107 protein-coding genes (1 of these 107 running past the window's edge) are annotated in these 115,343 nt (G+C 60.0%); 52 read left to right on the forward strand and 55 right to left on the reverse strand.

The genetic code is table 11. The features are described 5' to 3' along the window. The coding region (locus tag ACN0VH_RS08535; protein ID WP_417700349.1) for a hypothetical protein at positions 1-293 on the forward strand (293 nt) is incomplete at its 5' end. A gap of 146 nt (positions 294-439) precedes the next feature. Here the strand turns inward: ACN0VH_RS08535 and ACN0VH_RS08540 are convergent. The 3 genes from ACN0VH_RS08540 to ACN0VH_RS08550 form a co-directional block, all read right to left on the reverse strand. Then, entirely contained in the window at positions 440-790 is a 351-nt protein-coding gene (locus tag ACN0VH_RS08540; protein WP_278923139.1) for a RidA family protein, read from the reverse strand. 117 nt (positions 791-907) lie between these two features. Further along, a complete protein-coding gene (locus ACN0VH_RS08545) occupies positions 908-1,273 on the reverse strand; it encodes a hypothetical protein (protein WP_278923140.1) in 366 nt (121 codons plus the stop codon). Between the two features lie 154 nt (positions 1,274-1,427). Beyond that, positions 1,428-2,300: a MurR/RpiR family transcriptional regulator gene (locus ACN0VH_RS08550; RefSeq protein ID WP_278923141.1), complete on the reverse strand. Its 873-nt coding sequence runs from the start codon at positions 2,298-2,300 to the stop codon at positions 1,428-1,430. Between the two features lie 157 nt (positions 2,301-2,457). Between ACN0VH_RS08550 and ACN0VH_RS08555 the strand changes: the two genes are divergently transcribed. The 7 genes from ACN0VH_RS08555 (at position 2,458) to ACN0VH_RS08585 (ending at position 10,590) form a co-directional block, all read left to right on the forward strand. Then, positions 2,458-3,243: an N-formylglutamate amidohydrolase gene (locus ACN0VH_RS08555; protein WP_278923142.1), complete on the forward strand. Its 786-nt coding sequence runs from the start codon at positions 2,458-2,460 to the stop codon at positions 3,241-3,243. 34 nt (positions 3,244-3,277) lie between these two features. Beyond that, the gene (locus tag ACN0VH_RS08560) at positions 3,278-3,832 is read left to right on the forward strand and encodes a TRAP transporter small permease subunit (RefSeq protein ID WP_269751834.1); all 555 of its coding nucleotides are present in this window, start codon (positions 3,278-3,280) and stop codon (positions 3,830-3,832) included. Continuing rightward, complete coding sequence (locus ACN0VH_RS08565; protein ID WP_278923144.1) at positions 3,832-5,334, forward strand: TRAP transporter large permease; 1,503 nt, start codon at positions 3,832-3,834, stop codon at positions 5,332-5,334. The genes ACN0VH_RS08560 and ACN0VH_RS08565 overlap by 1 nt, the downstream gene beginning before the upstream one ends. Positions 5,335-5,420: 86 nt before the next feature. Further along, the gene (locus tag ACN0VH_RS08570; RefSeq protein ID WP_278923145.1) at positions 5,421-6,455 is read left to right on the forward strand and encodes a TRAP transporter substrate-binding protein; all 1,035 of its coding nucleotides are present in this window, start codon (positions 5,421-5,423) and stop codon (positions 6,453-6,455) included. 59 nt (positions 6,456-6,514) lie between these two features. Then, positions 6,515-7,876 carry a glutamine synthetase family protein gene (locus ACN0VH_RS08575; RefSeq protein ID WP_278923146.1) on the forward strand — a complete coding sequence of 454 codons (1,362 nt, stop codon included), beginning with the start codon at positions 6,515-6,517 and terminating at the stop codon, positions 7,874-7,876. Positions 7,877-7,953: 77 nt separating this feature from the next. Continuing rightward, a complete protein-coding gene (locus tag ACN0VH_RS08580) occupies positions 7,954-9,336 on the forward strand; it encodes an aldehyde dehydrogenase family protein (RefSeq protein ID WP_417700352.1) in 1,383 nt (460 codons plus the stop codon). A 108-nt stretch (positions 9,337-9,444) separates the two neighbouring features. Continuing rightward, positions 9,445-10,590 (forward strand): iron-containing alcohol dehydrogenase, encoded by a 1,146-nt coding sequence (locus tag ACN0VH_RS08585; RefSeq protein ID WP_278923148.1) that lies wholly within the window; start codon positions 9,445-9,447, stop codon positions 10,588-10,590. A gap of 176 nt (positions 10,591-10,766) precedes the next feature. On the opposite strand, the gene ACN0VH_RS08590 is transcribed toward ACN0VH_RS08585, so the two are convergent. Next, complete coding sequence (locus tag ACN0VH_RS08590; RefSeq protein WP_417700354.1) at positions 10,767-11,771, reverse strand: LacI family DNA-binding transcriptional regulator; 1,005 nt, start codon at positions 11,769-11,771, stop codon at positions 10,767-10,769. 166 nt (positions 11,772-11,937) lie between these two features. Between ACN0VH_RS08590 and gap the strand changes: the two genes are divergently transcribed. Next, positions 11,938-12,939 (forward strand): type I glyceraldehyde-3-phosphate dehydrogenase, encoded by a 1,002-nt coding sequence (gene gap, locus ACN0VH_RS08595; RefSeq protein WP_417700355.1) that lies wholly within the window; start codon positions 11,938-11,940, stop codon positions 12,937-12,939. 211 nt (positions 12,940-13,150) lie between these two features. Then, positions 13,151-15,076 (forward strand): sensor histidine kinase, encoded by a 1,926-nt coding sequence (locus ACN0VH_RS08600; protein ID WP_278923151.1) that lies wholly within the window; start codon positions 13,151-13,153, stop codon positions 15,074-15,076. 45 nt (positions 15,077-15,121) lie between these two features. Here ACN0VH_RS08600 and ACN0VH_RS08605 read toward each other — a convergent pair whose 3' ends face one another. From ACN0VH_RS08605 to ACN0VH_RS08640, 8 genes are all read right to left on the reverse strand, one after another. Continuing rightward, complete coding sequence (locus ACN0VH_RS08605) at positions 15,122-16,498, reverse strand: sigma-54-dependent transcriptional regulator (protein WP_278923152.1); 1,377 nt, start codon at positions 16,496-16,498, stop codon at positions 15,122-15,124. 96 nt (positions 16,499-16,594) lie between these two features. Then, positions 16,595-17,845 carry a formate dehydrogenase subunit gamma gene (locus ACN0VH_RS08610; RefSeq protein ID WP_417700356.1) on the reverse strand — a complete coding sequence of 417 codons (1,251 nt, stop codon included), beginning with the start codon at positions 17,843-17,845 and terminating at the stop codon, positions 16,595-16,597. A gap of 116 nt (positions 17,846-17,961) precedes the next feature. Next, positions 17,962-18,555 carry a formate dehydrogenase FDH3 subunit beta gene (gene fdh3B, locus ACN0VH_RS08615; protein ID WP_278923154.1) on the reverse strand — a complete coding sequence of 198 codons (594 nt, stop codon included), beginning with the start codon at positions 18,553-18,555 and terminating at the stop codon, positions 17,962-17,964. A gap of 12 nt (positions 18,556-18,567) precedes the next feature. Then, on the reverse strand, positions 18,568-21,462 hold the full coding sequence (locus ACN0VH_RS08620) for a formate dehydrogenase subunit alpha (protein ID WP_417700358.1): 2,895 nt from the start codon (positions 21,460-21,462) through the stop codon (positions 18,568-18,570). Positions 21,463-21,588: 126 nt separating this feature from the next. Then, positions 21,589-21,780 carry a twin-arginine translocation pathway signal protein gene (locus ACN0VH_RS08625; protein WP_278923156.1) on the reverse strand — a complete coding sequence of 64 codons (192 nt, stop codon included), beginning with the start codon at positions 21,778-21,780 and terminating at the stop codon, positions 21,589-21,591. 85 nt (positions 21,781-21,865) lie between these two features. Next, complete coding sequence (locus ACN0VH_RS08630; protein WP_278923350.1) at positions 21,866-22,498, reverse strand: TorD/DmsD family molecular chaperone; 633 nt, start codon at positions 22,496-22,498, stop codon at positions 21,866-21,868. Between the two features lie 29 nt (positions 22,499-22,527). Beyond that, positions 22,528-23,205, reverse strand: coding sequence for a DUF3306 domain-containing protein (locus ACN0VH_RS08635; RefSeq protein ID WP_417700359.1), 678 nt, complete (start codon positions 23,203-23,205; stop codon positions 22,528-22,530). Further along, positions 23,202-23,741 carry a DUF3305 domain-containing protein gene (locus ACN0VH_RS08640; protein ID WP_278923351.1) on the reverse strand — a complete coding sequence of 180 codons (540 nt, stop codon included), beginning with the start codon at positions 23,739-23,741 and terminating at the stop codon, positions 23,202-23,204. The genes ACN0VH_RS08635 and ACN0VH_RS08640 overlap by 4 nt, the downstream gene beginning before the upstream one ends. Positions 23,742-24,177: 436 nt before the next feature. Here ACN0VH_RS08640 and ACN0VH_RS08645 point away from each other — a divergent pair, with 436 nt between their 5' ends. The 4 genes from ACN0VH_RS08645 (at position 24,178) to ACN0VH_RS08660 (ending at position 28,629) form a co-directional block, all read left to right on the forward strand. Continuing rightward, complete coding sequence (locus tag ACN0VH_RS08645; RefSeq protein WP_417700360.1) at positions 24,178-26,160, forward strand: 4Fe-4S binding protein; 1,983 nt, start codon at positions 24,178-24,180, stop codon at positions 26,158-26,160. Positions 26,161-26,381: 221 nt separating this feature from the next. Then, positions 26,382-27,446, forward strand: coding sequence for an Mrp/NBP35 family ATP-binding protein (locus ACN0VH_RS08650; protein ID WP_417700362.1), 1,065 nt, complete (start codon positions 26,382-26,384; stop codon positions 27,444-27,446). Then, positions 27,443-28,150, forward strand: a complete 708-nt coding sequence (locus ACN0VH_RS08655; RefSeq protein WP_417700363.1) for a biotin/lipoate--protein ligase family protein — start codon at positions 27,443-27,445, stop codon at positions 28,148-28,150. The genes ACN0VH_RS08650 and ACN0VH_RS08655 overlap by 4 nt, the downstream gene beginning before the upstream one ends. Then, positions 28,150-28,629: a DUF6505 family protein gene (locus ACN0VH_RS08660; RefSeq protein ID WP_417700365.1), complete on the forward strand. Its 480-nt coding sequence runs from the start codon at positions 28,150-28,152 to the stop codon at positions 28,627-28,629. The genes ACN0VH_RS08655 and ACN0VH_RS08660 overlap by 1 nt, the downstream gene beginning before the upstream one ends. 382 nt (positions 28,630-29,011) lie before the next feature. Here ACN0VH_RS08660 and ACN0VH_RS08665 read toward each other — a convergent pair whose 3' ends face one another. The 5 genes from ACN0VH_RS08665 to phnC form a co-directional block, all read right to left on the reverse strand. Next, positions 29,012-29,626: an LbetaH domain-containing protein gene (locus ACN0VH_RS08665; protein WP_278923161.1), complete on the reverse strand. Its 615-nt coding sequence runs from the start codon at positions 29,624-29,626 to the stop codon at positions 29,012-29,014. Between the two features lie 72 nt (positions 29,627-29,698). Further along, positions 29,699-31,066, reverse strand: coding sequence for a phosphonate ABC transporter, permease protein PhnE (phnE, locus tag ACN0VH_RS08670; protein ID WP_278923162.1), 1,368 nt, complete (start codon positions 31,064-31,066; stop codon positions 29,699-29,701). Continuing rightward, positions 31,063-31,932 carry a phosphonate ABC transporter, permease protein PhnE gene (gene phnE / locus ACN0VH_RS08675; protein ID WP_278923163.1) on the reverse strand — a complete coding sequence of 290 codons (870 nt, stop codon included), beginning with the start codon at positions 31,930-31,932 and terminating at the stop codon, positions 31,063-31,065. The genes phnE (ACN0VH_RS08670) and phnE (ACN0VH_RS08675) overlap by 4 nt, the downstream gene beginning before the upstream one ends. A 113-nt stretch (positions 31,933-32,045) precedes the next feature. After that, on the reverse strand, positions 32,046-32,948 hold the full coding sequence (phnD, locus tag ACN0VH_RS08680) for a phosphonate ABC transporter substrate-binding protein (protein ID WP_278923164.1): 903 nt from the start codon (positions 32,946-32,948) through the stop codon (positions 32,046-32,048). A gap of 70 nt (positions 32,949-33,018) precedes the next feature. Further along, complete coding sequence (gene phnC / locus ACN0VH_RS08685) at positions 33,019-33,831, reverse strand: phosphonate ABC transporter ATP-binding protein (RefSeq protein ID WP_278923165.1); 813 nt, start codon at positions 33,829-33,831, stop codon at positions 33,019-33,021. Between the two features lie 184 nt (positions 33,832-34,015). Between phnC and rpe the strand changes: the two genes are divergently transcribed. After that, a complete protein-coding gene (rpe, locus tag ACN0VH_RS08690; protein WP_278923166.1) occupies positions 34,016-34,705 on the forward strand; it encodes a ribulose-phosphate 3-epimerase in 690 nt (229 codons plus the stop codon). 339 nt (positions 34,706-35,044) lie between these two features. After that, positions 35,045-37,018: a methyl-accepting chemotaxis protein gene (locus ACN0VH_RS08695; RefSeq protein ID WP_417700368.1), complete on the forward strand. Its 1,974-nt coding sequence runs from the start codon at positions 35,045-35,047 to the stop codon at positions 37,016-37,018. A gap of 55 nt (positions 37,019-37,073) precedes the next feature. Here the strand turns inward: ACN0VH_RS08695 and ACN0VH_RS08700 are convergent, their stop codons facing one another. The 12 genes from ACN0VH_RS08700 to ACN0VH_RS08755 form a co-directional block, all read right to left on the reverse strand. Then, on the reverse strand, positions 37,074-38,594 hold the full coding sequence (locus tag ACN0VH_RS08700) for a class I adenylate-forming enzyme family protein (protein ID WP_417700370.1): 1,521 nt from the start codon (positions 38,592-38,594) through the stop codon (positions 37,074-37,076). A 49-nt stretch (positions 38,595-38,643) separates the two neighbouring features. Then, positions 38,644-39,426 (reverse strand): oxepin-CoA hydrolase, alternative type, encoded by a 783-nt coding sequence (locus tag ACN0VH_RS08705; protein ID WP_278923169.1) that lies wholly within the window; start codon positions 39,424-39,426, stop codon positions 38,644-38,646. Continuing rightward, complete coding sequence (locus ACN0VH_RS08710; protein ID WP_278923353.1) at positions 39,423-39,854, reverse strand: PaaI family thioesterase; 432 nt, start codon at positions 39,852-39,854, stop codon at positions 39,423-39,425. The genes ACN0VH_RS08705 and ACN0VH_RS08710 overlap by 4 nt, the downstream gene beginning before the upstream one ends. A gap of 7 nt (positions 39,855-39,861) precedes the next feature. After that, positions 39,862-41,004 (reverse strand): acyl-CoA dehydrogenase family protein, encoded by a 1,143-nt coding sequence (locus tag ACN0VH_RS08715; protein WP_417700372.1) that lies wholly within the window; start codon positions 41,002-41,004, stop codon positions 39,862-39,864. Beyond that, positions 41,001-42,200, reverse strand: coding sequence for an acyl-CoA dehydrogenase family protein (locus tag ACN0VH_RS08720; RefSeq protein ID WP_278923171.1), 1,200 nt, complete (start codon positions 42,198-42,200; stop codon positions 41,001-41,003). Before ACN0VH_RS08720 ends, ACN0VH_RS08715 begins: the two co-directional genes overlap by 4 nt. A gap of 106 nt (positions 42,201-42,306) precedes the next feature. Continuing rightward, positions 42,307-43,482 (reverse strand): acetyl-CoA C-acyltransferase, encoded by a 1,176-nt coding sequence (locus tag ACN0VH_RS08725; protein WP_278923172.1) that lies wholly within the window; start codon positions 43,480-43,482, stop codon positions 42,307-42,309. Further along, the gene (locus ACN0VH_RS08730; protein ID WP_417700373.1) at positions 43,482-45,578 is read right to left on the reverse strand and encodes an FAD-dependent oxidoreductase; all 2,097 of its coding nucleotides are present in this window, start codon (positions 45,576-45,578) and stop codon (positions 43,482-43,484) included. Before ACN0VH_RS08730 ends, ACN0VH_RS08725 begins: the two co-directional genes overlap by 1 nt. A gap of 458 nt (positions 45,579-46,036) precedes the next feature. Next, entirely contained in the window at positions 46,037-47,275 is a 1,239-nt protein-coding gene (locus ACN0VH_RS08735; RefSeq protein WP_417700375.1) for a Tm-1-like ATP-binding domain-containing protein, read from the reverse strand. A gap of 105 nt (positions 47,276-47,380) precedes the next feature. Further along, a complete protein-coding gene (locus ACN0VH_RS08740; RefSeq protein WP_417700597.1) occupies positions 47,381-48,847 on the reverse strand; it encodes an aldehyde dehydrogenase family protein in 1,467 nt (488 codons plus the stop codon). Continuing rightward, entirely contained in the window at positions 48,730-50,349 is a 1,620-nt protein-coding gene (locus ACN0VH_RS08745) for a tripartite tricarboxylate transporter permease (RefSeq protein WP_278923175.1), read from the reverse strand. Before ACN0VH_RS08745 ends, ACN0VH_RS08740 begins: the two co-directional genes overlap by 118 nt. A 14-nt stretch (positions 50,350-50,363) precedes the next feature. After that, a complete protein-coding gene (locus tag ACN0VH_RS08750; protein WP_278923176.1) occupies positions 50,364-50,894 on the reverse strand; it encodes a tripartite tricarboxylate transporter TctB family protein in 531 nt (176 codons plus the stop codon). A 74-nt stretch (positions 50,895-50,968) separates the two neighbouring features. Further along, on the reverse strand, positions 50,969-51,913 hold the full coding sequence (locus tag ACN0VH_RS08755) for a tripartite tricarboxylate transporter substrate binding protein (RefSeq protein WP_417700377.1): 945 nt from the start codon (positions 51,911-51,913) through the stop codon (positions 50,969-50,971). Positions 51,914-52,086: 173 nt separating this feature from the next. Between ACN0VH_RS08755 and ACN0VH_RS08760 the strand changes: the two genes are divergently transcribed. Continuing rightward, the gene (locus ACN0VH_RS08760; RefSeq protein WP_417700378.1) at positions 52,087-52,854 is read left to right on the forward strand and encodes an IclR family transcriptional regulator; all 768 of its coding nucleotides are present in this window, start codon (positions 52,087-52,089) and stop codon (positions 52,852-52,854) included. A gap of 62 nt (positions 52,855-52,916) precedes the next feature. Then, entirely contained in the window at positions 52,917-54,272 is a 1,356-nt protein-coding gene (locus ACN0VH_RS08765; protein WP_417700379.1) for an aspartate aminotransferase family protein, read from the forward strand. Between the two features lie 304 nt (positions 54,273-54,576). Here ACN0VH_RS08765 and ACN0VH_RS08770 read toward each other — a convergent pair whose 3' ends face one another. Both ACN0VH_RS08770 and ACN0VH_RS08775 read right to left on the reverse strand, forming a co-directional pair. Next, entirely contained in the window at positions 54,577-55,866 is a 1,290-nt protein-coding gene (locus ACN0VH_RS08770; protein ID WP_278923180.1) for a type I glutamate--ammonia ligase, read from the reverse strand. Between the two features lie 148 nt (positions 55,867-56,014). Continuing rightward, complete coding sequence (locus ACN0VH_RS08775; protein WP_417700381.1) at positions 56,015-57,298, reverse strand: cytochrome P450; 1,284 nt, start codon at positions 57,296-57,298, stop codon at positions 56,015-56,017. 79 nt (positions 57,299-57,377) lie between these two features. Between ACN0VH_RS08775 and ACN0VH_RS08780 the strand changes: the two genes are divergently transcribed. Next, positions 57,378-58,082, forward strand: coding sequence for a type 1 glutamine amidotransferase (locus ACN0VH_RS08780; RefSeq protein ID WP_417700382.1), 705 nt, complete (start codon positions 57,378-57,380; stop codon positions 58,080-58,082). Positions 58,083-58,192: 110 nt separating this feature from the next. Here the strand turns inward: ACN0VH_RS08780 and ACN0VH_RS08785 are convergent, their stop codons facing one another. From ACN0VH_RS08785 to ACN0VH_RS08805, 5 genes are all read right to left on the reverse strand, one after another. After that, positions 58,193-58,843 carry a GntR family transcriptional regulator gene (locus tag ACN0VH_RS08785; RefSeq protein ID WP_278923183.1) on the reverse strand — a complete coding sequence of 217 codons (651 nt, stop codon included), beginning with the start codon at positions 58,841-58,843 and terminating at the stop codon, positions 58,193-58,195. 113 nt (positions 58,844-58,956) lie between these two features. Continuing rightward, positions 58,957-60,615, reverse strand: coding sequence for a sulfatase-like hydrolase/transferase (locus tag ACN0VH_RS08790; protein ID WP_417700383.1), 1,659 nt, complete (start codon positions 60,613-60,615; stop codon positions 58,957-58,959). A 141-nt stretch (positions 60,616-60,756) separates the two neighbouring features. After that, the gene (locus tag ACN0VH_RS08795) at positions 60,757-62,763 is read right to left on the reverse strand and encodes an acetyl/propionyl/methylcrotonyl-CoA carboxylase subunit alpha (protein ID WP_417700384.1); all 2,007 of its coding nucleotides are present in this window, start codon (positions 62,761-62,763) and stop codon (positions 60,757-60,759) included. Between the two features lie 13 nt (positions 62,764-62,776). Further along, positions 62,777-64,393: an acyl-CoA carboxylase subunit beta gene (locus ACN0VH_RS08800; protein WP_417700385.1), complete on the reverse strand. Its 1,617-nt coding sequence runs from the start codon at positions 64,391-64,393 to the stop codon at positions 62,777-62,779. Between the two features lie 82 nt (positions 64,394-64,475). Then, a complete protein-coding gene (locus tag ACN0VH_RS08805; RefSeq protein ID WP_417700386.1) occupies positions 64,476-66,293 on the reverse strand; it encodes an acyclic terpene utilization AtuA family protein in 1,818 nt (605 codons plus the stop codon). 259 nt (positions 66,294-66,552) lie between these two features. Between ACN0VH_RS08805 and pcaF the strand changes: the two genes are divergently transcribed. From pcaF to ACN0VH_RS08900, 19 genes are all read left to right on the forward strand, one after another. Beyond that, the gene (gene pcaF, locus ACN0VH_RS08810) at positions 66,553-67,755 is read left to right on the forward strand and encodes a 3-oxoadipyl-CoA thiolase (RefSeq protein ID WP_278923188.1); all 1,203 of its coding nucleotides are present in this window, start codon (positions 66,553-66,555) and stop codon (positions 67,753-67,755) included. 30 nt (positions 67,756-67,785) lie between these two features. Continuing rightward, positions 67,786-68,763 carry a 1,2-phenylacetyl-CoA epoxidase subunit PaaA gene (paaA, locus tag ACN0VH_RS08815; RefSeq protein WP_278923189.1) on the forward strand — a complete coding sequence of 326 codons (978 nt, stop codon included), beginning with the start codon at positions 67,786-67,788 and terminating at the stop codon, positions 68,761-68,763. Positions 68,764-68,816: 53 nt separating this feature from the next. Beyond that, on the forward strand, positions 68,817-69,101 hold the full coding sequence (gene paaB / locus ACN0VH_RS08820; RefSeq protein WP_278923190.1) for a 1,2-phenylacetyl-CoA epoxidase subunit PaaB: 285 nt from the start codon (positions 68,817-68,819) through the stop codon (positions 69,099-69,101). Beyond that, positions 69,101-69,874 (forward strand): 1,2-phenylacetyl-CoA epoxidase subunit PaaC, encoded by a 774-nt coding sequence (paaC, locus tag ACN0VH_RS08825; RefSeq protein ID WP_417700387.1) that lies wholly within the window; start codon positions 69,101-69,103, stop codon positions 69,872-69,874. Before paaB ends, paaC begins: the two co-directional genes overlap by 1 nt. 147 nt (positions 69,875-70,021) lie before the next feature. Further along, positions 70,022-70,495: a 1,2-phenylacetyl-CoA epoxidase subunit PaaD gene (gene paaD, locus ACN0VH_RS08830; RefSeq protein ID WP_278923192.1), complete on the forward strand. Its 474-nt coding sequence runs from the start codon at positions 70,022-70,024 to the stop codon at positions 70,493-70,495. Between the two features lie 10 nt (positions 70,496-70,505). Beyond that, positions 70,506-71,579: a 2Fe-2S iron-sulfur cluster-binding protein gene (locus ACN0VH_RS08835; RefSeq protein ID WP_278923193.1), complete on the forward strand. Its 1,074-nt coding sequence runs from the start codon at positions 70,506-70,508 to the stop codon at positions 71,577-71,579. A gap of 25 nt (positions 71,580-71,604) precedes the next feature. Further along, a complete protein-coding gene (locus ACN0VH_RS08840; protein ID WP_278923194.1) occupies positions 71,605-72,369 on the forward strand; it encodes a Phenylacetic acid catabolic protein in 765 nt (254 codons plus the stop codon). Positions 72,370-72,509: 140 nt separating this feature from the next. Then, the gene (locus tag ACN0VH_RS08845) at positions 72,510-73,373 is read left to right on the forward strand and encodes a branched-chain amino acid aminotransferase (RefSeq protein ID WP_417700388.1); all 864 of its coding nucleotides are present in this window, start codon (positions 72,510-72,512) and stop codon (positions 73,371-73,373) included. Between the two features lie 89 nt (positions 73,374-73,462). Then, positions 73,463-73,918 carry a universal stress protein gene (locus ACN0VH_RS08850; protein WP_278923196.1) on the forward strand — a complete coding sequence of 152 codons (456 nt, stop codon included), beginning with the start codon at positions 73,463-73,465 and terminating at the stop codon, positions 73,916-73,918. Positions 73,919-74,085: 167 nt separating this feature from the next. Beyond that, positions 74,086-74,649, forward strand: a complete 564-nt coding sequence (locus ACN0VH_RS08855; protein WP_232403272.1) for a NifU family protein — start codon at positions 74,086-74,088, stop codon at positions 74,647-74,649. 102 nt (positions 74,650-74,751) lie between these two features. Beyond that, on the forward strand, positions 74,752-75,375 hold the full coding sequence (gene tsaB, locus ACN0VH_RS08860; protein WP_278923197.1) for a tRNA (adenosine(37)-N6)-threonylcarbamoyltransferase complex dimerization subunit type 1 TsaB: 624 nt from the start codon (positions 74,752-74,754) through the stop codon (positions 75,373-75,375). After that, positions 75,368-75,793, forward strand: a complete 426-nt coding sequence (gene rimI, locus ACN0VH_RS08865) for a ribosomal protein S18-alanine N-acetyltransferase (protein ID WP_278923198.1) — start codon at positions 75,368-75,370, stop codon at positions 75,791-75,793. The genes tsaB and rimI overlap by 8 nt, the downstream gene beginning before the upstream one ends. 169 nt (positions 75,794-75,962) lie before the next feature. Then, positions 75,963-76,961: a BMP family lipoprotein gene (locus ACN0VH_RS08870; protein ID WP_278923199.1), complete on the forward strand. Its 999-nt coding sequence runs from the start codon at positions 75,963-75,965 to the stop codon at positions 76,959-76,961. Positions 76,962-76,977: 16 nt separating this feature from the next. After that, positions 76,978-77,217 (forward strand): hypothetical protein, encoded by a 240-nt coding sequence (locus ACN0VH_RS08875; RefSeq protein WP_417700391.1) that lies wholly within the window; start codon positions 76,978-76,980, stop codon positions 77,215-77,217. Further along, complete coding sequence (locus ACN0VH_RS08880; RefSeq protein ID WP_417700392.1) at positions 77,214-78,743, forward strand: ABC transporter ATP-binding protein; 1,530 nt, start codon at positions 77,214-77,216, stop codon at positions 78,741-78,743. Before ACN0VH_RS08875 ends, ACN0VH_RS08880 begins: the two co-directional genes overlap by 4 nt. After that, positions 78,744-79,838, forward strand: a complete 1,095-nt coding sequence (locus ACN0VH_RS08885; RefSeq protein ID WP_278923202.1) for an ABC transporter permease — start codon at positions 78,744-78,746, stop codon at positions 79,836-79,838. Then, a complete protein-coding gene (locus ACN0VH_RS08890; protein ID WP_278923203.1) occupies positions 79,838-80,803 on the forward strand; it encodes an ABC transporter permease in 966 nt (321 codons plus the stop codon). Before ACN0VH_RS08885 ends, ACN0VH_RS08890 begins: the two co-directional genes overlap by 1 nt. Positions 80,804-80,998: 195 nt before the next feature. Then, a complete protein-coding gene (locus tag ACN0VH_RS08895; protein ID WP_278923204.1) occupies positions 80,999-81,919 on the forward strand; it encodes a sulfite exporter TauE/SafE family protein in 921 nt (306 codons plus the stop codon). A gap of 2 nt (positions 81,920-81,921) precedes the next feature. Then, entirely contained in the window at positions 81,922-82,701 is a 780-nt protein-coding gene (locus tag ACN0VH_RS08900; protein WP_278923205.1) for a TIGR02186 family protein, read from the forward strand. A 288-nt stretch (positions 82,702-82,989) separates the two neighbouring features. Here ACN0VH_RS08900 and ACN0VH_RS08905 read toward each other — a convergent pair whose 3' ends face one another. The 6 genes from ACN0VH_RS08905 to ACN0VH_RS08930 form a co-directional block, all read right to left on the reverse strand. Further along, positions 82,990-83,742: an SDR family oxidoreductase gene (locus ACN0VH_RS08905; protein WP_417700395.1), complete on the reverse strand. Its 753-nt coding sequence runs from the start codon at positions 83,740-83,742 to the stop codon at positions 82,990-82,992. Continuing rightward, entirely contained in the window at positions 83,739-85,274 is a 1,536-nt protein-coding gene (locus ACN0VH_RS08910; RefSeq protein WP_278923207.1) for an ATP-dependent DNA helicase, read from the reverse strand. The genes ACN0VH_RS08905 and ACN0VH_RS08910 overlap by 4 nt, the downstream gene beginning before the upstream one ends. A 73-nt stretch (positions 85,275-85,347) precedes the next feature. Beyond that, entirely contained in the window at positions 85,348-85,989 is a 642-nt protein-coding gene (locus ACN0VH_RS08915) for an acyl-homoserine-lactone synthase (RefSeq protein ID WP_278923208.1), read from the reverse strand. 118 nt (positions 85,990-86,107) lie between these two features. Beyond that, positions 86,108-86,827 carry a helix-turn-helix transcriptional regulator gene (locus ACN0VH_RS08920; protein WP_278923209.1) on the reverse strand — a complete coding sequence of 240 codons (720 nt, stop codon included), beginning with the start codon at positions 86,825-86,827 and terminating at the stop codon, positions 86,108-86,110. 287 nt (positions 86,828-87,114) lie between these two features. Beyond that, entirely contained in the window at positions 87,115-88,401 is a 1,287-nt protein-coding gene (gene ccrA, locus ACN0VH_RS08925; RefSeq protein ID WP_417700397.1) for a crotonyl-CoA carboxylase/reductase, read from the reverse strand. Between the two features lie 111 nt (positions 88,402-88,512). Next, positions 88,513-90,003: a 1-acyl-sn-glycerol-3-phosphate acyltransferase gene (locus ACN0VH_RS08930; protein WP_417700398.1), complete on the reverse strand. Its 1,491-nt coding sequence runs from the start codon at positions 90,001-90,003 to the stop codon at positions 88,513-88,515. 82 nt (positions 90,004-90,085) lie between these two features. Between ACN0VH_RS08930 and ACN0VH_RS08935 the strand changes: the two genes are divergently transcribed. From ACN0VH_RS08935 to deoD, 4 genes are all read left to right on the forward strand, one after another. Then, positions 90,086-90,298: a hypothetical protein gene (locus ACN0VH_RS08935; protein WP_417700399.1), complete on the forward strand. Its 213-nt coding sequence runs from the start codon at positions 90,086-90,088 to the stop codon at positions 90,296-90,298. Positions 90,299-90,487: 189 nt separating this feature from the next. Next, positions 90,488-92,461: a methylmalonyl-CoA mutase family protein gene (locus ACN0VH_RS08940; protein WP_417700401.1), complete on the forward strand. Its 1,974-nt coding sequence runs from the start codon at positions 90,488-90,490 to the stop codon at positions 92,459-92,461. Between the two features lie 123 nt (positions 92,462-92,584). Beyond that, positions 92,585-92,902 (forward strand): H-NS histone family protein, encoded by a 318-nt coding sequence (locus ACN0VH_RS08945; RefSeq protein ID WP_278923213.1) that lies wholly within the window; start codon positions 92,585-92,587, stop codon positions 92,900-92,902. Positions 92,903-92,921: 19 nt separating this feature from the next. After that, entirely contained in the window at positions 92,922-93,626 is a 705-nt protein-coding gene (deoD, locus tag ACN0VH_RS08950; protein WP_278923214.1) for a purine-nucleoside phosphorylase, read from the forward strand. Between the two features lie 93 nt (positions 93,627-93,719). Here the strand turns inward: deoD and ACN0VH_RS08955 are convergent, their stop codons facing one another. From ACN0VH_RS08955 to ACN0VH_RS09015, 13 genes are all read right to left on the reverse strand, one after another. Then, complete coding sequence (locus ACN0VH_RS08955; RefSeq protein WP_417700403.1) at positions 93,720-94,577, reverse strand: urea carboxylase-associated family protein; 858 nt, start codon at positions 94,575-94,577, stop codon at positions 93,720-93,722. Between the two features lie 474 nt (positions 94,578-95,051). After that, the gene (locus ACN0VH_RS08960; RefSeq protein ID WP_278923216.1) at positions 95,052-95,216 is read right to left on the reverse strand and encodes a hypothetical protein; all 165 of its coding nucleotides are present in this window, start codon (positions 95,214-95,216) and stop codon (positions 95,052-95,054) included. Between the two features lie 199 nt (positions 95,217-95,415). Next, on the reverse strand, positions 95,416-96,195 hold the full coding sequence (locus ACN0VH_RS08965) for a succinate dehydrogenase iron-sulfur subunit (protein ID WP_278923217.1): 780 nt from the start codon (positions 96,193-96,195) through the stop codon (positions 95,416-95,418). Positions 96,196-96,351: 156 nt separating this feature from the next. Then, positions 96,352-97,236 (reverse strand): hypothetical protein, encoded by an 885-nt coding sequence (locus tag ACN0VH_RS08970; RefSeq protein WP_278923218.1) that lies wholly within the window; start codon positions 97,234-97,236, stop codon positions 96,352-96,354. A 63-nt stretch (positions 97,237-97,299) separates the two neighbouring features. Then, complete coding sequence (locus ACN0VH_RS08975; RefSeq protein ID WP_278923219.1) at positions 97,300-97,527, reverse strand: hypothetical protein; 228 nt, start codon at positions 97,525-97,527, stop codon at positions 97,300-97,302. Position 97,528: 1 nt separating this feature from the next. Beyond that, the gene (gene sdhA / locus ACN0VH_RS08980; RefSeq protein ID WP_278923220.1) at positions 97,529-99,334 is read right to left on the reverse strand and encodes a succinate dehydrogenase flavoprotein subunit; all 1,806 of its coding nucleotides are present in this window, start codon (positions 99,332-99,334) and stop codon (positions 97,529-97,531) included. Positions 99,335-99,346: 12 nt separating this feature from the next. Beyond that, positions 99,347-99,718 carry a succinate dehydrogenase, hydrophobic membrane anchor protein gene (gene sdhD / locus ACN0VH_RS08985; RefSeq protein ID WP_278923221.1) on the reverse strand — a complete coding sequence of 124 codons (372 nt, stop codon included), beginning with the start codon at positions 99,716-99,718 and terminating at the stop codon, positions 99,347-99,349. Positions 99,719-99,728: 10 nt separating this feature from the next. Next, positions 99,729-100,112: a succinate dehydrogenase, cytochrome b556 subunit gene (gene sdhC, locus ACN0VH_RS08990; RefSeq protein WP_278923222.1), complete on the reverse strand. Its 384-nt coding sequence runs from the start codon at positions 100,110-100,112 to the stop codon at positions 99,729-99,731. Between the two features lie 161 nt (positions 100,113-100,273). Next, positions 100,274-101,083 carry a DUF1194 domain-containing protein gene (locus ACN0VH_RS08995; RefSeq protein WP_278923223.1) on the reverse strand — a complete coding sequence of 270 codons (810 nt, stop codon included), beginning with the start codon at positions 101,081-101,083 and terminating at the stop codon, positions 100,274-100,276. A gap of 75 nt (positions 101,084-101,158) precedes the next feature. After that, a complete protein-coding gene (locus ACN0VH_RS09000) occupies positions 101,159-102,205 on the reverse strand; it encodes a MaoC family dehydratase (protein ID WP_278923224.1) in 1,047 nt (348 codons plus the stop codon). Beyond that, a complete protein-coding gene (locus tag ACN0VH_RS09005; RefSeq protein WP_278923225.1) occupies positions 102,205-102,408 on the reverse strand; it encodes a DUF1737 domain-containing protein in 204 nt (67 codons plus the stop codon). The genes ACN0VH_RS09000 and ACN0VH_RS09005 overlap by 1 nt, the downstream gene beginning before the upstream one ends. Before the next feature lie 3 nt (positions 102,409-102,411). After that, entirely contained in the window at positions 102,412-102,963 is a 552-nt protein-coding gene (locus tag ACN0VH_RS09010; RefSeq protein WP_278923226.1) for an NnrU family protein, read from the reverse strand. A gap of 35 nt (positions 102,964-102,998) precedes the next feature. After that, positions 102,999-103,853 (reverse strand): HpcH/HpaI aldolase/citrate lyase family protein, encoded by an 855-nt coding sequence (locus tag ACN0VH_RS09015; RefSeq protein ID WP_417700407.1) that lies wholly within the window; start codon positions 103,851-103,853, stop codon positions 102,999-103,001. Positions 103,854-104,306: 453 nt separating this feature from the next. On the opposite strand from ACN0VH_RS09015, the gene ACN0VH_RS09020 reads away from it, so the two are divergent. The 10 genes from ACN0VH_RS09020 to lpdA all read left to right on the forward strand — a co-directional run. Continuing rightward, positions 104,307-104,624: a hypothetical protein gene (locus ACN0VH_RS09020; RefSeq protein ID WP_278923228.1), complete on the forward strand. Its 318-nt coding sequence runs from the start codon at positions 104,307-104,309 to the stop codon at positions 104,622-104,624. Positions 104,625-105,000: 376 nt separating this feature from the next. Then, positions 105,001-105,963 (forward strand): malate dehydrogenase, encoded by a 963-nt coding sequence (gene mdh, locus ACN0VH_RS09025; protein ID WP_278923229.1) that lies wholly within the window; start codon positions 105,001-105,003, stop codon positions 105,961-105,963. Positions 105,964-106,360: 397 nt separating this feature from the next. Continuing rightward, positions 106,361-107,554: an ADP-forming succinate--CoA ligase subunit beta gene (gene sucC / locus ACN0VH_RS09030; RefSeq protein ID WP_278923230.1), complete on the forward strand. Its 1,194-nt coding sequence runs from the start codon at positions 106,361-106,363 to the stop codon at positions 107,552-107,554. Between the two features lie 7 nt (positions 107,555-107,561). Further along, on the forward strand, positions 107,562-108,032 hold the full coding sequence (locus ACN0VH_RS09035; RefSeq protein ID WP_278923231.1) for a hypothetical protein: 471 nt from the start codon (positions 107,562-107,564) through the stop codon (positions 108,030-108,032). A 17-nt stretch (positions 108,033-108,049) separates the two neighbouring features. Then, the gene (gene sucD, locus ACN0VH_RS09040; protein WP_278923232.1) at positions 108,050-108,934 is read left to right on the forward strand and encodes a succinate--CoA ligase subunit alpha; all 885 of its coding nucleotides are present in this window, start codon (positions 108,050-108,052) and stop codon (positions 108,932-108,934) included. Between the two features lie 255 nt (positions 108,935-109,189). Then, positions 109,190-112,141, forward strand: a complete 2,952-nt coding sequence (locus tag ACN0VH_RS09045) for a 2-oxoglutarate dehydrogenase E1 component (protein WP_417700410.1) — start codon at positions 109,190-109,192, stop codon at positions 112,139-112,141. Positions 112,142-112,152: 11 nt separating this feature from the next. After that, positions 112,153-113,667 (forward strand): 2-oxoglutarate dehydrogenase complex dihydrolipoyllysine-residue succinyltransferase, encoded by a 1,515-nt coding sequence (odhB, locus tag ACN0VH_RS09050; RefSeq protein ID WP_417700411.1) that lies wholly within the window; start codon positions 112,153-112,155, stop codon positions 113,665-113,667. A 1-nt stretch (position 113,668) separates the two neighbouring features. Further along, a complete protein-coding gene (locus ACN0VH_RS09055) occupies positions 113,669-114,085 on the forward strand; it encodes a hypothetical protein (protein ID WP_278923235.1) in 417 nt (138 codons plus the stop codon). After that, entirely contained in the window at positions 114,075-114,464 is a 390-nt protein-coding gene (locus ACN0VH_RS09060; protein ID WP_278923236.1) for an MAPEG family protein, read from the forward strand. Before ACN0VH_RS09055 ends, ACN0VH_RS09060 begins: the two co-directional genes overlap by 11 nt. A gap of 90 nt (positions 114,465-114,554) precedes the next feature. Next, positions 114,555-115,343, forward strand: the 5' portion of a protein-coding gene (gene lpdA / locus ACN0VH_RS09065) for a dihydrolipoyl dehydrogenase (RefSeq protein WP_417700413.1). It continues 606 nt past the right edge of the window; 789 of the gene's 1,395 nt are visible here — the first part of the coding sequence; it begins with the start codon at positions 114,555-114,557; its stop codon lies beyond the right edge, outside the window.

A 115,343-nucleotide genomic window follows, 5' to 3' on the forward strand; every position in this document is an offset into this window, starting at 1 on the left:
AGGCTGTCTTTCCAACCCGTCCGGCCACCGAAGCGACCCAACCAACCGCGTCGCCGCTGCCGGTAGAGGGGGTTCTAAGTATAACCGGCAGCACCCGCAACCCAAAAACAAAACAAATCGCAACTTTCTGCAACAGAATTATGAAACATAAACAATATCAATACTTTACACGAAGGAAAACTCCGCAAACCGTTCAAAAATACCCCCCAAACCACCACAGAAACAAACCCAAAACACCAAATCAGAACTTACACACAGACTTACACACAGACTCACTCAACTCTCGCACATGAAACACGCGTGACCGACCCAAATCGCACAATACCAAACCGCTAGCTGGCGCGTTTCGCAGCGCACTGCAACGAAACGCAAAAGGGCCCAGCCACTGGCTGAGCCCTCCCCTTTTCCTGTGGTCTCTTCCGGATATTGGAAGGCGCGATCAGGCCTTGGCCGCAGTAACAATGAACTCCACCAGGAAGTCAGGCAGCGCCAGCTTCGCCTCGCCGCAGGCGCGGGCCGGACTGTGGCCTTCCGGGACCCATGCATCCCAGACCGCGTTCATCTCGGCGAAGTCGGCCATGTCGGCCAGCCAGATGGTCGTCTGCAGCAGGCGCGTCTTGTCAGACCCCACCTCGGCCAGCAGCGCGTCGATCTTGTCGAGGCAATCCTGGGTCTGCTGCGCCACGCTTGCGCCCCTGGTGCCGACCTGACCTGCAAGATAGATGGTGTCGCCATGGGTGACGATCTGGCTCATACGGGCGCCAGTGTGAAGACGGGTGATTTCGGACATTATGTCATTCCTGATGTAAGATGAAAGGGCAAGGCCCCATAGACAGATCCCATAGACAGGCCGCCAGACAGATGCAGCAGCCCGGAACAAGAAGTAGCTAAAGACTTTCGCCGCTGATCACTCGCTCAGCAGCCATTTTCCATCAGCGCCCTTGCAGAACTTGCGTGTGATCTCGCGCGCCGGAGTTGCCCCCTTGGGATGTGCCATGTGCCGCATCACAACACAGCCCGAAGGTTTGCTGCTGACCTTGATCACCCCGTAGGTTCCGGTTTCGGGATTACTCCACTTGACCGAAGAGCCCACCTTGACGTCGGCGTGACCATACAGCGCTGCCTCGGCCGCGCGCATGGCATCAAAGTCACCGGGCGACATTGGCGAGTCTGCCAACATCCGGCTGAGCGGCTTGGCGAACGCGGGCTGTGCAACCACTGCTGTCAGGGCAACCAGTGCAAAAACGGAAAGGTGGGAAAGAGCTTTGGGCATGATATCTCAACCTGAAAGAATGTTTTCAATGCAGCCTATAACAGCAGGCGCGTCCAGCATGACGCAAGCCCGCCCGCCTGTCTATGCCTGCCAACATTCGCGCATAGGCGAACGACGCTTTCTGCTGCCACCGGGCATCCGGCACATTGCCCCCTCAAGAAAACTTGCGGAACAGGCGGGTCGTATCAAACAGGGCATCAAGGCGGTCATAGCGTTCTTTGGTTTCATCCCAGCTGGCCTCTTGGGTGGCCGCGATCATCGCCTCAAGCAGCATCATGGTGGAGATGTTGGAATCCCAGGCCGAGGGGATTTCCACCCAGCAGCTAAAGGCATGCTCCGCCACCGCGGTGATCGGGCTGGCCCATTGATCCGTGATCAGAATCACCTTCACGCCACGCTCTGCTGCCAGTTCGGCCAGCCGCTGCAAATTCGTCTCATACCGGCGCACATCAAACATCAGCAGGGTGTCACCTGCTTCCATGTCCAACACGTAATGCGGCCAGGTCGCCGAAGAAGAGGTCATATGCGTGACCCGCTGCCGGACGGCCTGGAAATGGGTAAAGGCATAATCCGCCAGGGCACGGGTGATCCGGCCGCCGACAACATAAAGGCGTCCGTCGGTATCGGCCAACTGGCGCACGGCGGCATCAAACTGGCCCGAATCCACATTGGAGAATGTCTGGCTCAGGTTATTGGTCACCGCCTGGGAAAACCGATTGAGCATATGCCCCTCTGGTGCCTCTGAGGCCCAGTTGGCGCGCCGCTGGGTCGGGCCAGAAACCTTTGCCTCCAACTCTTTCAGCAGCGCCTGATGGAATTGCGGATAGCCCTTGAAGCCCAATTTTTGCACCATGCGCGCCACCGTTGGCGTTGAAACATCTGCATTGGACGCGACAATGGTAATCGAAGCCAGCCCCGCTGCAGGGTAATTTTCCAGCAGGGAATTGGCAAACTTGCGCTCTGATTGCGTCAGCGTCGCATAGTGATCCCGGATCTTTTCTCGCACGGTGAGTGACGATTTGGTCAAGGCAGGATCCCCCTCGGGTGAATAAAAAACAGGCAACAAGAACAAGACATCTTTGACAAGACCGCTCCGTTTGTCCTTGCGGGAGAAATCTCTTCTGAAATTATATTGACAGAAATAATCCTGCGTGAAAAGATTTTTTCAAAATGAGGAGACCCGAATGTCACTGAGCGATTCCACCGCTCGCAGCGAGGCCTATGAAGTATCCAACGGCGCAGGCCGTGGGAATGCCGTTATCCTGTGCGAGCATGCCAGTCACCACATTCCACCTCGTTATGGCGATCTGGGATTGGCCGAGGCGGATCGCCAGAGCCATGCCGCTTGGGATCCTGGTGCCCGCGCTGTTGCGCGCCTGCTGTCGGATGCGCTGGATGCCCCACTGATTGCTTCCAAGGTGTCGCGCCTCGTCTATGACTGCAACCGCCCACCAGAGGCCGCATCGGCGATGCCCGAAAAATCAGAAGTGATTGAGGTTCCCGGCAATACAAACCTGACCCAGGACCAGCGCGACGAACGTACCGCAACTGTTTACACACCATTCTGCGAGGCCGTCAGCCAGGTAATTTCAACCCGCAAGGCAGCCGGGCTGACAACGGCGCTGATCACCATTCACAGCTTTACGCCGGTCTATTATGGCAGCCCTCGCAGCGTAGAGATCGGAATTTTGCACGATAGCGACAGCCGCCTCGCGGATGCCATGCTGGATCACGCCTCGGCCCTGCCCCATCGCCAGGTCAGCCGAAATGACCCCTATGGCCCCGAAGATGGCGTCACCCATTCGCTGCAGCTGCATGGGCTGCAAAACGGTTTGGCCAATGTCATGATCGAGGTACGCAATGACCTACTGCGCACCCCCGAAGACGAGGCCCGGATAGCGGACGAACTGATGGCCCTGCTGCGCCCGGCCCTAGCAGCGACCCAACCCACAGGAGGTGCCGGTGCCTAATCTCATTCTGCGCTACATTCGCGCCGTCGAGGCGATGAACCGGCTGATTGGCCGCTTTGCCATGTACCTGATCTTTGCCCTGATCGGGGTGCTTCTGTGGTCTTCCGTGTCAAAGACTTTCTTCAATCCCTCGCTCTGGACGCTAGAGATGGCCCAGTTCATCATGGTGGCCTACTATATCCTTGGCGGGCCCTATTCGATGCAGATGGGGTCCAACGTGCGGATGGACCTGTTCTATGGCGGCTGGACCACCCGCACCAAGGCGATGGTGGACGCCTTTACCGTACTGTTCCTGATGTTCTATCTCGGCGTGCTGCTCTATGGGGCGGTCAGCTCTATGGCTTATAGCCTGGGCTATTTCGGGATGGAGCCCTTTAGCTTCTTTGGCGATATCCTGGCCACTCTGTTCACCGAAGGCCCAAGCGCGGCCTGGGCCAAAATCGGCTATATCGAGCGCAGCTCTACCGCCTGGCGGCCCTATCTGTGGCCCGTAAAATCCATCCTCTGTTTTGGCGTCTTCCTGATGCTGTTGCAATGTCTTGCCGAATTGTTCCGCGATATCGGCCGTCTTCGCGGAGTCGAAATCTGATGCCCTATGAATTGATCGCGATTGTCATGTTTGCCGGCATGATGCTGATGCTGATGACCGGCCAGCGCGTCTTTGGCGCCATTGGCTTTGTCGGCGCTGTCGCCGGTATGATGCTCTGGGGTACGGGCGGGGTGGAAATTCCCTTTGCCGCCTCGATGAAGCTGATGAAATGGTATCCGCTGCTGACGCTGCCGATGTTCATTTTCATGGGCTATGTGCTGTCGGAATCCAAGATCGCCGATGATCTCTACCGTATGTTCCACGTCTGGATGGGCCCGGTGCAGGGCGGCCTGGCCATTGGCACCATTGGTCTGATGGTGCTGATTTCCGCCATGAACGGCCTGTCGGTGGCCGGGATGGCCATCGGTGCCACCATTGCGCTGCCAGAGCTGCTGCGGCGGGGCTATGACAAGATCCTGGTGACCGGCACCATTCAGGCCGGGTCATCCCTGGGTATTCTGGTGCCGCCTTCGGTGGTTCTGGTGCTTTATGCAATGATCGCACGCCAGCCAGTTGGCCAGCTGTGGCTGGCCGGGGTCATCCCCGGTCTGCTGATGGCCACCATGTTCATCATCTACATCTATATCCGCGCCAAGATGCAGCCGGACCTTGGCCCCGCCATGACCCCGGAAGACCTGGCCGAATATGACCAGGTCAGCAGTCACCCGCTACGACTGAACTTTGTCGTGCTGGCCTCCATCGTTATTGTGCCGCTGCTGGTCAAACTGGACATGGTTGCGCCCAAGACCTCTATTGGGGTGGCGCTGGGTGCCGCGGTTCTGGCCTTTACCACCCGCAGCCTGCCGATGTTCTACAAGGATGTATTCCTGAAGGAAAAACACCGCCTGCTGTTTTCCGGCGTTCTGCCCCTGGCGATCTTTGCTGCGATGATGGTGCCCTTTGTCAACGGCTGGACCTCGCTGGTGGAAAGCTCTGCCATTGGTGCCATGACCGCCTTTATCGCCGCCATCCTCAAGGGCCGCATGAACAAGGAGGTGTTTGAAACCTCGGTCCGCTCGACCCTTGGGATTTCCTGCATGTTCATGTGGATCATCCTGGCGGCCCTGGGCTTTGGCGCTATCTTTGATGGGCTGGGCGCGGTCAAGGCAATCGAGGATCTGTTCACAACCCAGCTGGGTCTGAGCCCCTGGATGATCCTGATCCTGATGCAGCTCAGCTTTATCATCATGGGGACCTTCCTGGATGACACAGCGATGCTGGTGATTGTGGCACCGCTGTATGTGCCGCTGGTTGGCGCACTGGGGTTCGATCTGATCTGGTACGGGGTGCTGTACACCATCACCACCCAGATCGCCTATATGACCCCACCCTTTGGCTATAACCTGTTCCTGATGCGGGCCATGGCACCGCCGGAAATCGGCCTGAAGGACATCTATATCTCTATCATCCCCTTTGCAGCTGTTATGGTCGTGGCTCTGGCCCTGATCATGATATTCCCACAGATCGCGCTCTGGCTGCCAGAGCTGGTCTACGGCAATTGACCCGGATGGCAGAGTCCCCGAAATAACCCAAGAAGAGCCCCGCTCGGGGGCCCTATTTCACCCCGATCCAACATGGAGAGAGAGTAATGACAACAAGACGTAAGTTCCTGCAAACCGCAGGCGTTGGCGCAATGGCTGCCCCTCTGGCAACCCCTGCACTGGCACAATCCACCATCAAATGGCGGATGCAGACCTATGCGGGTGCTGCTCTGGCAGAACACGTGGTGAAGCCCGCCGTTGACATGTTCAACAAGATCGCAGGCGACCGCATGCAGATCGAACTGTATTTTGCCGATCAGCTGGTCCCCACGGGCGAACTGTTCCGCGCCATGCAGCGCGGCACCATCGACGCCGTGCAGTCGGACGATGACTCGATGGCCTCGCCCACCGAAGTCACCGTTTTTGGCGGCTACTTCCCCTTTGGCTCGCGCTATTCGCTCGACGTGCCTGTCCTGTTCAACCAGTACGGCCTGAACGAGATCTGGGATGAGGAATATTCCAAGGTTGGCGTCAAACACATCTCTGCCGGCGCATGGGATCCCTGCCATTTTGCCACCAAAGACCCGATCCGCAGCCTGGCAGACCTGAAGGGCAAGCGCATCTTTACCTTCCCAACTGCGGGTCGTTTCCTCAGCCAGTTTGGCGTCGTGCCTGTCACCCTGCCGTGGGAAGACATCGAAGTCGCCATGCAGACCGGCGAGTTGGACGGCGTTGCCTGGTCCGGCATCACCGAAGACTACACCGTTGGCTGGGCTGATGTGACCAACTACTTCCTGACCAACAACATCTCTGGTGCATGGGCTGGATCCTTCTTTGCCAACCAGGGGCGTTGGAACGAACTGCCCGAAGATCTGCAGACCCTGTTCCGCGTCTGCTGTGACCAGTCGCACTACTATCGTCAGTGGTGGTACTGGGGTGGCGAAGCCTCCCTGCGGGTCAATGGCCCCAAGCTGGAGCTGACCTCCATTCCTGACGACGAATGGAAAACCGTCGAAGACGCCGCCGTCAAGTTCTGGGATGAAATCGCTGCCGAAAGCCCCACCAAGGCCAAGGTTGTCGAGGTCTTCAAGAAGTACAACTCTGACATGCAAAAGGCCGGTCGCCCCTACCGCTACGGCTAAATCAAATTGCCCCGGCGCCGCTGTGCCGGGGCACCCTCTGCTATACAGGAAAGTACCCCATGACTGGTGTTCTGAGTTTTGACGATCTGAAAGCCCAAGTTGCAAATGGCGATGTAGATACCGTGTTGGTCTGCCTTGTCGACATGCAGGGACGCCTGATGGGTAAGCGTTTTCATGCGCAACACTTTATCAATGGCGCCTGGGAAGAAACCCATTGCTGCAACTATCTGCTGGCCACCGACCTGGAGATGGCAACCCCCGACGGCTTTGCCTCGACCAGCTGGGAAAACGGCTACGGCGATTATGTCATGAAGCCCGATCTGGCCACCCTGCGCCCCCTCCCCTGGCTTGAAAGCACAGTTATGGTGCTCTGTGATGTGCTGGATCATCATAGCCATGAAGAAGTTCCCCACAGCCCCCGCGCCATTCTGAAAAAACAGATCCGCCGCCTGGCCGCGCTTGGCTTTGATGCCATGACCGCAACCGAGCTGGAGTTTTTCCTGTTTGAAAAAGACTTTGACGCGATCCGCAAAGAGGGTTTCCGCGACCTGCAGCCGATCTCTGGCTACAACGAAGACTACAACATCCTGCAAACCACCAAGGAAGAACACGTGATGCGCCCGCTGCGCAATCACCTGTGGAATGCCGGCATTCCGGTGGAATGTACCAAGGGCGAGGCCGAAACTGGCCAGGAAGAGCTGAACATCAAATATGGCCGCGCTCAGGATACCGCCGATTTCCACACCATCGCCAAACATGCCACCAAGGAAATCGCCTGGCAGCAGGGCCATGCCGTGACCTTCCTGCCCAAATGGCACCGCGACAAGGTCGGCTCTTCCAGCCATGTGCACCAGTCGCTGTGGCAGGATGGCAAACCCGCCTTTTATGACGCGCAAGACGAGCTGGGCATGTCGGCGCTGATGAAAAGCTACATGGCGGGCCTGTTGAAATATGCGCCCGACTACACCTATTTCATGGCGCCCTATATCAACAGCTACAAGCGCTTCATGAAGGGCACCTTTGCCCCCACCCGGATCATCTGGTCGGTAGACAACCGTACCGCCGGCTACCGGCTCTGTGGTGTTGGCAGCAAGGCCATCCGGGTAGAGTGTCGCATTCCGGGGTCGGACATGAATCCCTACCTGGCAATGGGCGCGATGCTGGCCGCCGGCATTGCCGGCATCGAAGAGGGGCTGGAGTTGCAGGCCCCGGCCACGGGTGATGTCTATCAGGGCGACAGCGGGCTGATCCCTGAAACCCTGCGCGAGGCCCGGCTGAGCCTCAAGGGATCAGAGATGCTGCGCGCCGCCATGGGCGACGATGTGGTGGAGCACTACACGCGTGCCGCCGAGGTCGAGATTGAAGATTTCGACCGCGTCGTCACCGACTATGAAATCGCCCGCGGGTTTGAGCGCGCCTAGCGGCGCGCGGCCTTCGGCGAAGGTATTTTTGGCAAGATGAAGGGGGGCCTCCCCTTTCAAACGAGATGAGGATGAACATGGGCCAGACCCTGAAATGTATCTCTCCGATTGACGGATCGGTTTATGCAGAGCGCCAGACCCTGTCCCGCGACGAGGGATTTGCTGTCGCCACTGCGGCGCGCGCAGCGCAAAAGGCCTGGGCTGCACGCCCGGTGCAGGAACGCATCGATCTGGTAATGGCCGGTGTTGCCGCCATTGGCGCGATGAATGATGAAATCGTTCCCGAGCTGGCCCATATGATGGGGCGCCCGGTGCGCTATGGCGGCGAATTTGGCGGCTTTAACGAGCGCAGCTCCTACATGGCGGAGATTGCCGAAACCGCGCTGGCAGATATCGAAGTTGGCGATGATGCTGACTTTAAACGCTACATCAAGCGGGTGCCACATGGGGTTGTCTTTATCGTCGCCCCCTGGAACTATCCCTATATGACGGCCATCAACACGCTGGCGCCGGCCTTGATTGCCGGTAATACCGTGGTACTGAAACATGCCACGCAAACCCTGCTTGTTGGTGAGCGGATGGCGGCGGCGTTCCAATCCGCTGGGGTTCCGGCTGATGTATTCCAGAACGTTTTCCTGGACCATGACACCACCTCGGCCCTGATTGCTGAGCGCGCCTTTGACTTTGTCAATTTCACCGGATCGGTTGGCGGCGGCCAGGCGATGGAACGCGCGGCAGCAGGCACCTTTACGGGTGTCGGCACCGAACTGGGCGGCAAAGATCCCGGCTATGTGATGGAAGACGCGGATCTGGATGCGGCTGTGGATACGCTGATTGACGGCGCCATGTTCAATGCCGGTCAGTGCTGCTGCGGCATTGAACGCATCTATGTTCACGAAAGCCTTTATGATGAGTTTGTCGCCAAGGCGGTCGAGATCGTCAAAGGCTACAAGCTTGGCAACCCACTGGATGAGGCCACAACCATGGGCCCAATGGCCAATGTGCGTTTTGCCGCCGAAGTGCGTGCCCAGATCGACGAAGCCGTCGCCGCAGGGGCTGTGGCGCATATCGACACCATGGCCGAAGACGACGGTGGCGCCTATCTGACACCGCAGATCCTGACAAATGTCACCCATGAAATGCGGGTGATGCGCGACGAGAGCTTTGGCCCGGTGGTTGGTATCATGAAGGTTTCATCCGATGCCGAAGCGATCGCCCTGATGAATGACAGCGAATTTGGCCTCACCGCCTCGCTCTGGACCCGTGATCTGGACCGCGCCGCCCGCATCGGTGACGAGATCGAGACCGGCACCGTGTTCCTGAACCGTGCCGATTATCTGGATCCCAGCCTATGCTGGACGGGGTGCAAGAACACCGGTCGCGGTGGTGGACTGTCGGTCATCGGTTATCAGAACCTCACCCGACCCAAGAGCTATCACCTGAAGAAGGTGGCGGGGTAACCCTATCGGCCCGAACTGGAAACAGGTCGGGCCACCATGGCCCTGGGCATGCCGCCCGAGGGCAGAGTGTTACGTTGGCCCCTGCGGCCACATATGAAAGGCGAAGATATGTCTCTCGTTGGAAACTGGTCCTACCCGACCGCAATCAAATTCGGCGCTGGCCGGATCAAGGAACTGGGGGAGGCCTGCGCCGCCGCCGGGATCAAGAAGCCCCTGCTGGTCACAGACAAGGGTCTGGCGGATCTGCCGGTCACCAAAGGCACCCTCGACATCATGGAGGCTGCAGGCCTGGGACGCGGCATCTTCTTTGAAGTGGACCCGAACCCAAATGAGAAAAACCTGGAGGCCGGGGTCGCGGTCTATAATGCAGGTGGCCACGATGGCGTCATTGCCTTTGGTGGCGGCTCTGGCCTGGATTTGGGCAAGATGGTTGCTTTCATGGCGGGCCAAACCCGCCCGATCTGGGATTTTGAAGACATTGGCGATTGGTGGACCCGCGCCGATGCTGATGCCATTGCGCCGATCATCGCGGTACCCACCACGGCTGGCACCGGCTCTGAAGTGGGGCGCGCCAGCGTCATCACCGATAGCGTCAGCCATGTAAAAAAGATCATCTTCCATCCCAAGGTGCTGCCTGCGGTCGTGATCTGTGATCCCGAGCTGACCGTTGGTATGCCCAAGTTCATCACCGCCGGCACTGGCCTGGATGCCTTTGCCCATTGTGTCGAGGCCTTTTCCTCGCCGCATTACCATCCGATGTCGCAGGGCATCGCACTGGAAGGTATGCGCCTGGTCAAAGACTATCTGCCACGCGCCTATGCCGATGGCACCGATATCGAAGCCCGCGCGCAGATGATGTCTGCCGCTGCCATGGGGGCCACCGGCTTTCAAAAGGGGCTGGGTGCTATCCATGCCATGAGCCACCCAATCGGTGCGCATTTCAACACACATCACGGCACCACCAATGCGGTCTGCATGCCCGCCGTGCTGCAATTCAACGCGTCGGCGATTGCCGATCGCTTTGACAAGGCAGCCGCCTATCTGGGCATCGAGGGGGGCTTTGACGGGTTCTGCGGCTATGTGCAGGAGTTGAACGACAGCATGGGCATTCCGCGCAAGCTGTCGGATCTGGGCGTCACCGAGGCCGCAATCCCTGATCTGGTCAAAGGCGCCATCATCGACCCCTCTTGCGGGGGCAACCCGATTGAGCTGACCGAGGCCAATCTGACAGAGCTGTTCAAGGCTGCCCTGTAAGGCGCTTTCTCATCGCAATAGCAACGAAAATGAGCCCCTCGGCATATCCTGCCGGGGGGCTTTTACATTTTGCGCAGCCAAGCTGCGCAAAATGAGCACCCGTATTGTGGCCCTGGGACATCTGATCCCCGCAAAGGCAGAGCCCATAGCGAGAGTGCAGATGAACGCGATGCGTTCTAAAGCGACTGGCCGAGGTTGATCCGCGGGCTGAGGATTTCGCGAATGGGCGCCAGATCGGCAGCGCTGTCGCGGGCTTGCAGCACAATCTCGGCGGCGCGTTCGCCAATGGGGCGGCGACAGGCATCCGTGGTGGCCAACTGCAAGGGCAGGCCTTCCAGAATCGGCAGGTTGTTGAAACCGGCCAGCGCCACATCCTGCGGCACCGAAAGGCCTTCTGCCAGACAATGCATATAGCCGCCTACGCTCATCACATCGCTGGAGTAATAGATGCAGTCTAGGTCCGGTTGGCGGGCCAACATCTGCTCTGTCAGCAGTCGCCCCGTCGCAATCGCGCTATCGCCGGCATAGTGTTTCAAATCAGTCAGCGCGACGCCCTGCTCTGCCAGACCCGAAACAAAGCCGTCATAGCGTTTTCGCGCGCGAAAATCCTGCGGCATCTTTGTGCCAATAAAGCCGATACGCCGATAGCCCCGCGCCAGAATCTGCGCCGCCATGTCCCGCCCGGCCTGCAGATGCGAGATGCCAACGCAGTGGCGCAGCGGGGTGCCATCCGCATCCATAACCTCGACCACCGGGCAATCGGCCTGCAGCAGCATTTTCTGGGTTGCTTCACTGTGCTCAAGCCCGGCGACGATCAAACCCGAGGGTCGCCAGCTCAGCATTTCGCGGATCACCTCTTCTTCTTCATCCATTTCATAGCCCGAGATCCCCACCACCGGTTTCAGCGGGCTTTGCTTCAGCACCGAGGAAATCCCCGAAAGCACCTCGGGGAAAACAAAACTGTTGAGCGAGGGAACAACCACCGCCACCAGATTTACCGATTGCGACGACAGAGACCCCGCAATGCGATTGGGCACATAGCCATGGGCACGGGCAATTTCCTCGACCTTGGCACGGGTTGCGTTGGACACATCCGGTGCGCCACGCAGCGCACGGCTGGCGGTCATCTCGCTAACACCGGCAAGCCGGGCAACGTCCTTCAAAAGCATTTTTTTGATCATGTCGCATGGTCCTGCACTTCGCGCCCCACCGCAAGGGCAACAGGGTCAGCTCGCGGCATTGAGGGTTGCATTTTACCGATGTTATCGATACCGATATCGCAAACGTTAGCGATAACAAATCAAAATCACGGCGCAGATCTGCTGCGCCGTAAACTGGAGCTCTCTGATGACCCTGAAAATCGCCATCAATGGATTTGGCCGCATTGGCCGTGGTGTTATGCGGGCCCTGCTGGAAAGCGGTGCCCAGGACATCGAAATCGTCGCGATCAATGATCTGGCCCCAGCGCAAACCCTGGCGCATCTGCTGAAATATGATTCTGTGCATGGACGGCTAAAGGCGGCGGTGCAGCACAGCGACGACAGCCTTACAGTGGCAGGCAAGACCCTTCGGCTTAGCGCGCTGCGCGATCCCAAGGATCTATCCTGGGGTGATGTCGATATCGCCTTTGAGTGCACCGGGCGCTTTACCAACCGCGACGCCGCTGCCGCGCATCTGGGCAATGGCTCCAAGCGCGTCCTGCTGTCCGCTCCAGGCAAGGATATGGACCGCACCGTGGTCTACGGCGTCAATCACACCGATCTGACAGCCGCCGATCTAATTGTCTCCAACGCCTCTTGCACCACCAACTGCCTCGCCCCGGTGGCGCAGGTGCTGGACCAGAGCTTTGGCATCCAGACTGGTTATATGACCACGATCCACGCCTATACCGGGGATCAGCCAACCCATGACAGCCCACACAGTGACCTCTATCGTGGTCGCGCAGCCGCCCTGTCGATGGTTCCCACCTCAACTGGGGCGGCCCGCGCCATCGCAGAGGTGCTGCCAAAGCTGAAAGGGCGGCTGGAAGGCTCTGCCATCCGGGTGCCCACGCCCAATGTATCCGTGGTGGATCTCAGCTTTATGCCGGAACGCCCCGCCACCGTTGATGCGGTGAATGCCGCCCTGCAAGAGGCCGCAAATGGCGCGCTCAACGGGGTGCTGTCCTATGAAGTCGATCCGATGGTTTCGATTGATTTCAACCATGATCCACATTCGTCTTGCTTTGCAGCGGGGCAAACCTCGGTCACCGAGGGGGGATTGGTCCGCGTGGTCAGCTGGTATGACAATGAATGGGGCTTTTCCAACCGGATGCTGGACACAGCTCGCCACATGGGCAGCTTGATCTAAAGCCAACCACGCGCGGCACCTGGCAGGCAGGCATGCCCCGCCCCTGGGGGCCGCCCTTTTCCTACTGACCCTTGCCATGCATCCCCAATGAATGGCACTCTGACCGCATCGAAATGTCAGCGCCGTGTACGGTTCCAGCCAAAGGGGAAAAGGTCTGAAATCCGTTCGCCTCAGATTGCTTTTGCTGGCGCTGCTGCCCCTGGCGGTGCTGATGCCGCTGTTGCTAACCCTGGCAATGGCGCGCTGGAACGCGGATTATGATGCGGTCCTCATCGCCAAGGTGGAAAGCGATCTGCGCATCGCGGAACAATATCTGGGCCACCTGCAGACCGGCAGTGCCGAAAGCCTGCACAGCATTGCAAACTCCACCGATTTTCAACTGGCCCTGACCAAAGGACCGGCAGCGGTTCAGGCCCACCTGGCCCCCCTGCGCGCCGCGTTGCAGCTGGATTTTCTGGAATATCTTACGCCTCGGGATCTGACTTCGACCCTGGGGGAATGGCCAGTGGTGCAGGCAGCCGTCAACGGGCAGCGCGCGGCACAGATTGACATTTTTTCACCGCAGGACCTGGCACAGGCCCTGCCGCATATGGTGGAAGATGCCCGTATCCCGCTGATTGAAACCGAGGCCGCAGCACCGACACAGCGACAGGTCGAGGATCGTGGCATGATGTTGCATGCCACGGCCCCCGTCGCCGCCACTGGCCATCACGGCGTGCTGCGTGGTGGGCGCCTGCTGAACCGCAATCTCGACTTCATCGACACCCTGAATGCGCTGGTCTATCTTGGCGGGCCCGCCGATCAGAACCGGCAGGGCACCGCCACCCTGTTTCTGGATGACACCCGCATTTCCACCAATGTGCGCCTGTTCGAAGATGTGCGCGCCCTTGGCACCCGCGTCTCTGCTGTGGTGCGCAACAAGGTGCTGGACGAGGGGCGCACCTGGCTGGACCGCGCCTTTGTGGTCAATGACTGGTATATCTCGGGCTATCTGCCACTGACCGACAGTTTTGGCAGCCGCGTTGGCATGCTCTATGTCGGTTTTCTCGAAGCGCCCTATACCGCTGCCAAAGGTGAGGCCTATTGGACCATTATCGCGGTATTCCTTCTCGTCATGGTCCTATCTGCGCCGCTTTTCTTGTGGCTGGCCAAGGGGATATTCGCGCCCCTGGAACGAATGAGCCATACGATGAAGCGGGTCGAACGTGGCGATTTGACCGCCCGCAACGGCACCACACGCCGACAGGATGAAATTGGCCAGGTCGCAGGCCACCTCGACAGCCTGTTGGACCAGATCCAGGACCGTGACCAGCGCCTGCGCGATTGGGCGGACGAGCTGAACGCCCGTGTGGACAGGCGCACTGCGGAACTACGCGATGCCAACAAGAAGCTGGAAGAAACCTTCAAACAGCTGGTGATGAGCGAAAAGCTTGCCTCTATTGGTGAAATCACCGCTGGTGTCGCGCATGAGATCAACAACCCGGTGGCGGTGATCCAGGGAAATGTTGATGTCATCCGCATGACCCTGGGCGAGGCTGCAGGCGAGTTGCAGACCGAACTGAACCTGATCGACAATCAGGTCATGCGCATTGGCGCCATCGTCGGCAAGCTGCTGCAATTCGCCCGACCGTCTGAATTTGGCACCTTTGAGGAAAGCCTCGATCTTGCGCCTCTGGTCAGCGATTGTCTGGTGCTGGTGGACCATGTGATTTCGCGTCAGACCATTCAGGTGGACAAGCGCTTTGCCGAAGGTGAAAATGCGCCCCCGCCGGTGCGGATTGACCCCGGAGAGCTGCAGCAGGTGGTGATCAACCTGATCCTCAACGCCACCCAGGCGATGGCCGGGGCCGGCAGTTTGACCCTGTCTCTTTGCGCTGCGGAACGTGATGGCAAGGTGGGGGCGCTGCTGACGGTCGCTGACACCGGCTGCGGCATTGCCGAAGATCAGATTGGCGCCGTGTTCAATCCGTTTTACACTACCAAACTGGGCGAAGGGACTGGCCTGGGGCTCTCTATCAGTCAGACCCTGGTACAGCGCGCCGGCGGGATCATCTCGGCCTTCAATCGCGCCGAAGGTGGGGCTGCCTTCTCGATCTGGCTGCCCGCCGCCGCACCAGAGCAGGCAAACATCGCCTGACCAAGGGCGGCGGCCCAGGCTAAAACAGGTGCGGCGCAAGCGAGGTCAAAGGTCCCAGCTGGCGCATTTGCGATCAACAGTTTTTCGCGACACCCCAAGACGGCGCGCCGCCTCGGCGCGGTTACCATCGCAGGCATCCAGCACATGCATGATATGGCGCTGGGTCACCAAATCCAGCGATTCAACCGCAGCAGCCCCGGTGATGGCCCCCTTGCCGGCAAACTCTTCTGGGAATTCCCCCAAAATCACCGAACGTTCAATCAGATTGCGCAGCTCGCGCACATTGCCGGGCCAGTCATAGCGCGCGAACTTCAACAGGGTCTCTTCGTTCAACTCCAGCGCCTCCATGCCAAGGCTGCTGGCGAATTGTTCCATGAACAGGGCGGCAAGTTCGACGATGTCTTCAATGCGCTCTTTCAAGGGGGGCATCTGGATCTCGACCACATTGATCCGGTGATACAGATCCGCCCGAAAGCGCCCGTCTTCAACGGCGGTTTGCAGATCGGCATTGGTGGCAAAAAGAAACCGCAGGTTCAGCGGAATATCCCGCTCGGCACCAACCGGGCGCACCCGCTGATCCTCAAGCACCCGCAGCAGCGCCGCCTGTACCTGATCAGGCATCTGCGCCACCTCATCGAGAAACAGCGTGCCCCCGTCAGCATGCAGGAACAATCCGTCCTTGCGGCGGTTCTGCTCATCAATCTGGCCAAACAGCTCATAGGCGATGCGGTCCGGTGCAATCCCGGCACAGTTCACCGCCACAAAGGGTTGCATCGCGCGGTCAGACAGCGAATGCAGGGTGCGCGCGGCTATTTCCTTGCCAGTGCCACTGGCCCCGGTGAACAACACCGGCGTTGGCAACGGTGCCAGGCGGTGCAGCATATCGCGTGCCTGACTGATAGCAGGCGATATGCCCAACAGCCGTCCGCGTGCCGCGCTGCCTTCGGCCAGAAGTTCATGCTTCAACAAATAGTTTTCGCGCCGCAGATATTTGCGATCCAGCGCCCTCGCCACAGAGTTGAGGATCTGATTGGCCCGAAACGGTTTCAGCACGAAATCGGCAACCCCGGTGCGCAGCGCCAGAATAGCCGTTTCCAGATCAGCGTAGGCTGTCACCAGAATGGTATCGGCAAACAGCCCCACCCGGCGCTGTTCCTGCACCCATTCCAGCCCGGTTTTGCCCGGCATGATATTGTCCAGAATGATCAGATCAAAATGCGCCCGATCCAGAATGGTCGAAGCCTCGGCAGCAGATGCGGCCTGTTCAACCCGTTTGCAGCGCGGTGCCAGGATCTTGGTCAGAAAGTTGCGCATGCCCGGTTCGTCATCAATCACCAGGATCGAGGCATTGGCCAGGTTCTCTCCGTATTCGTCGCTTGCGCCTTCTGCCCGCGTCATTGCCGCCACTGCCCTGTCTTTCATTGCTGCCTCACTTGCCCCTGCCCCGGTCGTACCAAAACAGGCCTGCCCAACCTATCAGGGTCGGGCCTGCCTGCGCCATCTGTTTTCATACCTGTGTTATTTTGCTGGCTGCTGTGCCTTGCCCGGCGGTGCGGAAGCCTGCTCTTCTTCCAGGACCTCTTCCAGCCAAATAGAGTGGTGCTGACGGGCCCAAGCCTCATCAACCTCCCCCGAGCCCATGGCATCATAGGCCCCCTCCATCCCGAGAGAGCCGATATAGATATGGGCAATAATAATCGCCATCAACACAAAGGAAAGCGCGGCGTGCCAAGCTTGCGCCAATTGCATTTCTTCTTGTGGCGCCAGGTCAACCGGCAACACACCAAAGCCGAGCATCTCTGGCAGACCTGTGGAGTTGATCACCGCAAAGGTCTTGGCAAAGAGTTGCAGTTCATAGGGGAACAACAAGGAAATCCCTGACACCGCAATCGACGTGCCAAACAGAATAACCGACCAAAAGATCATCTTTTGCCCGGCGTTGAATTTCTTGGCCGGCGGGTGCGCTGATCCAATGATTCCGCCGAACTGGCGCAGCCAGACCAGATCGGTACGGTTTGGAATATTGTGGGCAACCCACATGACAAAGACCATGACCAGACCAACAATAAAGCCCCAGGCCACCATATTGTGAAGCCATTTTCCCAGGTCCAAAATCGCCGCATTGGGCGCTTTGCCCAGATAGGGGGCGATCACCACCCGGCCAAACAGCGACAAAAGTCCGGTCACGCCAAGAATAACAAAAGACCCCGCCATCAACCAATGCGCAAAGCGTTCAATCGCCTTGAAACGCGTTACCGTGCGGCCAGACTTTTCGCCGTCGATCATGATCCGGCCCCGCAGCAGGAAGAACAGCAACAGCCCCCCGATGGTGCCCAGCAACAGCCAGCCGCCATAGTGGCGCAGCGGTCCGGCGCGAAAGTTCAGCCAGGTCATGCCACCATCCTGGATCAGCACCTTGGCCACATCCCCACCGGCCGAAACCCGGACCTCGGCGGTGCCATAGCGCATCTGTCGCCACAGATCGGGATCCGAGGCACCGCCAAGCGTACCCAGTTGCTGGGTCATGGCCGCAGCGGCCGCAGGGTCGCCTATATTGTCCCGCCGGAAGCCTTCATCCAGCGTCTGCCCCTCTTGCCGGGCCAGGATATCCGCCAAGGTCTGCGCCCCGCCCGTTGCACTGCGGTCCACCGCGGCATCCGCAGCAGGGGTGCCGACAGCTGTATTGGCCTCCTGTGCCAGCGCCTGTTCAGGCCCAAAGGGGAACCACAGCATCAGCTGCATGAAAAAGAGAAATGCCAGGCGCAGCATGGGCCACACTCCTTTGCGGGTCGCAAATTTGAAAAAATACCAGTTTGCAGACGGCCTGCACTGGGCAGGCCGTCGTTCGTTTACGCAGGTTGTTTTACGCAAGCAGTTGCCAGCGTTTAGCCGCCCTTTTGCTCATAGGCTGTACCCCAGCCCCAAGCGCCAGAGCCAAAGCCGCGTGCCACGATCCGTTCCCGGTAGATCGCCGAAACAGTATCGCCGTCACCAGCCAGCAGAGCCTTGGTTGAACACATCTCGGCGCAGATCGGCAGCTTGCCTTCGGCAATCCGGTTGCGGCCATATTTAGAGAACTCCGCATTGGAATTGTTCTCTTCAGGTCCACCCGCACAGAAGGTGCATTTGTCCATCTTGCCACGGCTACCGAAACTGCCGGCCTGCGGATATTGCGGCGCGCCAAAGGGGCAGGCGTAGAAACAATAGCCACAGCCGATGCACAGATCCTTGGAGTGCAGAACCACACCGTCTTCAGTTTGATAGAAACAATCCACCGGGCACACGGCCATACAGGGTGCATCGGAACAATGCATGCAGGCCACCGAGATCGAGCGTTCACCAGGTTTGCCGTCATTGATGGTAACAACACGGCGCCGGTTGATGCCCCAGGGCACCTCGTGCTCGTTTTTACAGGCGGTCACACAGGCGTTGCATTCAATGCAGCGTTCGGCGTCGCAGAGGAACTTTGCTCTTGCCATCTTTCTTTCTCCTTATGCTGCAGTGATCTTGCAAAGAGTACACTTGGTCTCTTGCATTTGCGTGACGCTGTCATAGCCATAGGTAAAGGCCACGTTGGCGCTTTCGCCCAGGACATAGGGGGCTGCCCCTTCGGGATATTTATCCCGCAGATCCTTGCCCTGGAAATGCCCGCCAAAGTGGAACGGCATAAAGGCAACGCCCGCCCCCACCCGTTCGGTGACCATGGCCATGACCTTGACCTTGCCACCTTCGGGGCCTTCGACCCAGCACTGTTCGCCGTCGCGTACGCCCAGATTATTGGCATCCCGCGTGTTGATTTCGACAAACATGTCCTGCTGCAATTCGGCCAGCCAAGGGTTGGAACGGGTCTCTTCCCCGCCGCCCTCATATTCCACCAATCGCCCGGAGGTGAGGATGATCGGATAATCCTTGGAGACATCGTTCTTCTGGATAGAGGCATAGAGGGTCGGCAGACGATAAGAATGACGGTCCTCGTATGTTGGGTAGTCTTTGACCAGATCACGACGGTTGGTATACAGCGGTTCGCGGTGAATTGGCACCGGATCCGGGAAGGTCCAGACCACGGCCCGCGCCTTGGCATTGCCGAAGGGCGCACATTCGTGCTTGATCGCCACCCGCTGGATACCGCCAGAAAGGTCGGTCTTCCAATTGGTCTTGGGACCCGCCACGGCCTCGATCGAGGCGCGTTCGGCGTCGGTAAGATCGCCATCCCAGCCCAGATCCATCAGCATCTGCATGGTGAATTCAGGGTATCCGTCCTGGATGTCCGAATTCTTGCTGTAGACACCTTCCGCCAACAGATTGTCGCCATCGCGTTCAACGCCAAATCGGGCGCGGAATGTCAGACCGCCCTCAGAAACCGGCCGCGACATATCATAGAGGTTCGGAGTGCCGGGGTGCTTCATCTCTGCTGTGCCCCAGCAGGGCCATGGCAGACCATAGAAATCCCCATCGGCCGGACCACCCACAGCCCGCAGCGTGGTGCGGTCAAAGGTGTGCTGGTTGGCCATGTGCAGTTTCAGCCGCTCGGGGCTTTGACCAGTATAGCCAATGGTCCAGAGCCCCTTGTTGAATTCGCGGGTGAGGCTTTCAACATTGGGGGTTTCCGCATCCTCCATTTCGATGTTGCGGAACAGACGATCCGCCCAGCCAAACTTGTTGGCGAACTTTGCCATGATGACTTCATCCGGCAGGCTCTCGAACAGGGGTTCAACCACGCGATCGCGCCACTGTATGGACCGGTTCGAGGCCGTGACAGAGCCACGCGTTTCAAACTGGGTACAGGCCGGCAGCAGATAGACACCGTCGGTACGATCCTGCAAAACAGCCGAAACCGTTGGATAGGGGTCGATCACGACCAGCATATCCAGCTGCTCCATCGCCGTTTTCATTTCCGTCATCCGGGTCTGTGAGTTCGGCGCATGCCCCCACAGGACCATAGCCCGCACATTGTTGGGCTGATCGATGTTTTTCTTGTCTTCCAGGATACCATCAATCCAACGACTGACAGGGATACCCGACAAGTTCTGCAGGCTCTTGTCCTTGCCATCTGCACCTTTAAGCGTATCAAACTGATTGGCGAGCCATTCTGGATCTTCTTCCCAGACGCGCGCCCAGTGGGCCCAGGCACCCTTGGACAGGCCATAGTATCCAGGCAGCGTATGCGACAGCACGCCCAGATCGGTCGCGCCCTGCACATTATCGTGGCCCCGGAAAATATTAGTGCCGCCGCCAGAGGCGCCCATGTTGCCAAGCGCCAGCTGCAGGATGCAATAGGCGCGGGTGTTGTTGTTGCCAGTGGTGTGCTGGGTGCCCCCCATGCACCAAATCACGGTGCCGGGACGGTTGTTGGCCAGGGTGCGCGCGACGCGCTTCAGCTGCTCACCAGGCGCGCCGGTGACGCGCTCTACTTCCTCTGGTGTCCAGTTCTTCACCTCGTTGCGGATCTGTTCCATCCCCCAGACACGGGTGCGGATGAATTCCTTGTCTTCCCAGCCGTTTTCAAAGATGTGCCACAGAATGCCCCAGACCAGCGCCACATCGGTGCCTGGCCGGAAGCGGACATATTCATCGGCATGGGCCGCCGTACGGGTAAAGCGCGGATCACACACGATAACCGGGGCGTTGTTCTGCTCTTTCGCCTTAAGCAGATGCAGCAACGAAACAGGGTGCGCTTCGGCTGGGTTGCCGCCGATGATAAAGATCGACTTGGAGTTATGGATGTCGTTGTAGGAGTTGGTCATGGCGCCGTAGCCCCATGTATTGGCCACACCCGCCACGGTCGTTGAGTGACAGATCCGCGCCTGATGGTCGACGTTATTGGTGCCCCAATAGGCCGCGAATTTGCGGAACAGGTAGGCCTGTTCGTTGTTATACTTGGCCGAGCCAAGCCAGTAGACGCTGTCAGGACCGCTTTCCTCGCGGATATCCATCATGTTGCCACCGATTTCGTCGATGGCCTGATCCCAGGAGATGCGCTTCCACTCTCCGCCCTCTTTTTTCATCGGGTACTTCAGGCGACGTTCGCCATGCGCGTGTTCGCGTACCGATGCGCCCTTGGCGCAATGCGCCCCCATGTTGAAGGGGCTGTCCCAGCCGGGTTCCTGACCCGTCCAGACACCGTTTTCCACCTCGGCGACGACGGTACAGCCAACCGAACAGTGGGTGCAGACGGATTTGATGGTTTCGACCGCGCCTGCTGCGGCTGTCGCTGCAGTGGCCTGTGTAACCGTGCCACCTGTGGCACTGATCGCAGCCAGGCCACCAATGGCCAGGCCAGACCCGCGCAAAAAGGCGCGCCGGTCAACGGATGCTTCCGCAACCTGATTGAGGATCGAGCTCCGCTGGGGGCGTCTCGCAACCCCGTTGGTCTTTTTCCTAAGCATGTAAACCTCCCTTGCCAGCCCAGAAATACGGGCCTGCTGGGTTTATGGAAAACCACATGGACGGTCGGGCGTCTCGCAACCAGTTGCCCCGTGGTTGATGAAGGTCTTGTGTGCGACCAGCGCTGATTAGAACCGGGTGCTTTCGTAATAGGCGCGGGTATGCGCGGTATCCTGCATCTTGTCGGATGCCAGATCGGGTGCCGCAGCCTCAGCCGCAGTGCCGCTGGTGGCCACTGCCACCGCAGCCAGCGGTGCCGTTGTCGCCGCCAGTTTCAGAAAGTCGCGGCGGCTGCTGCCACCCTCTTCCTTCTTGCTCATGTGAACTCCTCCTCCCGGCGCTAGGGCCAGGTTCCTGTTTCACTGGGTTACAGCGCAGCGCCAAAGCCCTGCGCCCTTTTGCGGATTACTCCGCGCTCATCCGAAAACCTTCGGCTTCGATATCCATGAAGTGCCGCCCGACAGCGCCGAGGGCCGCATAGAGAACCGACGCCTTTGCGGCTTCGAGATCTGAAAAGAAATGTCCGGCCCAGGGGCGGATGTGTTTGCTGAAAAACCGCTTTTGCTGCTCCAGGTCCGCCGAGGGACCAAAACGCCCGGCGATCATGGCCCCCATCATCTCCATCAGAGAGGCGATGTTATCCTCGGGTTCAAAGGCATTTGGCGCCCGGGTGATCCCCTGTGCCGCCATATCCTGACGCAGCATTGCCAGCGGCTTTTCGTTCAAGAACCCGGTCAGGTAGTAGCTGGCATAGGGCAGCAGCTCACCACGTCCCAGGCCAATGAACAGCTTGTTGAATTCCCGCTCGCTGGCGGCAGGTTTGCTATGGCTGGCCAGCTTGGCCAACCCATTGATCGCCTGGCCAAGATCGGTGCCATCCCCAGACAGCCCGGCAGTCTGCTGCAGCAACATCTGATCCGGCGGCCCTGCCAGCATGACCCCCAGATAGTTATAGAGATCCGCGCGCATCTGATCCTCGGCACCGAGAGAAACTGGCGGCTGTGCCCTTGTCGTGGGGGTCTCAAGAGTGGCTGACATCTGGGGCTCCATCTGCGGGCTGTCGGGGGTCATTCGGGCACTCCTTCAAAAGAGAACCGCATACGGCGAAGGGCAGTATAGTGCTGGCTTGGGGTCATCTCGACACGGATTTCTGGTGTCCCAATCGGGACTGGGCTGTCGCTAACCTGCCCCCAATCAGGGTCTTGCTTGTCGGCCAGCGGATCCGCCCCCGCCGCATCAGCGCTTGGGGTCGGCTCTGCACTTTCGCTACACTCTGCGCTCGGCTCCGGGGGCGGCGCATCAGCCAAATCCACCTGCTGCGCGGCGTCCTGTTCTGCCTGCGCAGCTTCGCGGGCCAGCGCGTCTACATGTTGGGTCATGCCCTTCCCGACCTGATAGGCAGTCTGCATTCCTTCGATCACCAGCGCGGCATCGGTGAAATCCTCGCCGTAATCCACCAGCCCGTCAACGCAGGCCAACACCGGGTCGGCCCGCCACAAATGACGCAGAGCCCGTGTCTTGATCCGCGCGGGCACCTGCTCGCCCAGGAATACTTTGAAATCATCACCGGCTTTCAGGCTCTCTGGCTCTGGCAGGCTCAACTCTGCCAACAGATCTTCGTCGCTTTTCTCGGCGACGGCCTGATCGCGGGCAGCGCGTTCGACCGAAATTTGCGCCTGTTCTTCAGCTGCCTCTTCGGCGGCGACGGCCGCCTGGCGGCGTGCCCAGAAGGTCGTTGCAGTCATTGCAGCCGCTCCTTCTTGGCCAGCGCAGGAGAGCGGTATACATCTGTCAGCTGCGCAATGCGCGGATCGCCGATACCATCCTCGACACTGCCAATATCCGTTTTATCGCGACGCCGCTTTACGAATTCTTCTTCACGAAAATGTGCCACAGTAAAGGCGCGTAGCCAAGCCACCAGCCCACTGGGCATCGCCACCTTTTCCACCAGTTCATCGCCGCTGTCGGCATAGTCCTGCGCTTCAAACGGAGAGGCCGTAATCAGCGCCACCTCCAGCGGAAAGCTACCCTGGTCGGCCTCGCGCAGGATCACATAAAGACTGGGGGGATCGGTGGCCAACGCCTGCATATAGGCCTCGGCCTCGGCGCGGTGCAGCTCCAGCGGCAGGGTGGCAGCGTGATACTCGCTCACCCCCGCCTCTGTGCGCAGCAGGTGCCAATCCGCCGGACGCGCAGCAGGCAACAACCCCGAGACTGTCCAGTTCCACCTTGCCCAGCGGGTCACGCCCGGCGCGCGACGTATCACCACCCCGACCGGCATCACATCAGTTTTCTCTGCGCTTTGGCTCACCCCGTCACGATACCCTTTGTCAGCTTCACAATTCCGTCTGCCCCCTGTGTCGCCGCAGCAGATGCTGTCGGGCCAAGGCGGCAATTCTTGTCATTCAGAGTGCGCCGGGTCGCTGGCGCAACGAAAGGCTGAATTTCGCGCCGTTGCAGAAAACTGTCAGGACGGGACAAATTGGGAAGTCAACGCGACACCCCCTGAACAGGGCGGTCTAAATGTCTATCTCGACAAAATAGCTCGGAAAACAGGCTGTGCTGCATTTAGCGAATCACCAATCGCGCCAGGGCCGCCAGATCGGCCTGCCGCCACTGGAAATCGGTTTACCTCGTCAAAGAATCAGAGCTAGTCTAAGCCCCCAGCAAGCGGCAAAATCATGGATGATTTGCCACAATTTCTCGCGAGGAATACAATGGCGAAGCAATTGATTTTATGTGATTGTTCAGGAACACAGGCGTTCGACCCTGAGGCCCTGTCAACCGCCACTGGCCTAGGCTGCAGCCAAGTCTATACATCCCTGTGCAGCACCCAGATAGATGCCGCTGCCGCCGCTATTTCCTCGGGTGAATCGGTGATTTGCTGCGCCCAGGAAAAAAGATTTTTTGCCGATCTCGCCGCCGATCTGGAGGCCCCCGCCCCTGCCTGTCTCGACCTGCGGGACCGGGCGGGTTGGACCGCAGATAGCGGGGATCTACTACCCAAAATGTCCGCCCTGGTGGCCGAGGCCGCGCTGGACCTGCCTCCGGGCAAGAACCTGGATGTCACATCAGAGGGGCTCTGCCTGATCTTGGGGGCGCCAGAAATTGCCCTTGCCGCCGCCGAACGATTGCAGGATCTGCTCGGCGTGACGGTCTTGATTGAAACATCAGGCGAAGACCTGGACACCACCGGATTGGGGCGCGGCTTTGATCTGATCCGGGGCCAACTGCGTCAGGCCAAAGGGGCCTTGGGGCAATTTCAGCTGCGCTTTGACGCCCTGCAGCAGCGCGATGTAACGGGCCGCCAGTGGGGCTGGAGCGCGCCGCGCGATGGCGCTGTGTCAGACTGCGATATCCTGCTGGATCTGCGTGGCGGCACCCCGCTGTTTCCAGCCCCGGAAAAACGCGAAGGCTACTTGCGCGCCGACCCTGCGAACCCACTGGCGGTGGCAGATGCCATTCTGGCGGCCAGCCAGCTGGTCGGGACCTTTGAAAAACCGCTTTACCTGCGCCATGAGCCGCTGTTGTGCGCCCATTCGCGCGCCTCGCAGACCGGGTGCAACAAATGCCTGGATCACTGCCCAACCTCTGCCATCAGTTCCGCCGGGGATCACGTCACGATTGATCCGATGGTCTGCGCCGGCTGCGGTGCCTGTTCGTCGCTCTGCCCCTCGGGGGCCATCACCTATGACGCGCCACCAACCGAGGCCCAGTTCCGTCGGATCCAGACCCTCGCAAAGGCCTATCAGGACGCAGGCGGCACCGCCCCACGCCTGCTGGTGGTCAATGAACATGGCGGCGAGATGATCCAGCTGGCCGCCCGCTTTGGCCGCGGCCTGCCGGCCGATGTCGTGCCGCTTGAGGTGACAGCCCTCAATGCCTTTGGCCATGCGGAAATCCTGGCCGCCCTCGCGGCAGGTTTTGCTGATGTCTCGATCCTGCTCGCCCCCGGTGCCGACCCAAAGGTGCAGGCGTCAGAGCTGGCGCTGGCACAGGCCATCAGCGGCAGCAACTCCGCGCGGCTGCTGGATATCCAGCAGCCGGATGCGCTAAGCGATGCGCTTTATGACAGCCAGCCAGCCAAGCCCATAGCCACACCTATTCGGCCCATGGGATCGCGGCGCCAGATCACCCGGCAGGCGGCCCTGGCCCTGCACGCAACTGCCGGGCAGGACGCGGCGGCGGCCCCCCTGCTCCCCCTGCCCGATCAGGCCCCCTATGGGGCGGTGCTGGTGGATCAGGATAGCTGCACTCTCTGCCTGTCCTGTGTGTCGCTCTGCCCATCGGGGGCTCTGGGCGACAACCCGGATCTGCCGCAGCTGCGGTTTCAGGAAGAGGCCTGCCTGCAATGCGGGATCTGTGCCAATACCTGCCCAGAGGATGCGATTACCCTTCAGCCACGGCTCAACCTTGATCCGACGGCCTTGTCGCAGGTGGTTCTGCATGAAGAAGACCCCTTTGCCTGCGTTGAATGCGGCGCGCTGTTTGGGGTGAAATCCACCATCGAAAAGATCACCGAAAAACTGGCCGGGAAACACGCGATGTTTGCCAGACCTGAAATGGCCCGAATGATCCAGATGTGTGATGACTGCCGGGTTCAGGCCCAGTTCCACCAAAAGGACAGCCCCCTTGCCGGGGCGGAACGCCCGCGGGTCCGCACAACGGAGGATTACCTCAGCAAACGCCGCGACCATTGACGCCCGCCGCGAAACCCCGCCGCCATCGGTAGCCTGTCCCCCCGCCCACGCGTCAATAGCCGCGCGCCGGGCTGTTTGCAGATGGCAGATGCACCAGCGGTGCAGATCAGATAGACAGATGAAAACCAAAGAGCTCAGCAGGTGCCAGTTGGCCCTTTTTCTCTTTGCCATCAGACAGACAGCGCCCGCCCGTCGGGCCACATCAAAGGAGCAAGCCCCGCGTGTCCATTACCCGAGAAACCGTCCTCGCGGCCCTCAAAAGCATTTCCGACCCCATCAGCGGCCAGGACATTGTCGCCGCAGGCCTGGTGCGTGGCCTCACGGTTGAACCAGGCTCTGTGCTCTTTGTGCTGGAAATCGACCCTGCAAAATCAGAAACCTACACGCCCATCCGCGATCAGGCAGAGGCTGTGATTAGGGATCTGCAGGGTGTCGACAAGGTCTCGGTGATGCTGACCGGCCATTCCACCAAGGCGCCGCCAGATCTGAAAGCCTCAAAGCCGACTACGCCACAGGGGCCGCAAAAAATCCCAGGCGTTGATCGCATTATTGCGGTTGCCTCAGGTAAGGGCGGTGTGGGGAAATCTACCGTATCGGCCAACCTCGCCTGTGCGCTGGCAGCCCAGGGGCGGCGTGTCGGCCTGCTGGATGCCGATGTCTATGGCCCTTCGCAGCCCCGGATGCTGGGGGTTTCGGGACGCCCCGCCAGCCCCGACGGCAAGACCATCCTGCCGCTGCGCAATCACGGCGTCACCATGATGTCGATTGGTCTGATGACCAATGATGATCAGGCCGTGGTCTGGCGCGGACCAATGCTGATGGGGGCACTGCAGCAGATGCTGATGCAGGTACAATGGGGCGCCCTAGATGTGCTGATCGTGGATCTGCCGCCCGGCACCGGTGATGTGCAGATGACCCTGGCCCAAAAGGCGCAGGTGGATGGTGCCGTGATCGTCTCCACCCCGCAGGATGTGGCACTGATTGATGCGCGCAAAGGCATTGATATGTTCAACAAGCTGAACGTGCCGATCCTGGGCATGATTGAAAACATGTCGACCCATATCTGCTCCAGCTGTGGCCATGAAGAGCATGTCTTTGGCCATGGCGGCGTTGCCGCCGAAGCGGCCAAGCTGAACGTGCCATTGCTGGCAGAAATCCCGCTGCATCTGGATGTGCGTCTGGCGGCAGACAGTGGCGCGCCAATTGTGGCCGCCAAACCCGACAGCGCCCAGGCGCAGGCCTTTTTCGATGTCGCAAAGGCCCTGGTTGAACGGGGCGCTGCATGAGTGCAGCCCCCACCTTCCCGCCGCTGATGTCCGGCCTTGCCGTGACCGGACAAGAGGATCCTTTCGAGGCCGCTTGCCAGCGGGCGGTGCTAGGCTGCGATGCCGGTTTAATTGTCTACAACCTGGGGGCAGATCAGCTGCGCGCCGCCATCGTTTTTGCGCCAGAGGTGCCGCTGCAAAAGGCCATGGCCATGTTGCCCACCTGTGGCATTGGTCTGCAAAATGCCCTGGGAGCCCTGGCCCCGCCAGAGGTGGCGGTCCACCTGGAATGGGGTGGCGGGCTGCGGATCAATGGCGGGCGCTGCGGCACCCTGCGCGTGGCTGCCAGCACCGAGGATCCCGACCAGGTGCCCGACTGGCTGGTGCTGGCGCTGCAACTGCCGCTTTGGCCCGCCGATCAGGACGGCGGCGACACCCCTGACCAGACCGCGCTCTACGCCGAAGGCTGCGCCGATGTGACCGCCCCTGCCCTGCTGGAAAGCTGGGCGCGTCACGCGCTGCACTGGATTGCCCGCTGGGAACAGGATGGCACCGAGCCGCTGCATGCCGAATGGCGCGGCCTGACCCATGGACTGGGCGAAGAGGGGGACTGGTACGGCAACACCGGCACCTTTCTGGGGGTCGATGAAGATTTTGGCATGCTGCTCCGAGATGCCAGCGGCACCCGGCTGATCCCCTTGACCACACGACTGGAGACCCCATGATGCAACTGGCCCGTGCCATCCACTTTGACGAGAGCGACCAAAACATCTTTGCCAACCCCGCACGCACCGGTGAATGGTGCATTTCGGGCGGTTTTGAATTTTCCAACTGGGTCGAGGGCGACCTGACCGGCAAGCAGCGCCAGGCCTTTGCCAATGGCTGGCTGGGGCTGGAGACTGCCGGGCGGGTCACCTTTGTCGCGGTGACCAAGATCGAGGCGGGCGAGCTGGAAGAGCTCATCGATCAGCTGGCGCAGCATTTTGTCAGCCACTATGGCGCGCCAGATCAGGCAACCGCCCGCCCCGTCGCGCAGGAAGAACTGCGCCAGATGCAGGAGATCTGCGCCGAACACGAGGCCAATACCCTGCTAACGGTGGCCCGCGAATTGCGCGATGCCGGGGTGCATGAAAGCTACCGCAGCATTGCCCCGCAGTCGGCGGACCTGGAACAGTTTGCCATTCACGTCACACCAGATAGCTAAACGCGCCGACGTGGCTCTCCCGCCCGTCGAAAGATGCCTGCGGCACCTTCTCCCGTTGGGCCCGGCGCCGCTGCGCGGCGCCCCCTTCCAGGAGGAGACAGGTCAAGGGCCGCGGAGCGGCCCTGCCGCAGGCAGGGTTTACCCTTGAGGTGTCTCCGCCACTATACAATTGACATGGCCCTTGAAGGGCAGCCCAGCCCTTCAAGGGCTTCTCAGCAGGTTTTTCTCTTGCTGCGCCGCGCAGCGGCGCCGGGCCCAAGGCCGCCAGGGCTCAACTGGCGAAGCCTGTTGAGCCTGCGGGCGCGGGAGCTCCGCCTTTTGCTGTGACCACTGCTGGCCTCTCTCAGAAATATTGGGCAAGGCCTGCTGCAAAGGAGGGCGGTCAGGCGTATTTTTCCAAAAAGGCCTCGGCATTCATGGTGCGAAAATCTGGCAATGCGGTGCGCAGTTCTGCATGGGTCCAATCCCACCAGGCCAGCTCTATCATACGCTCTGCAACTTTGACGGGATAGCGGCGGCGGATCAGGCGGGCGGTATTGCCGCCAACAATGGTGTAGGGGGCCACATCCTTGGTCACCACGCTGCCCGAGGCCACAACGGCACCATGGCCGATACGCACTTCTGGCTTGATCAGCGCGCCATGTCCTATCCAGGTGTCATGGCCAATATCGGCCCGCCGTGTCGCCCGGTGGGCAAACCAATCCGCATCATCCGCCACATCGTCCCAGTACAGCGCCGAGCGATAATGAAAATGATGCAGCGAGGCCTTCTCCATCGGGTGATCCGTGGCCCCGATACGCGTGGCGCTGGCGATATTGGCGAACCTGCCCACTGTGGCATTGGCGATGTCGCAGCCGCGATCGCAATAGGAGTAATCGCCAATAGTGCAATTGGCGATCCGGCTGCCAGCACCAATCTCGACATAGGTGCCAAAATTGCTGTCGCTAATCTGGCAATCGGGGTGCAGGAAAGGTTGGTCGGCGGATAGTCGTGCCATTGGGGGCTCCCATAATCGGCCTCAGTCAGTCCAGCTTTGACTGGGGCGTGGCAAATCAGGACAGACAGATGTTCACGGCAGCACGAAGGGCTTGCCAACCGCCGAGGATCGACGCTTTACCTTGCCACCTTCCCCCTTGATCAGGCGGCGGCGCAGCCAACCAGACAGCCAATCCATCATCATCACCATCAGGATGATCAGCACGATGTAATAGGCGACTTCTTCCCAGTCTTTTTGGGTAATGATCGCCTGGGTCAGCAACAGACCAATACCGCCCCCCGTGATCGCCCCAATGATGGTGGCCGAGCGTGTGTTGGATTCCAGGAAATACAACAGTTGGCTGAGCAGCACCGGGGTAATCTGCGGGATCACCCCAAAGCGATACCGCTGTGCCGGTTTGGCCCCGGTCGAGGTGATGCCTTCGATCTGCTTGTCATCGACATTTTCCAGCGCTTCCGAGAAGATCTTGCCGAAGGTGCCGGTATCAGTGACCAGAATGGCCAAGGCCCCGGTCAGCGGCCCCGGCCCGAAGGCCCGCGCCAGCACAACAGTCCAGATCAATGAATCCACCCCGCGCAGGAAATCAAACACCCGGCGCATGGCAAACCGAAGGGCACCAAGCGGCGCAAAGTTTCGGGCAGCCAGAAAGGCCAGAGGCAGGGCAATGATGCCAGCGCCAATGGTGCCCAGAAAGGCCATCAGCAGCGTTTCCACGATGGCCCAGGCAACATCCTGGTGTCGCCACATCTTATTGGTCCAGAAGTCGTTGAAGATCGCCCCGGCCTCGCCCGTGGCGGCGCGCTGTGCCAGTTCCACAAGTCCAAGCCCGTGATAGGGGCTGTCCAGGGTGAAAAAGAACAGCTCCCAGCCGGTGAAATAGCGGAACACTTCGGACCGATTGCGGGTGACCGTCAGGCGGCCAGCCTCCGTTTTGACTGCAAGCCGGTTCTTGGAAACGCTGATCCAGTCCGGCACCTCGCCGGGGGGCAATTCGGCCTGCACCCCCTTGCTGCGGCTGGGGGTCGCGCGCACAAGCCCATAACCTGGGATAGTATATTCAATGCTTTCAGGACCAAAGCGCACCTCGTGACCCTGCTCCAGATCGATCACCGAGGTTGCCCCCAATGTCACCCAGGCTGGACTCTCGCCATCAGGGTAGGCCCCCTTGCGCTCTCCTTCGATGGCGACCGAAACGTCACCGTTGCGATTGTCCCGCGTTACATGGGTTTTGTAGCTGTAGGTATCGCTCACCAGGGTCTGGGCGTTTTGCAGGCTGACCCGCTGCCACAGCCCGGCCATGTCAAAGGCGACAAAGACATAGGCCAGATAGGCCAGCACCAGGGCCGGCAGGGCAAAGCTCCACAGCTTTTTCTTCCAGAACAGATGATCCATATCCCGTTTGGCGGCGACAGGGCAGAATTCAGCGTCAAGATAGGTCATGCCTTGGCTCCATGGATCAGGCGGTCGCGCATCCCACTGGAGATCTGATCGACCAGCGTGATGGTGATAAACAGCAAAAGGAAAATGGCGGCGGCTTCGTCATAACGCCCCTGGCCCCAGGACATGGCGTTCTTCAGCTCATATCCGATGCCGCCTGCCCCAACAAAGCCAAGGATTGCAGAAGCGCGAATGTTGATTTCAAACCGCAAGAGCGCATAGCTCACATAGTTTGGTCCCACCTGCGGGATCACCCCCAGCCACATCCGCTGGCCCCAGCTGGCGCCGGCGGATTCCAGGCCCTCAACCGGTTTAAGCGAGGCATTTTCATTTACTTCGGAAAACAGTTTGCCCAGCGCGCCGGCAGTATGGATCGCAATGGCAATCATCGCGGGCACCGGGCCACCACCCAAGAGAAAGATCAGCACCAGCGCAATGACGATTTCAGGGATGGCGCGGCAGATGTCCATGATCCGGCGAAACAGCGGAATAAATGCGGGCCAGCGCGCCATGCCGCGCGTCGACAACAGGGACAGCAGGGTGCCAAAGACCAACCCCACCAGGGTCGAGGCGGCGGCAATGTTCAGCGTCTCGATCAGGGCAGGAAAGAAGCTGACGAAATGGCCCGGCAGCAATGCCAGCTTTTCGCCGGCCTCGCTCAGCACTTCGGCTGGGTAATCGAACACATGGGTAATGCCATCGCGAAACGACCCAGCGTTGCGGCCATCTGCGGTGCGAAAGCCTGCCATCATCATGGCGACAAACAGAACCAACATGATACCGCCATAGAGACGCTTGCGCCGGGTCATTGTATCGTATTCGGCCCGAATTTCTGCGGTTGTCATCGGCCCTGCGGTTAGATCTGCCATCCTTGCCATCCTGATTGAGAGGCGTGCGCGCAGCCGCGTTAGGCCACGTCTTCACTGAAAAACGGGGTTCGGACAAAGCAGCCCGAACCCCAAACCCATACCGGTGGAACGTCTTAGTTAGACTTCAACTGGCGTGCTTCGATGATCGCCTGATAGGCATCATGGGTGATAGGCATCACGCCCTTGGCTTCGCCGGACAGAACACCATAAGCGCATTCAGGATCCATCGAGGGCAGCGAGGCCATCAGAGCGGTGAACTTGACCTTCACATCTTCGGGCAGATCCTTGCGCAACACGATGGGGCCTTCGGGGATCGGCTTGGACTGCCAGATCTGCACCATGTCGTTCATGTCGACAAGGCCAGCGTCCACGGCCCGGCGCAGCGCACCAGAGTTGTAGCCGTCTTCCCAGTTGCCCAGGCCATCGGCCCAGGTCACACCGCCATCAAAATCGCCATTGTTGACGCCAACGATGGTTTGCTCATGGCCGCCGGAAAACTTGACTTCGCCAAAGTAGTCGCCCGATGTCATGCTGGCGCCGGTGATTTCAGGGATTTCGATCGAAGGAATAAGAAAGCCCGAGGTCGAGTTGGGGTCGCCAAAGCCAAATACCTTGCCTTGCATGTCTTCCAGCGAGGTGATGCCACTGTCGGCACGGGCAAAGCCAACCGAATAGTAGCCATAGCCGCCGTCATTGTTGACCTTGACCAGGATCGGTTCAACCGCTTCCGGGTCGGACAGGTAGGTTTTGGCATAACCGGAAGCGCCCAGCCAGGCCATGTCGAGCGTGCCGCCCAGCAAGCCCTGGATCACGCCGTTATAATCGGCCGGGGCGAACAGCTTGGTTTCGACACCCAACAGTTCTTCGGTCATTTCGCGCAGGCATTCGTTGTTGTTCAGACGATCCTGGGCGTTCTCGCCGCCCAACAGACCGATGCGGAACTGGGTGATTTCTTCGGCCATGACGGGTGTTGTCAGGGCAGTCGAGGCCAGTGCGGCCAGCAGCAGTTTTTTCATCTTTTTTCTCCGGTTAAGTTATCCCGTCCCCCCATCGGGTGCGGGTGATGAAATTGAGATTTGAGAGGTGTCAGGCTTGCGCCATCTCTGCCCGGATGGTGGCATCCAGGGTTTCGATCTCAGTCGAGGTCGCGGCCTCTGAGAAGTTGGCGTCGGCACCGTAAATTTCGCGGGCAACCCCGGTGGTCAGCTGTTCGGGTAACCCATCAAAGACGATGCGCCCGTCGCGCATGCCGACAACCCGGTCGCAATAGCGCCGCGCGGTATCCAGCGTGTGCAGGTTGGCAATGACGGTGCGGCCGTCCTCTTCGTGGATACGGCGCAATGCCTCCATCACGGTCTGGGCATTCATCGGATCCAACGAGGCAATAGGCTCATCCGCCAGAATGATCTTGGGATCCTGCATCAGGGCGCGCGCAATGGCGACACGCTGCTGCTGCCCACCCGACAGGGCCTCGGCGCGTTTGGGCGCGTGTTCGGCAATGCCAAGGCGATCCAAAATATCAATCGCCCGGTGGATGTCTTCCATCGGAAACAGATTGAACATGGTGGCAAAGGTCGAACGTTGGTTCAGCGTGCCATGCAATACATTGGAAACCACATCCATGCGCGGCACCAGGTTGAACTGCTGAAAGATCATCGCGCAGTCCGACTGCCAGGCACGCTTGTCCCGGCCACGCAGCGCCGTGATGTCGCGCCCCTCAAACAGGATGCGCCCGGCGCTGGCATCGGCAAGACGGTTTACCATCCGCAGCAATGTCGACTTACCCGCCCCGGAACGCCCGATAATTCCGATCATGCAGGGCTGGTCGATATCCAGCGTGGCGGTATCCACCGCAATCTTGTCCCCAAAGCGTTTGGTCAATTTGTCGATACGCAGCACAGTTTGTTCCTCTCGTTTGAGGCACTCCCTAAGCCGGGCAAACAAACGATTTGTGTCAAGACCGTGAAGCTTTTGTAAACTGCGCACCCCCTGGCGGGACAAACTGCCCCTGTGCAGCACCCCGGCAAGGCGCTATATGGCGGCTGAAGACTCCTCTTTTGCCCTTCCAAAAGGAAACTGCCCGATGTCCTTTGACCGCAAGATCAAGATTGCCCCCTCTATCCTCTCCGCCGATTTCGCCAACTTTGGACAAGAGATCCAGGCCATCGAGGCGCAGGGGGCCGACTGGGTACATGTGGATGTGATGGATGGCCACTTTGTGCCCAACCTCACCTTTGGCCCGCAGGCGGTCAAAGCCTTTCGCCCGCATGTAAAAACCGTGATGGATGTCCACCTGATGATTTCTCCGGTGGATGCCTATATCGACGCCTATGCCGATGCCGGGGCCGATGTGCTGACCGCCCACATCGAGGCAGGGCCGCATATCCACCGCACCCTGCAGGCCATCCGTGCCGCTGGCATGAAGGCTGGTGTCGCCCTGAACCCCGGAACCCCAGCCGAGGCCGTGGCGCATCTGCTGGACCTGACCGACCTGATTTGTGTGATGACGGTAAACCCCGGATTTGGCGGGCAGAAATTTATCGACATGACCGCCAAGGTGCGCCAGTTGCGACAGATGATTGGCGACCGCCCGGTACATATCGAGATCGACGGCGGGGTTGATCCCAAAACCGCGCCTCTGGTGGTCGAAGCCGGCGCAGATGTACTGGTCGCAGGCTCTGCCGTCTTCAAAGGCGGATCTGTTACCACCCCTGAGGTCTACGGTGAAAACATGCGCCTTATTCGCGCAGCTGCCGAAGGGCACTGGGTCTAAGCCCCCTTACGGCCATCCCCACGCCCCTGTCGCCCATTTGGACCCGACAACCATCGCCAGCAGTCGACCTCTGTCACAACGGCAATCTCTGGCGAACACCTTCGACACAGCAGAGCGGGTCCATGGATCCGCTCTTTTTTTATGAAACCTATTGGATCAACCGTCGCCTCGCGGCGCAAGGCGCAATCGGCCACAGATAGGGCTGCTTGCAGAAAATTAACCGAATCACTGCAGATTAACCGGTAATCTTGGCAAGGCAGATCATGTTTCATCCGGACCGGATCTGCTGCTGGCAGTTTGCCCTGTGCAACGCCTTAGAGCAGAAAAGGTTTGTCTTAGGTGAATAGAAATTCTCTTGCTTTCAAATTGGCTCTGCCAGTTCCACTGTGCCTCTGTTTCGCGCTTTTGATCGCCGGGCTGACCCTGCCTGCAGCCCTGCGCGACACCGCCATGACATCGGCAACCGAGGCGGCAATCCAGACCGCCAACCAGATCAAAACCATCCGCGGCTACTACACCAGATATGTGATTGGCGATGTAAACACCGCAGAGAGTTTGTCAGTCGGCCGCGATCATGAAACCGATCCCGCAGTCATTCCCCTGCCTGCAACCATGGTGCATGATCTCAGCGCCTTGCTGTCCCCTGAACAAACCAATATCTCGCTCTATAGCCCCTACCCCTTTTCCAACCAGGCTGACCGGCCAACGGACGCCTTTATGCAAGACGCCTGGCAAGCCCTGTCCAAAGACCCTGAAACGTTCTTTCAACGGACCGAAGTCATTGATGGCAAAACCATACTGCGCGTAGCAGTCGCCGATCATATGAGCGCAGAGGCCTGCGTTGCCTGCCACAATAGCCATGCCGGATCAGCCAAGACAGATTGGCAGCTGGGGGATCTGCGTGGCGTCATCGAAGTGCGCCGCAATGTGGATGCAATTTTGGCCGGCACCCAAAGCCTGTCGGGCAAGATCCTCATGGCTATGGCTTTGCTCACTGCCCTGCTGCTTGTTGCCTGTCTTCTGGTCGCCCGCTCGGTGACCCGCCCGATCAATCGTGTCTGCCGCGACATTGCCGCCGTTGCGAATGGCGATCTGGACAGCGAGATCAGTACGGCCCGGCGCGAGGATGAAATCGGCAGGATCGGCAAAGCGCTCGTGGGGTTGCAGGATGATCTGAAACAGGCCCGCAGTGGCGAAGAGCGCCGGGCTGCGCTCCAGCAGGAACAGCATGATGTGGTGCAGCATCTCAGCTCTGGTCTGGTCAGGCTGTCGCAGGGTGATTTCTCAAGGCCAATCACCGCAGAATTTTCTGGCGCGCATGAAAAACTGCGTCAAAACTACAATCAGACCATAGATACGCTCTCCGGCACGGTGTCCCAGGTGATTGAAGCCTCTGGTTCCATTCGCAATGGCGCCATCGAGATCAGCCAGGCCTCGGATGATCTGTCACATCGAACCGAAAGCCAGGCGGCAACCCTGGAACAGACCGCTGCCGCGCTGGATCAGATGACCGCCTCGGTCAAGGCGGCCGCTGACGGCGCCCGCAGCGTCGAGGCCACCATGGAGGAGGCCAAGCAAGAGGCCAGGAGCAGCAGTCGGGTGGTTGAAAACGCCGTTTCCGCCATGACCGCGATTTCAGATTCCTCAAAGCACATCGGCCAGATCATCACTGTCATCGATGACATCGCATTCCAGACCAATCTGCTGGCCCTGAACGCGGGCGTCGAAGCCGCCCGCGCGGGCGAAGCCGGCAAAGGCTTTGCCGTGGTTGCCGCCGAAGTACGGGCGCTCGCGGGTCGGTCCTCAGGGGCGGCGATGGAAATCAAGGCGCTGATTGACGCTAGCGCCGAACAGGTCGGACACGGGGTCGATCTGGTGGGCAAGGCTGGCGATGCGCTTTCTGCCATTGTCGGGCGGGTGAACCAGATTTCCGAACTGGTCTCTGATATTACCGAAGGTGCTGTCGAGCAATCAACCGGCCTTGCCGAAATCAACATCGGTGTGACCCAGCTGGATCAGGTGACCCAGCAGAATGCCGCCATGGTGGAAGAGTCGACCGCCGCAGGTTACCTGCTAAAGGCGGATGCCGAGAAGCTTACCAAGGTGGTGGCCGGTTTCCAGATCCAGGGTGGGGCCGCAAAACCCAGGCCGCAGCCCGCCACGGCAGAGACAGAGCAAGACCGCGTCGCCTATGACTACCTTGATTGGGGCGATGAGGCTGCTCCGCCCCCTGCCCCGGCGGCGCAGAAACCAGCCCAGCCGCTCCGGGTTGTTGCCAACAACACTGACGACAGCAAGTGGCAGGATTTTTAGGGCGCGCAGCAGATCACACGATCCCAACGCGCGCCCCAAAGACGACATGGTGAGTTTACTTCAGGGCAGCGGCAAACTCGGCCAGAAGCTTATGTTTCAGAATTTTCCCGGTCGGCGCCGCCGGCAGGCTCTCGCTTAGCACGATCTGCGAGGGGCATTTGTAGCCTGCCAGCTGGGCACGCACGAATTGCATCAGATCCGTCACCTCTGGTCGATCATCCGGACTGATCTGCACAAAGGCCAGGACCTCTTCGTCGCTTTTGGTGGGGCGTCCCACCACCGCGGACTGCACCACCTGCGGATGGGCATTCAGCGCCGCCTCGACCTCTGGCGGAAAGACATTAAAACCACCGTGGATGATCAGCTCTTTGCAGCGCCCCTCAATATGCAGAAAGCCTTTTTCATCCAGTCGTCCCAGATCACCACTGCTCAGCCAGCCATCGGCATCCAGCACTCGCGCGGTTTCCTCGGCGTTGCGGTAATAGCCCAGCATGACATTGGCACCGCGCATCTGCACCTCGCCGATACCATCGCCGCCGCCCGGCACCTCTTCGTCGATCCGCAACTCGACTCCGGGCAGCGGTGGCCCAACAGAGATATCGGGATCCCCCAAGACGCTGTTCTTGGTCGCACAAACACCAGCAGTGGCCTCGGTCATGCCATAGCCATTCTGCAGCGCAACACCGTAAAAACTCTCGGCCCGACGCTTCCAGTCCGGGTCCAGCGGCGCCGCCCCGGAAGAGACATATTGCAACACCGGGCTATCAAGGCGTTCCAACCCCTGCTCTTTGGCGAATTGCATCACCAGCGCGTGCATCTGCGGTACCGCAGCCAGCCGCGTCACCCCACGGCGCAACGCCGCATAGAGCTTGGCCGCAGAAAACCGCGCCTCAAGCCAGACCTCTGCCCCGGAGTAGAGCGCGGCGGTCATCACCGAAGCCAGCCCAAAGACATGGGTCATCGGCAAGACGCCATAAATTACATCCCCCGGCACCATATCGCGCAGTTCAACCGACGACCGGCCGCCAAACAGCAGGTTGCCATGGGTCAGCATCACCCCCTTGGGGGCACCTGTTGTGCCAGTGGTATAGAGCAGAACTGCAACCTCTTCCGGGGCAACGCCATCGTCAGCGCCCTGCGCATCGGCGGACCTCCTGCCGGTGAGATCCGCCATATGCAGCGCGCCAAAGCCCCCGGAAATCGGCACTGCCTGCAGGCGGTCAGCATGGCTCTGGGCGGCGCCTTCAATCTGCGTGGTGATCAGCACCAGCGCCGGACGGGCGTGATCGATAATCCGGTCAACTTCGCCCGCGCTCATCCGGGCATTGACCGGAACCGCAACCGCACCGCACTGCGAGGTCGCCATCAAGCCGGCCACGGTGGCGCAACAATTTTCCGACAGCACCATCACCCGGTCACCGGGGACAACCCCAGCGCCCTTGAATAGATCGCCAAGCTCAGCCACGGCGGCGGCCAGGTCGCCATAGCTCCAGCTCAGGCCCAGACTGTCAGAAAAAGCCGCAGCTTCAGGGCGGGTTGCCGCCTGCGCCGCCAAAAGATCGTGCCATCGCTTCATCACCGCTTCTCCCCATCGGTTTTGATTTACAGGTCCTTGTTTCGCGCCATTATTCTGGCGGGAAGCGAGGTTTTCGTTTTTCCAGAAAGGCTGCGATACCCTCGCCGGCCTCTGCCGCACCGGCGGCCTGGGCCATTGCGTTTCTCTCTGCATCCAGCTGCGCCGCCTCGCTTGCCTCATAGGCGTCAGACACCAGATGCCGAATGGCACGCTGCGCGGCGGGCGGGCCCTCGGCCAGTTGATCGGCCAGGCCATGGGCCGCAGCAAGTACAGCCCCCGCTGGCACCACCAGGTTCACCGCACCCAGATCCGCCATCTGCTGCGCTGTAACCGGACGCGCCAGAAGGCACATTTCCATAGCCAGCGGACGCGGCAAGCTGCGCGCCAGAGCAGAGGTCAAGCCGCCATCCGGCACTAGCCCGGCCTTGACATAGGCCGCGGTGAATTTTGCGCCTTCGGCCGCGACGATCAAATCCGCAGCCAAGGCCAAGGAGACACCTGCGCCAGCAGCGCCGCCCTCTACCGCCGCGATTACCGGCACCGGGGCTGCGCGCAATCCGCGGATCAGCCCATGCAGCTGCTCCACCTTGTCGCGGCGCTCTCCCTCGCTCAGCCCGCGCCGTTCGATCAGGACGTTGAGATCACCGCCTGCGCAGAAAAAGCCCCCCTCGCAGGTCAACAGAATGGCGCGGATACGCGGTTCTTTGGCCAGATCAATCGCCGCCGCAATAGCTTCATACAGATCCGGCGACAGTGCCCCACGGCGGGCAGCGTTCATATTGACGACAACCGCGCGGTCGCCCTGATCTTCAAGCCGGGCCAAGGGGCTCATCTCTTGATCCTCTTGAATACACCGGTGGCTGTGGCCAAGAGCTGACCCTCGGCATCCACCAATTCGCCAAGGACATGCGCGATAGAGGCCCCGCCCCCCGTCACCCGTGCAGTGGCGCTGACCCGGCCCGCCCGTGCCGCCGCCACATAGGACAGCGTCAACGAGACCGTCACCAGCGGCGCGTGGTTTTTCGGGTCAAAGAACTGCGAGGCGGTATTGCCGCATACCACATCCAGAACCGTCGCCACGATACCGCCATGCAGGATGCCATGGCGATTCAGGTGCGGCGGTTCCAGATCCAGCGTGACAAGGCAACTGCCATCGCGCCGGTCGATGGTTGTCTTATATCCCACCAGTTGCTGAACACCGGGGTCTTCGATCTGCAAGAAATGCTCCGGGTCGGCCTGCGCCGCCCCGGTTTCAGGCAGCCCGGATTCAGGCGACACAGTGGTCAATGAACCGCTCCAGCTGGGTATCGGTATCGCCGAACCGATGATCCGCCATCACGATGCGCTTGGCGATATGGGCCAGCTCATACTCTTCGGTCATGGCAATACCGCCATGCAGCTGGATGCTCTCCTCTGCCACCAGACGCCCGGCGCGGCCAATCAGGTTGCGGGCAGCGGCAATCTGCAGCGCCTGTTCCTTTGGGCTGGCGTCCAGATGGCCTGCCGCATTGATCACCGCCGAACGCGCCTGTTCCAGCTCGATCAGCAGGGTTGCCATGCGATGTTGCAGCGCCTGAAAGCTGCCAATCGGGCGGCCAAACTGTTGCCGCGTCAGCAGGTATTCGCGGGTCAGGTCGGTCGCGGTTTCCATCGCACCAAGCGTTTCTGCCGCCAAGGCCACCTCGGCGCGCATCATGGCACGATGCAGCGCCGGATAGGCCGCCCCAGCCGCGCCCAACCGCGCAGAGGCAGGCAGGCGCAGATCATCAAGATCCAGCTCAGCCGCACGCCCCCCGGCCAACAGCGGATAGCCGCGCAACGACAGGCCTGCGGTGTCACGCGGCACCAGGAACAAAGAGATGCCGTCCTGCGCGTCCACAGCGCCGCTTTCGCGGGCAGACACCAGCAAATAATCCGCGGCTTCGGCGCTGACCACCACAGCCTTGCGACCGCTGAGGATGATTTCATCCTCGGCGACCTGCGCCGTGGTTTCCACCTGTGACAGGTCATAACGGCTGTTGGGTTCCCCATGGGCCAGCGCCAGATGCAGCGCGCCGCCAATCACGTCTTCAACCAACTCTTTTTGGGTGTCATTCCCCAGTTCTGCAATCAGACCACCGCCAAGGATGGCACTGTCGAGCAGCGGTTCAACCACGCCTGCGCGCCCCAGTTCTTCGAACACGGTAGTCAGATCAAAGCCCGCGCCACCAAAGCCGCCGTCGGCCTCGCTGAACAGCGCGCCGATGACGCCCAGTTCAGCCAGTTTGGTCCAGATTTCTGCGTCAAAGCCCAGCTTGTTGTCGCTCTCACCCAATCGGGTGCTGGCGCGCAGCGCCTCTTGGTTGTCACGCAGAAAACGGCGCAGCGTGTCCTGCAGCATCTGGCGTTCGTCGGTCAGATCGAAGTTCATGCCCCGCCTCCCAGTTTGACTTTGGCGATGATGTTTTTCTGGATCTCGTTAGAGCCCCCAAAGATCGAGAGCTTACGATTGTTAAAATACTGCGGCGCGGCGGCGGCGCTGCCCTCTGGGCCCATTGCAGGTTCATTGCCGCCTTCCAGGGCTTCTGAGACGAAGGGCAGCGCATAGGCACCCGCGGCGCGGCGGGCCAGATCGTTTATTTCCTGGCGAATTTCCGTACCCTTCACCTTAAGCATCGAACTCTCGACGCCTGGCGCCTGTCCGGCAGCCGCCCGCGAGATAATCCGCAGGTTGGTGGTGGACATCGCCATAAGATCGATCTCGGCCCGTGCAACACGGGCGGCAAAATGTGCATTTTCGATCAGGGGGCGGCCCCGATGCATCTGGCTGCGCGCCATGCGTTTCACCGCGTCCAGGCCCGCCCGGCTAAAGCCCACGCCGGCGATATTGGTGCGTTCGTGGGTCAACAGATATTTGGCGTAGGTCCAGCCTTTGTTTTCTTCGCCCACCAGATTTTCAACCGGCACTTTGACATCCGTGAACCAGACTTCGTTCACCTCATGGGTGCCATCCAGCAGGATGATCGGGCGCACTTCAATGCCTGGGGTGTCCATATCAATCAGCAGAAAGGAAATGCCGGATTGCTGCTTGGCATCGGGATCGGTTCGCACCAGGCAGAAGATCCAATTCGCGTATTGGCCCAGGGTGGTCCAGGTTTTCTGACCATTGACCACATAGTGATCGCCGTTGCGCACTGCGCGGGTTTTCAGGCTGGCCAGATCAGAACCTGCACCTGGTTCAGAATAGCCCTGGCACCACCAGTCTTCGCCCGACAGGATGCGCGGCAGGTAGTGGTCCTGCTGCGCCTTGGAGCCGAATTTCTGCAACACGGGTGCCAACATCGACAGACCAAAAGGCACAATTCGCGGTGCATTTGCACGGCAGCACTCTTCCTCAAAGATGTGGCGCTGGACAGCGTTCCATTCGCAACCGCCAAATTCCTTTGGCCAATTGGGGGCGAGCCAGCCCTGATCGTTGAGGATCGCATGCCATTTTTCATGCCCCTCTTTGCCCAGTTCTTTGCCGTTGCGCATGGCATCGGCCATCTCTGCTGGCAGCTTTTGTGCCAGGAAGTCCTGCACTTCTCTGCGAAATGCCTGCTCTTCGGCAGAATAATTCAGATCCATTTGGTGCTTCCTCCCAGAAAGCCACCCCTGGATTTTGATCCAGAGGAGCGCCCAGACGTCTCTTCGTGGTGACGTTTGGGCGCATTTTGTTGATTGATGAGCGAAATCAGTAGATCTCGAACAGGCCAGCAGCCCCCATGCCACCGCCGATGCACATGGTCACCACGCCAAGCTTGGCGCCGCGACGTCGGCCTTCACGCAGGATATGACCCGTCATGCGCGCCCCCGTCATGCCAAAGGGGTGGCCGATCGCGATAGAACCGCCATTCACGTTGCATTTGGCGTCATCAATCCCAAGACGGTTGCGGCAATACAGCGCCTGGCTGGCAAAGGCCTCGTTGAGTTCCCAGATGTCGATGTCATCCACTGTCAGACCATGCCGTTCCAGCAGACGGGGCACGGCGAATACCGGGCCGATGCCCATCTCGTCGGGTTCGCAGCCCGCAACCGCAAAGCCCTTGAAGGCACCCATGGCTTCGATCCCGCGCTGCTCTGCCTCTTTGGAATCCATCAACACCACCGCAGCGGCACCATCGGATAGCTGGCTGGCATTGCCAGCGGTGATGAAGTTTCCTTCACCGCGTACCGGGGCCAGGCCCGACAGCCCGTCCAGCGTGGTGCCGGGGCGATTGCATTCATCCCGGTCCACCAGCGCCTCTTTCATCGAGATCTCGCCGGTTTCCTTGTCCTTGACCGCCATGGTGGTGGTCACTGGAATGATTTCATCATCAAACAGCCCCGCCGATTGCGCCGCAGCAATCCGCTGCTGGCTGCGCAGCCCATAGGCATCCTGATCTTCGCGGCTGATACCGTAGCGCTGTGCCACGACATCGGCGGTTTCGATCATGGTCATATAGACCTCTGGCTTATGCTCTAGCAGCCAGCTTTCATGCGCTGATCGCGCTTTGGGCTGCACCATAGAGATGCTCTCGACGCCGCCCGCAACCATCGGGCCGGCCCCTTCGCAAATGATCTGCTGCGCTGCCAGAGCAATGGACTGCAACCCCGAAGAGCAAAACCGGTTCACCGTCATGCCCGAAGTGGTCACCGGCAGCCCGGCGCGCAGCGCAATCTGGCGCGCAATATTAGCGCCGGTTTCGGCTTCGGGCGTGCCACAGCCGATGATGCAGTCTTCAATCTCGGCCCCCTCAATGCCGGCACGGGCAACGGCTGCTTCGACCGCAGCGCCGCCCATGGTGGCCCCATGGGTCATGTTGAACGACCCGCGAAAGGATTTGGCCAGCCCGGTGCGGGCGGCAGAGACAATAACGACTTGTTTCATTAGCTGTTTTCCTTGTTGAGATCGTCAAATGTGCGACCCTCTGCCACCAGTTTTTCCAACAATGGTGCGGGCTCCCAGAAGTAGGGATCCACCTCGGCCCCTTCGGTGATTGTGGCAAGAATTTTGTCCAGTCCCTGCATATCGGCCCATTTCAGCGGCCCGCCGCGATAGCGCGGGAACCCATAGCCAAACAGCAAGGTCATATCGACATCCAGCGGACGGCGCGCGATGCCTTCGCCCAGCACCTTGGCTGCCTCATTCACCATGGCCGCCATATAGCGGGTGACGATTTCCTCGTCGCTAAAGGCGCGCGGAGTGATGCCTTTTTCTGCGCGTTCCGCCGCGATCTGGTCGATGATTTCAGGATTAGGCGTGCCACCGCGTTTGCCAGCCTCATAGACATAGTAGCCTTTGCCAGTCTTCTGACCAAAGTGACCGGCTTCGCAGACCTTATCCATGTAATTACTGTCGCGGTCGCGTGGATCCATGCCCTCGGCCCGTTTGCGTTTGCGCACCGCCCAACCGATATCCAGCCCCGCCAGATCGGCCACCGCAAATGGCCCCATAGCAAAACCAAAATCGGTCAGCGCCTTGTCGATCTGATAGGGAGAAGCCCCATCCAGCACCATATGATCCGCCGCCTTGCGATAGGTGGCCAGGATACGGTTGCCGATAAAGCCATCGCAAACGCCGGCCCGTACCGAGATCTTTTTCAGCCGCTGCCCCAGGGCAAAGCCCGTGGCGACCACATCCAGCGCGGTCTTATCCGCGACCACGACTTCCAACAGCTTCATCACATGCGCGGGCGAGAAGAAGTGCAGCCCGATCACATCTTCGGGACGCGAAGTGCAGGCGGCGATTTCATTCACATCCAGATAGGATGTGTTGGACGCCAGGATCGCGCCCTTCTTGCAGACCTCATCCAGCTTGGTGAAGACCTGCTTTTTGACGCTCATCTCTTCAAAGACCGCCTCAATCACCAGATCGACCTCGCTCAGCGCGCTATAGTCGGTGGCCAGGGTCAGCGCCTCTTCGGTCAACTGGGTGAACTGCGCCTCAGAGATTTTGCCGCGCTTCAACGCACCCTGCAGGTTGCCATTGATACGCCCCTTGGCGGCCTCTGCCGCCTCGGCAGTCATCTCCAGCATCACGACAGACAGGCCAGCCAGCAGCGCAGCAGTGGCGATGCCCGCCCCCATGGTGCCGCCGCCGATCACGCCGATGGCGGCCAGATCACGCGGTTCGATGCCCTTCAGCTCGGGCAGCTTGCTGACCGCGCGCTCTGAAAAGAAGGCATGGATCAGCCCTTCGCGCTGATCTGAATTCATCAGCTGCATGAACAATTCACGCTCGCGCTTCAGCCCCTCCTGCAGAGAGCTGGACTCTGCTGCGGCCTGCACGGCACGCACGCAGGTCGCAGGCGACAACTGGCCCCGGCCCTTTTTCAGCGTTGCCTCATAGACCGCATCAAAATCAATGGCCTGCGGCGCGGGCAATTCTCCCACAGCGCGTCGGGGCGCGCCCTGATCCAGCAGTTCCTGCGCATAGGCCAGGCCAACCTCGCGTGGCTCTCCCTCGGCAATCTTGTCGATGATCCCCATGGCAAGCGCCTCTTTGGCCCCCACCTGACGTCCGGATGTAATCATCTCCAGCGCGGCTTCGGTTCCCGCCACACGGGGCAAGCGCTGCGTACCACCCGCGCCTGGCAGAATACCCAGATGCACCTCGGGCAGCCCCATTTTCGCCGATGGGACAGCAACTCGATAGTGTGACGACAGCGCCACCTCTAGCCCGCCCCCCAGGGCGGTCCCATGCAGCGCCGAGACCACCATCAAGGGCGAGGCCTCGATGCGGTTGCACAGATCGGGCAAAAAGATCCCCCGCGGTGGCGCGCCAAATTCACGAATATCAGCGCCGGCAAAATAGGTGCGGCCCGCACCATAGATCAAAACCGCTTTGGCCCCCTCTTTTTCAGCCCGTTCGATTCCTGCGAGCAGGCCTTCGCGAATATCAAAACCCAGCGCATTCACCGGTGGGTTCTGTGCTTTCAAAACGGCGATCTCTCCGACGCGTTCATAGCCGATGGCATCTGTCATTCGAATTCCTTTTCTCCCGTTGGGCTCCAGCGCAGCCGCCCGGTTAGCCCCTGTGTTTCGTCAATCTCAGCATAAGCCATGTCTTAGCGCAAAGTCCCAGCGCAAAGCGCCGATGCAGAACCTCACGTCACAGGCAGTACATCCACCAAGGGCAATGATGGCCCCTTGAAAAATTCCACAATGCGGAAATCTATTCCACAAATTTCCACTCACCTTAGGCAAGAGCCTTCATAGGATCAAGCCATAAACAATCCAGACGACCTAGCGGAATTCCCACCCCAGACAGCCGCATCAACCGACAGCCACAGATCAAGAAAAGGGGCACCTGCCCGTGCAGATGCCCCCTTCAGATATCTCAGCTGCCCAACCCGATCCGGCCAACCCAGTCCAGTCCGGCCCAGTCAAGCGTCGGCGCGTGACACCGGCACGCGATGCCAGCCCCCACTGATCGACTGCACCTATAGCTCTGCCTTGATGACCCCGCTTGCCACCCATGCGTCAAAAACCTCTAGCACTTTGTCACAAAACGCGGCGTCATTGATGTGACAGTCCAGTGGGTACAGGTCGACACTATCGGGGCAGACAGCGCGAATCTCTGCGCAAAACGCCGCAAGCCCCGCCGCATCCTGCAGGTCTCCTCCGGGGCGATCCCACTCATTGCAGCCCCGTTCAGGCAAAATCAGTGCCACCGGTGCCACCGCCTCTGACAACTTGTCACAGATCGAACGCGCCACCGCCCGGCGTTCCGGCCCATCCAGTACTGCGGAAGACAGCAACCGGTTATGGGCATGGGTCGGGCGGCCCTCCAGCGCGCTCGGCACCCCCTGCCAGCCAACGAAATCAACCAGATCATAACACCCCGGCGCCACCAATTGCGGCGTACCGACCCGGCCCGCATGGGTCAGGCGATCCGCCCCCGCCGACAGCCCGCCAAACAAATGGTTTGAAACCTCCTGCGGCGCAAAATCCAACACCGCAGCAAAGGCACCCTCGCCTGCAAGGCTCTCAAAGGCGCGCCCCCCCATGCCGGTGGCGTGAAATACCGCAACCTCAAACCCCCGCGCCTCCAGCGCGGGCTTCAGCTGCACCATATACCGCAGCACAGTCTTGCCAAAAGAGGTCATCCCAATCAGTGGCCGCTGCCGCCGTGGCGCCTCAACTGCACGCGCCGCCCCCAAGATCGCCCCAGCGGCTTGGCTCAGTGCCGCCCTGCATATCGAATTCAACCCATACAGCCCTCCAGCCCAAAGAATCATCTGCACATCCGCCGGGATCCGGTCCGGCGGCATCAAGGGCGAAAAGGCAACGGTAGAAACCACATATTTCGGCACCCCAACAGGTAGCGCCGCGCAGAGATCCAGCGCCAGATCGGTGCCCATGGTCCCCCCCAGCACCACCACCCCATCAATGCGCCCGTCCAGATGCAACTGACGTGCCTTGGCAGCCGCTCCCGCCCCCATGATCTGCATCGCGATATTTTCGTCGCCACTCGCGATCGCCGCCGCAATAGTACCGCCTCCGGCACGAGCCACTTCATGCTTGCTCACATCCACCGGGCGCCGCGGACTCCCCAGAACGCTCACATCCATCGACAAAACGGCACCACCCTGGCCACGAATAACCTCTGCCAGATACCACAGCTCATCCTCTTTGGTATCATAGGTGCCGACCACCAATATGGTCTTTTCAACCGTCATCGCTCACTCCCCCTGCGGCCCCTGGCGCCGCCCATTTCATCTTGCTCCAAATACCTCCGCCGGAGGCCACAGGTTTTGCAGGGCAAAACCTGTTCACAGCATCCCTTACAACTGGATCCAGGCCGTTTTGAGATCCAGGTATTTGTCCAGGGCATGCAGGGATTTGTCATGCCCATTGCCCGATTGGCCAACCCCGCCCAGCGGTACGGTATTATCCGCACCGCCATAGGTATTCACATGCACCACGCCGGCCCGGATGCCCGCGACCATGCGATGGGCCCGCGACAGATCCGCCGTCCAAACCCCCGCCGCCAGACCAAAGTCAGTGGCATTGGCCAGACTCAAGGCCTCCGCTTCACTGTCAAAGCTGCTTACCGACAGGACCGGGCCAAAGACCTCGCGCTGGAACAGGGCGTGATCGCGTGCAACGCCCGTCACAACTGTTGGCGCCATATAGCTGCCGCCCGTCTCGGCCAAGATCCGCGCGCCACCGGTGATCACCCGCCCCCCTTCAGCGCGGGCCATATCCATGAAGGACATGTTACGCCGCAGCTGCTCTTCGGAATTCACCGCGCCGATCTGCGTGCCCAGATCCAGCGGATCCCCGACCCGCAGCGCCTCTGCCTCAGCCGCCAGCCGCGCAACAAACTCATCATGTATCGAGGCCTCCACCAAGAGCCGCGCCCCGGCGACGCAGACCTGGCCGGAATTGCGAAAAATCCCCATGGCCGAAACTTTGGCCGCCTTGCCCAGATCAGGTGCATCGGCAAAAATGATATTGGGGGATTTGCCCCCCAGCTCCAGATAACAGCGTTTCAGATTGGATCGCGCCGAGGCCTCCAGCAGCTTGCGCCCTGTCCCGCCCGAACCGGTAAAGGCCAGGACATCAACCCCCATCGATTCTGCCAGCGCCGCGCCCGTCTCTGCGCCGCTGCCGGTGACCACGTTGAACACCCCATCCGGCAAACCGCACTCGACACAGATCTCCGCCAGCCGCAACAACGTCAGCGAAGCTGTCTCGGCCGGTTTCAGCACCACCGAATTGCCCATGGCCAGGGCGGGTGCCAACTTCCAGGCGCCAATCATCAGCGGAAAGTTCCAGGGCACAATCGCCCCCACCACGCCAACCGGCACCCGATGTACCAGCCCCAGGACATCCGATGCCGTGGGGGCCACTTCTCCCGCAATCTTGTCCAGGGCCTCGGCGTAGTAGCGAAAGGTCCCGGCGGCTGATCCCGGTTCCGCCTTCAGGGCCATGTTGAATTCGGTGCCATTGTCGCGCACCCCCAGGACGGCCAGCTCAACCGCCTCGGCTTCGATACGCTCGGCGATCCGGTACAGAACCTTCTTGCGTGCAGCGGGGGACTGCCCCGCCCAACGACGATCATCATAGGCACGGCGCGCCGAGGCGACCGCCTTTTCGACATCCGCCGCAGAAGCACCCTCCAGCGTGGTTAGAACAGCCCCCTCAATCGGCGAAGTAACTTCGAGTGGCGTGCCCGAACCTCTTTGCCACGATCCTTCAAGAAAGAGTTTTTGCGGCGCGACATCAGCTGCCCGAAGCTGGTTGATGCGGTTTTGGTCTGCCATTCGGCCTCCTTTAGCTCCTTGCGATCCCGCCAGACGCGCAGCAGGTGGCTTGCAAGAACCAAGATGATGATGATGAAAAGAATGAATGATATCGGTCGATTGATGAAATCAAGCGGCTCTTTGACCCGGGCCATACCAGCCCGTAGCTTGACCTCCATTATGCCACCCAGCACCATCCCCAGAATGATTGGAACCGCCGGCAGCGACAGCCGTTTGAGGATAAAGCCAAAGATGCCGAACCCCGCCGCAATCAGGCAATCCGTGGCTGAATTGCGCAGCGAATAGACGCCAACAAAGCTCAGGGTCAGAATGCACACCCCAAGGAACCGATTGGGGATTTTCACCACCTGCACCAGCGACCGGGTGGCAAAAAGCAGGAAGACAAGCACCAGAACATTCAGCACCAGCAGCGCCAGATAAAGCGCCACGACGAAATCCATGTCGTTCTGAAACAGCGCCGGCCCCGGCACCACGTTGTGTACATAAAAGACGCTTAGCATCATTGCCGTCAGCGCCTCGCCCGGGATGCCCAGCGCCAAGAGCGGCACCATGGCTGCCGCCGGCACGGCGTTGTTGGCGGTTTCCGCCGCGATCAACCCCTCGGAAGAGCCATGGCCAAAATCCTGCGGCCGCTTAGAGGTTTTCTGCGCGTAGGTATAGGACATGAACTGGGCGGTGAACTCTCCGACACCTGGAATCATCCCCATCAAGACGCCAAAGCTGGCTGAAACGGCGGTGACACGCGGATGGCGCGCCAGTTCGCGCAGCCCCTGGAACATGCCGCCGCGTAGCTTGTTCAGATGTACTTTTTCGTCTTCATCCATCAGCAAGACAAAGGCCTGGCTTAGGGCAAAAAGCCCCAGAACCACCACGATCAGATTGACGCCACTGCCCAGGAAATCCTGCCCGAAGGTATAGCGTTGGGTGTATTTCACCGGCTCCATGCCGACCGAGTTCAAAAAGATCCCCAGACAGGCCAGTGCGCCGGCAATCAACGCCTGGCCACGATGTGCCACCACCACCAGAAGCAGGCCTAGCAGGGCGGCGAGAAAGATTTCACGACTGCCAAACATCGGCGCCACCTTGGCCAGAACCGGGGCAAACAGGATCAGGCAGATGACGGAGAAGACACCGCCAAAAAAGCTGGCCGAATAGGCAAGGCTCAGGGCGCGGCGTGGCTCTCCGCGGGCGGTCATCGGATAGCCATCATAGGTGGTCAGCGCATTGACCGCCGTACCCGGCGTATTGATCAGAATCGCAGGGATTGCACCGCCGTACATCGACGAGCCGTAGATCCCCAACAGCACCGTCAGCCCGACGATAGGATCCATCGAAAAGGTCGCGGGCAACAAAATGGCAATCGCCACAGCCGGGCCAACACCGGGGATCGCCCCGATCAAGACCCCGCCTACCGATCCGGCAAGCAGCGCCAGCGCCACGTCCCAGCGCATCAGGATGTCAATCGCAGAGAGGAGAAGATCCATCGAACACCCAGAGTTTAGAGATACAGAATGAAGAAACTGCGCAGGCCAGCAGGCAGGTAATCATAGAGCAGCGCACCGGGAATTCGCACGCCCAGCACCGCCTTGAACACCACCACAACCGCAACCGCAAAACCGAGGGAGATGCCCAGCATCCAGCCACCGCGATAACCCATGCGGCGCGCCAGCAGCGGCACAAAGACCAGGGTCACAGGTAGGTAGCCAACCAGCGGCACCAAAAGCACGTAGCCCATGAACCAAAACGCAAATTCCAAGCTGCGCCCCCATAGCCTAGCTTCCCACAGATCATAGCGTGAGGTGCGGCGCCACGGCAGGGCGTAGACATGCAAGCCGCCCAGAAGCACCATGCCACCAAGGCTGATCGCAGGCCAGAACCGTGGCTGGGCAAAGAGCTGGGTCTTTTTGACCCAAGCGGTTTGCTCTCCGATCAGCGCTAAGAGCAGCACCGAAAGGGTCAGAAACACCAGGGCAAAAATCAATTGGCCGCGTCGGGGGCCGACAAAGCGGCGTTCTCGTTCCGTTGTCATTGAGGGATCTTTTTTGCTTTGCGCAGAAACAGAAACCGGGGCCACAGCAGGCCCCGGCAGGATATTTGGCTTGGCTAGTCGAGCAGAGCACTGATTTTGGCCATGGTGGCAATATCGGCGGCCACGCGGCTGGCACTTTGATCCGCGTCCTGCCAGTAAACCAAGGCACCGGTCTCATCGGCCACGGCCTGGGCACGATCACTCAGCATGGTCTTTTCGGCCACCGCGATGATCTTGTCGCGCACATCCTGCGGCGTATCCTTTGACACAAACAAGCCGTTCCACAGGGCAATGTTCAGACCTGCATCCAGCTCTCCGATGGCGGGAGCATCGGGAACCAGCGGAATGCGTTCATCGGTGATCGAGACCAGCACTTTGACCTGGTCCAGACAGGGCAGGATCAACTGCAATGTCGTGTTGATGACATCCGCATCCCCCGAAGCCAGCGTATTGCAATCCAGCGCATCAAATGCGGCGTCCGATCCCCAGTTGAACCCGGCGTTCTTGGCAAAGGCCTTGGTTACCTGGGTTGGCGTCAGCACATCACCAAAATGGCCCAGCGCCACGTCATTTTCCTTGGCGTAGGCGGTCAGCTCTTCCATCGTTGAATATGGCGCATCAGCCGAGGTAGCGATGACAAAGGGATAGGTGAGGAAGATCCCCAGCGGGTCAAACTTGGCCGGCGTCAGCGGCGCGATGTCGATCTGATGGCCCATGACCGGCACGCCGATGACAAAAGAGCCAACCGTGTACCCATCGGCCGGGGCATTGGCCACTTCGATTGCGCCGGGGAACGGCCCACCACCGCCGCCGGGCTTGTTCACAACGGCAGCCGACACGCCATATTCGGCCTCAAAATCATCGGCAATCATCCGCGTCAGCACATCCTCCAGATCGCCAGGGGGCCAGGGCACGATAAAGCTCACTGGTTTTTCTGGGTATTCCGCCTGCGCAGCCACTGCGCTCAGGCCCAGAGCTGCCGCTGCAGCGGCCCCTTTCACAAGATTGGTCAATTGCATTTTACTCTCCCGGTTGGTGCTGAGGTTTCAGCGAGTGCGGTTCATTATTTGAACCATCGGTTTGAATTTAGATTGACAGTCCACCCGCTTATCTGTCAACAAAATAACATCTTGGGTGTTTGTTTTTGCGAACCAACGCCCTGTATTCACCCAGATGGAGACCGGATCAGCGCATGGGAACTGTCACCAAAGCCCTGTCATTGTTAAGTTTTTTTGCCCCCGACCGGCCCGAAATCGGGTTGAGCGACCTCACCCGCCTGTCAAGCATGAACAAGGCTACGGTCTATCGCCTCATGGGCGAGTTGCAGGCGGCAGGATTCGTTGAGCAGGGAGAAGGCGACCGCGCCTATCGGCTGGGACCGCAGGTTTTGCACCTGGCCGCCCTGCGCGAGGCCTCGACGCCTATTCTATCCGTTTCACGCCGGATCCTGCGCGAGCTGAGCGATGAAACCGGCGAAACCACCCATGTGTCGCTGGGACATGACAGCTGGGTGCAGACCCTCAGCCATGCCTATTCGCCGCGCCATGCAACCAAGGTCACCATGGAGGATGCCCAGACGGTGACCTATCATGCCACCAGTTCTGGGCTGGCGATCCTGGCCTATGCCGATCCGCAGTTTGTAGACAGCATTCTGTCGCAACCCCTGAAAAGCCACACAAGCAAAACGCTGGTCGACCCCGATCTCATCCGCAGCAAGCTGGAACAGATCCGCCAGACCGGTCTGGCCGATACGCTGGGCAGCTTTGAGCTGGAAGTGCATTCCCATGCGGTGCCGATTTTTGGTGCCGACCATCGCGCCATTGGGGCACTGGCGGTGGCCGCCCCCGCCGCCCGCATGCCTGCCGCGCAACAAGACATCATTCGCGCCGCCCTACGGCGCGCAGGGGCTGCCCTAACCCATCGTATCGGGGGCCGCCCGCCCGCGGATTACCCCCAGTGATCCTGCCGTTTTTCCTTCAAGATACCCCCGGTCCTCTCCGGACCTGATCAGGAGTTTACCAGATGAAAGATTCCAATTTCCTCAAAGAACACAATGCAAAATCGCTATGGCATCCGATGGCGCATCCAGCCGACAGCCTGGCCAATCCGCCAACGATCATCACCGGGGCCAGCGGTGTGCGGATCCGCGACGTCGATGGCCACGAAGTCATTGACGCAGTGGGGGGGCTGTGGAACGTCAACCTTGGGTTTTCCTGCCAGCCCGTCAAAGATGCCATCGCCGCGCAGCTGGATGTGCTGCCCTATTATTCAACCTTTCGCGGCACCAGCAATGATCAGGTGATCCAACTGGCGGAAGAGTTGCGCACCTTCTTTGCCCCGGATGGGCTCAGCCGGGCATTCTTTACCTCGGGGGGATCTGATTCCGTCGAAACCGCCCTGCGCCTGGCGCGGCAGTATCACAAGATCCGCAGCGAGGCTGCGCGCACCAAATTCCTCAGCCTGAAAAAGGGCTACCACGGCACCCACATGGGCGGGGCTTCGGTCAATGGCAATGCCAACTTCCGCACCCAGTATGAACCACTCTTGCCGGGCTGCCATCACATCCCCGCGCCCTATACCTACCGCAATCCCTTCAACGAAAGCGACCCCGAGCGCCTGGCCCAGCTCTGCCTGCAAGCGCTGGAGGACGAGATCGCCTTTCAGGGGGCTGGCACCATCGCCGCCTTCATCATGGAGCCAATCCTGGGCGCCGGCGGGGTGATCCCCCCCCATGCAAGCTTCATGCCCGGCGTGCGTGAAATTTGCGACAAATACGGCATCCTGTTGATCGCGGATGAGGTGATCACCGCCTTTGGCCGCACCGGATCCTGGAGCGGATCGCGCCACTGGGGGGTGCAGCCAGATTTCATGTGTACCGCCAAGGCGATCACCAATGGCTATTTTCCCTTTGGCGCGGTGATGATCGCGGATCAGGTGGCCGAAGTGTTTGAACAGGACGAAACAGGCCGCGCCGCTATTGGCCATGGCTACACCTATTCCGGCCACCCCGTGGGCGCGGCCGCAGCCCTGGCCTGCCTGCAGGAAACCCAGCGCCTGAATGTGCCAGAAAACGCCGCCGCTCGTGGGCAGGAGCTGCACCAAGGGCTACAGGCCCTGCAACAAAAATACCCGCTGATTGGCGATGTGCGCGGTGGCCACGGGCTGATGTGCGCAATGGAGCTGGTCGCAGATCGCAACACCAAATCGGCCGCCGACAAAAAGACCCTCGCCAGGCTGCAGGAGGTCACCTATCAGAACGGTGCCATGGTGCGGGTCTCTGGCCCCAATATCATCCTGTCGCCCCCCCTGGTCCTTAGTACGCAGGACGTCACCGGCATCCTTGCTGCTCTCGACGCGGGTTTTGCTGCGGTCAGTTGATCAAAGACTGAATTTGGCGCGGGCAGCGATTTGCCCCGACCAAATGCAGCCGCTATCACGCCAGCAACCCACACGATAGCGCAGGCAAATGGCCCAAGCACCGGCCCAGGACGCAACCGCAGCCGACCGAAGGGAGGCTGCCACCGAATACCATGGCGGGCCCGAAGCATATGCTTCGGGCCCGCTGCCTCTCATAGCGCCGCTCACGCGGCGCGGCACCGTGATATGGCAGAGGCGGCGCTATCGCAGCATCCACCGGTATCGCTTGCCGTCTTGAACAGCGACTTGACCTTAGGTCAGAAAGTCAAACGAAATGCACATAGAAATCGCGCATCCCATCGCCCTCCAGATCGCGGGTCTTGCGCGCTTCCTTGCGCTTCATAAAGACGTGGTTGGCAACCAGATCGCTCCCCACCGCCTCGCACAGAGCATGGTCGCGCTCCAAATCAGCCACTGCGCCTTTCAGGTCAATCGCTGTGCCGTCGCGCGCATCCGTCCGATCAAAACCATCTCCTGTCTCCATCGCAGGCAGTGCATAGCCTTGCTCCACCCCCAACAAAGAGGCCTGCAATACCGCAGCAACCGCGGTATATGGATTGGCAGACGCATCCGCCATGCGATGCTCCAGCCGCGCCTTGCTCCCCCCTTCAGAGCTGATCCGAGTGGTGACATTGCGATGATCCCCCCCCCAATTCTGCCAATACCCCGACAGAGACCCCGGCTGCAGTCGCATATAGCTGTTGGCGGTGGGCGCGATCAGCCCCGCCAGCCCCTTATGGTGATGCACGACACCCGCCAGGCAGCCCCGCGCCAGATCGTTCATATGCTCTGGCCCGCCGCGCGGCCCCGAGGACAGCGCATTGCCGCCCACCTCGTTCACGAAGGAATAGTTGATATGCATACCAGAGCCGCCGGCCTCGGGCACGGGCTTGGGCATGAAGGTCAGGACGATCCCATATTCCAGCGCGATCTCTCGCGCCATCAGGCGGAACAGCACGATATCGTCCACTGCCTTCACCGCATCATCAAAGGTCAGGGTGTATTCAAACTGCGGCGAGTCAAACTCTGCCGTGATCATATCCAGCGAAAAACCCATCTCATCCGCCATCGCCCAAATCCGGTCGTTAAACCGCAACGGATCGGCAAATGGCCCGGTACCGTAGACCACGCCCCCCGGCGCGTCATAGGGCATCAAGCGGCCTCGCTCATCCGCCTGCAGCGCATAGGCTTCCAGCTCGATACCCACCTTGGGCTGCAGGCCGCGCGCCTGCCAGCCCGCAACAGCCCGCTTCAGCGCCCCGCGCGGGCACAGGGACAACGGCACCCCATCTACATCAAACAAATCGCCCAGCACGACATTGGTATTGGCATGCCAGCTGTTGCGAATATCGTCATGCTGCCAGCGCAGCTCCATATCCGGCATGCCCTGTTTGACCATCGCCCCCGGCGCATCCAACAGATCGCGATCATAGTGTGTGCCAAAAACTGAACGGCAAAACCGGGTGTCATCATTGCCAATTTTGGCCGCTGGCAGATACTTCCCCCGCATGATGCTAAGGTGGTCGCAGAACATCGCGCGCAAGCGGGTCTTCATGGCATTGATCCTTCCAGGTTGGTCAATCTGCAGAGGTGGCTGTGTCTAATCTCTTTCAGCTTGTCGTCTTCTTGGAACAAAGAGCAGCTCCGGTTTCAGAAACATGGCATTACTTAACATATTTAGTGTCGCGCGGGGACGATTATTTTCACCCATCCTGGTAGATGCGGCGCGAGCACCGTGTCACACGCACCGGCAGCTCTTTTATGCCGCCGACAAAATTTGATCGCAGAAACTTATGCGGTCCGGCAGCCTCGATGTGGCTGATGCGCTTGGCCAGTTCTTGAAACAGCACCGTCACCTCCAGCCTCGCCAACCACATGCCCAGGCAGACATGCGGGCCAAACTGGCCAAAAGAAAGATGCCGGTTGGGGCTGCGCATCAGGTTGACCCGAAAAGGATCGTCAAAATAGCTGTCATCCCGATTGGCCGAAGCAAACCAATACAGCACCTTATCCCCTTCGCGGATCAGCTTGTCGTGCACCTTGATATCGCGTGTTGCGGTGCGACGAAAATAGATTGCCGGGGTGGCCCAGCGAATGATCTCATCCGCTGCCGTATCCCAGACGGCACCCCCCGCCTGCATCTGCGCCAACAGCTCGGGCTGGTGACACAGCGCCTGTATGCCCGCCGCAATGGAATAGCGCGTGGTGTCATTGCCCGCCGCCACCAAAAGACAGAAAAAGTTACGAAACTCCGTCTCGGAAATGACCGAGCCATCCTTGGCCGGCTGCAGGATCATGTTCAGCACACCGGCGGTATCGCCCGCTTTGGCTTTGTCGGCCATCAACTGTTTGGCGTAAAGATACAGCTCCGCCCCGGCCGGGGAATTGAAAGGCATTAACCGAAACGCGTCGGTTTCCAGCTTGTCCATCACATGGGCCGTGAAATCCGGATCTGTATTGGCAATCAGCGCGTCGCCTTTTTCCACCAACCAGGGCAAATCGGTCTCGGGCAGACCAACCACCCGCCCCAGCATCCGCATCGGCAGGGTGCGGGCAATCTGCTTGGTGGCATCAAACTCCCCCAGTTCCAGAACCGGATCCAGTATTTCGGCGCAGATATCGCGAATTTCCTGCTCATACTGCGCCATGCTGGTCTTGGAAAACGCCTTCATCAGCTTCATGCGCACCTGCGAATGTTCTGGCGGATCGGTTTCCTGAAAGGTCCGCCGCGCCAGATATTCCTCATAGCTCTGATCCTCCATGCGGATCCCGCGCGCCGAGGAAAATACCTCCGTGTTCTTGTTCATCCGGGTGATGTCCTCATAGCGGGTCACCGACCAGAAATTTTCCCCGCCAGGATACTGGGTCCAATGTATCGGATCGTGGCGCCGCAGCCGGGCAAAGGTGTTGTGCGGCGCGCCATGGGCAAAACTGTCATGACTGCTGAGATCAGCATAGCCGTCGTCCTGTGGTGTCCAGATGGTCATATTGGGCTTCCCGAATATCTCTATTATGTATACTATTGGTGATCATAAATATGTAAATACAAATCTAATGAGAAATTTCATGCACTTAGCCATTCTGGTCACAAATACTGACAAGAGCAGCTTTGCCGCAAAGCACCCCCTTGATGAAGAGAAGTTCACCCATCTCATTCAAATGGCGCGCCCGGATTGGCTCTGCAGCGCCTTTCAAATTCATGCCGGCGATTTTCCGGCAGATCTGCAGGCGTTTGATGGCGTGATGATCACAGGCAGCCCCGCCTCAACCCGTAGCGGCCTGCCTTGGATCGATCCACTCCTGACATTGATACAGAACATGCACGCACAAAAGCTGCCTCTGTTCGGTGCCTGCTTTGGCCATCAGGCCATCGCGCTGGCGCTTGGCGGCCAGGTGGCGCAAAACCCCGATGGCTGGGTACATGGGCTCATCCGGAATCATATGCAGACCCGCCCCGCCTGGGCACGAAAGCTTCCCGCAGATTTTGCCCTCTACGGCTCTCACAGCGAATATGTCGCCCGGCTGCCCGACGATGCAATTGAAACCGCAAAAAGCAGAGGGCTGAATGCAGGGTTTTGCATAGGCAACCATATCTGGACCAGCCAACACCACCCCGAGATGAGCCATGATTTCATCACCGCCCTGACCGAAGAAATGCGCCCCAGCCTTGGCACCGCCGCCTACGCCCAGGCCAAGGACAGCCTGCGCCAACAGGCAGATCAGGGGCTCTTCGCACAGAGCCTGGCCCAGTTTTTTGACGAAGCTGGTTGACCAGATCGGCCGCGCTGCGACCCACGCCACGGCCCCGGCAGATTTCATCTTACCCTAAATACCTCCGCCGGAGGCCTAGAAACGGCGCAACGCGCCTACGTGACTGCCGCCTAGCCAAGCGCCGCCAATAGATCCATCACCGTGACCTGATCAAACTGCACATGCTCTGCCATCTTGGCCCGCGCCGCACTGCGGTCATGGGCAAATATCAGCTCGGCAATCTCGCGATGTTCGCGGGCAGATTGCGCAATCGACCCCGGATACTGATAGCGCGCCCGATAATAGGCCATCAGCTTGCGCGCATTGGTCTTGATCATCTCCAACAGAAACGGATTGCCCGCCCCCATGGCCACTGCCGCATGAAACTGCAGGTTCAGCTGGTAATAGCCATTGGGATCGCCATCGCCCTTTCTGTCCGCATGGGTTTCACAGGCCCGCACTGCCTGTTCCAGCGCCCGGGCCTGATCGGGGGGCATGCGCCGCGCAGCCAGCCCTGCCGCCTGGCCCTCCAGGCTTGCGTGCACTTCAAGGATCGCCAGAAACTCTTCCAGTGTCGGCTTGAACAGCACCGCCCCCTTGCGCGGCTGGCGCCGGATCAGACCCGCCGCTTCCAGCTGGATCAGGGCTTCGCGGATTGGGGTACGAGACACGTTATGACGCGCGGCCAGCCCCGCCTCATCCAGCAGGTCGCCAGGATTAAGCGCCCCTGCATCGATATCCTCAAGGATCGCGTTCAATAGCCCTTCGGTCTGCCCTGCCACTGCCCAGCATCCTGTCTTGTCTGTTGCCAAATTCGCCCGCACATTAAGGCCCCGCACCGACCATGGCAACAAAGCACCCGGAGGGGCAACGTTGCCTGTCATATCGGGCGTCTTTAGCTGCTGCGATGCGGAACCGGGCCACGAATGTTCCGGGTCAACTCGGGCGCGACCTCGTCGGCCTCATACACCCCAAGCAAGATCCCCTTTGCCGCAGACTGTCCGCGCCCGGCTTCGATCTGATCATCGGAAATGGTGGTGCGCTGCGACATACGCAGCCCCCAATGCCGCAAGCGATCATACATCAGTGAGATGACATCATCGTGCTGCGGGCTTTGCCCCAAATCGACCAGTTCATCGGGGTCTTCCTGCAGATCAAACAACATCGGCGGCAGCCCGCCTTCGGCATGCATGAATTTCCAGCGCGCATCGGTCACCATGAACAGCCGGGCATCTTTCGGCTGCAACCCAAGCTTGGCACAGAGTGGCATGGTGGAATAGTCGAACTCTGCCACCGCATGATCGCGCCAGTCCGGCTCGGCCCCATGCAGCCAGGGCACCAGCGAATGCCCCTCCAGGATATGCCCCAACGGTGCCCCACCGGCAAAATCGAGAAAGGTTGGCGCAAGATCAATGGCTTCAACCAGGGCGTCACAGGTACTGCCCCGCGTCACATCGGCGGCGGCACGCGGATCATAGACAATCAGCGGCACCTTGATCGAAGGCTCGTGGAAAAGGTTCTTTTCGCCCAGCCAGTGATCGCCCAGATAATCGCCGTGATCCGACGTAATCACCACCATGGTGTCACGCATCCGTCCGGTTTCTTCCAGATAGGCAAACAGCCTGCCCATTTGATCATCCGCCTGTTTGATCAGCCCCATATAGGCTGGGATCACCTTCCGGCGCACCTCTTCGCGGCTGAAACTTTTGCCGATCGGATTGTTCATCATACCAGAAAAAACCGGATGTGCCCCCTCGCGCTCGGCCTCAGAGCGCACGGCCGACAGCACATCCTCGGGGCCATACATGTCATGATAGGGGGCGGGAACAATATAGGGCCAATGCGGTTTGATATAGCTCAGATGCGCGCACCAGGGCCCGGTCCCGTTGGCGCGCTGGTCTTCCATGAACTCTATCGCCTTGCTGGTCAGCCAGGGCGTTTCGCTATCCTCTTCGGCAATATTTGCCGGCTTGTCGGCATTGACCATGAACCACCCCGAGGCAAGCTCATCCCCCGCCGCGCCCGGCGTGATGCCGGCATTGGCAAAATCATTCCAGGGGTTGTCGCCGGGATAGCCCCGCTGTTTCAGATATTCGTTATAGGGGCTGCGCTTGGGGTCATAAAATCCCGCCACCCCCTCTGCCCAGAGCCCATCATCGCGCACATAGGGGTCAAACCCGCATTCGCTTTGCCGTACCCCGATCACGCTGTCCGGTGCCAGGCCCAGCCGTTCCATTCCCACGGCATCCGCCACCATATGGGTCTTGCCGATCAGGCTGCAGCTCATGCCGATGTTGCGCAGATGGTCCCCCATGGTCCATTCGCCAACCTTCAGGGGGTAGGAATTGAACTGCACTCCGTGGCTGGACGGATAGCGTCCGGTATAGCTCGACATGCGCGAAGAGCCGCAGGTGGGCGATTGCACATAGGCGCGGGTAAAGCGCACGCCCTTGGCCGCCATGGCGTCAATATGCGGGGTCTGCAGATGCGGATGGCCTGCGCAGCTCAGGTAGTCAAACCGCAGCTGGTCAAACATAATATAGAGAATGTTCATCGCGGGCCTCCTCTTGCCTATGTCACAACTATTGAACAGGTGAAGCAAAAAGGCGAGGCCAAAACAAAAATCATATGCCCCTATTCCGCCGCCGGATTGCCCGCGCGATTGTCTCAGTTCTGTGTGATGTCCCGCGCCGGTTTACGGCCCCTCGCCGGTGATATCCGGCTGGATTTCAACCAAGAGATCCCCGGCCTTGACCTGCCCGCCAACCGCACAGGCAATCTGGGTCACGGTGCCCGCGACATCCGCCAGAATTTCGTGCTGCATCTTCATTGCCTCCAGCACCGCCAAGGATTGCCCCAAGACGACCACATCCCCCGCCGCGACATACAGCGCGCGCAGATTGCCCGGCATTGGCGCCTGATGCGCCCCGCCGCCTGCCGCCGCTTGGGCCGACCTGCCCGCGCGCAGCCGCGTCACCTGCAACAGGCGATCCCCCGTGGCCAGAAACAAATCCTGCCCGATCAGCTGGTGGCATCGAAGATCAACCAAATTGCCATCCACGCGCAGGGGCGCGTTGTGCCCGGTATCGCCCTGCACAAAATGCCGGGTGCCGCCCAGATTGATTTCAATGCCCGTGCCGCTTTGGCGCAGCAAAGCCAGCACCGGGGCGCTGCCAGTCCCTGCCACCTCTAGCAGCATGCGCATCTGCAAGCCGCCCAGATCGCGCCCCTGACTGGACCAGCCTATCAGCTCGGTCGGCGTCTGGGTCTGCTCGGCCCGTCGCCCCCGTTCGGTCTGATAGATAAGCGCAGCCGCCAGCGCCAGATCCGCACTGAGGTTTTGCACTGGTGGCACCGGGTCGAAATGATCCACAATAAAGCCCGTTGTCGCCCTGCCGCCGACGAAGGCCTCATGCGACAGCACCGCAAGCAGGAAATCACGATTGCAGGCAGGCCCGAACAGCACCGTCTGGCGCAGGGCAGCCACCAACCGCTGCAACGCCTGATCCCGCGTCGCACCATGGGCCACCACCTTGGCCAGCATAGGGTCATAAAAGGCGCCGACCTCTTGCCCCGCGCGGATCCCGGAATCCACCCGGATCCCCGGCCCCACCGGCGGTTGCCAGTCACGAACCCGCCCGGATTGCGGCAAGAACCCCTGCGCCGGATCTTCAGCATATAGCCGCACCTCGATGGCATGGCCGTTCAGGGTAATGTCGTCTTGCTGCAAGCCCAGAGCCTGCCCCCTGGCCACGCTGATCTGCAGCGCCACCAGATCCAGCCCGGTGATCATTTCCGTAACCGGATGTTCCACCTGCAGGCGAGTGTTCATTTCAAGAAAGTAGAAATCACCACTGTCATCCAGCAAGAATTCAACCGTCCCCGCCCCCAGATAGCCAATGGCCCGTGCCGCCGCGACGGCGGCTGCCCCCATCTTTGCACGCAGTGCAGGTGTCACCACCGGACAGGGGGCCTCTTCGACTACCTTCTGGTGGCGGCGCTGCACGGAACAGTCCCGCTCTGCCAGGTGGATGGTATGGCCGGTGGCATCGGCAAAGATCTGCACCTCTACATGGCGCGGCCGCAGCAGGGCCTTTTCCAGGATCATCTCATCCGAGCCAAATCCAGACAGGGCCTCGCTTTTGGCCAGTTCCAGCGCTGCGGCAAACTCAGCGGGGTCTCGCACCAGACGCATGCCCCGACCGCCGCCCCCGGCTGCTGCCTTGATCATCACCGGATAGCCAATCGCCACCGCCTCTGCCTGCAGCCGACCCAGCGACTGGTCCGCCCCCTCATAGCCCGGCAGGCAGGGGACCTCGGCCTTGGCCATCTGCCGCTTGGCTTCTGCCTTGTTGCCCATCAGTGCAATGGCAGTGGCGCTGGGGCCAATAAAGACCAACCCGGCCTTGCAGCAGGCGGCGGCGAAATCGGCATTTTCAGACAGGAACCCATAGCCAGGATGCAGCGCCTTTGCACCGCTATCCTGCGCAGCCTGCAGGATTTTGCCCATATCGAGATAGCTATCCGCCACCGGCCCAGCGCCAATGCAGATCGCCCGATCGGCAAACGCCACATGCGGGGCATCGGCATCGGCCTCGGTATAGATTGCAATGCAGGTCAGCCCCAGCTGGCGCGCGGTCCGCATGATGCGCAGGGCAATTTCCCCCCGGTTGGCCACCAGGATTGATGTGAAATCTGTCATAACTGCGCCCCCCTCAGGCCCGCCCAACGCCAAAGGCATTGGGGTTCAGATCACGGCGGCGCGCCTCTTGGCAGGTGGCCAGACAAAAGCCGATGACCGCCCGACTGTCGCGTGGGTCGATCATCCCCATATCCAGCATCCGCCCCGAAGTGAAAAACGCATCCGACTGGCCATCAAAATGGGCGGTGATACCCGCGCGCTGCTTGGCCAGGCGGGCTTCATCCACCGCGACGCCTTTGCGCTCGGCGGTGCGGCGCGCCACCTGTTCCATGGTCAGCGCGGCCTGCGCCCCACCCATCACGCCCGTCATGGCATTTGGCCAGGTGAACAGGAAATCCGCGCCAAAGGCATGGCCACACATACCGTAGTTGCCAGCGCCAAAACTGGCCCCGGTATAAAGCGAGATCTTGGGCACCCGCAGGTTGGTCACCGCCTGGATCATTTTTGATCCATGTTTGATCATGCCCCCGCGCTCATAGGCGCTGCCCACCATATAGCCGGTGGTATTGCCCAGGAAAATTACTGGCGTGCCCGCCTGATCCATCAGTTGCAGAAAATGCGTTGCCTTGGTGGCACCATCCGGGTCAATCGGGCCATTGTTGCCCAGAATGCCCACTGGCTGCCCCATTATATGCGCCTGCAGGCAGACCAGCGCCGCGCCGTAGCCGGGCTTGAAATCCCGCAACACAGACCCATCCACCAGCCGCGCCGCCAGTTCACGCATGTCATAGGGTTTGCGGTAGTCCGCCGGGATGGCCCCGGCCAGCTCTTCGCTGTCATATTGGGGCGGATCATAGGCGACGGCGGGCGCAGCGCAGTTTTGCCAGCCCAGTCCCGCCACCACATCACGGGCAATTTCCAGCCCATGGGCATCATCTTCGGCCAGGTATTCCACCAGGCCCGTGACCTCTGCATGCATCTCGGCACCGCCCAGTTCGACGTCACTGGCCACTTCACCCGTTGCCGCCTGTACCAGGGCCGCCCCTGCCAGCATCGCCATGCCGTTGCCCTTCACCCCGATCACATAGTCCGATAGCCCCGGCTGATAGGCACCGCCAGCGGTTGAGGCACCATGCAGCACCGTGATAACCGGATTGCCCGCCGCCGACAGCCGCGCCAGACCGGCAAACATGCCCCCGCCATGCGCCCAGAGTTCAACCGTGTAGCGCATCAGATCGGCCCCGGCGCTTTCGACCAGATGCACAAAGGGCAGCTTTTGCTTCAGCGCGATATCTATCGCCCCCAGCGCCTTGTCCACCGACTTTCCCGTCATCGCCCCGGCATTGATGCCCGCATCATCAACAAAAACCAGACAGCGCACCCCAGAGACATAGCCTATCCCCAGTATGATAGAGGCACCGGGGATCGAGCTCTCTGGATCGGGGTCATCCACCAGATAAGAGGCCATATTGTAGAGTTCGACAAAGGGCAGACCCGGATCCAGCAGCGCCGCCAGGCGTTCACGCGGCGACAGCTGGCCGCGTTTGTCAAAGACCGGGCGGCGTTCCTCTGATTTGGCAGCGGCGCGGGCCTCAAGGGCGCGCATCCGGTCAACCAGTGCCAGCATCTCGGCGCGGTTGCGGGTAAAGCTGTCACTGGAGGGGTTGATCTTGCTGTGAAACGCCGTCATCGAAGGGTCCTTATTGCATAAGCCAGAGCAGAGCGGCGAGCCGCAGGCAGGGCCTGTTGCACCAGGCGATAGTCAAACACCATCAGCCCTGCCCCCGCAGTCGTTCCAGAAGATCAGCATCCACCAAAACCGGGGCAGCAAGCAAGAGCTGGGCATAGCCCTTGGCCTGCGGGTCATTGCGCAGCGACGAGGTCCCGCCACCACCCAGCGCCCCATGCAGCACTATGTTCATCGCAAAGCACTCCGGCAGGTAGAAGCGTTCAATCGCGGCCTGCTCTACCGCGTCGCTCTCTTGTAAAAAGTGGCCAAAAACCCGCCGCAGATGCGCAGGCGTCAGCGCCGCCCAGATCCAGGGCATCAGGCCGGGGTCGCGGGCCAGCACACCGATATTGGCGATATCGCCCTTGTCGCCACTGCGCGCCCAGGCCAGATCAATCAGTGGCACCTCGCACAGCCGGTCGGCCTGTGGGGTCACAGGGGGGGATGGTCGAGCCGGGGCAACAACCGCCGGGCCGGGCTGGGCAACATAGTCAATTGCGCCAAAGTCATCCGACACCCGCACAGCGACCTGATCCTTGGGCGTCAGGTAGGAAAACAATGCCAGCACCGGCGTCGGTTTTGGCCGCGCCCCGGCAAAGCCGCTCAGCCCCGGAGGCGTCGCCAGGCCCAGCCCAGTGGCCTCTTTCAGGAACAGGGCAACGGCGCGGGCATCTGGGTGGCGCACGGCGATCTTGGCCACGACCTCGCGCTGCGGGCCTGCCTGACGCATCGCGCCAAACTGGCTCTCCGCGCCCAGCAGCTCGACGCTGACATCGGTGAAATCCGGCGCTTGCATCCGGCGCAGCGCCGCGCGACAGCGCCGAAGCACGGTGTCGGCAAAGTGGCGCGCCTTCTCCTCGGCCTCCAACCCGTAGAAGCTGAAGACATGCCCCGTACGAAAGCCATCCGCATAGGTCAGACAGGTCTTGTAGCTCGCCGGAACGCCAGTGCCGCGCGCCCCTGCCACCCGCAAGCGGTCCGGCGCAATCTGCGTCAGGCGCACCTGCGAAAAATCGCAGGCCACATCCGGCAAGAGATAGGCCTGCGGATCGCCGATCTCATATAGCAGCTGCTCTCCCACCGTGGCGCGCGACACCAGACCGCCGGTGCCTGCAGGTTTGGTCACATCAAAACTGCCATCGGGGCCTATCTCGGCAATCGGATAGCCAATGTTCTCAAGATCCTGCGCCACCGCGCGCCAATCGGTGAAATTGCCGCCGGTGGCCTGGGGGCCACATTCCAGAATATGGCCCGCCAGACTGCCGCCCGCCAGGGCATCCAGATCCTGCGGCCCCCAGCCAAAGTTGTGTATCGCCGCGCCCAACGTCACGGCGCTGTCAACGCAGCGGCCCGTGATGACGATATCCGCCCCCCGGTCCAGCGCCTGCGCAATTGGAAAGCCCCCCAGATAGGCATTGATACTGGCAATCTGCCCCAAAGGCGGCATCGGAGCGCCAGAAAACATATCGCCCGGAGCGCGGGCGGCGACCTTGTCGCGCTGCGCCATCAGGTCATCGCCGGTGATCACCGCTACCCGCAGGGCCAGCCCCTGCGTCTTGATCTCAGCCCGCAGCGCTGCCGCGCAGGCCTCTGGGTTCACGCCGCCCGCGTTAGAAATGATCCGTAGTCCCTGCCGGGCGATCTCGGTCAGGTTTGGCGCCATGGCCGACGTGATGAAATCCGTGGCATAGCCCGCCGTCGCATCCCGCGACCGGGCCCGCGCCAAGATCGCCATGGTGATCTCGGCCAGGTAATCATAGACGATAAAGTCCAGCCCCCCAGCCGCCAGCAATTGCGGTGTCGCCAGGCTGGCATCACCCCAGAAACCACTGGCTCCGCCAATGCGCAATTGCTGTGACATCTGCGCCTCTCTCCTATCCTGTCTCGCTCCGGCCAAGAACAGACCGATCGTTCTGTTTACCGTGGTGCAGACAGCGCCCAACGCGCAAGGAAAAATCCAAAAGTCTGCTCAGGACGTTAAGTCACAAGCCCAGACATGTTACAGAGTTATCAAATATTGCATTTTAATGTTACGTTTTACTTGCCTCGAATCGGCGATAGGCTTAACACCGACCCAACGGTCGGCTTATTCAGCCAACAGATCAGGAGACGCGCTCACCATGGATGCATTCATCTGCGATGCCACCCGCACCCCCATTGGCCGCTACGGCGGCGCCCTATCCCAGGTTCGCACCGATGATTTGGCGGCTGCGCCAATCGCCGCGCTGGCCGCCCGCAATCCGCAGGTCGATTGGGCCAGCATCGATGATGTGATCTTTGGCGATGCCAACCAGGCTGGCGAAAGCAATCGCAATGTGGCCCGTATGGCCGCCCTGCTGGCCGGCCTGCCCGTGGATGTGCCCGGCACCACAATCAACCGGCTCTGCGCCTCTGGCATGGATGCGGTTGGCATGGCCTCCCGTGGGATCCGCGCAGGCGATTATGACATGGCCATCGCAGGCGGGGTCGAAAGCATGAGCCGGGCGCCCTTTGTCATGCCCAAGGCCACATCCGCCTTTACCCGCGCCAATGCCGTTTATGACACCACTATCGGCTGGCGCTTTGTGAACAAGAAAATGCAGGCGCTGTATGGCACCGACTCGATGCCACAGACCGCAGATAATGTCGCCGCCGATTATGGCATCAACCGCGCCGACCAGGATGCCTTTGCCGCCCGCAGCCAGGCCCGTTGGGCCGCCGCGCATGCCGCAGGTGTCTTTGGCGATGAGATCACGCCTGTATCTGTGCCCCAGCGCAAGGGCGAGGCGCTGATCGTCGACACCGATGAACACCCCCGCCCCGGCACAGACGCTGACAAACTCGCCAAGCTGAAGGGCGTCAATGGCCCTGATCTGACAGTGACTGCCGGCAATGCCTCGGGCGTCAATGATGGTGCCGCCGCTATCTTGATGGCGAACGAGGCCGCCGCCGCCAAGAACGGGCTGAAGCCCATGGCCCGCATCGTCGGCATGGCCGCCGCCGGGGTTGAACCCCGTATCATGGGCATCGGCCCGGTGCCCGCCACCCGCAAGGTCCTGGCCCGCACTGGCCTGACCATCGAACAGATGGATGTGATAGAATTGAACGAGGCCTTTGCGAGTCAAGGCCTGGCGACCCTTCGGGAACTTGGAATTGCCGATGACGCCCCCCATGTTAACCCCAATGGTGGCGCCATCGCCCTTGGCCATCCGCTCGGCATGTCCGGTGCCCGTCTGGTGCTGACCGCCGCCTATCAGTTGCAACGCACCGGCGGGCGCTACGCGCTCTGCACCATGTGCGTTGGTGTCGGTCAGGGCACCGCCCTGATCCTGGAACGCGTCTAAGCCAGTAACCCCAACCGGGAGGAGCAAGTCATGTATGCACAGATGGTCAAATCCGAAGCCTCAACGGATGATCCGGAAAAGCTGGCCGCCTTTCAGGCCCGCATTGATGCCGGCGAAAAGATCGAGCCCAAGGACTGGATGCCTGCGGGCTATCGCAAGACCCTGATCCGCCAGATCGGTCAGCACGCCCATTCGGAAATTGTCGGCCAGCTGCCCGAAGGCAACTGGATCACCCGCGCGCCGACACTGGAACGCAAGGCGATCCTGCTGGCCAAGGTGCAGGACGAGGCTGGCCACGGTCTCTATCTCTATTGTGCCGCAGAAACGCTGGGCGTATCGCGCGATGAGCTGACCGAGATGCTGCTGGATGGGCGGATGAAATACTCCTCCATCTTCAACTATCCAACCCTGAACTGGGCCGATATGGGCGCGGTGGGCTGGTTGGTGGATGGCGCGGCCATTTTGAACCAGGTGCCGCTGCAGCGGACCTCCTTTGGTCCCTATTCGCGCGCCATGATCCGGGTCTGCAAAGAAGAGAGCTTCCATGCGCGCCAGGGCTTTGATGTGATCCGCAAGATGGCCAATGGCACCCCCGCGCAAAAGAAAATGGCACAGGACGCGCTCAACCGGCTGTGGTTCCCGGCTCTGATGATGTTTGGGCCGTCAGATGCCGATTCCGTGCACTCGACCCAGTCGATGGCCTGGAAGATCAAGATGAACACCAATGACGAGCTGCGCCAGAAATTCGTCGACCAGACAGTGCCGCAGATCGAATTCTTGGGGCTCGATCTGCCAGACGCTGGCATCAAATGGAACGAAGAGCGCGGTCACTATGACTATTCCGATCCCGATTGGGACGAATTCTTTGATGTGATCCAGGGCAATGGCCCCTGCAACACCGACCGGCTCGCAGCGCGCAACAAGGCCTGGCAAGACGGCCAGTGGGTGCGCGATGGCTTGCTGGCCCATGCCCGCAAGACGGCCGCCCGCAAGGTCGCCGCCGAGTAAACAACCGCCTCCCTGCCCCTCGCGCAGGACCGCACAGCCAGGAGAACTGAGCTATGAAAAACGAATGGCCCCTCTGGGAAGTCTTCATCCGTGGCCAGCATGGTCTAAGCCACCGTCACGTCGGCAGCCTGCATGCGCCGGATGCGGAAATGGCGATCAAGAATGCCCGCGATGTCTATACCCGCCGCAATGAGGGCGTGTCGATCTGGGTGGTCGAAGCCAATCATATCGCCGCCTCTTCGCCCAGCGACAAGGGTCCGCTGTATGAACCTTCCGAGAGCAAGGTCTACCGTCACCCCACGTTCTTTGACATCCCCGATGAAGTGGGGGCAATGTAATGGCCGCGACGCTTACGCAAGATGAGGCCCTGTTCCAGTTCCTGCTGCGCATGGGCGACAACACCCTGATCCTGGGGCACCGGGTCAGCGAATGGTGCGGCCATGCGCCGGTGCTGGAAGAAGATATTGCCCTGGCCAATACCGCACTGGATCTGATTGGTCAGACCCAGATGTGGCTGGGCCTCGCCGGAGAGGTGCAGGGCGCAGGAAAATCCGCTGACGATCTGGCGTTTCTGCGTGATGTCTGGGATTTTCGCAATGTGCTGCTGGTCGAGGTTCCAAACGAGGATTTTGGCCGCACCCTGATGCGCCAGTTCCTGTTTGATGCCTGGCATTCGATCCAGCTGGGCCATCTGATGAAATCTTCAGATCCGCGCATCTCCGCCATTGCAGCAAAGACCTCGAAAGAGGTGGCCTACCACCTGGAGCGCTCTGCCGATACGGTTGTGGGACTGGGCGACGGCACCGAGGAAAGCCATGGTTTCATGCAGGCGGCTCTGGACTACCTCTGGCCCTATGTCGGCGAAATGTTCACATCAGACGCTGTCGATGCGGCCATGGTCGACGCGGGCATCGCACCGGATCCGGCCGCCTTGCGCAGCGATTATGACGCGCTGATCCTGCGGGTTCTGGGGGATGCAACGCTGACCGTTCCCGACAGCCGCTTCGCCCATAAGGGGGGGCGCACCGGCGCCATGCATACCGAACACCTGGGGCATCTGTTGACCCATATGCAATGGCTGCAACGCGCCTATCCCGGCGCCAGCTGGTAGATCGAAAGTGAACGCATAGGGCAGCGCATGTCCGCGGGCGGAAGCAAATCGCCCGCCGTTTTGCCGGGGGCAAACCTCCGGCTTGGCAGGGGTGGACGGGTGCTGCCCGACCTATCGGTCGGGTGGGCATATCCAAGGATGGATCGCATGAATCAAGTCTTCGAAAAACCAAGCACAGACCAGATCTGGGAATGGCTCGACGCGGTGCCAGACCCGGAAATCCCGGTGATCAGCCTGGTCGATCTGGGCATCATTCGCGGCGTTGAATGGCAAGACGACACGCTTGTGGTCTCTGTCACGCCGACCTATTCCGGCTGCCCGGCAACGGCGATCATCAATCTTGATATCGAAACCGCGCTGCGGGACCGAGGGATCGACAAGATCCAGCTGAAAACCCAGATTTCACCCGCCTGGACCACCGACTGGATGTCCCAGAAGGGCCGCGCCAAGCTGGAAGACTATGGCATTGCGCCGCCCCAGGCGGCGGGTGGCCCGGAACGCTGCCCCAATTGCCAAAGCAAGAATGTCACCCGTGTGAGCCAGTTCGGCTCTACCCCCTGTAAGGCACACTGGCGTTGCCAGGACTGTCTTGAACCCTTTGATTATTTCAAGTGCATCTGAGGAGAGCTCCATGGCGCGCTTCCACCAACTCGACGTTACCGATGTCCGCAAAACTATCCGCGATGCGGTTGTCGTCTCGCTGAAACCCAGCGCAGACGCCGAAGGCGACTTTGATTTCACCCAAGGCCAGTACCTGACCTTTCGTCGCGATTTTGACGGCGAAGAACTGCGACGCAGCTATTCGATCTGTGCAGGCAAAGACGACGGCATCCTGCAGGTTGGCATCAAACGGGTGGATGGCGGAGCCTTTTCGACCTGGGCCAATACCGAACTGAAGCCAGGCGACAAGATCGAAGCCATGCCGCCCATGGGCAGTTTCTTTACGCCGCTGGATGCGGCAAGCCATAAAAACTATCTTGGCTTTGCTGGTGGGTCTGGTGTCACCCCGGTGCTGTCGATCCTGAAAACCACCCTCGCAGCCGAGCCAAACGCATCATTCACGCTGGTTTACGCCAACCGGGGCGTCAATACGATCATGTTCCGCGAAGAGCTGGAAGATCTGAAAAACCTGTATATGGGGCGGTTCAACGTCATCCATATTCTGGAATCCGACGCCCAGGACATTGATCTGTTCACCGGCTTGGTCACGCAGGAAAAATGCGCGCAGCTGTTTGAGAACTGGATTGACATCAAATCGGTCGACACCGCCTTCATTTGTGGCCCCGAGCCCATGATGCTCGGCATCGCCGCTGCCCTGCGCGACGCCGGGCTGGAGGAAGCGCAGATCAAGTTTGAGCTCTTTGCCAGCGCCCAGCCAGGGCGGGCCAAACGCAAGGCCAACGGCGGCACTGCAGCCAGCCGCGACAATCAGACAAGCGCCGCCATCACCCTGGATGGCGCCACCCAGACCGTGCAGATGGGCAAGGACACAACGCTGCTGGATGCGGCGCTGGAAAACGCCATGGACGCGCCCTATGCCTGCAAGGCCGGGGTCTGCTCCACCTGTCGCTGCAAGGTGATCGAGGGCGAGGTAGAGATGGTCGCCAACCATGCGCTTGAAGATTACGAGGTCGAGAAGGGCTATGTCCTGTCCTGCCAGGCCTTTCCAGTGACCGATAAGGTTGTTGTCGATTACGATCAATAACGCGTTCAATAGGGAGGGAGACCCAATGGCCGAAGACATGAGCATCGAAAGCTACCTGGCCCAGGGCGGCATGCTGAGCAATCCTGCCAATGTGCCGCCGCGCTACCGTGCGGCGCTGTTGAAACTGATGGCAACCTTCGTGGACAGCGAACTGGCCGGCGCGGCGGGCTTCGCCGAGGTGATAAACCAGGGCCCCGGCATCAAGGCGCGCATTGCAGCCGCCAAAATCGTGATGGAAAAGAGCGGTAATGCCGACCGGGTGCTGGCCATCATGGGAACCTTTGGTGCCGATACCAAACGCTATGCCGATCATCACCCCTGGACCGCCCGGCTGGCGCGCAGCGCCGATATCGGCCAGCGTCGCTCGGATCATGATATGCGGCTGGCGGTCTTCAACTACCCGCTGCAGGGCTGGGACGATGCGGTGGTGATGAACCTGTTGATGGGGCGCGCCGTCACACTGCAACTGGCTGAGTTTTCGCTGATCTCCTATCAGCCCCTGGCCGAAGCCTTTCGCGCCGTAGCCCCGGTCGAAGCCCATCATGCCGATCTCGCCGAAAAGGGGCTGGCCTGGCGGATCAAGACCAACGGCCCAGCCGGGCTGCAAGACAGTATCGACTATTGGTGGCCACGGGTCGCCGCCAGTTTTGGCACCGAAGACTCTGCCGCCTTTGAGGGCCTGCAAGCCCTTGGCCTGCGCCGCACCCCCAATGAGGTGCTCAAGACCCGCTGGCAGGCAGAAGCCGGTGCTCTGGTGACACAGCTGGGCCTCACACCGCCCGCCGCATAGCGGTGCCATAGCTCTGGCCCACCTGCCCCTTGATGGCCCCTTCAACGGGGCAGAGATATGGCAGGCGGGGCGGAAAAAAGGTCTGGCCCTCTGACCTTCTAATGCCTAGTTTTGCAGCACATACTGACGGGGGAAAGACCATGGCCATAAGCAAAACCATTCGCACCTATTTTCAGGGAAGCTGGCATGACGGCGATCTGGCGGTGCTCAAGGCGGCGGATCACGCCATGTGGCTGGGCTCCTCCGTGTTTGACGGGGCGCGCCTTTTTGAGGGCATGACCCCGGATCTGGATCTGCACTGCGCCCGGACCAATGCCTCGGCCGAGGCCCTGATGATGACACCCACCATTCAGACCAGCGATATGGTCGAAATCGCGCTGGAAGGCCTGAAAGGGTTTGCCCCCGGCGCGGCGGTCTATATTCGCCCGATGTACTGGGCCACAAATGGCGATGCCACGCTGATCGCTCCGGCAGCAGACAGCACCGAATTTGCGCTCTGCCTGGAAGAAATCCCCATGGCCCCGGCAGAGGCGAGCGCCACCCTGACCCGCACCCAGTTCCGCAGACCGCTGCTGGAAAACGCCGTGGTCAACGCCAAGGCCGGCTGCCTCTATCCCAACAATGCCCGGATGTTGCGCGAAGCCCGCAACAAGGGTTTCAGCAATGCGCTGGCCCTGGATGCCATGGGCAATGTGGCGGAAACAGCCACTGCCAACATCTTTATGGTGCGCGATGGTGAGGTCTTTACCCCGATCGCAAATGGCACTTTTCTGGCCGGGATCACCCGCGCACGCCATATCGCCAACCTGCGGGCAGACGGCGTCACCGTGCATGAAACCGTGCTTGGCTATCAGGATTTTGAAGACGCGGATGAAGTCTTCATGTCTGGCAATATGAGCAAGGTAACCCCCGTGACCGCCTTTGACAGCTGCAGCTATCCGGTGGGGCCAGTGGCAAAACGCACCCGTGCGCTGTACTGGGACTGGGCCGCCAGCAATAGCTGACAGGGGGCGCGACAGGCTTCTGTGTCATGGCTATTGTTGCGCAGCCCCGATTGCGGCATGATCCCTGCCAGATCAACCAGAGGCTAAACATGCGCAAATTCCTTGTTGTACTTGATGACAGCCGTGAATGTCTGAATGCCATGCGCTTTGCCGCCATGCGCGCAGCAAAGACCGGCGGAGGTGTCGCCATCCTGTCCGTCATCCCACCGGATGAGTTCAATCACTGGATTGGCGTCGGAGAAGTCATGCGTGAAGAGGCGCGGGAACGCATTCACGCCCATTTTGAAGTCTTCGCCAAATGGATGCGGGATCGGCAGGGGGTAGACCCCGAACTGATCATCCGCGAAGGCGAAGCCGTGCCTGAAATCATGGCCCAGATCGAAGCCGATACCGAAATTGGCGTGCTGGTTCTGGGGGCGGGGAACGACCGCAAAGGCCCCGGCCCGCTGGTTACCCAGCTCAGCAAATCCTCGGGCAGCCTACAGGTGCCAATCACCATCGTGCCCGGCGATCTGTCGAAAGACCGCCTGGATGCCATCACCTAAGCGCCGCAACCACTGGTCGCGGCCTTGGCCTGGGCGGGCTGTGACATGCTGGCGGGCGTAGGGGAAAAAGCACTTGCCAGGCGGCGCCTACAAACTTAGAATAATTCTAAACCTTGACTTGATGCCCCTCGGGGCGCATATCGACCAGATAATTCTTGGAGGCCCCAATGTTTATTCAGACCGAATCCACGCCCAATCCGGCGACGCTGAAATTCCTGCCGGGTCAGACCGTTCTGGACGCAGGAACCGCTGATTTCCCCAGCGCCGACACCGCCGGCAGCTCGCCGCTGGCGACGCGCATCTTTGCTGTCTCGGGCGTGAACGGCGTCTTCTTTGGCAATGATTTTGTCACTGTAACCAAAGCGGATACCGTGGAGTGGGACCATATCAAACCCGCCATCCTGGGCGCCATCATGGAGCACTATCAATCCGGCCAACCCATTGTGGATGCAGGCGGCGAACAGGCCTCTGGCCATGCAGAACACAGCGGTGAGAACGGCGAAATCGTCGACCAGATCAAAGAATTGCTGGACAGCCGCGTGCGCCCTGCCGTGGCCCAGGATGGCGGGGATATCACCTTCCACGGCTTTGATCGCGGTGTTGTTTACCTGCATATGCAGGGGGCCTGCGCGGGCTGCCCTTCGTCGACCTTGACGCTGAAAATGGGCATCGAAAACCTGTTGCGCCACTATATTCCCGAAGTCACCGAAGTACGCCCCGTCGCCGTTTGACCCGTCGCCGTTTGACCTGGTGTCGCCTGATCGGGCCATCGGGAGATCAGGCACTGCCGAACAGCTGCGGACCACTGGCGCGCAACCTGAAAGGAAAATCGGATGGGCCCCAAGCCCCTGATTCTTGGCTTTGACACCTCGGCCGCGCATTGCGCGGCCGCTTTGCTGCAAGGTGATGTGGTGCTGGCAGAACGTTTTGAAGCCCACACACGCGGCCAGGCAGAACGGTTGATGCCGCTGATCGAAGAGATCCTAACCGAGACGGGCCAGAGCTGGTCCGACCTTGATGCCATCGGGGTTGGGGTCGGACCTGGAAACTTCACTGGCATCCGCATTGCTGTTTCTGCCGCCCGTGGTCTTGCTCTGGGGCTGGAGGTGCCTGCAATTGGCGTCTCGGGGTTTGACGCCCGTGCGCGTAGCGGCAGCCTGGCAGCGGTGCCCGCGCCCCGTGGCCAGGTCTACGCCCAACTGCCCGGCGAGAATGCGCCGCGTCTGATGCCCGAGACAGAGGCCGAAGACGCCGCCCGCAGCGCCGGGCTGAGCTTCGCGCCTGAGGCTTCTCCCGCAGGCTTGGCGCAGCAGATCGCAAAACAGGCCTGCCGCCGCTATCTGGCACATCTAGAGACCGATACCCTGACCGAGATCGCCCCCCCTGCACCGCTGTATCTGCGCGCCGCCGATGCGGCCCCGGCCCGCGATGTGCCACCGCAATTGATTGATGGCTGATCCGCTGACCCCACAGCAGATGGCACAGATCCATGCTGCCGCCTTCACCCAATCGCGCCCTTGGTCGCAAGCGGAATTCACCGCCCTGCTGGACAGCCCGCTGGTGCTGGCCTGTGGTGATGCCCGCGCCTTTGCCCTGGTGCGGCTTGTCGCGGATGAAGCCGAGCTGCTGACCCTTGCCACCCACCCGGCACATCAACGCCAGGGGCTGGGCCGCGCCGTGATGCAAACCTGGCAGGCCCAGGCCAAGCTGCGCGGCGCAACAGAGAGCTTCCTGGAAGTGGCCGCCGACAATGCCCCGGCGCTCTCGCTGTACGAAAGCGAGGGATTCGCCGTCTGCGGCCGACGCCGGGGTTATTATCCGCGCAGAAATGGCACTTCGGTCGACGCGATCGTGATGCAAAGAGGGTTACGTTAGGCAAGCCGCACGGATTTCGCACCGATTGGTCAAAAAGCGGTTGACCCCCTACCTGCGCAAAGGGCTAAATTGCCACACCTTTTTATAACACACCCTGTGGGGCCAATCAGGTCTGCTCTGGCGGACCGCAACGGGCCACCGTGCGGAATAACAAACCGGGAGTACCTTTATGACGCTGATGAAATCCCTGATGGGCGCAGCTGCGACGCTGGCTCTGACTGCGGGCGCTGCCCTGGCCGAACCTGCGCTGATCTTTGATCTGGGCGGCAAGTTCGACAAGAGCTTTAACGAAGCGGCCTTTGGCGGTGCTCAGCGGTGGGCCGAGGAAACCGGCGGCTCGTTCCGCGAAATTGAACTCCAGTCCGAAGCCCAGCGGGAACAAGCGCTGCGCCGCTTTGCAGAGGCTGGTGCCAACCCCATCGTCACCATGGGCTTTGGCATGGCCGATCCGCTCAGCTCGGTTGCGCCGGACTATCCTGACACCAAATTCGTCGTGATCGACGTGACCTGGCTGGATGTCCCCAATATCCGTCAGGTTGGCTTTGCCGAACACGAAGGCTCTTATCTGGTTGGCATGATGGCGGCGATGGCCTCCAAGACCGACACGGTTGGCTTTGTTGGCGGCATGGATGTGCCCCTGATCCGCCACTTTGGCTGTGGCTACGCCCAGGGCGTCAAGGCGGTGAACCCCGATGCAAAGATCATTGCCAACATGACCGGCACCACACCTGCCGCCTGGAATGACCCGGTCAAAGGCTCTGAACTGACCAAGGCGCAGATCAGCCAGGGCGCTGATGTGATCTATGCCGCCGCTGGCGGGACTGGCGTTGGCGTGCTGCAAACTGCTGCGGACGAAAACATCCTGTCGATCGGCGTCGACAGCAACCAGAACCACCTGCACCCAGGCAAGGTCCTGACTTCGATGCTGAAACGCGTCGACGTCGCCGTCTATGATGCGATGATCGCAGGCGAAGCCGTCGAGACTGGTGTCTTCTCCATGGGTCTGGCCGACGATGGCGTCGGCTATGCGCTGGATGAATATAACGCAGACCTGATCACCGATGAAATGAAGGCCGCCGTTGACGCCGCGCGCCAGAAGATCATCGACGGCGAGATTGAAGTTGTCTCTTACTATGCCGACAACAGCTGCCCTGCGCTGAAGTTCTAAGCAAAGACCCCAGGCCATGACAATGTGTCTTCATACCTTGTTTTCGGCCTGGGGTTCCCCATCGCCTGATGCGCCTGCCATCCAGTGGCAGGCGGCAATTGGGTTCAACATCAATTCCTCTGATCGAAACGCGCCGATGCCCAAGCCGGGGCAGCTGGCTGTGTCTTTGGCCATGGATCCCGCCAATGCGGCGCGACATCCTGCATCCAAACGATGCCCCATGATCGGATTTTCACGCATGGGAGAGCCCGATTGACTGCCCCCGCCATTGAACTCAAAGGGATTTCAAAATCCTTTGGCCCGGTTCAAGCAAACAAAGATATCTCCATCCGCGTCGCCCCCGGTACCATCCACGGTATAATCGGGGAGAATGGCGCTGGAAAATCCACCCTGATGAGCATCCTCTACGGCTTTTACAAAGCCGATAAGGGCGAGATCTGGATCAACGGCAACCGCACCGAAATCCCCGACAGCCAGGCCGCTATCGCAGCGGGCATCGGCATGGTATTTCAGCACTTCAAGCTGGTGGAAAACTTCACCGTGCTGGAAAACATTGTGCTAGGTGCCGAAGACGGCGGCTTGTTGATGCCATCGCTGTCCAAGGCCCGCAAGATCCTCAAAGAGCTTGCCGCCGAATATGAACTGCATGTCGACCCGGACAAGCGCATTGATGAAATCGGCGTGGGCATGCAGCAGCGGGTAGAGATCCTCAAGGCGCTGTATCGTCAGGCCGACATCCTGATCCTGGATGAGCCAACCGGGGTGCTGACCCCGCCCGAGGCCGACCAGCTGTTTCGCATTCTGGACCGGCTGCGGGCCGAGGGCAAAACCATCATCCTGATCACCCACAAGCTGCGCGAAATCATGGATGCCACCGACACCGTTTCCGTCATGCGGCGTGGTCAGATGACTGCCACGGTTAAAACAGCCGAGACCAGCCCAGAACATCTGGCCGAGCTGATGGTAGGCCGCAAGGTGTTGCTGCGGGTTGATAAAGTACCTGCCAAACCCGGCAAACCGATCCTGGAAATCGAACAGCTACGCGTGGTGGACGAGGCTGGCGTCGAGCGCCTCAAGGGGATCGACCTGACCCTGCGCGCCGGGGAAATCATGGGCATCGCAGGGGTCGCAGGCAATGGCCAGTCGGAACTGCTAGAGGTGCTGGGCGGTATGCGCAGCGGCGAAGGTGCGATCCGGCTCAACGGGGTGGATCTGCCGCTGCAGGGGGCCGGATCTGATGCCCGTGCCCGCCGCGCCGCGCATGTGGCACATGTGCCGGAAGATCGGCAAAGCGAGGGGCTGATCATGGGCTTTCATGCCTGGGAAAACGTCGCCTTTGGCTACCACCACGCGCCGGAATACCAAAAAGGGCTATTGATGAACAACGCCGTCCTGCGCGCCGATACCGAGGCGAAGATGGCCAAGTTTGACGTCCGCCCCCCGGATCCCTGGCTTGACGCCAAGAGCTTTTCTGGCGGCAACCAGCAGAAAATCGTGGTCGCCCGCGAGATTGAGCGCAACCCGGATCTGCTGCTGATTGGTCAGCCCACCCGTGGCGTCGACATTGGTGCCATTGAATTCATTCACAAACAAATCGTCGCGCTGCGCGATCAGGGCAAGGCGATCCTGCTGGTCTCGGTCGAGCTGGAAGAGATCCTGTCGCTGGCCGACCGCGTTGCGGTGATGTTTGATGGCAGGATCATGGGCGAACGTGCCGTCGACCAAACCGATGAGAAAGAGCTGGGCCTGATGATGGCCGGTGTCGCGGGGGAGGCCGCGTAAATGGAAAAAATGCCTAAATGGGCCGATGTCGTGCTTATCCCCTTGATCAGCCTGCTGCTGGCTGCCGGCCTTTCGGCGCTGGTGATCCTTGCGATTGGCGAAGACCCTGCTGCGGCGGTCAAGCTCATGGTTGATGGGGCGCTTGGCTCCAGCTATGGCTGGGGCTACACGCTGTATTACGCCACCAACTTCATGTTCACGGGCTTGGCGGTTGCGGTTGCAGCCCATGCCGGATTGTTCAATATCGGCGGCGAAGGTCAGGCCATGCTTGGTGGGTTGGGCGTCGCGCTGATCTGCCTGTTCATTCCCTGGCCGCACTGGACGCTGGCGCTGCTGTTTGCCACCCTGGGTGCAGGCCTGTTTGGTGCTGCCTGGGCGGCCATCCCGGCCTATCTGCAAGCCAAACGCGGCAGTCACATCGTCATCACCACCATCATGTTCAACTTCATCGCCGCTGCGGTACTGAACTATGTGCTGGTCAACGTGCTGAAGCCCCCCAGTTCGATGGATCCGGCCTCGGCCCGGTTCAGCGATACGATACATCTGCCCACGCTGCATGAATTGCTGACGCCGCTTGGCATTGCCTTTTCAAAATCGGCCCCTGCCAATGTCAGCCTGCTGGTGGCCATTGCCGCCTGCCTGGCGGTCTGGCTGCTGATCTGGCGCACCCCGCTGGGGTTTGAAATCCGCGCCTTTGGCAAATCCGAGGCAGGCGCCCGCTACGCCGGGATTTCACCAGTGAAAATCACCATCATCACCATGATGATCTCGGGCGCATTGGCCGGAATGATGGCAATCAATAACGTCATGGGCGAGGCCGAGCGCCTGGTGCTCAACGCGACAGAAGGCGCCGGCTTCATCGGCATCGCCGTCGCCTTGATGGGGCGCAACCACCCCTTTGGCGTCTTTCTGGCCGCGATCCTGTTTGGCTTTCTCTATCAGGGCGGCGCTGAACTGGCACTCTGGACCAATATCCCGCGCGAACTGATCGTGGTGATCCAGGCGCTTGTCATCCTGTTCACCGGGGCGTTGGACAATATGGTGCGCATCCCGCTTGAACGGATCTTCCTAGCCCTGCGCAAGGAGAGCAACTGATGGATTTCATCACTCTGATTCAGGTGCTGGACAGCACCGTCCGCCTGGCCACGCCGCTGTTGCTGGCCTGTCTTGCCGGGCTCTATTCGGAACGGGCCGGTATTTTTGATATTGGCCTGGAAGGCAAGATGTTGATGGCGGCGTTCTTCTCTGCGGCTGTTGCTGCGGTGACTGGCAATGTCTGGCTGGGCCTTCTGGCCGGGATCGCCGCATCAATGCTGCTTTCGGCGCTGCATGGGCTTGCCTCGATCACCTTTCGTGGAAATCAGCTGATTTCCGGCGTGGCCATCAACTTTCTTGCCGCAGGTTTGACCGTGTTGATCGCGCAGGATTGGTTCAAACAGGGCGGGCGCACGCCCTCGCTGCTGACCGAGGGTCGCTTTGGCCCCCTCACCTTTCCCTTTGCCGACAGTCTGCGCGATGTGCCGATATTCGGCCCGATCTATTCCGAACTGCTCTCGGGGCATTCCATCCTGGTCTATCTGGCATTTCTGGCAGTGCCCGCAACTTGGTGGATCCTCTACCGGACCCGCTTTGGCCTGCGCCTGCGCGCGGTGGGGGAAAACCCGGCTGCGGTGGATACCGCTGGCGTTTCCGTCATTGGACTGCGCTTTGCCGCCGTTGCCATCTGTGGCCTGCTCTGCGGTATTGCCGGCGCCTATCTGGCCACCGCGCTGCAGGCGGGCTTTGTCAAAGATATGACTGCCGGGCGCGGTTTTATCGCCCTGGCGGCGCTGATCTTTGCCAAATGGCGGCCCTGGCAGGCGATGGGGGCCTGTCTGCTGTTTGGTCTGCTGCAGGCCGTGGCCCTACGGTTCCAGAATATCGAACTGGGCTCTGTGACCATCCCGGTGCAGGTGATGGACGCCCTGCCCTATATCCTGACCGTGGTGATTCTGGCGGGGTTTGTCGGCAAGGCAATCCCACCGCGATCTGGTGGCGAACCCTATGTGAAAGAGCGCTAAGCCGCCCTGTCTGATACAATTTGCAAGGCCCGCACCACCCCTGGTTGCGGGCCTTTTATTTACCCTGCCGATCGCCCCTTCCCCAATGCGTGCAGAGTCGGGGATAGGTCCAGTTTCCTTTTTAAAATCAGTCCTGCCTGCTGCAAAGCGGCATCCTCAGTTGATTTTTTTGTGGCCCTGCGCTCTAACCTATGTATGCAAGTCTATCTTCCCATCGCCGAAGTTTCGGGCAACGCCTTCCTCCTGCTCAGCGCTGGCGGCATCGTGGGCATTCTTTCCGGCATGTTTGGCGTGGGTGGCGGCTTTTTGTTGACCCCCATATTGTTTTTCATCGGCATCCCGCCTGCGGTTGCCGTCGCTACGGGTGCCAACCAGATCGTTGCGTCTTCTTTTTCTGGTGTGCTGGCGCATTTCCGAAGGCGAACGGTTGATGTCAAGATGGGCATGGTTCTGCAGGCGGGCGGCCTGGTCGGCGCCGCTGTCGGGGTATTGGTGTTCAACTATCTCAAGAGCCTCGGCCAGGTCGACCTATTGGTCACCCTCTTCTATGTCGTCTTCCTTGGGATTGTTGGCAGCCTCATGTTCATTGAGAGCCTCAATGCCATTTTCAAATCCCGACGTGCCGGCGGTGCCAAGACCCTGCGGCGTCAACGCGGCTGGGTACATGCCCTGCCCTTCAAGATGCGGTTTCGCACCTCCGGCCTCTATATTTCAGTTATTCCGCCAATTCTGGTTGGTCTTCTGGTTGGCATCCTGACCGCCATCATGGGGGTGGGCGGTGGCTTCATCATGGTGCCCGCCATGATCTACATTCTGGGGATGCCAACAAAGGTGGTTGTCGGCACCTCGCTGTTTCAGATCATTCTTGTCACTGCCTTCACCACAATGCTGCACGCCACGACCAATCAGACCGTCGATATCGTGCTGGCAGTACTGCTGCTGATCGGCGGCGTCGTCGGGGCACAGATTGGCACCCGCATTGGCGTCTATCTCAAGGCCGAACAGCTGCGCATTCTCTTGGCGCTGATGGTCATCTTCGTCTGCGTCAAACTGGGGCTCGACCTCTTGCTCATGCCGGATGAACTCTACACGCTTGGCGCCGCCGGGGAGCATTGACCATGATTTCCCGCACTCTCTTGCCTGCGCTGTTTGCCCTGCTCACCCTGGCCACAGCCGGCTATGCCACCCAGGAAGAGGTGGTTCTTGGCCTCAGCCAGGACCGGGTTGCCATCACTGCCAATTTTGACGGCTCTGAAATCTTGATCTTTGGTGCCATCAAACGCGAAACCAAAATCCCCGACGGCCCGCCCCTGCAGGTTATCGTGGCGGTCTCTGGCCCGACCTCGCCGGTCACTGTGCGCCGCAAGGCCAAACGCATGGGGATCTGGGTCAATACCGACAGCGTCCTCGTCGATTCAGCTCCGAGCTTTTATGCCATCGCCACCAGCGCCCCCTTCCGTGAAACGATCACAGATACCGAAGATCTGCGCTATAGGGTCTCTATTGCCCGCGCCATCCGGTCTGTGGGGGCCGCGATGAATATCCGCGACGCCCAGAATTTTGCCAGGGCTGTGGTGCGCATCCGCGAAAAAGAGGGGCTGTATTCCCTGCGTGAAAACACTGTGGCGGTGGATCAGCAAACCCTGTTTCGCACCGCCATTGAAATGCCCGCCGATGTGACCGAGGGACTCTATAGCGCCCGCATCCTCCTGACCCGCGCCGGAGAGGTGATCTCCAGCTTTGAGACCGACATCGATGTGCGCAAGGTCGGACTGGAGCGGTTTCTCTACGGCATGTCGCGCGAACAGCCCTTCCTCTATGGGCTGATGTCGCTGGCCATTGCCATTGTGGCAGGCTGGGGCGCCTCTGCCGCCTTCCGGCTTCTGCGCAACAGCTAGGGGCTGGGGCTCTGGCCCAGTTGCTGGCCTCACTTGTTTGCCGCCGGGTCAAGGGCCGCCTCTGGCGGCCGCGCCTTGGCGCGGTTCACCCTTGAGGCGGCGGCAAATCCACAGATCCTGAAGATGGTCGTGATGCGGCAGACTGCCGCGTCACGACCTCTCAGCAGCACCTGTCTTTTGCGCCGCGCAAGCGCGGCGCCCGGCCCAACGGGCTGACATGCCCGACAGGGCTTTGCAGCTGGGCGGGAGAGCCCTCGGGCCCAAGGCAGGTGCCCAAGGGCGCGTGGCTCAGCCGCGACCGATATAGGGCATTTTGGTGGCCATCACTGTCATGAACTGCACATTGGCCTCTGGTGGCAGCTCTGCCATGTGCAGCACCGAACGGGCGGCGTCTTCCACCGCAAAGCTCTGCATCGGGCTACCTTGCGGATCGGTCACCGCCTGGCGGGCGCTTAGATCTTCAACCATGGGGGTGCGGGCATTGCCGATGTCAATCTGGCCACAGGCAATATCAAAGGCGCGCCCATCCAGGGACAGGCTCCGGGTGAGGCCGGTAATGGCGGATTTTGTCGCCGCATAGGGCGCCGAATTGGGCCGGGGCACCTGGGCGGCAATGGATCCATTGTTGATGATCCGCCCGCCCTGGGGCGACTGCCGCCGCATCTGGCGAAAGGCCGCCCGGGCTGCCAGAAACATGCCGTTAAGGTTCACATTGACGCTGGCATACCAATCTTCCAGCGCGATTTCATCAATGGTGCCAGCCGGGGTAAAGATCCCGGCATTGTTGAACAAGACATCCAGACGCCCGGTCTGCATGACAAAGTGATTGACCGCATGATCCACCGCCGTGGCATCGGTTACATCCGCCGAGAGCACCGTCGCGTTGATATGCCCCATGGCCACCTCTTCCAGCGCTGATTGACGGCGCGCCAATAATCCCACATGCCAGCCCTTGCTCAGGCATAGCTCTGCCACCGCCCGCCCAATGCCAGAACTGGCCCCAGTGATCAGAATGGACTTTGCCGATATCTCTTGGCTCATAGTGGTGCCTCTTCTTGCATTTCCAGGGTCAAGGCAGCAGCCGGGGCGGCCTTCAGATCATCGACCCGCAGCGGGCCTGTTGGCTTGGACAGGCGGTTGCGCACCACCCAGATCAGGCGTTCCTGTGCTCGCGTGATCGCCACATAGGCCAGACGTTTCCACAGCGGCTGCCCCGCCTCAACCCGGCCCATGCGCGCTGCGGCATAGATATCCGGTGCAAAGACCTGGGTGGTATCCCACTGAGAACCCTGGGCCTTGTGGATGGTCACCGCCGCCCCATGCAGGAAGGTGGCGCCCATACGGGCCGCATAGGGAATAAAGGGCTCTTCCTCGTCCGGCATTTCGATCTTGACGATCGAAGCGGCGGAAACCTGCGGATCCTCGGCCCCCATCACATGCAGGCGTGAAAACCCCGGCTTGCGCCCCGGCCCAAGATAGACCACCTGCGCCCCCTTGATCAGGCCGCGCGCCTCCAGGTCAAGCCGCTTTTTCCGATGCTTCAGGGGCAATTCAAGACCATCACAGATCAAGGGTTCCCCTTCGGCCAGGGCATCGGCGGGGGCACCATGCACGGCGCGAAAGGCATTGATCAGGCGAATACGGGTGGCATTGCGCCAAACCAGCACCGGGCTGCGCGCCATCAGGTCCACCTCGACCCGGCTGCCCCAGACCACCCGGTCATCACGGGCTGCGGTCTCTTCGATCATGCGCTCGAAATCTTCAAAGCTCAGCGCCGGGTCCGCCAGAGCATGGGCCAGATCCAGAATCGGGTTATCCGCCTCTTGGCGGTGCACCCGATGCAACACCAACTGGCGGGCGGGTGGCAGGGTTTCAAACACCATAGAGCCAGATTGATTGACCGGTGCCAGCTGCGCCGGATCCCCAAAGAGCACCAGATTTGGAAAGATCTCTTTCAGATCTTCAAACTGGCGATCATCCAGCATCGAGGCCTCATCGACAAAACCGATATCAAGCGGATCTTCGCGGCGCTTCCAGCCAGTGATGAAATCAGACCCACGCAGCCCCGCCACTGCCAGGGCACCGGGAATGGATTTATTGGTTGCATAAAAGGCCGCGGCGCGGGCCAGGGCCTCTTCGCTCAGCCCTTCGATTTCTGGCTTTTCGCCATTGCCCGCCAGCCATTCGGCAACCCGTTCATATTCGGGATCATAGACCGGCGTATAAAGGATGCGGTGAATGGTGGTGGCTGGCACCCCGCGCAGGCGCAGCACGCTTGCCGCCTTGTTGGTGGGGGCCAGAATCGCCAGACTGCGGCGACCAGTCTTTTTACGACTTTCGTATTCGCCAGAGACCACCTCGACCCCTGCGCCTTCCAGCGTTTTATACAATTCCGCCAGCAAAAGCGTCTTGCCCGACCCGGCCTTGCCAATCACCGCCATGACCCCTGCCTCGCCCATGGGGGGCTGCAGCAAACCATCCTCAAGATCGACCCCCGCCTGACGCAACAGGGCGGCGACACTGTCAAAGGCAGAGGCCTGATCATCGGAGAATTTTACGGTCAAATCTGTCATGGCGCGACCCTATAACGCCGGGGTCGGCTGCGCCAGCGCAACCGACCCGCAGGATCCCGATCTTCGCAGCTTGTCAGCCGGCGTGGCGCAGCTGCAAGGGGTTGACCGTAGAACCAAGGGACAGATCAAACCACCGCTGCGAGAGCTGCGGCGAGACCCCTGCCCGCTGCGCCACCCGGTGATAGGCCTGCACGTTGTATTCCCACAGCCCCAGGCTGATACGGTCGCGCCCGGCCCCCATAGAGTTGATGATTTCCGGACTGAAACCAAGACTGCGATAGATCCGTACCATGCGGCGATCGAACACCCCGGCAAAATGCGGAATGGCCAGGTTGCGCATGATTTCCAACCCCGCCAGCGTCAGCGCCCCAGCAACCGAGCCACTGGCGTCGCGCGACAGGCAAAATCGGGTACATTCCCAGATCAGCGGGCTTGAAATCGGATTGCCGCCGGTAAGTTCTGGAAAGACGTCATTGACCATGACCGGCCCGGTTGTCGGCAAAAACCGCATAGAGCCACCATGACTGCCATCCGGCATTTCCCAGATAACATAAAGCGGGTTGAGCGCATCGTACTGGTCACGTTCTTCGCCATTGTAATCGACCTGAACGTCCCAGCCCAGCCGGGTTTGAAACTGATCTGCCCGGTCAACAAACATCGCATGTGCCAGTTTGGCATGGGCGTTCAAGTCATCGGCATAGATATAACGAAGCATAGCATTTGTCCCCTTTTGCTAGAAATGCAAGGGGAGTCTACGCGCGCCAAGCGAGTCCCCCCAAGCCACAAGAGAGGTCCGACAGGGCTTCAAGCGCGCAAGCGGTTGAAATCAGGCGTTAGATAATGACCATGCCACAGCTCACCGCGCGCGCAATTGCATGGGTTGTGTTCAATGCCCCCAGCTTAAAGCGCGCACTTTCGATATAGACCCGCAGCGTATGCTCGGAAATCGACAGGGTCTGGGCCACCTGCGCCCGGCTATAACCAATTCCCAGCAGGGTCAGCGCGTCCAATTCGCGCGGCGACAGCGGCTGGGCTTTCTCCGGTGCACGGTCCGGTTCAAACTCCAGCGCCTTGCGGTTCAGGAAATGCCCGATCAATATCAGATCTCGGCTGTGCTGTTCGGTAAACTTATCCCAATGAGCACCATCGCTGTGGTGACTAACCGAGAACAGCGCAAACTGGCCATTGGGGCCACGAATGGGAATCGAATAGCCCTGATTGCCCACCCCGTGTTCCATTGCATCCTTGAAAAATTCGCGGACCGGTTTGGGCGACCAGTCAAGACGACGCCAATCCACCGGGTGAAACCGCTGGTAGCAACCCGTCACAACCGGATCTATGCGCGTGTAGTTCTTCTCCTGATACAGCTGCGTCCACTCTGGCGGGTAGGTGCCAAAATAATAATGGTCCCCGGCGCTGTCGACCCAGTGATACATGGCATGGTCAATCGCAAAAACGGAACAGATTCTATCGATGATCGCCTGCAGCCCAGGCAGGGCTGTGGTTGCCTCCAGTGCCTCGAGTATTTCGTCCAATTCCGTGTTGGTCGCCATCGGTCTAAATGCCCATCATTTGAAAACGGCAGGGCGGTGAAACACACGCCAAATGCCAGGGCAAAGCAAAAGCCGCCCATTCCTGACGTTTTTGCTGCACTAAAAGGGACCAGGTCAACGGAATCCTGCGCGGCCGCTGGTTTTTATACCTGCCCTGCCTCTAAACGATGCCAAGGCGCCGCACTCCCCCGCATAGCAGGAAAGGCGGCGCCCGGTTTCAACCACAGGCCAGATGTTGGCGGCAGGCCAGATCTATCGCGTGGACAGGCCCAACCAGGGTTTCAGCCCTATTTGCCGGCCTCCAGCACATCCTCCAACGTGCGCAGCCCGGTCTTGGGTGCCTGAACCAGAACCGACATATTGCCGGGCTTATGTTCATTCCGCAGCATCTTCATATGTGCGCCAGGCAGATCAGCCCAGGCAAAGACTTCGGACATACAAGGATCCAACCGGCGTTCAACCATCAGTTTGTTGGCGGCAGCGGCCTGTTTCAAATGGGCAAAGTGCGAGCCCTGAAGGCGTTTCTGATGCATCCACATATAGCGGACATCAAAGGTCAGGTTGAAGCCGGACGTCCCGGCGCAGATCACCACCATGCCGCCCTTTTTGCACACGAAGGTCGAAACCGGGAAAGTCGCCTCGCCGGGGTGTTCAAACACCATATCGACATTGTTGCCCTTGCCTGTGATGTCCCAGATGGCGGCGCCAAATTTGCGCGCCTCTTTGAACCAGGCGGCATATTCCGGGGTGTTCACGGTGGGCATTTGCCCCCAGCATTTGAAATCCTTGCGGTTCAGCACGCCCTTGGCGCCCAGCCCCATCACGAAATCACGCTTGCTTTCATCTGAAATCACCCCGATGGCATTGGCACCAGCCGTATTGATCAACTGGATCGCATAAGAACCAAGCCCCCCCGAAGCGCCCCAGACCAGCACGTTCTGGCCCGGCTTCAAATCATGGGGTTCATGACCGAACAACATCCGGTAGGCAGTTGCCAGCGTCAGGGTGTAGCAGGCGCTTTCTTCCCAGGTCAGATGCTTGGGCCGCGGCATCAGCTGCTGCGCCTGGACGCGGGTGAACTGCGAAAACGACCCATCCGGTGTTTCATAGCCCCAAATCCGTTGGCTGGGCGAATACATCGGATCGCCACCATTGCATTCTTCGTCGTCGCCATCGTCCTGATTGCAGTGGATCACCACCTCATCGCCGACTTTCCAGCGTTTGACCTTGTCACCAACCGCCCAGACGATGCCCGCCGCATCCGATCCGGCAATGTGATAGGGGGCCTTGTGACCATCAAACGGAGAAATCGGCTTACCCAGCGCGGCCCAGACACCATTGTAGTTAACCCCAGCGGCCATCACCAGAACCAGCACATCATGGCTGTCGATCTCTGGCACCTCCACCACCTCTTGCAACATGGCGCTATCGGGTTCGCCGTGGCGCTCTTTGCGGATGGCCCAAGCGTACATCGACTTGGGGACATATCCCATGGGCGGCATTTCACCGAGCTCATAAAGATCTTTCTCAGGAGCCTCGTAAGACAGCGGTCCGGTCTGTGTGTCCAAAGCCATGGTGGCCTCCATTTCCAAGGGTCATTGCTGCGATGCAGAATCGCGGCTGCTACCTGATGGATAAAAATTGCCAAGCAATATTGCAACCCCATTTGGCTCAATATTGTAATTTTATGACTTTGCGGATGCAGAAACACCCCTTGCACTCGCAGCATCCCGGCCCTCTCCCAGGCCCAATGGCGCCTGGGGGACCAGATGCGCGATAGAATTCGCATAGTAGACCAGCAACTCGCGTTTGGCCCGTACCGGCACCAACTGCCCCTTTTCGCGCACCACCAAGCCACGCATCAGCAGAATGCGGATCGCCTCTTGTCCGGCGGAATCCAGGCTCAGGCTGTGATGCTGTGCGCTGACCGGCGCCATCTGACTTTCCAGTTGTTTCATATGATGTGTCAGCAACTCCGCGCTCATGGCACCGTGGCGAAGCAACAGCCAGGCCGCCATCGGGACCGGCAGCACCGGCACGGCTGCGCCAATGCGCGACAACAGTTCCTGCGCCAGCAAAGGGGTGAGGCCGCCCTCCTCTGCCTGCGGCTCTGCCGGTCCCGCCGCAGGATTATCACTGGGGTCCCCGGCCTGGGTGCTCTTGGCAAAGTCACGCAGGCTCAGCGGGCGACCAAAGACCACCGCCGCATGGCCAAAACGGTGGTAGCGCCCGGTAACCCACAGCCAGAACTGACGCAGGATCCGCGCCATGACCACCCCTATCCGAGCCTTGAAACGGCGCTCTCCGGCGCGGGCTGCCGACGTTAGGATGCGATCTTCAAGCACCCAATCATAGTTCAGCGCCACAGGCACAAAGACCACATCCCGCCCCTGCGGGTCCCGCGCCCCGGCCTCGACAATATACTTCAACAGCCCCAGTCGCGGCGGCGCCAGGGCACCATCCAGGCTCAGCCCGCCTTCGGGAAATATCGCCTGCGTCGCCCCGCCCTGGGTCGCCAGGCGAATATAGGTGGCAAGCACCCGGCGATACAGATCGTCGCGCGACTTGCGGCGGATGAAATAGGCCCCCATCGCCCGGATCAGCCGCGACAGAGGCCAAACCCGTGCCCATTCCCCCACCGCATAAGACAGCGCCGAACGCCGCGCCGCCAGATAGGTCACCAGCACGTAATCCATGTTGGAACGGTGGTTCATCACAAAGATCAGCGTCGCATCAGGATCCAGCTGCTGCAATGCCGCCTTATCCTGATAGCCCAGCCGCACCCGGTAAATCGCATTGGACAGCCAGCGCGCAGCCCCGATGGCCAGGCCAAAATAGGCAAAAGCGGAAAAAGAGGGAACAATTTCGCGGGCATATCGGCGCGCCTGTTCAAAGGCCACATTGTCGGGAATGCCGTGATCAGAGGCATGGCGCGCGACGGCCTGTGCCACCTCGGGATCATAGATCAGCCGCTGGATCATATCGTAACGCCTGGTCAGCTTGAACGGTTCGATTGGTCGTTGCAACCGCCTGTTGATCCGCGTCACCGCACGTTCAAAGCGACGACGAAAGAACCAGCGTACCGATGGAAACAGAAAATGAGAGGCAAAGGTGACCGCCGCAAAAAGCAGGATCAGCACCAATAGCCAAAGCGGGAGTTCAACACTACGCGTCATGCACCAAGCCTATAGCAATTTCAGCGGGGGTAAACGCCCGCCTCCCAAGGACGCAACAGCCAATGATACCAATTACACAATTATGCGATTCTATGGCTCGAATAAGGGGACAGAGTCATGGGAAGAAGACATTCTCGGTCGCGATGTACTGCGCCCTGGCCAGTCGGTTCGCATCGGTTTTGGCGATGGCACCGACTATTGCAAATTTAACTTTCGGGCCGTTTTTGATGACGACGACGTTCTGGTCGCCAAGGACATAAATGTGTGCAAGATCGGCACCTATACCTACAGCTGAATGCACAACCAGCCGCCGCTGGTGCCCGTTGCAATGTGATCTAAAGCGCGCCCCTGCCTATCGCAGCGGCGCGCTTTTTTGGGCTTGGGACCATTTCGCCGCAACGCAGCGAATTGACAAGGGTTGAAAATTGCAGTTTAGATCTGTTGAGCGAAACATAATTACCAAAGCAAACCCGCGAGGCGCCCCATGTCGCAGATGCAGAATGACCGCAAAACCGATCGCCCCTGGCTGATCCGAACCTATGCTGGCCACTCCACTGCCGAGGCCTCGAATGCGCTCTACCGGGCGAATCTGGCCAAAGGGCAGACCGGTCTGTCGGTCGCCTTCGATCTGCCGACCCAGACAGGATACGACAGTGACCATGTTCTGGCCCGTGGCGAAGTGGGCAAGGTGGGCGTTCCCGTTGGGCATCTGGGCGATATGCGCAGCCTGTTTGACCAGATACCGCTCGACCAGATGAATACCTCAATGACCATCAATGCCACCGCGCCCTGGCTGCTCTCTCTCTATATTGCTGCCGCCGAAGAACAGGGCGCAGATATTTCCAAGCTACAAGGCACGGTGCAAAACGATCTGATCAAGGAATATCTGAGCCGCGGCACCTATATCTGCCCGCCTGCGCCCAGCCTCAAGATGATCGCGGATGTGGCCGAATACTGCTATACGCATGTGCCAAAGTGGAACCCGATGAACGTCTGTTCCTACCACCTGCAAGAGGCCGGTGCCACGCCAGAACAGGAGCTGGCCTTTGCCCTGGCTACAGCGCAGGCGGTGCTGGATGAATTGCAGCCCCGGATCGCGCCAGAGGATTTCCCGGCCATGGTTGGGCGGATTTCATTCTTTGTGAATGCCGGCATCCGCTTTGTTACCGAGATGTGCAAAATGCGCGCCTTTGTCGATCTGTGGGATGAAATCTGCCGGGATCGATATGGCGTTGAAAACCCCAAGTTCCGCCGCTTCCGCTATGGGGTGCAGGTGAATTCACTGGGGCTGACGGAACAGCAGCCGGAAAACAATGTCTATCGCATCCTGATTGAAATGCTGGCGGTGACCCTGTCGAAAAAGGCCCGTGCCCGCGCCGTGCAGTTGCCCGCCTGGAACGAAGCCCTGGGCCTGCCCCGCCCCTGGGATCAGCAATGGTCGATGCGGATGCAGCAGATCCTGGCCTATGAAACCGACCTCCTGGAATATGAAGACCTGTTTGAAGGCAACCCGGCCGTCGACAGAAAGGTCCAGACGCTGAAAGACGACGCCCGTGCCGAGCTTGCCAACCTACAGTCTATGGGTGGGGCGGTCGCTTCTATCGACTATATGAAATCGCGGCTGGTCGATTCCAACGCCGAACGGCTGAATCGGATCGAGCGCAATGAAACCGTGGTGGTTGGGGTAAACAGCTGGACAGAAGGTGAGCCATCGCCGCTGCAAACTGAAGACGGCGGTATCATGGTGGTGGACCCTGCGGTTGAACAGGAACAGATCACGCGGCTGAACGCCTGGCGGCAGGCCCGTGACGCGGATGCCGTTGCAACCGCCCTCGCCGATCTGCGCGCTGCCGCGCGCGCAGGCGACAATATCATGCCCGCGTCGATTGCGGCGGCAAAGGCCGGTGTCACCACGGGCGAATGGGCAGAGGAAATGCGCCGGGTTCACGGCACCTATCGCGGCCCCACCGGGGTTTCCGGCTCGCCTTCAAACAAGACCGAAGGTCTGGATGACCTCCGCGAGGCGGTCAACGCGGTGTCGGATAAACTCGGCCGTAGGTTGAAATTCGTGGTTGGCAAGCCCGGTCTTGACGGCCATTCCAACGGCGCCGAGCAAATTGCCTTTCGTGCCCGCGACTGTGGCATGGACATCACCTATAATGGCATCCGCATGACCCCTGAAGAGCTGGTTGCCCAGGCCCAAGATGATGGTGCCCATGTGGTCGGGCTGTCGATCCTATCCGGCAGCCACATGCCACTGGTGGAAGAACTGATGCAGCGCATGCGCGAGGCAAACCTTGGACATATTCCCGTCGTGGTTGGCGGCATCATCCCCGACGATGACGCCGAAAAGCTGAACCAGATGGGCGTATCGCGCGTTTACACCCCCAAGGATTTTGAACTGAACACAATCATGGCGGATATTGTCGAACTATCGTACCCCTCAAAGACGGCGTAATTCTGCTCTTTTTGCAAATACGGCTAATTTATTTGAATATTACTCTGGCAATTGCAGTTATGCTTAGCATTAAAGAGTGCCGGACAAAGAAATATGTCTGGCGTGCCAATCTGGAGTATCAAAATGAGCCCTGACCTTTCAAAAATGTCTCGCAAAGAATTGCTTGAGCTTAGAAAGGGCATTGATTCTGCCCTGAAAGACGCAGAGCAACGCGAGCGAAAAGAAGCCATTAAGGCAGCCGAAGACGCGGCAGCCAAGTATGGTTTTTCACTTGATGAAATCACCGGCCCCAATCGGGCCAGTGGCAAGAAGCAAAAAGCCGCTGCAAAATATCGCAACCCGCACAACCCAGACGAAACCTGGAGCGGCCGGGGTCGTAAACCTCATTGGGTGCATTCCGCTATCTCCTCTGGTATGGATATCTCTGACCTGGAAATCTGAATCCGGACTGGAGAAAACAATGACCATTCATATCGGCGCCCAAAAGGGTGATATCGCTGAAACGGTTCTTATGCCGGGCGATCCCTATCGCGCCAAATGGGCCGCAGAGACCTTTCTGCAAGAGGCCAAGCTGGTAAATGAAACCCGCGGAATGCTGGGTTACACAGGCAGTTGGAATGGCCATCGCGTCACAATCCAAGGGAGTGGCATGGGAATGCCCTCTCTTTCCATTTATGCTAATGAATTGATCCGCGATTTTGGGGCCAAAACGCTTATTCGTATTGGATCCTGTGGTGGCATGCAGCCGCAGGTGAAACTGCGCGATGTCATTCTGGCAATGACTGCCACCACCGTTGGATCCCCCTCGCAGAGTATTTTCAAGGAATTGAATTTTGCGCCGGTGGCGGATTGGTCGCTATTGCACGCGGCGGCACAGGCCGCGCAATCGCGCAGTATCGGCACCCATGTGGGCGGTATCTATTCGTCTGATACCTTTTATGATGAACGTGCCGACCTGAACGAACAAATGGTCCGGCACGGCATCCTTGGCGTCGAGATGGAAGCGGCTGAACTTTACACGCTGGCGGCACGCTATCAATGCCGCGCCTTGGCGGTGCTAACGGTTTCCGACCACCTGGGCACCGGTGAAGCACTGCCTGCCGACCAGCGCGAACGTAGTTTTGGCGATATGGTCGAAATCGCGCTGGAAGCCGCCTTCGCCTAACCGGCCTTGACAGAGGCGCCCCACGCGGGCCCAGTATTGGACAGGATAAAGGCGGCCCGCTTCAAGGCCGCCTTTTGCATAGATTGCCCTGTATTACCTTCCGTGGCTTTGATCATAGCCATTGCGCGCCGGGCTTCGCCAGCCATCCAGCGCGCCATCCTGGGGCGCAAAGACCTCTACCAGCAGCGGGTAACAGGCGGCAGTGTCGCTAGAATGCTGCTCCGCGCAGTCACCGCCCGGGCAGGCGCTCAGCGCCCCCAGCAGCGGGATTTCGGCAAAGAACTCAAGATAATCACCGGGGCGCACCGGGCTTTGCTTCATGAAGTACTGGCCGGTGTCACGGGTAAATCCGGTGCACATGAAAACATTCAACACATCATGCACATAGGGTTCTGCCTCAGCCAGGCTTAGGCCTGTATGATCGGCCAGGGCGCGGGTCAGGTTCGAATGGCAACAGTGATGGTACTGGCTGCCCGCCAATAGATTGCCGGTATAGGGATCACAGCGGGTGCCAATGACATCATGCACCGAGCCGCCATAGGCATCGATGCCATACCAGCCCAGCGTGTCCTCAACGATGGTGGCCATCGGGCGAAGATTGGGCAGGCTGGTCCACATCCGCTCTCCGGTGGTGAGATGGGTGCCATGCAGCGCCCGGGTCTTGCCAGAATAAAACCGCTCTGCGAGGTCGGCGCTGTTCCACAGGTTCAAATCGCCAACCTGCGCCCCCTCTACCGAAGAGATGCGAAAGAACTGGCCTGCCGGGACCTCGAAACACGCCGCATCACGCGGGGGAACCAGCACCTCGGCCACCTTTGCCGCGCCCGCCCGCGCCTGCCGATACAGCGCCAAATCTGGCTGCGGCAGGCTGTCATTTGGATAGCAAATCACCGGCTTGACGGCGCGGCGCGCCGCCGCATCGGCGGGGCCCTGTCGGGAAGTATCAGCCATGGGGAAACCTCTTCTCTGTTTGCCCACAACTTGGCCCTGTTCCGGTGCGCACTGCAAGCCGGATAAGGCAGGTCCACAGCATTTTGACACCACGATTGCGACTGGAAAATGATCTCGCCGAGCGCCAGAGCGTATTCACCCTGCGTATTCCAGGGGCGCAAAACCGGTGCCGCCTTTTGCGCAACAGGCCTTAATCGCGCGCACGGCGGCAGTGACGCGGGGTATCAAGACCGGGCTGAACGGCACCGCAATGGCCACATACCCACTGCCCCTTGCTGCGCTGTTGCCGCCAACGGCAGGCCCGCGTAAGGCTGGTGGTCATGCGGCGATAGATAAAGTAGCAAAACACGCCGGTTATCAGAAGCAGGATCAAAATAGGCATAGCGCCCCATAGCGCGCCCAGGCAGTTTGCTCAAACAAAAACCCCCGCACCGAGGGAGGACGCGAGGGTTTTGAAACAGTGTCTACCTGCAATCAGGCAGCGTCGTAATAGGGCACAAAACCATTGGCGGGCTGATCAGTCTTTGCCTCGGGCAGCGGCTCTGGCGTGTAATAGGCCCAGGCCTGATCCAAGGCGTCCAGCAGGGCGCGGGCTTTGGCGGTTTCGCGGATCTCTGGCAGGTAGTCTACGGTCTTCATCATCTCGGTCCTGAGTTGTTAAACCTCTCCCTGCGGTCACTATACGCCCAGACAGCAGGCGCTGCACCGGCCAATCTTGCAAACACGCCATGCACTGTTTGCAGGGCCGATCTGGCCGCAATGAACACAAAACCCCCGGACAGGCAGGCTGTCCGGGGGCCGATTTCAAAACCTATAAAGGCAGCTCCATGGCACCGGATCAAACGGCGCGATCAACCATCATATGCTTGATATGGGCAATTGCTGCGGCTGGGTTCAGCCCCTTGGGGCAGGTCTTGGTGCAGTTCATGATGGTATGGCAGCGATACAGCTTGAAAGGGTCTTCCAGCTGGTCCAGACGCTCTGGCGTGGCCTCATCACGGCTGTCGATGATCCAGCGATAGGCATGCAGCAACGCAGCTGGCCCAAGGTATTTGTCGCCGTTCCACCAGTAGCTGGGGCAAGAGGTCGAGCAGCTGGCGCACATCACGCATTCATACAGCCCGTCAAGCTTCTTCCGGTCCTCGATCGACTGACGCCATTCCTTGGCGGGTGCATTGGTTTTGGTTTCCAGCCAGGGCATGATGGACGCATGCTGAGCATAGAAATGCGTCAGATCCGGGATCAGATCCTTGACCACTGGCATATGCGGCAGCGGGTAGATTTTCACGTCGCCCTTGACCTCATCCAGCCCGTAGATACAGGCCAGCGTGTTGATACCATCGACGTTCATCGCGCAGGAACCACAGATGCCTTCACGGCAGGAGCGGCGGAAGGTCAGGGTTGGATCAATCTCGTTCTTGATCTTGATCAGCGCGTCCAGGATCATCGGACCACATTTGTCCATATCCAGGAAATAGGTGTCCACCTGCGGGTTCTTGCCGTCGTCCGGGTTCCAGCGATAGATCTTGAACTTGCGCACATTGGTCGCGCCGTCGGGCTTGGGCCACGTCTTCCCCGTGGTGATCTTGGAATTTTTCGGAAGTGCGAATTCGACCATAGATCGTTCTCCTTGCTTAGCTGCCTGCCACACCAAGGGCCAGGGCCCCAGGCTGACAGGAGATCAGATGGACCGGCTGAGCCCAGAGGCCCCTCCGAAACTTAAATAGTGCCGCAGCCGCAACAGATGTTTGGCGCGAGACGCAGAGGTCGGCAATCATAGGCCCTCCCCCTGCGGCAAAGGCTGGTGCTGGGCGACGTTTTTGAGATAGGCGGCATCCTCGGGGAACAGCGCCTCCAGTTCCTCTAGCAGGGCCGCATCGCGGGCGGCCATATGCAGCATGGCCTGAAATTCCGCATCGCTGCGCATCTGCTGCCAGCGCCGATCAGTCTGCAACTCAGCCGCCGAGCTGGCTTGTTTTTGAAACGACGAGCCGCCACCGTAGTGCTGCACCTCGCCCAGGCTGTTGTCATGCTGCCCCAGGCCCAGGTCCTGCAGGAACTGCGCCCGGTAGTCTGCACTGCGCATCCAGCGATCATAGCAGATCGCCACCAGCCCCAGATCCTGTGCCTGCCGGACCAGTCCCAACAGCCGAATATAGCTGTCGATGGTGCGCAACACGATGCCGTTGCGACGCACCAGAGTGTAGCCGTCATTGGCCTGCATCTTTTTCAGCAAAGAGGCGGACCAATTCAGAAAGCTGCGATAGATCAGCACATTATGGCTAAACAGGGCCTCATCAAAACGGCCAGACGCCTGCCGGTTGATATCAAATTCAGCCGGGCTGGTGTCCTCATACGAGACCAGGAACAGTGCGCCATCGCCAGCATCCTGCGTGACCGAGGCCATGTTGCGATTGGCCTTGTGCTGCGGCGCATGGGCACCATTCACCGCAACCCCGCGCGAGTTTTGCAACGGGTCAGTGCCAGGTTTGCAGTTGTTCAGAAACACCGAACGCCGATTTGGCGCATTGCGCTGCAGCCAGGACAGGATGGCGTGATTACCCGACCGCCGCATGCCAAAGACCCGCAGGCTCAGCCCTGGGGTGAACCCCAGCGCCTGCCATTCCTGTGGCAAAGCCTGCGCGTGAGAGATGGCCATCAACAGCCCCCTTCCCGCCCGAAAGAGGCAACGCCCCCCGTGCTTTGCATCACGCAGCCCAACTCAGTACCCCTCTACCAAAGAGGAACGGATGGTTGACCCATCCGAGAGGTAAGCCAATGCACGCCGCTGTTCATCCAGGGTGAGGGTTTCCCACAGGGTCGCATCCCCAGGCATCAACGCATAATCTGATGGCAGGGGCACCGAAGAGACCTCAGACTCGGCACAGGCCGACAGCAGCAGGGCCGCAAGGCCCAGTGCCAGTAGTTTGATATCCCGGTGCCCTGCCATATCAGAAAGTCCGCGCTTTGGGCGCGATCTTGGCCAGGCTGATACCACCTTCGTCTTCGGTGGTAAGCCGATCCAGGATCACCGGGCGATAGGTCAGGTCAACCTTTTCACCCTCAACCCGGCTGACCGTATGCACGCGCCAGTTTTCATCATCCCGCGTGCTGTAGTCTTCATGCGCGTGGGCACCACGGCTTTCGCGGCGGGCTTCGGCACCATGGATCGTCGCCAGGGCGTTAGGCATCAGGTTTGCCAGTTCCAGCGTTTCCATCAGATCCGAGTTCCAGACCAGCGAGCGGTCGGTGACTTTGAGGTCATCCATCTTGCCCGCGATCACGGTCATCTTCTCGACGCCTTCTTTCAGCGACTTATCAGTGCGGAACACTGCCGCATCGGACTGCATGGTGCGCTGCATTTCCAGACGCAGATCCGCAGTGGCAATGCCGCCATTGGCGTTGCGCAGCCCATCAAAGCGATCAAAGGCCTTGTCGACCGAGGCCTGGTTCAGCGTCGGATTTGGCGCTTCCGCGTCAACGGTTTTACCGGCCCGGATAGCAGCAGCCCGACCAAAGACAACAAGGTCGATCAGCGAGTTGGAGCCCAGACGGTTGGCGCCATGCACCGAGGCACAGCCTGCTTCGCCTACGGCCATCAGGCCAGGCACAACGGCGGTTGGATTGTCGGCGGTTGGGTTCAGCACTTCACCCCAGTAGTTGGTCGGAATGCCGCCCATGTTGTAATGCACCGTTGGCAGAACCGGGATCGGTTCCTTGGTGACGTCAACACCGGCAAAGATCTTGGCGCTTTCCGAAATACCCGGCAGGCGTTCGGCCAGGGCCTCGGGTGGCAGGTGGCTGAGGTTCAGGTGAATGTGATCACCATGTTCGCCGACGCCGCGGCCTTCGCGAATTTCCATGGTCATCGAACGTGACACGTAATCGCGTGGGGCCAGGTCTTTGTACTGGGGCGCGTAGCGCTCCATGAACCGTTCGCCTTCAGAGTTGGTCAGATAGCCGCCTTCGCCGCGCGCACCCTCGGTGATCAGACAGCCAGAGCCGTAGATGCCGGTGGGGTGGAACTGGACAAATTCCATATCCTGCAGCGCCAGACCGGCCCGCGCCACCATACCGCCACCGTCACCGGTGCAGGTATGGGCCGAAGTGGCCGAGAAGAAGGCACGGCCATAGCCGCCAGTGGCCAGCACAACCATCTTGGCGTTGAAGACATGCATGGTGCCATCGTCCAGCTTCCAGCAGACAACACCCTGGCATTCGCCCTCATCCGACATGATCAGGTCGATGGCAAAATATTCGATGTAGAATTCAGCGTTGTTCTTCAGCGACTGACCATAAAGCGTGTGCAAAATGGCGTGGCCGGTGCGGTCGGCGGCGGCACAGGTCCGCTGCACCGGGGGGCCTTCGCCAAATTCGGTGGTATGGCCACCAAAGGGGCGCTGATAGATCTTGCCTTCTTCGGTGCGCGAGAACGGCACGCCGTAATGCTCCAGTTCATACACCGCCTTGGGCGCTTCACGGGCGAGGTATTCCATCGCATCCGTGTCGCCCAGCCAGTCAGAGCCCTTGACGGTGTCATACATGTGCCACTGCCAGTTGTCAGGACCCATGTTCGACAGCGAGGCAGCAATGCCGCCCTGTGCCGCAACCGTATGGGACCGGGTTGGGAAAACCTTGGTCACACAGGCGGTGCGCAGCCCCTGTTCCGCCATGCCAAGCGTTGCGCGCAGACCGGCCCCGCCGGCACCCACGACCACGACGTCATAGTCATGCGTCTCGTATTCGTATGCAGCCATATTTATTGTCCCTTACAGCGCGATCTTGCCCAGGGCGAACAGCCCGGTGGCGATTGTGGCATAGCTCAGGCCGATCACAAACATGATCAGCGCCTTGCGCATAGAGCCCTGCGCATAGTCTTCGATCATCATCTGCGCGCCCTTGTTAAAGTGCATCACACCAGCATAAAGCGTGAGCCCCGTCAGAATGGCTGGAAAGGGCCGCGCAAATGTCGCCAGCACCTCTTCCTGCGTGCCACCAATGGCAGAGCCAACGACATAGAGAAAGGTGGGGACCAAAAAGGCCAGCGCCACGGCGCTTACCTGCATGTACCAGTGATGCTGGGTTCCGGTGCCAGCGGCCCCTTTGCCCTCGGCGCGTTTACGAGCGGTCAAATAACGCATGTTTGCCTCCTTAAACCACAAGCACGGTAATAATGGTGAGGATGACGGAACCGATCATCATGCCCCAACCCAGTTTTTCGGCGGTCTCGATGTCCAGCCCGTGACCGGCATCAAAATAGAGATGACGCAGACCGGCAAGAAAGTGATACCAGACGCCCAGTGTCGACAGCACCAGCACGATATCGCCAAACCAAGAGGTCATCACCCCGTTGGCAGTGGCAAAGTAGGCAGGCGAGGTCGCCGCCGCGAGGAGCCACCAGACAATCAACATCACAGAGATGATAAGCGCATTGCCCGTGATCCGGGTGAGGATCGAGGACATAGAGGTCATCTGCGGGCGATAGATCGACAAATGTGGCGAAAGCGGGCGATTGCCCCGATTTACATCGGCCATGTTGGCTCCTTTCCAGTTAGCTGAAGCCGTTTTAGCGGTTTTTTACGTCCTGTCACGCAAACAGCGGGTAAATTTCTGCGGTAATTTGACCAGATTTGCAAAAAAACGCATTTCGTGATCACAGGCTGCTGCCCAGTGATCACAAAACTGTCTTACTAAAATTATTTTGCAGAATCAGCCCCCCTTTGTGCGATTTTCTGCAAACCCACCTCAGTTGGCCAATTCTCAGCCCCCTGCGCCGATCCCTGCGTGCCGCCTGACGCGGGTTCCGACGCAGGCGACATACCGCGTTGGTGCCCGGCTGTTTTGCGCGCGATTTCACGTACCAGCTTGCGGCGGATTTTGTCCGGATAATCGGCAAATCGGTGCGCTGTTTCGACAAAGGCTCCCTCGCCCCGGATTACATGTTCGTAGAAATATGCGGTCAGGTCCGGCGCGCTTTGCTCGATTGCGATGGCGTTGACGGTGATCCCCGCCGCGCGCAACATCGGCTTCAGGGTTGCCGGTTCCACCCCCTCGTTTGACGGCCCATCGCCAGACAGGTCAATCACCCGTCGGCTGCAATCCGGTGCCTGGGAAAACTGGTTCAGCCCCAACAACAGCGCCTCGCCCAACGCGGTGGAAAAGTTGCGCCAGGGGCGCGGTGCCGCCTCAATCGCCTGGGCCAGGGCTTCGACATCGTCAAAACTGCCAATCGTGGTCCAGGGAATAGAAACTTCCTGCCGCGCCCGCCCGGACCACTGGATCAGGCTCACCTGCGCTTTGGCGATCACCAGCGCCTCGGACACCACGCCGTCGCGCAGCCCAGCCGCAAGACCATCCATCTGGATGCGATATTCAGTGGCATCCACCGAGCCGGACACATCCACAGCCAGCACCAGCGCCAAATCGCAGGCCTGCGCCGGTAACGGCAGCAACGCCGCCACCGCCAGAAACAGGCGGGCTGACAACAGATGGGCAGTGATCCTCATGCCAGCAAGCCTAGGATGTCCTGCCCGCTGCGTCATCCCCGCAGCGGGCAGGACACAGCGTTTTGAAGATAGCCGTTATTTCGGCATCAAGGCCCAGTAATCCAGATCCAGCAGCACCTCGGGCAGGTATTTGCCATCATTGCCCTTCAGCACAAAGGGATCACCGCCCGAGGTGGCGACCAGCCGCAAGCGAATGGCGCCAACGCCGGGGGCATCGGTATCGGCCTTGTCCAGCACCTCGGACCAGGCCCGGATGGTGGTGCCGGACAGGCAGGGATTGGCATGGGCACCGCCATTCAGCCCCACGATCATCTGCGCATTGGCCAGCCCATTGAAGGACAGGGCCCGCGCCATGGAAATTACATGCCCGCCATAGATCAGCCGGGTGCCATCGGGCCGCGCCGTGGTGTCGAAATGCACCTTGGCAGTGTTCTGCCACAGGCGGGTAGCCAGCATATGCTCAGCCTCTTCAATGGTAACACCATCCACGTGGTTGATGGTCTCGCCCACTTCATAGTCGCCCCAGCGGTGGGCTTCGCCCGCCTGGGTATAATCGTAACCGGTGAAGTCCAGTCCCGCAGGCAATACCAGTTGATCGGCAGGAATGACCTTGGCCAGATCCGGGATCACCGTGTCCGGCGCGGGCGCGTCGAGGTTGTGTTTGCGCACCATCACCCAGCGCACATATTCCATCACCACCTCGTCGCGCTGGTTCAGGCCACGCGTGCGTACATAGACAACGCCGGATTTGCCGTTTGAGTTCTGCTTGACGCCGATCACCTCACTTGTCGCGCGCAGGGTGTCGCCCTCGTAAACCGGCAACAGCCAGCGCCCCTCGGCGTAGCCCAGATTGGCCACCGCGTTCAGCGAAATATCAGGTACCGTCTTGCCAAAGACGATGTGAAAGGCCGCCAGATCGTCCAGTGGTGCCTTGGGCAGACCAGAGCGGCGGGCAAATTCATCAGAAGAATATAGCGCATGGCGCGCCGGATAGAGCGCGTGATACAGCGCCCGTTCTCCGCCCGAGACGGTGCGCGGCACCGCATGGGCGATCACATCGCCCAGGGCATAGTCTTCAAAAAATCGGCCCGGATTTGTTTTTGCCGCTCTGGTCTTGGTCATCAGTGTTCTCCCAGTTTTGTCTCGGGGGTGTAGGTGCCGTCCACCTCTTTCACCACTGACTGACCGCAGCGCATGATGCCTTTGACAGGGTCAAAGGTCTGGGTGGGGCTTCCATAGAGCGCCCAGCCCTTGTTCAGCGCATCGGTCACCTTGTGACAAAAGGCAGAGGTGTCGTCTTCACTCAAAAAACGGTAGAGTTTCATATCTCAGCCCCCCGGAAAGGGGGAGGGGCCGACCATCCCGTGCACATAGCCTATCACCGCCAGCAGCACGACAGAGGCCACCAGGAACATCGCATCCTTGGCAATGCTGCCTTTGGGATTGGGGGTCCAGTTGGGTTCTGCCCGGTTGATCACAACCATTTCAGCCAGCGCCCAGGCCAGCAGGCCACCAAACAGCACAAAGGACGCCGGATCCCAGTTTACCAGCAGGTGGGCAACCGCCCAGAGCGCAAAGCCGGTCAGCATAGGGTGACGCATCTTGTAGAAGATCGCGCCCTTGCTGGGGCCAGGGCTGGTGAAATACAGCGCAATCAGCATCAGCAGATTGTTGATATGCTGCAAAAACGGCGGGAACAGCGCCAGATCGTAGCTCTCGGCGGAACGATAGCCCAGAACCATCAGCACAATGCTGATCACCAGGGCAACGGCGACAAGACCCTTGCCCTTGTTGCCCATTGGTTCACGGATGCCGGGGGCCAGGCGCTTGAACAGATGCGCCGCCCACCACAGCAGGATGCCTAGGACCAGAAGTGTCATGTCAGTCTCCTAATAGATGTTAACTTGGTTAACACCTAGGCGGAAAACGCAGCGATTGCATCCGCTTTTGCAAGAATTTCTCGTGCCGTCGCAACATGCAGATTTTCGACGATCTTACCGTCAACCACCGCGACCCCCTGCCCCGAGGCCTCGACCGCGTCGAAGGCTTCGATTTGGCGGCGGGCCAGATCAATTTCATCCGCACTGGGGGCAAAGGCATCATTGGCAACGTCAACCTGGGCCGGGTGGATCAGTGTCTTGCCATCAAAGCCCATATCGCGCCCCTGGGTACATTCGGCAAACAGGCCGTCGTTGTCCTTGAATGCATTGTAGACGCCATCGACAATCACCAGCCCCTCGGCCTTGGCCGCCAGCAGGCACAGGCCAAGCCCCGCCATCATCGGCAAGCGATCAGGGCGGAACCGGGTCTGCAGCTCTTTGGCCAGATCATTGGTTCCCATGACCATGCCCTGCAATTTTGGGTGGGCGGCGATCGCGGCGGCGTTCAACATGCCGCGCGGCGTCTCCATCATGGCCCAAAGCGGTTTATCCCCGGTCAGCGCCGCCAACGCATCCAGATCCGCCGGGCTAGAGACCTTGGGCAGCAGGACCGCATCGCAGTCCATCGCGGCAGCGGCGCGGGCGTCAGCCTCGCCCCAGGGCGTGTCAAACCCGTTGATCCGCACGATCTTCATCCGGGCACCATAGCCGCCTTCCTGCAGCGCCGCGCTCAGCGTGTCGCGCGCATTGTCCTTTTCCTCAACCGAGACTGCATCCTCAAGATCAAAGATTACCGCATCCACCGGCAGGGTTTTGGCCTTTTCCAGCGCACGCGGCTTGGAACCGGGAATGTAGAGTACCGAACGATAAGGGCGAATGCGCGGGTCCATCAGAAAACCTCCAGGTTATTTTGTTGCGCAAACGGCTATAGATTCGGATCATTACTTTCAAGTGCGATCACGCCGCATTGCAGAAAAAGCGCAAATGCCGCTAGGTAACACGCCTGCGCGTAACAATAAAATTTTACCCCTTAGTCTTCGACAGGACTGGCACGGCGGATTAACCATTTCTCAAAGTGTCCTTGGCAAACTTTTCTTATCGCAACGACCTTCAGGTCGGGGATCTCATCCGGTTCAAAACCTTATTTTCAAAGGCCAGAGCCACTCCAAGATCATCCCCCGCGTGGGCAGAAAGCCCGCTTTAGTAGAGACTGGGCCAAAGGCCCGCATAACGATTACGTCAATGGAAAACGGCCCCAGATCTGATGGGTACGCAGAGAGGTCAAGTGACCCCTCTCTCTCGGCTCGGGCATTCCGCATAGGGTAAAACCCAAGGAGAAGACGATGTTGAAAACTGTACTTGGCCTGTCCGTGCTGGGCTTTACCTTTGGCCTGATGACCGCCGCCCCCGTTGCCGCCCAGAGCCGCAACTGTGCCCCCCGCAAGGTTGTTGTTGAACGCCTGGCAGAAAAATATGGCGAAAGCCGTCAGGCCATCGGTATTGGTCAGCAGGGCATGGTCATGGAAACCTTTGCCTCGGCCGAAAGCGGCAGCTGGACAATCACCGTCACCCTGCCAACCGGCATGACCTGCCTGATGGCGTCAGGCCAGTCCTTTGAGGCCCTGGCAGAAGCTATCCCAACGGTTGACAACGACGCCTGACACCGCGCCACGTTCGCCCCGACAAGGCCAGAGACGCCGACCTCTGGCCTGCCATTCGCGCAGAAACGGCGCCTGCCTGTCACAGGGTGGGCGCTTTGCGTTCTTACGCCACGACAGCAGCTGCCTGCGCCATGCCTGCGGTCAGGCCCCCAAAATCCTCGCAAAAGCGACACTCTGGCAGGGAAATGCGAAAAACATTCCTGCCCGATGCTGTAACGCCAATCCGCAAAACCGCCTTATTTGCAAGCCTTTCAGCCCCCGTTCCACCCCAGCACTGCCCCGCGCGCGCGCCATGCCGCAGCGCAGAAGCCTTGCGCGAGCGCGCCTGAGGGCGTAGGCATCCCCCAAATTTCAACCGGACCGGAGAGAAATCCCCATGGCCAGACCCAAGATCGCGCTTATCGGCGCAGGCAACATCGGCGGCACGCTCGCCCATCTCGCAGCCATCAAAGAGCTTGGCGACGTCGTTCTTTTTGACATCGCTGACGGCCTTCCCCAAGGCAAAGCGCTCGACATCGCCCAATCCGGCCCTGTTGAGAAAATCGACGCAGCCATGTCTGGCTCCAGCGATTATTCCGCCATCGCGGGTGCCGATGTCTGCATCGTCACCGCTGGTGTGGCCCGCAAACCCGGCATGAGCCGGGATGACCTGCTGGGCATCAACCTGAAAGTGATGAAATCCGTTGGTGAAGGCATCGCAGCCCACGCGCCAAACGCATTCGTCATCTGCATCACCAACCCGCTGGACGCGATGGTCTGGGCGCTGCAGAAATTCTCTGGCCTGCCCACCAACAAGGTCTGCGGCATGGCCGGCGTTCTGGATTCCGCACGCTTCCGCCACTTCCTGGCCGAAGAGTTCAACGTTTCCATGCGCGACGTCACCGCCTTTGTGCTGGGCGGCCACGGCGACACCATGGTGCCTTCGGTGCGTTATTCCACCGTTGGCGGCATCCCCCTGCCTGATCTGATCGACATGGGCTGGACGACCCAGGAAAAACTGGACGCAATGGTTCAGCGCACCCGTGATGGCGGCGCCGAAATCGTTGGCCTGCTGAAAACCGGCTCTGCCTTCTATGCGCCTGCTGCCTCGGCAATTGAAATGGCCGAAGCCTACCTGAAAGACCAAAAGCGCGTTCTGCCCTGCGCCGCCTATTGTGACGGCGACCTTGGCGTCAAGGACATGTATGTCGGCGTGCCTACTGTGATCGGTGCCGGCGGTATCGAACGCGTCGTCAACATCAAGCTCAACAAAAGCGAGCAAGAAATGTTCGACACTTCGGTCAAAGCGGTTCAAGGCCTGGTTGACGCCTGCAAAGGCATCGACGGCTCGCTCGCCTAAGTCGAACAACAGGGCTGATCTGTTCCACCAGACAGGTCAGCGCAACAAGATCCCGATGCACGCTCCGACCTGGGGCGTGCATTTTTTCGTGCCGCCTGTTTCACCATTACCTACGATCTGCCCCAGGCAAACCTGCGGACCTCGATGGGACCGCAGGGACCGCCGCCAGCCAGTGTCGCACGGCATTTGCCGATATGGCACTTTGTCGCCTTTTTCCAATCATCACGAATCAAACAAATTGAGCTATCGAATGTTTGTGATCACACGCTGGAAAGCCGTGATCACAAAACCGGAAAATCTTCATCATTTCCCCGCGCGCCTTCAAAAAAGCCTTTAAAGATTTGCCATATGACGGCGTTATGACAAAGATAATTGAAGCCAGACGGGACAGTTTCTCATGAACATCCACGAATATCAGGCCAAGGCCCTTCTTCGCAGCTACGGAGCGCCGGTTTCCGACGGGCGCATCGTCCTGAAGGCCGACGAAGCCAAATCCGCCGCAGGGGAGCTTGACGGCCCGCTGTGGGTGGTCAAGGCACAGATCCATGCCGGCGGTCGCGGCAAAGGCACCTTCAAAGAAGCAGGCGCCGGCGAAAAGGGCGGTGTCCGCCTGACCAAATCGGTGGAAGAAGCCGCCGAGGAAGCCAAGAAAATGCTGGGCCGCACCCTGGTCACGCATCAGACCGGCCCTGCGGGCAAACAGGTCAACCGCATCTACATCGAAGCCGGTTCGGGCATTCAAACCGAATTGTACCTGGCGCTGCTGGTTGATCGCCAGACCTCGCGCATCTCTTTTGTCTGCTCTACCGAGGGCGGCATGGACATCGAAGAGGTTGCCGCAGCGACCCCTGAAAAAATCCTGTCGTTCAGCGTTGATCCGGCCACCGGCTATCAGGCTTTCCACGGCCGCCGCATCGCCTTCTCGCTGGGTCTTGAGGGCGCGCAGATCAAGCAGTGCGTCAAACTGATGGGCCAGCTGTATCAAGCCTTTGTCGACAAAGACATGGAGATGCTGGAAATCAACCCGCTGATCGTGTCTGACACCGGTGATCTGAAAGTGCTCGACGCCAAGGTGAGCTTTGATGGCAACGCCATGTACCGCCACGCCGATGTGGCCGAACTGCGCGACACCACCGAAGAAGACTCCAAAGAGCTGGAAGCGTCGAAATACGACCTGAACTACATCGCGCTCGACGGTGAGATCGGCTGCATGGTGAATGGCGCCGGTCTGGCGATGGCCACCATGGATATCATCAAGCTGTATGGTGCTGAGCCTGCAAACTTCCTCGACGTAGGCGGCGGTGCCACCAAGGAGAAAGTCACCGAGGCCTTCAAGATCATCACCTCCGACCCACAGGTCAAAGGCATCCTGGTCAACATCTTCGGCGGCATCATGCGCTGTGACGTCATCGCCGAGGGCGTAGTTGCCGCGGTGAAGGAAGTCGGCCTGAAGGTTCCGCTGGTTGTCCGTCTGGAAGGCACCAATGTGGAAGCCGGCAAGGAGATCATCAACACCTCCGGCCTGGACGTGATTGCAGCCGACAACCTGTCTGACGGCGCCGAGAAGATCGTGAAAGCGGTGAAGGGCTGAGTTGATCGTGGCCACTAAAGCTGACCCAGTAAACACTTACTTGGCAGGTCGCTTGGCTCAACGCCACGCGACCGATCTAGTAGCCTATTCTGGGTTTGAGTGGCCAAAGGGCTTTATTGGTGAAGACAATCCCGTAACGGAAAGGCTGCATGAAGCTGCTCTCTCTTTTGCTGTCAACGCAAGACGCTATTTGGAGCACACAGGTGATCGCCCAACAATTTCTGAAACACGCTATGCAAATGATAGCGGCGATGAAACTGTTGAAAACCGTCTGTATGAAACATTGCACGGATTGATACACTCTCGCTTCCTGCGCATCCAATACTCGCCCCTGACCAAGTCCAACTATAACGGTATCGAAGGTGTCGCACCTGTTTATTTCATCTACGAAACCGATCGCTACCCAGAAAAGAAATCCTCAATTTTCGGCATGGCTTGGAGCTTTCTCACTATGCCGAAACAGGACACAAATTCTTAGTTTAGGAGACTCCTAAAATGGCAGTCCTCATCGACGAAAACACCAAGGTCATCTGTCAGGGCTTCACCGGCTCGCAGGGCACCTTTCACTCTGAACAGGCCATCGCCTATGGCACCAAAATGGTCGGCGGTGTGACCCCAGGCAAAGGCGGCCAGAGCCACCTGAACCTGCCGGTCTTTAACTCCGTGCACGAAGCCAAGCACGTGACCGAGGCCAATGCCTCGGTGATCTACGTGCCGCCCCCCTTTGCCGCCGATTCAATCCTCGAGGCGATCGACGCCGAGATGGAACTGATCGTCTGCATCACCGAAGGCATCCCGGTGCTGGACATGATGCGGGTGCAGCGCGCGCTGGAAGGCTCCAAATCGCGCCTCATTGGCCCGAACTGCCCCGGCGTCATCACCCCCGACGCCTGCAAGATCGGCATCATGCCCGGTCACATCCACAAACGTGGCTCTGTTGGGGTTGTGTCCCGGTCCGGCACCCTGACCTATGAGGCCGTGAAACAAACTTCGGATATTGGTCTTGGCCAGTCTTCGGCTGTTGGCATCGGTGGCGACCCGATCAAAGGCACCGAGCATATCGACGTGCTGGACCTGTTCCTGGATGATGATGAGACCCAGTCGATCATCATGATTGGTGAAATTGGTGGTTCTGCCGAAGAGGAAGCCGCTGAATTCCTCGCCGAGCAGAAGAAAAAAGGCCGCTGGAAGCCCGTCGCCGGTTTCATCGCTGGCCGTACAGCCCCTCCCGGCCGTCGCATGGGTCACGCCGGCGCAATCGTTGCCGGTGGCAAAGGTGGTGCCGAAGATAAGATCGAAGCCATGCGCTCTGCTGGCATCGTCGTTGCCGAAAGCCCCGCGGGCCTCGGCGAAGCGGTGCTGAAAGCGATCAAAGGCTAAGGATCCTTTGGGGCGGCTTTGGTCGCCCCATACTCTCTACCCGGATATGGCAGGTCACATGACACAGGATTTCCGATACCCGAGCCAGGCCGCAACAGGCACCGCAAGTGATTGCGTTGATTGCCTTTGCCCCGCCTTGCGCGCCGTAAGTATTGCGAAACACATCTGCAATATACCCGTCCGCGAACCCCTTTCGCACGACATCGCTTGTCCCTTTTGATTTTCAGTCTCTGATCCTCTGCAGTGAGCACATCCATGACCGATAACTCTCCCAACGACCTGTTCCACGCCTCCTCCTTTATGCAGGGGCACAATGCCGAGTATCTTGAGCAGCTCTATGCGCAATATGCCAAAGACCCAAATGCGGTGGATGCCGCCTGGGCAGAGTTCTTCCGCCAGATGGGCGATACAGAACCTGATGTAACAGCCGAGGCGGCTGGCCCCTCTTGGGCGCGCCCCGACTGGCCACCGGCCCCCAACGATGACCTGACAGCGGCGCTGACAGGTGAATGGCCCGCCCCCGCCGAGGCCAAGGCCGCAGGTAAAAAGATCGTGGAAAAGGCCGCCAAAGTCGGCGTCGAGGTCTCGGACGAGCAGGTGCAGCGCGCCGTGCTGGATTCGATCCGCGCCCTGATGCTGATCCGCGCCTACCGGATCCGGGGCCACCTGGCCGCCGATCTGGACCCGCTGGCGATGCGCAGCGACGCCCCCCACCCCGAACTGGACCCGCAAAGCTATGGCTTCATGGCAGCGGATATGGATCGCCCGATCTTCATCGACAATGTTCTGGGGCTGCAGGTTGCCTCGATGCGCCAGATCGTTGACATCGTCAAACGCACCTACTGCGGCACCTTTGCCCTGCAATACATGCATATTTCTGACCCGGCACAATCCGCCTGGCTGAAAGAACGCATCGAGGGCTACGACAAGGAAATCACCTTCACCCGCGAGGGCCGCAAGGCGATCCTCAACAAGATGGTTGAGGCCGAGGGTTTTGAAAAATTCCTGCATGTGAAATACATGGGCACCAAGCGGTTCGGCCTGGATGGCGGCGAGAGCCTGATCCCCGCGATGGAGCAGATCATCAAGCGCGGTGGGAACCTTGGTGTCGAAGAAATCGTCATCGGCATGCCGCACCGGGGCCGTCTGTCGGTTCTGGCCAATGTGATGCAAAAACCCTACCGCGCTATCTTCAACGAGTTCCAGGGCGGTAGCTTCAAACCCGAAGATGTCGATGGCTCGGGCGATGTGAAATATCACCTCGGGGCCTCGTCCGACCGTGAATTTGACGGCAATACCGTGCACCTCAGCCTGACCGCGAACCCCTCTCACCTGGAGGCGGTGAACCCGGTTGTTCTGGGCAAGGTCCGCGCCAAGCAGGACCAAAAGAACGACGATGCACGCACCAAGGTGCTGCCGATCCTGCTGCACGGCGATGCGGCCTTTGCCGGCCAGGGCGTTGTCGCGGAATGTTTTGCGCTGTCTGGCCTCAAGGGTCACAAGACCGGCGGCACCATGCATATCGTGGTGAACAACCAGATCGGTTTCACCACCGCGCCGCATTTCTCGCGCTCCTCCCCCTATCCCACCGACAACGCACTGGTGGTTGAGGCCCCGATCTTCCACGTCAACGGCGACGACCCGGAAGCCGTGGTCCATGCCGCGAAGGTGGCCACCGAGTTCCGCCAGAAATTTGGCAAGGACGTGGTGCTGGATATCTTCTGCTATCGCCGCTTTGGTCACAACGAGGGCGACGAGCCCATGTTCACCAACCCGCTGATGTACAAGAAGATCAAGGGCCACAAGACCACGCTCAGCCTCTATACTGAACGTCTGGTCAAGGATGGGCTGATCCCCGAGGGCGAGATCGAGGATATGAAGGCCTCTTTCCAGGCGCATCTGAACGAAGAGTTCGAGATCGGCAAGGACTACAAACCCAACAAGGCCGACTGGCTGGATGGGCGCTGGTCGCACCTGGATAAACAAGACGACAACTATCAGCGTGGCCGCACCGATATTCCACCGGAAACCATGGCCGAAATCGGCAAGAGCCTGGCCTCGGTCCCCGAGGGCTTTCCGATGCATAAAACCGTGGGACGCTTTCTTGCGGCCCGTGGCAAGATGTTTGAAACCGGGGCCGGCATTGACTGGGCCACTGGCGAAGCACTGGCCTTTGGCTCTTTGCTGACCGAAGGCTACCCGGTGCGCCTGTCCGGTCAGGACGCCACCCGTGGCACCTTCTCGCAGCGTCATTCAGGCATCATCAACCAGGACACCGAAGAGCGCTATTTCCCGCTCAACCACATCCGTGAAGGCCAGTCGCAATACGATGTGATCGACTCCGCCCTGTCGGAATATGCTGTCTTGGGTTTTGAATATGGCTATTCGCTGGCAGAACCCAACGCGCTGACCCTGTGGGAAGCCCAGTTTGGCGATTTTGCCAATGGCGCCCAGATCATGTTCGACCAGTTCATCTCGTCAGGCGAAAGCAAATGGCTGCGGATGTCCGGCCTGGTCTGCCTGATGCCACATGGCTTTGAAGGCCAGGGGCCGGAACATTCATCGGCCCGTCTGGAACGGTTCCTGCAAATGTGCGGTCAGGACAACTGGATTGTTGCCAATTGCACCACACCGGCAAACTACTTCCACATCCTGCGCCGCCAACTGCATCGCTCCTTCCGCAAGCCGCTGATGCTGATGACGCCTAAATCGCTGCTGCGTCACAAGCTGGCCGTCAGCAAGGCAGAGGAATTCACCACCGGTTCCAGCTTCCACCGGGTGCTGTGGGATGATGCCCAGCACGGCAATTCCGAGACCAAGCTGGTCAAGGATGACAAGATCAAGCGCGTGGTCATGTGTTCGGGCAAGGTCTACTATGACCTGCTGGAAGAACGCGATGCCCGTGGCATTGACGACGTCTATCTGATGCGCATCGAGCAGTTCTACCCCTTCCCGGCGATCTCGCTGGTCAAGGAACTGGAACGGTTCAAAGGTGCCGAAATGGTCTGGTGCCAGGAAGAGCCCAAAAACCAGGGTGCCTGGACATTTATCGAGCCCAATATCGAATGGGTGCTGAGCCGGATCAAGGCCAAGCACACCCGGCCCGCTTACGTCGGCCGTGCCACATCGGCGTCGCCCGCAACCGGCCTCGCCAGCCAACATAAAGCCCAACAAGCTGCGCTCGTGAACGACGCGCTGAGCATCTGAGGAAGACAGACATGACAACCGAAGTTCGCGTGCCCACCCTGGGCGAATCCGTTACCGAAGCCACCGTGGCCACCTGGTTCAAGAAACCCGGCGACACCGTGGCGCAGGATGAAATGCTCTGTGAGCTGGAAACCGACAAGGTCACCGTCGAAGTGCCCGCGCCGGCTGCCGGCGTATTGGCGGATATCGTCGCCAGTGAAGGAGAGACCGTCGGCGTCGCCGCGCTGCTGGCCAATATCAGCGCCGCCGGTGCCGCCGCAGCTCCCAAAGCCGCCGCCCCTGCCCCCGCAGCAGAGGCAGAAGCCGCCCCCGCCGCCAGCGGCGGAGGCAGCACAGATGTCATGGTGCCAACTCTTGGCGAATCGGTGACCGAGGCAACTGTTTCGGTCTGGTTCAAAAAGGTCGGTGACACCGTGGCGCAGGACGAAATGCTCTGCGAACTGGAAACCGACAAGGTCTCTGTCGAGGTCCCCGCCCCCGCCGCCGGGGTGCTGTCGGAAATCACCGCCGGTGAGGGCGCAACAGTAGAAGCCAACGCCAAACTCGGCGTGATCGCGGGATCAGCCGCAGCAGCGGCACCAACCGCCGCCCCTGCGGCGCAGGCGGCACCCGCCGCTGCCGGAAAAGACATCGCCAATGCGCCATCGGCGGAAAAGGCCATGGCCGAAGCCGGGCTCTCTGCCGCCAATGTTGCAGGCACCGGCCGCGATGGTCGTATCATGAAGGACGATGTCGCCCGCGCGGTTGCCGCCGCGGCGTCCGCACCTGCACCAGCCGCCCCGGCAGCGGCCCCGACACCGCGCGCTCCTGTGGCCGCTGATGATGCCGCGCGCGAAGAACGGGTGAAAATGACCCGCCTGCGCCAGACCATCGCCAAACGCCTGAAGGAAAGCCAGAACACCGCTGCCATGCTAACCACCTATAACGAGGTGGACATGACCGAGGTGATGGCCCTGCGCAGCCAGTACAAAGACCAGTTCGAGAAAAAGCACGGCGTGCGCCTGGGGTTCATGTCCTTCTTCACCAAGGCCTGCTGCCACGCGCTGAAGGAAGTGCCCGAAGTCAACGCCGAGATCGACGGCACCGATGTGGTCTACAAGAACTTTGTCCACATGGGCGTCGCCGCCGGCACCCCAACCGGCCTGGTTGTTCCAGTCATCCGTGACGCCGACAGCATGAGCTTTGCCGAAATTGAAAAAGCCATCTCTGCCAAAGGTAAACTGGCGCGTGACGGCAAGCTCTCCATGGCAGACATGCAGGGTGGCACCTTCACGCTGTCCAACGGCGGCGTCTACGGCTCGCTGATGTCCTCGCCGATCCTGAACCCGCCACAGTCCGGTATCTTGGGCATGCACAAGATCCAGGACCGCCCCATGGCGATCAATGGCAAGGTAGAGATCCGGCCGATGATGTATCTGGCGCTCAGCTACGATCACCGCATCGTCGACGGCAAAGGCGCCGTGACCTTCCTGGTCCGCGTCAAGGAAGCCCTCGAGGATCCCCGCCGCCTGCTGATGGATCTGTAAGATGGACCATAGGGCGGGCAGCGAAGACGCAATTGCCGCAATTCTGCTCGCCCTATGGCAACGTGGCTTTCAGGCTGGTGATTTCAAATTTGAAGACACCGGCTTGAAGCCAGAGAATGTGCCATACTACGATGTCAGCTTTCAATGGCTCATAGATGAAGGGCTTGTGCGCTTGGCCAACAAACAGAGGTTCTGGTCTGACAGCATGGGGGCGAAAGACCCGGTTTTGACGGCAAAAGGCATAGCAGTGCTCAACAAGCCATCCCCCCTTCCTGAACAATCAATCGCACAACGCCTGAAATCCGTTCTGCAGGACGCGGAGCAAACCGGATACCGGGCCGCAGTCGCTGAAATCGTCGGTTTGACCGCAGAACATGCTAGCACGTATTTTGACAGGTCTGGATCACATGACCACTGAACTCACCATCCTCGCCCTCGCCGCCCTATTGCAAGTCCTGCAGTTCTGCGCCTATTCCATCACGGCCAACCGGCAGGTCAGCCCCAAGGTTGCCCTCGGCCCACGCGACACACCCGTACAGCTTACCGGGCTCGCAGGCCGCTTCAAACGCGCGATGGAAAACCACTACGAAGGCTTGGCCCTCTTCACCATCGCCTGCCTCGTTGTCACCCTTGGTGAGCAATCCACGCCCATTACACAGACCTGCGCCTGGATCTACCTAGGGGCCCGCATCGCCTATGTCCCTGCCTATGCCCTGGGGCTCTCACCCTGGCGCTCGGTGATCTGGTTTATCGGCCTTCTGGCCACCACCACCATGCTCATCGCCGCCCTAATCTAGGCTTTCATCTTTCCACAAATACCTCGGGGGAGGCCCGCATGGGCCGGGGGCAGCGCCCCCTTCCCGTCCAACCACAAAGGACCCTAATACATGGCAAGCTATGACGTCATCATCATCGGTGCAGGCCCCGGCGGCTATGTCAGCGCCATTCGCTGTGCCCAGCTCGGCCTGAAAACAGCCATCGTAGAGGGGCGCGAAACCCTTGGCGGCACCTGTCTCAATGTTGGCTGCATCCCCTCCAAGGCGCTGCTGCATGCAACGCATATGCTGCACGAAGCCGAACACAACTTTGCCGACATGGGCCTCAAGGGGAAATCCCCCTCGGTCGACTGGAACCAGATGAAATCCTATAAGGAAGACGTCATCGGCCAGAACACTGGCGGCATCGAATTTCTGATGAAAAAGAACAAGGTAGACTGGATCAAGGGCTGGGCCTCGATCCCTGCTGCGGGCCAGGTCAAGGTCGGCGATGACACCCATGAGGCCAAGAACATCGTGATAGCCTCTGGCTCGGTGCCGTCCTCCCTACCCGGGGTTGAGATCGACGAGAAAATCGTCGTCACCTCCACCGGCGCGCTGGATCTGCCCAAGGTGCCTAAAAAGATGGTCGTCATTGGCGCCGGCGTTATCGGGCTGGAACTTGGCTCGGTCTATGCCCGCCTCGGCTCAGAGGTCACCGTGGTTGAATATCTGGATGCAGTCTGCCCCGGCATGGACAAGGACGTGCAGCGCGGCTTCAAACGCATCCTGGAAAAGCAGGGCCTGACCTTCATCATGGGCGCCGCAGTACAGGGCGTTGACGCCACCAAGACCAAGGCCAAAGTGAAATACGCGCTGAAGAAAACACCTGACACCGAGGAAATCATCGATGCCGATGTG

Origin of the sequence: Pseudophaeobacter sp. (genome assembly GCF_048267565.1) — a bacterium.
GTDB classification, from domain to species: Bacteria; Pseudomonadota; Alphaproteobacteria; order Rhodobacterales; family Rhodobacteraceae; genus Pseudophaeobacter; species Pseudophaeobacter profundi.

Bases quoted from the DNA above. Each gene is read 5' to 3' on its own strand.
- ACN0VH_RS08910 (WP_278923207.1), bottom strand. From the start codon at position 85,274: ATGACAGATTTGACCGTAAAATTCTCCGATGATCAGGCCTCTGCCTTT.
- rpe (WP_278923166.1), top strand. From the start codon at position 34,016: ATGTCCTTTGACCGCAAGATCAAGATTGCCCCCTCTATCCTCTCCGCC.
- ACN0VH_RS08770 (WP_278923180.1), bottom strand. From the start codon at position 55,866: ATGAAGACCCGCTTGCGCGCGATGTTCTGCGACCACCTTAGCATCATG.
- ACN0VH_RS09020 (WP_278923228.1), top strand. From the start codon at position 104,307: ATGTTGAAAACTGTACTTGGCCTGTCCGTGCTGGGCTTTACCTTTGGC.
- ACN0VH_RS08780 (WP_417700382.1), top strand. From the start codon at position 57,378: ATGCACTTAGCCATTCTGGTCACAAATACTGACAAGAGCAGCTTTGCC.
- ACN0VH_RS08955 (WP_417700403.1), bottom strand. From the start codon at position 94,577: ATGGCTGATACTTCCCGACAGGGCCCCGCCGATGCGGCGGCGCGCCGC.
- ACN0VH_RS08940 (WP_417700401.1), top strand. From the start codon at position 90,488: ATGTCGCAGATGCAGAATGACCGCAAAACCGATCGCCCCTGGCTGATC.
- ACN0VH_RS08850 (WP_278923196.1), top strand. From the start codon at position 73,463: ATGCGCAAATTCCTTGTTGTACTTGATGACAGCCGTGAATGTCTGAAT.
- ACN0VH_RS08600 (WP_278923151.1), top strand. From the start codon at position 13,151: ATGCCGCTGTTGCTAACCCTGGCAATGGCGCGCTGGAACGCGGATTAT.
- ACN0VH_RS08885 (WP_278923202.1), top strand. From the start codon at position 78,744: ATGGAAAAAATGCCTAAATGGGCCGATGTCGTGCTTATCCCCTTGATC.
- ACN0VH_RS08895 (WP_278923204.1), top strand. From the start codon at position 80,999: ATGCAAGTCTATCTTCCCATCGCCGAAGTTTCGGGCAACGCCTTCCTC.
- ACN0VH_RS08890 (WP_278923203.1), top strand. From the start codon at position 79,838: ATGGATTTCATCACTCTGATTCAGGTGCTGGACAGCACCGTCCGCCTG.
- ccrA (WP_417700397.1), bottom strand. From the start codon at position 88,401: ATGGCTTTGGACACACAGACCGGACCGCTGTCTTACGAGGCTCCTGAG.
- ACN0VH_RS09005 (WP_278923225.1), bottom strand. From the start codon at position 102,408: ATGAAACTCTACCGTTTTTTGAGTGAAGACGACACCTCTGCCTTTTGT.
- ACN0VH_RS08960 (WP_278923216.1), bottom strand. From the start codon at position 95,216: ATGAAGACCGTAGACTACCTGCCAGAGATCCGCGAAACCGCCAAAGCC.
- fdh3B (WP_278923154.1), bottom strand. From the start codon at position 18,555: ATGGCAAGAGCAAAGTTCCTCTGCGACGCCGAACGCTGCATTGAATGC.
- ACN0VH_RS08565 (WP_278923144.1), top strand. From the start codon at position 3,832: ATGCCCTATGAATTGATCGCGATTGTCATGTTTGCCGGCATGATGCTG.
- ACN0VH_RS08755 (WP_417700377.1), bottom strand. From the start codon at position 51,913: ATGCAATTGACCAATCTTGTGAAAGGGGCCGCTGCAGCGGCAGCTCTG.
- ACN0VH_RS08730 (WP_417700373.1), bottom strand. From the start codon at position 45,578: ATGACAGATGCCATCGGCTATGAACGCGTCGGAGAGATCGCCGTTTTG.
- ACN0VH_RS08965 (WP_278923217.1), bottom strand. From the start codon at position 96,195: ATGGTCGAATTCGCACTTCCGAAAAATTCCAAGATCACCACGGGGAAG.
- ACN0VH_RS08705 (WP_278923169.1), bottom strand. From the start codon at position 39,426: ATGAGCCCCTTGGCCCGGCTTGAAGATCAGGGCGACCGCGCGGTTGTC.
- ACN0VH_RS08920 (WP_278923209.1), bottom strand. From the start codon at position 86,827: ATGGCGACCAACACGGAATTGGACGAAATACTCGAGGCACTGGAGGCA.
- ACN0VH_RS08585 (WP_278923148.1), top strand. From the start codon at position 9,445: ATGTCTCTCGTTGGAAACTGGTCCTACCCGACCGCAATCAAATTCGGC.
- phnE (WP_278923163.1), bottom strand. From the start codon at position 31,932: ATGGCAGATCTAACCGCAGGGCCGATGACAACCGCAGAAATTCGGGCC.
- ACN0VH_RS08735 (WP_417700375.1), bottom strand. From the start codon at position 47,275: ATGACGGTTGAAAAGACCATATTGGTGGTCGGCACCTATGATACCAAA.
- ACN0VH_RS08800 (WP_417700385.1), bottom strand. From the start codon at position 64,393: ATGACGGCGTTTCACAGCAAGATCAACCCCTCCAGTGACAGCTTTACC.
- ACN0VH_RS08750 (WP_278923176.1), bottom strand. From the start codon at position 50,894: ATGACAACGGAACGAGAACGCCGCTTTGTCGGCCCCCGACGCGGCCAA.
- paaB (WP_278923190.1), top strand. From the start codon at position 68,817: ATGAAAAACGAATGGCCCCTCTGGGAAGTCTTCATCCGTGGCCAGCAT.
- ACN0VH_RS08655 (WP_417700363.1), top strand. From the start codon at position 27,443: ATGAGTGCAGCCCCCACCTTCCCGCCGCTGATGTCCGGCCTTGCCGTG.
- odhB (WP_417700411.1), top strand. From the start codon at position 112,153: ATGACAACCGAAGTTCGCGTGCCCACCCTGGGCGAATCCGTTACCGAA.
- ACN0VH_RS08930 (WP_417700398.1), bottom strand. From the start codon at position 90,003: ATGACGCGTAGTGTTGAACTCCCGCTTTGGCTATTGGTGCTGATCCTG.
- tsaB (WP_278923197.1), top strand. From the start codon at position 74,752: ATGGGCCCCAAGCCCCTGATTCTTGGCTTTGACACCTCGGCCGCGCAT.
- ACN0VH_RS09000 (WP_278923224.1), bottom strand. From the start codon at position 102,205: ATGACCAAGACCAGAGCGGCAAAAACAAATCCGGGCCGATTTTTTGAA.
- ACN0VH_RS08795 (WP_417700384.1), bottom strand. From the start codon at position 62,763: ATGACAGATTTCACATCAATCCTGGTGGCCAACCGGGGGGAAATTGCC.
- ACN0VH_RS08570 (WP_278923145.1), top strand. From the start codon at position 5,421: ATGACAACAAGACGTAAGTTCCTGCAAACCGCAGGCGTTGGCGCAATG.
- ACN0VH_RS08900 (WP_278923205.1), top strand. From the start codon at position 81,922: ATGATTTCCCGCACTCTCTTGCCTGCGCTGTTTGCCCTGCTCACCCTG.
- ACN0VH_RS08665 (WP_278923161.1), bottom strand. From the start codon at position 29,626: ATGGCACGACTATCCGCCGACCAACCTTTCCTGCACCCCGATTGCCAG.
- gap (WP_417700355.1), top strand. From the start codon at position 11,938: ATGACCCTGAAAATCGCCATCAATGGATTTGGCCGCATTGGCCGTGGT.
- ACN0VH_RS08610 (WP_417700356.1), bottom strand. From the start codon at position 17,845: ATGCTGCGCCTGGCATTTCTCTTTTTCATGCAGCTGATGCTGTGGTTC.
- deoD (WP_278923214.1), top strand. From the start codon at position 92,922: ATGACCATTCATATCGGCGCCCAAAAGGGTGATATCGCTGAAACGGTT.
- ACN0VH_RS08620 (WP_417700358.1), bottom strand. From the start codon at position 21,462: ATGCTTAGGAAAAAGACCAACGGGGTTGCGAGACGCCCCCAGCGGAGC.
- ACN0VH_RS08915 (WP_278923208.1), bottom strand. From the start codon at position 85,989: ATGCTTCGTTATATCTATGCCGATGACTTGAACGCCCATGCCAAACTG.
- ACN0VH_RS08630 (WP_278923350.1), bottom strand. From the start codon at position 22,498: ATGTCAGCCACTCTTGAGACCCCCACGACAAGGGCACAGCCGCCAGTT.
- ACN0VH_RS08575 (WP_278923146.1), top strand. From the start codon at position 6,515: ATGACTGGTGTTCTGAGTTTTGACGATCTGAAAGCCCAAGTTGCAAAT.
- ACN0VH_RS08870 (WP_278923199.1), top strand. From the start codon at position 75,963: ATGACGCTGATGAAATCCCTGATGGGCGCAGCTGCGACGCTGGCTCTG.
- ACN0VH_RS08715 (WP_417700372.1), bottom strand. From the start codon at position 41,004: ATGAACTTCGATCTGACCGACGAACGCCAGATGCTGCAGGACACGCTG.
- phnE (WP_278923162.1), bottom strand. From the start codon at position 31,066: ATGACCTATCTTGACGCTGAATTCTGCCCTGTCGCCGCCAAACGGGAT.
- phnD (WP_278923164.1), bottom strand. From the start codon at position 32,948: ATGAAAAAACTGCTGCTGGCCGCACTGGCCTCGACTGCCCTGACAACA.
- ACN0VH_RS08835 (WP_278923193.1), top strand. From the start codon at position 70,506: ATGGCGCGCTTCCACCAACTCGACGTTACCGATGTCCGCAAAACTATC.
- ACN0VH_RS08975 (WP_278923219.1), bottom strand. From the start codon at position 97,527: ATGGCAGGGCACCGGGATATCAAACTACTGGCACTGGGCCTTGCGGCC.
- sucD (WP_278923232.1), top strand. From the start codon at position 108,050: ATGGCAGTCCTCATCGACGAAAACACCAAGGTCATCTGTCAGGGCTTC.
- sdhD (WP_278923221.1), bottom strand. From the start codon at position 99,718: ATGCGTTATTTGACCGCTCGTAAACGCGCCGAGGGCAAAGGGGCCGCT.
- ACN0VH_RS08700 (WP_417700370.1), bottom strand. From the start codon at position 38,594: ATGAAGCGATGGCACGATCTTTTGGCGGCGCAGGCGGCAACCCGCCCT.
- paaD (WP_278923192.1), top strand. From the start codon at position 70,022: ATGAATCAAGTCTTCGAAAAACCAAGCACAGACCAGATCTGGGAATGG.
- ACN0VH_RS08790 (WP_417700383.1), bottom strand. From the start codon at position 60,615: ATGAACATTCTCTATATTATGTTTGACCAGCTGCGGTTTGACTACCTG.
- ACN0VH_RS08970 (WP_278923218.1), bottom strand. From the start codon at position 97,236: ATGGCCATCTCTCACGCGCAGGCTTTGCCACAGGAATGGCAGGCGCTG.
- ACN0VH_RS08840 (WP_278923194.1), top strand. From the start codon at position 71,605: ATGGCCGAAGACATGAGCATCGAAAGCTACCTGGCCCAGGGCGGCATG.
- mdh (WP_278923229.1), top strand. From the start codon at position 105,001: ATGGCCAGACCCAAGATCGCGCTTATCGGCGCAGGCAACATCGGCGGC.
- ACN0VH_RS08905 (WP_417700395.1), bottom strand. From the start codon at position 83,742: ATGAGCCAAGAGATATCGGCAAAGTCCATTCTGATCACTGGGGCCAGT.
- ACN0VH_RS09055 (WP_278923235.1), top strand. From the start codon at position 113,669: ATGGACCATAGGGCGGGCAGCGAAGACGCAATTGCCGCAATTCTGCTC.
- ACN0VH_RS08805 (WP_417700386.1), bottom strand. From the start codon at position 66,293: ATGTCACAGCAATTGCGCATTGGCGGAGCCAGTGGTTTCTGGGGTGAT.
- sdhA (WP_278923220.1), bottom strand. From the start codon at position 99,334: ATGGCTGCATACGAATACGAGACGCATGACTATGACGTCGTGGTCGTG.
- ACN0VH_RS08720 (WP_278923171.1), bottom strand. From the start codon at position 42,200: ATGGATCTGAATTATTCTGCCGAAGAGCAGGCATTTCGCAGAGAAGTG.
- rimI (WP_278923198.1), top strand. From the start codon at position 75,368: ATGGCTGATCCGCTGACCCCACAGCAGATGGCACAGATCCATGCTGCC.
- ACN0VH_RS08945 (WP_278923213.1), top strand. From the start codon at position 92,585: ATGAGCCCTGACCTTTCAAAAATGTCTCGCAAAGAATTGCTTGAGCTT.
- ACN0VH_RS08845 (WP_417700388.1), top strand. From the start codon at position 72,510: ATGGCCATAAGCAAAACCATTCGCACCTATTTTCAGGGAAGCTGGCAT.
- ACN0VH_RS08995 (WP_278923223.1), bottom strand. From the start codon at position 101,083: ATGAGGATCACTGCCCATCTGTTGTCAGCCCGCCTGTTTCTGGCGGTG.
- pcaF (WP_278923188.1), top strand. From the start codon at position 66,553: ATGGATGCATTCATCTGCGATGCCACCCGCACCCCCATTGGCCGCTAC.
- ACN0VH_RS08580 (WP_417700352.1), top strand. From the start codon at position 7,954: ATGGGCCAGACCCTGAAATGTATCTCTCCGATTGACGGATCGGTTTAT.
- ACN0VH_RS08855 (WP_232403272.1), top strand. From the start codon at position 74,086: ATGTTTATTCAGACCGAATCCACGCCCAATCCGGCGACGCTGAAATTC.
- ACN0VH_RS08605 (WP_278923152.1), bottom strand. From the start codon at position 16,498: ATGAAAGACAGGGCAGTGGCGGCAATGACGCGGGCAGAAGGCGCAAGC.
- ACN0VH_RS08545 (WP_278923140.1), bottom strand. From the start codon at position 1,273: ATGCCCAAAGCTCTTTCCCACCTTTCCGTTTTTGCACTGGTTGCCCTG.
- ACN0VH_RS08590 (WP_417700354.1), bottom strand. From the start codon at position 11,771: ATGATCAAAAAAATGCTTTTGAAGGACGTTGCCCGGCTTGCCGGTGTT.
- ACN0VH_RS08560 (WP_269751834.1), top strand. From the start codon at position 3,278: ATGAACCGGCTGATTGGCCGCTTTGCCATGTACCTGATCTTTGCCCTG.
- ACN0VH_RS08625 (WP_278923156.1), bottom strand. From the start codon at position 21,780: ATGAGCAAGAAGGAAGAGGGTGGCAGCAGCCGCCGCGACTTTCTGAAA.
- ACN0VH_RS08875 (WP_417700391.1), top strand. From the start codon at position 76,978: ATGACAATGTGTCTTCATACCTTGTTTTCGGCCTGGGGTTCCCCATCG.
- ACN0VH_RS08765 (WP_417700379.1), top strand. From the start codon at position 52,917: ATGAAAGATTCCAATTTCCTCAAAGAACACAATGCAAAATCGCTATGG.
- sdhC (WP_278923222.1), bottom strand. From the start codon at position 100,112: ATGGCCGATGTAAATCGGGGCAATCGCCCGCTTTCGCCACATTTGTCG.
- ACN0VH_RS08760 (WP_417700378.1), top strand. From the start codon at position 52,087: ATGGGAACTGTCACCAAAGCCCTGTCATTGTTAAGTTTTTTTGCCCCC.
- ACN0VH_RS08660 (WP_417700365.1), top strand. From the start codon at position 28,150: ATGCAACTGGCCCGTGCCATCCACTTTGACGAGAGCGACCAAAACATC.
- sucC (WP_278923230.1), top strand. From the start codon at position 106,361: ATGAACATCCACGAATATCAGGCCAAGGCCCTTCTTCGCAGCTACGGA.
- ACN0VH_RS08540 (WP_278923139.1), bottom strand. From the start codon at position 790: ATGTCCGAAATCACCCGTCTTCACACTGGCGCCCGTATGAGCCAGATC.
- ACN0VH_RS09015 (WP_417700407.1), bottom strand. From the start codon at position 103,853: ATGGACCCGCGCATTCGCCCTTATCGTTCGGTACTCTACATTCCCGGT.
- ACN0VH_RS08745 (WP_278923175.1), bottom strand. From the start codon at position 50,349: ATGGATCTTCTCCTCTCTGCGATTGACATCCTGATGCGCTGGGACGTG.
- ACN0VH_RS08640 (WP_278923351.1), bottom strand. From the start codon at position 23,741: ATGCCGGTCGGGGTGGTGATACGTCGCGCGCCGGGCGTGACCCGCTGG.
- ACN0VH_RS08725 (WP_278923172.1), bottom strand. From the start codon at position 43,482: ATGAAACAAGTCGTTATTGTCTCTGCCGCCCGCACCGGGCTGGCCAAA.
- ACN0VH_RS08555 (WP_278923142.1), top strand. From the start codon at position 2,458: ATGTCACTGAGCGATTCCACCGCTCGCAGCGAGGCCTATGAAGTATCC.
- ACN0VH_RS09045 (WP_417700410.1), top strand. From the start codon at position 109,190: ATGACCGATAACTCTCCCAACGACCTGTTCCACGCCTCCTCCTTTATG.
- ACN0VH_RS09010 (WP_278923226.1), bottom strand. From the start codon at position 102,963: ATGACACTTCTGGTCCTAGGCATCCTGCTGTGGTGGGCGGCGCATCTG.
- ACN0VH_RS09060 (WP_278923236.1), top strand. From the start codon at position 114,075: ATGACCACTGAACTCACCATCCTCGCCCTCGCCGCCCTATTGCAAGTC.
- paaC (WP_417700387.1), top strand. From the start codon at position 69,101: ATGGCCGCGACGCTTACGCAAGATGAGGCCCTGTTCCAGTTCCTGCTG.
- ACN0VH_RS08775 (WP_417700381.1), bottom strand. From the start codon at position 57,298: ATGACCATCTGGACACCACAGGACGACGGCTATGCTGATCTCAGCAGT.
- ACN0VH_RS08645 (WP_417700360.1), top strand. From the start codon at position 24,178: ATGGCGAAGCAATTGATTTTATGTGATTGTTCAGGAACACAGGCGTTC.
- ACN0VH_RS08935 (WP_417700399.1), top strand. From the start codon at position 90,086: ATGCGATTCTATGGCTCGAATAAGGGGACAGAGTCATGGGAAGAAGAC.
- paaA (WP_278923189.1), top strand. From the start codon at position 67,786: ATGTATGCACAGATGGTCAAATCCGAAGCCTCAACGGATGATCCGGAA.
- ACN0VH_RS08635 (WP_417700359.1), bottom strand. From the start codon at position 23,205: ATGACTGCAACGACCTTCTGGGCACGCCGCCAGGCGGCCGTCGCCGCC.